This is a genomic window from Acinetobacter lwoffii, from assembly GCF_015602705.1.
GTDB lineage: Bacteria > Pseudomonadota > Gammaproteobacteria > Pseudomonadales > Moraxellaceae > Acinetobacter > Acinetobacter lwoffii_E.
The window spans coordinates 461,372-576,714 of the sequence record NZ_CP059081.1 but is presented as its reverse complement, the minus strand read 5'-3'; the positions used below and the strand labels follow the sequence as shown (position 1 = coordinate 576,714).

Here is a 115,343-nt window from a genome sequence, read left to right as displayed (position 1 = left end):
TTGGCAGATATTCTTCTGGCCAGCGACGGATTCCGGCAATGCTTGAACCATCAGATGGCTGTAAACCGACGATCTGAATATCAGGATTCATTTCTTTCAGGTATTTCGACACACCCATGATGGTGCCGGTGGTGCCCATAGAACTGACAAAATGGGTAATCTTGCCACCGGTTTGCTGCCAGATTTCTGGACCCGTGGTCAGGTAGTGTGCTTCGACATTGTCCGGGTTTCCAAACTGATTCAGCACTAGACCCACGCCATCATTTTGCATTTGAGCAGCAAGATCACGTGCACCTTCCATGCCCTGCTCTTTGGTTACTTCTATCAGCTCGGCACCATAAGCACGCATCGCATCCTTACGTTCCTGACTCATATTGTTCGGCATGATCAGCTTCATTTTATAGCCACGCATTGCTGCGACCATCGCCAATGCAATCCCCGTATTTCCGCTCGTTGCCTCAATCAGGGTGTCACCCGGCTTGATCTGCCCACGCTTCTCGGCCTGCATGATCATATTGTAGGCCGGACGGTCTTTGACCGAACCTGCCGGGTTATTGCCTTCGAGTTTCGCGAGTACTGTAGCTTGAGTGTGACTTGCCAGACGCTGTAAACGCACCAGCGGCGTTTTGCCTACATAATGGTCTAACAAAAATTCATCTGCTTGAAAATCAGGGGTGGTATTACTCATTATTTGCACCTATATCGAGGTGCGGCTATTGTATGAAAAAATGCTTTTCCCTGCACCCATTTAGCAAGGCTTTTTCAGAAAACTCACTAAAACTCACACAGTAGCAAGCCATAAGCTACATTTCCCGATAATTTAGCCAGGTGAAGCAGCTCGCTGGTGAAGATGAAAATAATATTTCAGTCTGGCACTTTTACAGATTGAAATATCGTGCGCCTTAGTCTTGCTGTACCTGAGCAAAATTAACTGAAATCTCTTGTATTTTTACCCCCTAATCCGAAGCTTTATAAAAATAGTGCTTAAATTTTAACTGTCGATTTAAAGCATGCTAATATGCCAGGCATAAAGAAAATACTGCTTAAATCATGTCAACGATCAACAAAAAGCTGTTTAAACGCCTACACTTAAATCATGCCTATGGACAGCTGATTGCGCTGATTTTTGTGCCAATTACCATTTTGGCCTGTGTCGGTGCCATGCTGGTGTTGACTGAAACCTCAAATGCCGCACGTGCCCAGCAGAAGCAGATGGCCATTGCGATTCTGACTCGCTTTCAAGGCACTTCAGAATATGCCCTGGATATCTTGAACCTGTATCCATGGCAATATGACCAAGCCCACAACGCCATGCAGAACATGCTGAATGAAAAGCATCTGGTTCGGGCAGCGGTTCTAGACGAAAATGGCAAGAACCGTTTGGGCATCGGCTTTCAGGAACAGGCACCTTGGCCAGAATTTGAGAAAAGCGGCAATTTTGTTGGTCCGATTCTGCATCAAGATAATCATATCTATGCCATTAAAGTGAATGAAAACACTTTTTCTACCGGCTGGCTGGCGATCGAACTGGATAACCAGCCGCTAGCAATTGCCCGTTACCGAGTACTGATCGTACTGATTGCGACCGGATTACTGACCTTATTATTGTTATTACTTTGCTTGAATTTCTACTCACGGCGCTGGATCGCCCCAATGTATGAGATTCGCATGCAATTGCAACGCCTGAATGCCGATACCCTCGGCCAGCATATGGTGATTAACAGCACCGGCGAGCTGCGTTTATTGCAACGTGATATCGCCAATGTGGTGAAACGTTTGCATTTCAGCTTTCTGGAACTGCGTGAACATACCGAACAGACCGAAGACGATTTACGCCGCACCCTCGACACTTTAGAAGTCCAGAATATTACCTATCGTCAGGCACGCGACCAGGCGATCTCGGCCAACCAGGCCAAGTCGGTGTTTCTGGCCAATATTTCCCATGAATTGCGCACCCCGCTGAACAGTATTGATGGTTTTATTCATCTGTTGTTACGTCAGGGCAATCTCAGCAACGAGCAGAGCCTGTATTTGCAGACCATTCGTAAGTCTTCGGCGCATTTGCTGGCACTGATCAATGATGTTCTGGATTTTTCCAAAATTGATGCCGGCAAACTGGAACTGGAAACGGCACCTTTTGATCTGGAAGAAGCGATTTTTGATGTGATGGACATGTTGTCACCTCTGGCAGCACAAAAACATATTGATATGGCCTTCTATTATGCAGATGGTGTGCCAAAACACATTATTGGTGATGCGCTACGATTTAAACAGATTCTGACCAACCTGATTTCCAATGCGATCAAATTCACTCCGGATGGAGAAATCATTGTCCGGGCACGCATGGAACATGATGGAATGGATCAGTGTGTGCTGCATTTTAGTGTACAGGATAGCGGCATTGGCCTGAGTGGTACCGACCGTAAAAAGCTGTTTGAGTCCTTCTCGCAGGGTGATACCTCGGTGACCCGTCAGTTTGGCGGTACCGGTCTTGGTCTGGCAATTTCCAAACAGCTGGTCAGCCTGATGCATGGCCAGATTGGCTTTGAAGACAATCAGGAACGTGCCCCAACCGAAAAAGGCTCGACCTTCTGGTTCACTGCCCAGTTCCTGGTCGATGAAGATACCGTGATTGAGCATCCTGATTTTAGCGAATTGACCGTGGTATCTTATCTTGCACATCCGGCAACTGCGAATGTGTTGCGTCATTATCTGGAAAATTATCAGGTTAAACATATTGAATGTGCATCGATTCTGGATCTGTTTAGCCGTCTGAATCATTTACAGAATAGCGAAAATACCTGGCTGATCGTCGATCATAGTGGTGACAGTGAAGTCTTGTTACGCGAAATCCGTTCACGTTATCAGGGTCATCTGGCTGTCTATGGTTATCAGATGCAACTGGATCCAGGCATGCTCAATGACCATCGTGCCCGTGCCCTGCATCAGCCACTCAGCCGCAGCGCGCTGATTCAGTTACTCGGCAATCAGCCGGTCTTCGATCAGGAACAGCATGAAGAATTCAATGGTCAAGGCCTGCATATTCTGGCCGTGGATGATCATTTGCCCAACCTGATTGTTCTGGAAGCCTTGCTGGGCGAACTCAATGTCACCACGACCAAAGCCCTCAGCGGACAGGAAGCGATCGATATTATTCAGCGCCGTTATGAACAGGAACAACCGGCGTTTGATCTGGTGTTTATGGACATTCAGATGCCGGTGATGTCGGGGATCGATACCACCCGTGCCATTCGCTCGCTGGAATCGACCTTTGAAAATCATAGTCGCCTGCCAATTATCGCCCTGACGGCGCATGCACTTTCTGATGAAAAACATAAACTGCTGCAAAACGGCATGGATGATTATGTCACCAAGCCGATTCAGATCGAGCAGATTATCCAAATTTTGACGCACTGGACCACCGAGCATTTTAAACGGATTCCGGTACTGGAACGTGCCAATGTGATTGATGCTCTGGATCCGAATATTCTGGACTGGCAGCAAAGCCTGCAACTGGCAGCCAATAAGGAGGATCTGGCGGTAGACCTGTTACGCATGCTGGTAGACAGCTTTGCAGATGAACTCGATGAAATGCAGCAACTGATTGAACTGGAAGATTTCCCACAACTGGAACATGTACTGCATCGTCTATATGGCGCGACCCGCTATGTCGGTGCACCGACTCTGCAGAAAGTCACTGGTGGCTTTGAACAGTTCGTTTCGACCTTGCGTAAAGAACGTCGTAAGGCCGATGAAAGCTTTGTTCAAGACGTGTTGAAATATTTTGATGAACTCAAAGCCGTGGTTGAACAGGTTGAACAGGCTGCCCAGCAAATTTTGAAGCAACATTTGAATTAAACCTCTGAAGTGGCTCAGTCCATGACTTAAGAAGTGTGACTGAGCTGTCATGCAAGCCTAAAGGCTGCATGCTATGCTCAAGCCAGGAAAAATAAGGAAGAATGCCATGTCACTCGTGCGCTTGGAAAAAAATAACGGCATTGCCACTGTTACACTGAATCGTCCGGATAAACGCAATGCCATGAGCTTTGCCCTGCTGCGCGAACTGGTCGCGACTGCACAAAAAATCAAAAAAGATAAAAGCATCCGATGTGTGATTTTAACGGGAGAAGCCCAGGTCTTTAGTGCCGGTATTGATCTGGCCGATTTAAATAATCCTAAAAATCGTGCTTATGCCGCATGGGAACTTATTCGTCCGGGTCAAAGCCTGTTTCAAAAAGCATTTCTGGTCTGGCAGGAATTGCCAGTCCCGGTGATTGCAGCGATGGAAGGCTTCTGTTTTGGTGCCGGCATGCAGCTTGCTCTGGCCGCAGATATCCGCATTGCCCATCCTGAAACCAAAATGTCAATTATGGAAACCCGTTGGGGACTGGTACCAGACATGGGACTCAGCCGCTCACTGAAAGGCCTGATTGGTATTGATCTGGCCAAAGAGCTGACTTTGACTGCCCGGATTTTTGAGGGCGAATATGCCAAAGAAATCGGTCTGATCACCCATGTCGATGAACAGCCATTGGCGAGAGCACAAGCCTTGGCTGAAGAAATGCTGCAACGTTCTCCAGATGCCCTGATGGCTTCTAAATTTGTACTGGATGCCATGCAGCATCGTCCGAATAAATCCCTGCGTATGGAAAAAATCTGGCAATTGAAATTGCTGCTGGGTAAAAACAGTCAATTGGCCCGTAAAAAGGACAAAAACCCAGAGGTTCAGTTTGTACCGCGCCAATACAAATAAACCCAGTCTGAATCTAGGAAAGGAATAAACCAAAGCATGCAGTTGAATCGCGATACTAAAATTGCCTTTTTAGGTATGGGCCTGATGGGCACTCGCATGGCCACACGTCTGCTTCAAGCAGGTTTTCAGGTGGCAGTCTGGAACCGTACACCATCTGCCTGTGAGCCCTTGCTGGATCTAGGTGCAACTACGCTATCTTTGGATAAGATTACAGATTACCCGGTGATTCTGACCTGCCTGGCAGATGATCAGGCAGTGCAATCTGTTTTTGCTCAGATCGAACCGTATTTGGTTGCGGAGCAAGTGATTGTGGATTTTTCCAGTCTTTCGGTACAGCAAACTCAAGCACTTGCCGCGCAAGCACAGGCCAAGAAAGTAATCTGGATTGACTCTCCAGTTTCAGGCGGTACCGCCGGAGCTGAACAAGGCAGTCTGGTGATTTTTGCCGGTGGTAATGCCGCGACTATTGAAAATCTTAATCCGATCTATGCAGTACTTTCACAACGCGTGACCCGCATGGGTGATACGGGTACCGGTCAGGCGACTAAAATCTGTAATCAGCTGATTGTGGCTGCCAATAGCACCTTGATCGCAGAAGCGGTCGCCCTTGCTGGACTTGCCGGGGTGGATACACGTTTACTGGCGCCTGCGCTGGCGGGTGGTTTTGCTGACTCCAAGCCTTTTCAGATTCTGGCACCGCGTATGGCCACGCAAACTTTTGAACCGGTGCAATGGAAAGTACAGACCTTATCCAAGGATCTGAATAATGCCGTGCAACTGGCACAAAGCTTTGACCTGGATGTTCCGGTGGCGACTCAAGCTTTAACGCAGTTACATGCTCATCAAGCCCAAGGCTTTGCCGAAGCAGATCTGGCTACTGTAATCCAGCAACTAAAACATTCATAACGCTTGATTGATGCGGCCTTGAATATTGAAGAGAAAGACATGATTAAACTTGCCGTCAACCTGTCGATGATTTTTACCGAAGTGCCGCTGATCGAACGTTTCGCGCTGGCTCGTGCACAGGGCTTTAATCATGTGGAAATCCAGTTTCCTTATGAACTTACGATTGGCCAGATTCAAAACCAGCTCAGCACCCATCAGCTAAACTTGTGCCTGATTAATGTGCCGGCAGGTGATTTAATGCAGGGCGGTCATGGTCTGGCTGGCATTCCAGGACAGGAAATCGAGTTTCGTCATGCGGTTGAGCAGGCCATCCAGTATGCTACCGCATTGAATGTACCTCGGGTGAACATTCTGGCAGGAAAACAGCCTAGGGATTGTGATCTTTTACCCTGCCTGAATACGCTGGCGAGTAACCTAAAAATGGCCTGTTCAATGCTGCTTGAGCATCAAATTGAACCGGTCTTCGAAATGATCAATGGCACCGATATGCCACGTTTTTTGATTCAAAATGTTGCCCAAGCCCAGGAAATGCTGGAAGCGGTACATCATCCGGCCTTAAAAATGCAGTATGACTGTTACCACATGGCAATGATGGGCGAAGATGTCCTGGAAACTTTGCAAGAAAATATTGCCTCGATTGGTCATATCCAGTTTGCGGATTGTCCGGGACGACATCAACCCAATACGGGCTCAATTCAATATCATGATATATTTCAGTGGTTAAAACATAGTCAATATCAAGGTTATGTCGCTGCCGAGTATAAACCCAGCGGACATTCCAACGATTCCTTTGACTGGAAAGCTGAGTTCTTTCCGGAGCATGACTGAGTGGACTGCGGCTTCATTTGAAATTCAGGACTAAAACCGCTATATTAGACCATGCATAATTGTTAGGAAATTACACTCCCCATGAATTTAGAACCATCGCCCAGCGCTTCTAATTCTCACGATCTTACTATGAATTCAAATTCTCAAGCTGTACAGGACTGCTTAAAAGTCGTACATGCTGCACTTGAAGATGTAAAAGCAAAAGAAATTGTTGAGCTTGATGTCAGCGGTATCAGTAATGTGGCTGATGCTATGGTCATTGCAAGCGGTACATCGACACGTCACATCAAATCATTGGCCAATAACGTTGCTGAAGAAGCACGTAAAGCTGGCTTCCGCCCTCTTGGTATTGAAGGCGAACGTGATGCTGAATGGATCCTCATCGACCTTGGTTATGTTGTGGTTCATTGTATGCTTCCAACAGCGCGTAAATTCTATGACCTAGAAAGCTTATGGCGCAATCCTACAGATACTACTGACTCTGTAGCGTAAAAACCGAATATTCAAAAAAGCGACCTGTGTAGGTCGCTTTTTTTATGTGCGTATAAAAAGAATGCGAAATAAAAAACCACCCGAAGGTTAATGCCAGTCAGTTAAGCAATTGACTGGAATTTTCTTTTTAAATTCATGATTATATATGATAGCTGGAAAAGTCATCCGCAACTGTCTGAGGCAGGACTACATTAAAAAATGATTGTTTCTGCGACAAATTTGCTAGTGGATGGTGGCTGACGAGTTTTGCGGATGACAAATGCTTTTGGTTACTTTGGGCGGAACCAAAGTAACAAATGATATTGCAAATATTTGATTTAAAAAGTTAAGACTCTGTCGTGAACGACTGAAAAGTTAAAGAGTCTATTTCTAAATTTCTTAACTGATCAGCATTAACCCGAAGGTGGTTTTTTATTTAATCCTCCCCGACCCTCCTTTTTCAAAGGAGGGAGCCTTTATCAAAAAAGTCCCCCTTTAAAAAAGGAGGACTTACCTGACTAACCAATTTGATTTTGGAAGTTCCCCTCTTTATTAAAGAGGGGTTAGGGGAGATTTTGAATTAGTGACCCGTACCATTAATGGCTTTGGTCATATCCTCCACCACTTTCTTGGCATCACCGAAGATCATCATGGTCTTGTCATTATAGAACAAGTCATTGTCCAGACCTGCATAACCGGTTGCCATAGAACGCTTGATCACCATAATCGTACGTGCCTTATGCGCTTCCAGAATCGGCATGCCATAAATTGGCGAGGTTGGATCATCTTTCGCCGCAGGGTTCACAACGTCGTTCGCACCAATGACCAGCACCACATCTGTTGCCGGGAAGTCCGAGTTGATCTCATCCATTTCCAGAATGTCTTCATACGGTACGTCCGCTTCAGCAAGGAGTACGTTCATATGACCCGGCATACGACCTGCTACAGGGTGAATCGCGAAACGAACCGTTACGCCCTGCTCTTTCAGCAAGTTAGCCAATTCTTTTACCGCATTCTGTGCACGGCCTTGCGCCATACCATAACCCGGTACAATCACCACGCTGTCTGCATTTGACATCAGGAAGCCTGCATCATCTGCCGAGCCAGAACGGTGATTACGTTGAACCTGTTCACCTGCTCCTGCTGTCGGCGCAGCTGCACCGCCCATCGCACCACCAAACAAAACGTTGATGATTGAACGGTTCATCGCTTTACACATGATGTAAGACAGAATGGCACCTGAAGAACCCACCAGCGAACCCGCAACGATCAACATGTTGTTTTCTAGGGTAAAACCAATACCAGCTGCCGCCCAACCCGAGAATGAATTGAGTAGAGATACCACCACTGGCATATCCCCACCACCGACTGGTGCAATCCATACCCAGCCGAATGCCAGCGCAAGGCCTGTCATCGCCCAGAACGATGTCATATTGCCAGTCAGGAAGAAGTGAACACCAAAACCTAACATTGCAATAAAGATGATTGCCTGAACCGGTTTCACCCACGCACCTGAAATGGTTTTCGCCCATTTCTTAGCAGCCAGTTTGCCGTAAGCAAAGACTGAGGCGGTAAAGGTAATCGCACCCACGAAACAGCCCACAAACAGTTCAAATAAATGAACACGACTCATTTCATGAAAATTGACACCATTGGCAGCCAACAGGTCTGGACCTAGTTCAATCAGTTTGTTGTTGTGAATAATGGCAGCGACAGCAATCAGGACCGCAGCCAGACCTACCAATGAGTGCATCAATGCTACAGTTTCAGGCATCTGGGTCATTGGAACTGTACGTGCACGGGCAATCCCCACGATTGCACCCAGCACCATTGCGCCAATGATCATCCAGACCACCGGATTCTCAGCTACAAAGAAGGTAGTCACGACCGCAATGGCCATCGCGATCATCCCGTAACGGTTACCGGCAATCGCAGTTTTAGGACCTGATAAACCACGTAGCGTCAGGATAAAAAGAACGGCACCAATCAGGTAGAACCAATCCGCATATTCTCGAATCATTTCCATGGATTAACCCTCTTTTTTCTTTTGCTTAGGTTTAAACATTTCCAGCATACGTGCAGTCACTGCAAAGCCACCGAAAATATTAATGCTCGCCAGGAATACTGCAATCGCGCCAAGTACGCTCACCACGTTAATGGTCTGGAAATCCACGCTACCTTCAACGCCAATCACCGGCAGGCCAACGGTCTGAATCATTGCACCGACAATAATGATCGATGACAAAGCATTGGTCACCGCCATCAACGGCGTATGTAATGCTGGTGTTACCCCCCACACCACGTAGTAACCTACGAAAATGGCAAGGACAAAAATCGTAATTGTTTCAACCATGAGTCTTCTCCTTAACCACGTTTCAGCAGCACTTGGCCGCCATGAGTGACAAGTAGGGCTTTTTGAATTTCTTCTTCTGGATTCAGAACAAAATTCTTATCCGCATCAAATAGTGTTTCAACGAAGTTAAATACGTTACGAGCGTATAAAGCAGAGGCTTCAGTTGATACAGTCGACGGAATATTCGGAATGCCGAGAATTTTGACGCCATTGTCGGTATGGACTGTTTCACCGCATTTCGAACCTTCGACGTTACCGCCAGATTCTACTGCCATGTCCAGAATCACTGAACCCGGTTTCATTTTCGCAACTGTTTCAGCACGGATTAAACGCGGTGCATCACGACCCGGTAAAAGCGCTGTGGTAATCACGATGTCAGCATTTGATACCGCTTTATCAACAATTGCAGCCTGATCGCGGATGTATTCTTCACCCGGCATCCAGCCATAACCATTTTTGGCAGCATCTGCAGCTTTTTGCTGCTCTTCAGCAGACATCGGCACGTCTAGCCATTTACCGCCCAGAGATTCAACCTGATCTTTGGCAGTTGGACGCAAGTCCGTGGCTTCAACGATGGCACCTAAACGTTTTGCAGTGGCAATCGCTTGCAGACCCGCTACGCCGACACCCATAATCACCACACGAGCCGGTTTAACCGTACCCGCAGCAGTCATCAGCATCGGGAACATGCGCTGGTATTCAGCCGCAGCCAAAAGCACCGACTTGTAACCTGCAAGGTTGGCTTGAGAAGACAAGACATCCATGTTCTGCGCACGAGATAAGGTTCGTGGCAAAAGTTCCAATGCAAATGCAGACACGTTTTGTGCCGCGAATTGGTCAAGCTCAGTATTACGGTAAGGATCAAACATTGCCACGATAGTGGTATTCGGGTTGAGTTTTTGAATTTCCTCACCTTTCGGTGCACGAACTTTTAAAATCAACTGACTGCCGGTGTAGGCATCATCCGTAATTTTGGCACCAACTTGTTCATAGGCACTATCGATATAGGCAGCTTTAACCCCTGCACCACGTTCGATAATCACGCTATGTCCTGCGCTGATCAATTTCTTTACTGTCTCTGGCGTCGCAGCGACGCGATTTTCACCGACAACAGTTTCGGCTGGAATTCCGATCTGCATGAGCGTTCCTCAAGCTAATTTTTCTTAAGTAAACATCGTGTAAAACGATGCTTCCCCTCAGGATGTGTTCTTGTTGAATTTTTGGATTCTAATCAAACTGTTTGAAATTACCACCTACTATTTATTTAATAAATACCTATATTTTGAACTGATGATTCATAAAAATGATGCTGCAATAGCACATTTATTTAATTCTCTAGCTATTCATATTCGATGATTTTATAAACGATATTCATTCCACTGAATGAAATATCCAGATTTTGCTGGCGTAAATAAGCGCGAATTTCTGATTTATTTTGTTACATTGATGATTCTGACAATGATTGCTGTATTTCTTGATTCAGAAGCAGACTTTCAATTTCTCTAGTCCCTATAGATAGCGGCACTTTAGCTGCGTCGTTTTTTTAGTTTTGACTTTTTTGACAGATTTAGTACTCAAGCAAGAGCACTGTTTTTAGATGTTAAAATCGTATTTTATGAAATGATAGAATTTGTTTTGAGCAGATCTTCATCAGACATAATTGATACATCTGACAAAAAAATAATCGCCAAAATTTTATAAGACCCAAGTCTCAAACAGTCAGATAAAGGGTAGAAAAAACCTTGCGTACTATTTATTATATTAATGTACTGAACTTGATTCAAAATGGGAAATCCCATTTTTGCACCAAATTTGCGCAACAAAATAGAGTAAATATTCCACTTTTTTGGCTGAGTGCTTCTTTTTTATTGTTTCTAGATCAAGCTGCGCTTTAATGAAGCAACCCCATTATCAAAAGATAAAAAATTCTGCAAACATTCACTCATATTTTCTATTTAAAATTGCACTTCTTTCTTTAAGCTGCCTGAGTTCTAACGATTTTCAATGCTGGCAATATTTCTCTACTTTTAAAGCGAGAACTTCTGGCCTATAGTGCCCTCAATTTGAACATTATTCTTATTCCTCATTTCAATTCTTCCGGTCTGAATACAAGGTTAGCCCTATGCACACGCCTCTCGATATTAGTCAAAATAAGCCCTTATTATGGCTGATGGCGATTGCATGCGGTTTATGTGCCGGCGCGAACTATTATTGCCAGCCGTTGATTTCATCGATTCAGCAGTATTATCAGGTACCTGAATCACAAGTGGCACTTACTGTCACTTTTGCTCAAATCTCTTATGCCCTGGGCCTGCTGTTTATTGTGCCTTTAGGTGACATGCTAAATAAGACTAAACTGATCCCTTTCCTCATGCTGGGTGCCGCAGCAGGTTTATTTATTTGTGCTAGTGCTGTGAATCTGCCGATGCTCTGGGTCGGCACTATCATTGCCGGACTGTTTTCCGTGGCTGCACAGATTCTGATTCCCTTAGCCACCATGGCGGTCAAACCGGAAAAAACCGGAGAAGTGGTGGGCTTCCTGATGAGCGGATTACTGGTCGGTATTCTGCTCTCGACCAGTATTGCCGGATTACTTTCCGACCTGTTTCACTGGAAAATGATTTATATCGTCAGTGGCATAAGTATGCTGGCTTTAAGTTTTTATTTGAAAGGAAAACTACCGAGCCTGCCACGTCTGAGAATCAGCTATACAGCGATTTTTAAATCTATGGGGATATTACTCAAGCAGGAACCACATCTGGTATTGCGTTCACTGACAGGTGCGTGTGCTTTTGCTGCCATGAGTATGTTGTTCTCCACCATCGCTCTACTGCTAACGCAGGAACCTTTTCAGCTTTCTGATGTCATGGTCGGACTGGTCACGCTGGTCGGTGTATTTGGCGCACTTTCCACGCAGTTCATTGGCAAATGGGCCGATCGTGGCCATATCAAAACACTGAGCTGGATCGGCTGTTCTATCCTGGTGGGGAGCTGGCTGTTTTTATATTTTGGTGCAGTGTCTTTGCTGAGTTATATTTTGGGTTATGGGCTGATAAATCTTGGACTCGCGATTACGCACAGCTGTAACCAGAACGTAATTTTCCGCCTGCGCCCGGATGCCAAATCACGGGTCAATTCACTCTATATGACCTTGTATTTTATTGGTGGTGCATGTGGTTCAGCCTTAGGGGTTTATGCCTGGCATCACGGTGGCTGGAGCATGACCTGTCTGGCAGGACTTGGGCTAGCTTTGTGCGCTACCTTATTCGCCCTGCTGGATCAATGGTATCAGGCCAGAACAACTGCATAAGTATTTTGACTATATTTAGCTGACTTGCGCCGCCGGATAATAAGGCTTATTCAGATCAAGAGTTTGTGAATTTTCCAATAAAATACAGATAAAAACCGGCAATAAGGCTGCCAGAATCCGGCAGCTTTCCTCTAATGATTTATAATTCAGCGAGCTGTGATACGTGGCGCCACCCTGCATTATCTGATGGTGCAAGGTAGATAAACGCTGAAATATTCCAGCTAAAATTTCAACAGAATTTCGTTCTTTTAAAGCATGCTGTATATTTTTTTTCTGTGTTTCCAGATCAGCTTGACAGCTTTCCAGACTAATTTTCTGATGGCGATAATCCCAAAAGCTTTGTTCCACATAGGGACTGGCCAAGAGTGAGCGAATCGGCTGGTGGTATTTGTCCCAGAGAATATGATTAATTTTCTGATCCAGATCCTTTTGGCAGAGTGTTTCCAGAAACTGCTGCAGCTTGCTTTGATCTTGAACTAGATCACTCTCATCTGCATAAATCGCCTGAAAGCTGATCCACAGGCTGATAAACTTAAAATCCAGATCCTGATCCAAGTCTAGCGATTTTTTAAACCAGCCTAAGCCCCGATGAATTCTTAAATTAAAATGTGCCGAATTTTGTGCTTTATGGCTTTTATAAATTTCCTCCAATAACAACATGATTATTCTCCTTATTTCTAAAATTTTTATCTTCATCTTTCTCCTATCAAAATATACCATTCCAACTTGACTGGGAATTCCAATTTTATTTCTTCTTTCATTCCCTGGATTTACCGGGCTAGCTCAAGTTCGCCGGGTGGTTTTTCTGATTTTATGCTAGTATTACGCCCTCTTTTTGCGACGTCAGCCGATCCGGTTTTAGCCAAAAACCAATAGCTGAGTGATTGCATGGATTGCTTCTTCTTTCTTCCATTTCGTTAAGGCGTGATTTTGAATGACTGATCTGACCACCATTGAAAATAAACTTCAACCACGAATCAGTGTTGCGCCAATGATGGATTGGACATCATGATAAATTTTACCCTTTAAAAACAATTATTTATAGTATTTTTGAATTTTAGTGGCGTAAATTTGGTGTAAAATATCCAGTCATTATTATTTATTCTGATAATTTAACAGGCAGTCAAAGCTAAAAAAGTTAATAAAATATGCTTGAGATTAAAACACAGCATCCTCAAAGTCTACGAATACTTAAAAAGCAATGCTTATCTCAATTACGTGCCAAGGTGATAATCATAATTTATTGTATAGCATTCACTTGATGCAGCATAATTTGAACAGAAAATAAGGCTTCCCACAAACTAGCAGAAAGCCCTTAGCTCAATTATTTTGCAGGTTGTCCCCATTGGTTTGATTCTTGCTTTGTTTCTGAAACCAACCAAATAAATAGAGGAATAAGTCCAATAATTGTCAATGAAATAAGCATCCACCATCCAGAACGATTCACGTCATGCAGTCGGCGTGCAAGAACAGATAAGTTCGGTAGTAAAAAGACTAAATACATCAAAGCCATAATACCATTCAACCCATCATCACTTAAGTCAAGTATGGCAGCAATTATCCCTAGACCGAATCCGACAATAATCTGGAATAGGTAGAAATACCAATACTCTTTACGTCTTGCACGCCCAGAAAAATCGACATACTTCCGCATACATTTCATTGACCAGTCGAGAAGGTTATAATTTGCTTCATCTTTTAATTCTACAGCTGTGCCTGTTGATGCAGAAATTTGTTTTTTTGCTAGAGCTTGAGCTGGATACTCAAGATAAATACCAACAGCCTGACCAGACTCACTGACTTCAAAATCGACTTGCTGTCCGCGGCTTGGGGAAACATTTTCTTTCCACTCAGCACCTGTAAACTTATATCGATTATTATCTTGACCAGTAATAATCCCTTCATTTGTTTGAATACTAAAATCTAATAATGTACCTTTCATTCTGGTGCTACCCCTTAATTTAATATTTTAATTTTCATTAAAATTTCGATTTTACAAAAAAGTGTTATATTTCATTTAATCAAATTGCTATTTTAGTATTATTTCCTCACTAAAGACAATGAATTATAAGGATAAAAAATATTTTATCCTTATAATTCATTTAAAAAATATGTATGGAGTTTTGGATCATTTACAAGTCTAATATTGATTGAATTTGACTTATCCACTCGTCCAAGCATTCGACAACTGCTCAGCCTGCTTCATCACTAACTCAATCGCTTCAGCTGCTTTATCAGGTGGATACTTCCAACGCTGCAAAGTACGACGTACTAATATTTTCAGCTGAGCACGCACACTATCCCGAACCTGCCAATCGACCGTCGTTGATTTCCGTAGCTTCTCTGTAATCTCTCGTGCGATCTGTTTCAGCGTATCGTCTCCAAGCTCTCTGACAGCACTTTCATTATTCGCCAAGGCATCGTAGAAAGCGATTTCATCTGGATTTAACCCAAGTGATGCTTCACGCTGCATCTCTGCCTGAAATTCTTTTGCCATTTGAATGAGTTCTTCAATGACCTGAGAAGTTTCAATCGCTCGGTTATTGTATTTCCTCAAGGTTTCCTGCAAACGGTCAGAGAAGCGTTTTTCCTGTACCACATTGTTTCGCGTCTTTGCTTTAATGCCGTCATTCAACAACTTTTCTAGAAGTTCAACTGCCAAATTACGATATGGCATCTGCCGTACATCTTCTAAGAACTCATCTGAAAGCAAGCCAATGTTTGGTTTATCTAAACCACACATTGCAAAAACATCTGTTACCCCATCTGCAATGACAGCATTATCCAGAATCTGTTTTAGTGTACTGTCCTTTTCAGCTTGCGACAGTTTACGATCTACAGAGGTATGCTTGCTAATGACCGCTTTAATGGCTGAGTAAAAGGCAATTTCTTTGTGCAGGTTCTTCGCTTCATCCAAGGTGCTGCATAAAGAGAAGGCTTTATTGGTTGCCAGGACTAAATCAAGAAAACGCTTTTTACCATCCTTTAAGCTCAGCACATAGTTAGCTGCGGAGATAATCAGTCGGTGTGCCTGAGTTTCATAAGCACTTAAATCCATGCCTACCTGCTCATTGGTTTTGGCAAACATTCCTCGTATGGCATCCATCTTTTCAGCAAGAACTGCATAGGCTTCTTCTGCACGTAAAGTCGGCTCACCTTTACCTTTGGCATCGGTATAGGTTTTTAATGCTTGCTTCAATTCATTAGCAATGCCGATATAGTCAACAACTAGTCCACCCTGCTTATCTTTAAAAACACGGTTCACACGTGCAATGGCCTGCATGAGGTTATGGCCTTTCATTGGCTTATCGATATACATGGTGTGTGTACACGGTGCATCAAAACCTGTAAGCCACATATCGCGTACAATCACCAGTTGCAGGGGATCGTTTACATCCTTGAATCGTTTTTCCAGACGCTTTTTAACTTGCTTGTTGTAAATATGTGGCTGTAACAATGGTTTATCTGAAGCTGAACCTGTCATCACAATTTTGATTTTACCCTTTTCAGGATCAGGGTCATGCCAATCTGGGCGCAAAGCAACAATCTCATTGTAGAGATGAACACAAATCTCTCGGCTCATCGTGACAATCATACCTTTACCTGCCGTGGCTTCGGTTCGGGCTTCAAAGTGTGTGACTAAATCCGCAGCAATCTGTTTTAGTCGTGGTGTGGCACCCACCAGTTTTTCTAGTCGGCTCCACTCACTCTTGGTCTTTTCTCGGTTACCAACATCTTCTTCATCTTCTACAACTTCATCGACTTGATCAGATAAATCTTCAATTTCAGTCTGATTGATGTCCAGCTTTGCCAAGCGTGATTCGTAGTAGATTGGGACGGTTGCACCATCATCGACGGCATCCTGAATGTCATAGATGGAAACATAATCACCAAAGACAGCTCGGGTGTCTTTATCCTCACTCGAAATCGGGGTTCCAGTAAAGCCAATAAAAGCAGCATTCTTTAAGGCATCGCGCATATGCTTGGCATAGCCGAACTTGTATGTGCCATCATTGCTCAGTTTTGCTTTCAGACCATATTGGCTACGATGTGCTTCATCTGACATCACAACAATATTATGGCGTCCATTCAATAATGGATGCTCACTCTCACCTTCTAGTAATGCGAATTTTTGTACTGTGGTAAAGATGATGCCACCAGACTCACGCTCAGCCAAAAGCTGTCTTAGCTCATCGCGGTTATTGGCTTGTACTGGCGTTTGCTTTAATAATTCTTGAGCATTGCTAAAGGTTTCAAAGAGCTGTCCATCCAAGTCATTACGGTCAGTCACGATTAACAAGGTTGGGTTGTGCATAGCGGGCTGCTGTAATAGCTTGCCTGCATAGCAACACATAGAGATACTTTTACCCGAGCCTTGGGTATGCCAAACAACACCTGCTTTCTTATCCCCATTCGGATTGGCTGCCGCAATGGTCGCTTGTACGGCTTCTCTAACCGCATGGAATTGATGGTAGCCTGCAATTTTCTTAATGATCTTTTCGCCATCTGTTTCAAACAACACAAAGAATCGGATGTAATCAAGAAACAATTCTCGGTCAAAGAAGCCTCGAATCACCGTTTCTAGTTCCCATTCTAAAGCAGGTTTATCATCTTCATTCTTGATGGTACGCCACGGCAAAAAGCGTTCCTGATTCGCAGTCAGTGAACCCACACGAGCCGTTACGCCATCACTCACCACCAAGGCTTCATTAAAAACAAACAGATCCGAGATTTCTTCTTTATAGGTTTGCAGCTGGTTAAAGGCATCCCAAATATCCGCATTTTCATCGGTTGGACTTTTTAACTCCAACACAGCAAACGGAATACCGTTGATAAAGCAAATGATATCAGGACGTCGAGGTTGTTTAGTACCTAGAATAGTAAATTGATTAATCGCCACAAATCGGTTTTGATGCACATGGCTGAAATCCACCAAGAAGGCATGGTCATGTACCCAATCGTCCTGTTTCTTATAGGTGACAGGTACACCTTCCAATAACATACGGTGGAAAGCACGGTTATTAATGACTAAATCCAAATTTTCAGGCTTGCTCAGTTTTTGCCAAACCTGCTCAAAACAGCTTGCAGGCAAATGGGGATTTAAGCGTTCAAAAGCCGCCTGTAAATCAGCTTCGATTAAAATCTGTTTATAGTCTTTGCGTAGAGGATTACTGCTATCCGGTGCAATATCAATACCATGAACGACTTCCCAGCCATTTTCGGCGAACCAATCGAGGCAAAGGTTTTCAAGTTGTGTTTCGTTCATGGATTCCCCCTATTCATTTAAACTTTAAATTCTGATCTTTAATTACCATTTATATAGACATTATCTTTTGTAACTGCTATTGCGACCCTATATCAGTTTACTTATAATGTGCCTAGCTCATCTACCGAGTGTAGAAGGAGTATACGAAGTCCTTATATAGTAATATATCGGGGCTTTAGCCTTTTTTAGGGGTATGAAAACTTTCATATTCTTTTCTAAGTTTCCGTTTTGTGTGCTCTCTTAGGCAATACGCTGTTTTCAATAAATAATATTTTTCATCTAAATCTGTTTTACGCTTAGCTAAAATAACAACAAAATCCAGATGTTCCGCCCAAATAACAACATGTGTTTCTCTACCGCGCTGATTTTCCCAATATAGAAAACCTGCTTGATGTACATTCATTATACACCAAGCCACCCACCGAATTCTCTCACAACGCTTTAGATCTGGAAGTCTGTCCTCTTCATTTTTATTATTTTGATCTGCAGCTTCAGAAATCAAATGCCAAAAGCCAAAAGCTTTATCTTTTGTTGTCGGACGAAATCTGACTTTTACTGGTGTATTCAAAAACAATAAGTTGGCATTGACGACTGTTTCTAAATAAATTGCATAGATTTCATTTTCATAGTCATTCCAGCTATCAAATCCCGCAAAAGCAATCAGTTCAGGAGGAGTATTCAATATTGAGGACTCCATATGAACAAATTAAACTTTTCCGCTTTAAGCAATGTACTTTGCTGCAGGCTCAATCGTGAACGATTTTGTAAATAATGAATGAGTTCAAGCTTCGCTTCACTCGTCTTTAGCCCTCTATGTAAATACGATAAAGCACCTATAAACAAGTCTGCTAACTGTAGCAACAAAACATCATGTGATTGCACCAAATCTATTGAATGGATAATAGTGCGATCAAAATCATAATTCGCATTGCATAAAACCTCACGCAACTTTGTTACTTTCTCTTGTCCCTTAGTATCTTTGATATCTAAATAGATTTTGTAATTATGATTTGGTGCAATTAAACGATTCAGCAGTAAGTACCATTGCTTATAATAAAAATCATCGTGACTCTGCATAAAGTTTGCATGATTTAATTTACTTTTATCTGGAATCACAACACCTCTAAAATAAAGAAGAGGTTCATCAAAAAATAAATCTACGAGTGCTTTATAAAATGGGAGTTTGCTTTTAGAAACTTTCGTCCATTTAATTTCATTATTTGCAGAGATCTCAAATTCTTTTTTGAGTTGCTTAACTTTTCTTGCTAAATACTTATGATGTGAATCTGGGCACCATATTGCACCAAGTACCATTGCAGCAAAGCCATCATTTTCGAGATGACAGCTTTCATCACAATAAATATTAAAAACACTCACGCTCAAGCCACCTCGATTTGTAAACCCGACACGTCCAACTCACCCGATAGTAGCTTTGGTAATAAAGCATCTCTCAAATCAGATAAATTACTGGATTGAATACACTGAGTTTTCATCATTTTTAATATCTTGCCAACTTGAAGATCAAATTTTTCAATAACCTCTCTAGTTGGTACTAAAACAACTTGATTACGCAAAATATCTGTTTTTAGGTTTGTAAAAACACTACCATTACCCTGAGCAACTAGTTGAGTTCTTAATTTTAAGAATAAGAAATATAAATAATTATCTGAAAAATGTTTTTTTTGAGGAAAATATAACCATCCATCATGAATACATGCATCTAATTCTAAAAACTTAGGTAATCCGGGTGTTGCACTATTTGTTAATATTAACGAACCTTTTTTGAGATAAACAGTTTTTTTCAGCCCTTCTTTTATAATAAATTCTTTTGTTTTAAATAAAAAAGGCGAAGGATCAGCTGTTGCATCAGCAATCTTAACCCATGGATATCCTGTAGGTGCCATAAAGTTTTGAATTGGTCTAGGGGAGCCACCTCGTTTAATTTCAAGAAAATTTCCTAAAGCTGTTGCATCCCACCCCTTCGGCACTTCCCCTAACTCACTCTCTACTAACTCATCAGGAAATAGCGCGGCAGTCGCCTGTAATTCAGCAAAATCATCTTTTGCCATTTGCTCAATTTCCGCTTCACTTTTACCGCTAATCGCACACATCGCAGCAAGCTCAGGATCATTACCTTCCTGCTTAGCTGCAATTTTGGCACGCACAGGGTTAAAGTCGATAAACCAACTTTTAAAAATGGCTTGGGCGATGGATTCTAGTGTTTGGTTAATTTGCGTATTAAGTAATGTCTTTTTCTCAATTGAATCAATTACTTTTGTTATTGAATCACGTTCTTCTCTAGGAGGAATTGGAATGCCAATTTCCCGTACATCTTTTAAATTCAAGGTTTTTTGAACTGTGGTATTTAATCTAGCTTCTATTAAATGTTGTGCGGGCTTACTTGCCAGTACATAACGTATCCAAGACCGCAATTGAGTATCTTTCAGGCGAATCACAGCCAATGCTCTAGCCACGTTCCAGCCACACATTTCATCAGTTACGATTACACAATCACCGGGATTACCGACTAATGTCAGTAAAAGCTCCGAACCATTTAAACGAGTCCTTTTATACTCTTCATCAACTTTGTTACTGATACAAAATGAAGGGCGTGATGCAATTGCTCCATTTTTAACATCAGAAACCTTAATTAAAGGAACACCACCATCAGTATCAGATCCCGGATACATCACACCAACTGAGATAGCCTTCGGATGCTCTAATAACTCATCTATTGTTTTAAATTCCCAATGCTCAGGCACATTACCGCCCGCAGCTTCCCAAAACAAACGTAGAGTAGAACTCACACAACACCCCCAACTTTTTTCTTAATCGCCCAATAACCACGCGTTCCACCAATACGCTCAAGCCAACCTGCATCTTTTAAATGATTCAAATGCTTTTTCACTGCTGACTCATTAATACCGAGCTGCTCCGCCATAGCACGATAGGAAATTTTCGGGTTCTGTTGAATTAAAACTAAAATCTCTTTTTGACGATCTGTCAGCATAGTTTCTTGGATTGAGCCACCTATTGAGCCACCTATTGAGCCACCTATTGAGCCACCTATTTTCTCAGTCGAAGGACGATAAAATTCCCAATCGACAAAATCACCTTGTGCTTTCAGTTGAGGTTCTGCATTACCTGCTTGTAAACAAAGATCTTTAATACGGGCAATACCACTGCCCCACTGCTCGATATAACCCAGCTCTTTAAACACACGCGCCAAAACACGGTTACGGATCTCAGAACGACCTTGAGCCAAATCTTCTTCAGTCAGACCATTGGGCAAGCCACCCGGGGATACAATATTCAGGATGTCATCATAAATGCCAACCTTAATATCACGCCCTGCATTGCTATAGTCACGGTGCAGCACTGCATTCACCAAGGCTTCACGAATAGCAGGAATGGGGATTTCATAACTTTCTGTACGTTGTAACCCTAAAATTTCTGCACGTAGATGCAGATGGTTTTTGATGAATTGCTCTGTTTGCTTCAACTGACTAAATAAGTCGCCACGGTATTCTTTTTTATCCAAAAATACTGTCATGGTCGTGCCTTTAAAGCGGCTGCATTTAATCTCAACCTGCTCATAAAGCCCCAACAAAATGAGTAACCCATGACTAGGATAATCCTGTCCATTTTGCTGAATGATCAATTTAAGATTACGCATTTTCTGCAAAGACAGTTCTTTGCCCAGCTCAGCAAAGGCTTGCTTTAAAGGCTGTAAATCAATATCATCTAAACTGTATTGCGGATTCGGCTGTTCATCAAAAGTTTGGTTCAGACGTTGCAATTCAAGTTGCTGGATATACTCAGGCGATGCCACACGATTACTTGCACCTAGACGGATATAGGTTCCCTGTGCCTTGCCTTGCGGCTTGAGATAATAAGGCAATAACGAACCACGGCTGACTTCAATCACTAGCAACTCTATGCCTTGGATATTCTCGATATAGATGTTCGGCATACAGAGTTCATTGATCATCGAAGTGATCTGATCTTGCAACTCAAAAATATCATCTTGAATACCTACGAGTTGGCGATCATCACTTACACCCACTACCAATTTACCGCCACTGGTATTGGCAAAAGCAATCAGAGTCTTTGCCACCTGTTGCCCTTTCGGTAACTGCTCTTTAAATTCAAGGGTTTGACTTTCACCCTTCTGAATTTCTTGCAATAAAGGATGATCAGAACTCATAACCCAAGCCCTTTAGATTCTTTTTAATCTCACTTTCCAAGACCGCACTTTCAGCAAATTGTTCTTTGAGCTGAGCAGTCAAACGCAGTATTTTCTCAGCGAATGGCTCGCCATCATCTTCCTGCTCGACTGCACCCACATAACGCCCTGGGGTCAATACATAGTCGTGCTTCTGAATATCTTTTAACTCAGCAGAGAAGCAGAAACCTTTCTCATCTTGATACGCTTCGCCTTCAAAATTTTCGCCTTGTTGCCAAGCATGTAAAGCATTGGTGATTTTAGCAATATCTGCATCGGTAAAGTCACGCAGTACGCGATCTCTCATATAGCCCAAATTACGGGCATCGATGAACAGGGTCTTGCCTTCACGGTTAGCTTTCTTTTTATCTAAAGACAAGCCATTCTTTTTGTCCTTGGTTAGGAACCAAATACAGGCTGGAATTTGCGTGTTGGTGAACAGTTGTCCTGGTAATGCAACAATACATTCCACTAGATCAGCTTCGATCAAGTTCTTACGGATCTCACCTTCATTGTTGGTATTGGAACTCATCGAACCATTGGCAAGTAACAATGCCATACTGCCCGTAGGTGATAGATGGTGCAGCATGTGTTGCATCCAAGCAAAGTTAGCATTACCTTGTGGCGGTGTACCATACTTCCAGCGCACATCATTTTCTAGAGAAGCATGCCACCAATCCTTGATATTAAAAGGCGGATTGGCCATAACAAAGTCAGCACGCAAGTCTGGATGCTGATCCTCTAAAAAGCTGTCTGCATTCTTTTTACCGAAATTAAAATCAATCCCACGAATCGCCATGTTCATAGCAGCCAATTTCCATGTGGTCGGGTTGCTTTCCTGCCCATAAATAGAAATATGCTTTTTCTGTTCGGAGGCTTTGTAATGCTTTTCCTGAGCATGCTGTTCAATGAACTTTTCACTGGATACGAAGAATCCACCTGAACCCATTGCAGGGTCATACACACGACCTTTATAAGGCTGCAACATTTCAACGATCAAGGTGACGATGCTTTTAGGCGTATAGTACTGACCACCCTGCTTGCCTTCAGCCAAGGCAAACTGTCCCAAAAAGTATTCGTAAACATGCCCGAGAATATCTTTACTGTGCAGACTGAGTTTTTCACCATTATATTCAGGCTTAGTAAAGCTGGTGTCAGAGAAGGTATTGATCAGATCAAGTAGCTTGTCATTGTCCAGCTGGTACTGACCAATGCGATTCAGGATACCTTTAAGCTTTGGATTGGCTTTTTCAATTTCATCTAAAGCATTGTCAATCAGCCATGATACCGAACGCAGTTTGACGTCTGCACCTTGTTCATCCTGCCAAATGATTGAGCCAATTGGTAAAGCGGCTGCATCACGGATATTTGACCAGCGGCCTGCTTTTGGCACCCAAAACACGTTTTTTTCTTGGTAGTAATCCAGTATTTCTAGTTCGTCAGCAATAGCCTGTTGGTATTCTTCATCGCTATCATAGTGATCACGTGCCATGTAGTAGATATTGTTGTCATCATGATGAGCGAATAAAGTCTTGAGCTCAGACTGTCGTTCATCAAAGGCATCAGAAACGTACTTTAAGAAAATCAACCCTAAAACAATATGCTTATAGTTGGCTGCATCTAGACTGCTGCGTAATTTATCGGCGGCTTTCCAAAGCTTGTCATCTAAGTCATTTAGAAACTTTTGTTCCAATGAATGCATTTTATTTCCTCAATCCAAGATCAACCGCTTTGGTTTTATACTTAATGTTAAACAATGTTGCTAAGTTAGCATATCTGCGACCTATTAAAAGTCATGCACTTAACAAAAAAATAGAGATTAATTAAGTCTTGTCATTTTAACGGGATAACTATAGCTAAAATAGTACTTTGACAACTCCCACGACTAATACTGTCGTAAAAAAAAAGAGCAACCTAGAAAGCTGCTCTTTTCCAACTAATCGATTAGTTGACGGGTCTGACTGATTGCTGCAACCCCTGCTGAATATCCTGCACAAACCCTTCATGCTAAGCTTGTTGCTCCACCGCCCGGTTCTGTTCTTGTTCAGGATAGTATTCCTCCAGCACCTCTAACCCTTCCTCTGCATGCACCTCAAATTTGGCATTGGCGAAACCCTTCCTTGCGGTAAAGTCTAATGATTCTATGAATACACCTAACTTTTTCAACTAACTACAAATGTGTTGCACTTGGGATTTGAATCTGCGACTTTAAAAAATATTCATCTTAAATTTTATACTTATTTTACGCAAAATTTACGATAATTTTATTATATATCAATAAATTAAACCATAACATACATTACTTCAATGACTACTAATTTAAAGTGTTATGAAAAAATTATACCATCTACTTTTTAGCCTTATACCGCTCTATTCAAGTTATGCTTTTGCTACTGGAGATGAAAGCTCTCCCGCTTTAAGCTTTTCAGGTAATGTATCATTGGCCAGCGACTACCGCTGGCGCGGCCAAACGCAAACCCAGAATGATCCGGCCTTGCAGGGAAACTTTGTTTTAAGCCATGCTTCAGGATTTTATCTTGCTGCATTTGCATCGAATGTTGATTTTGATGACGAAGTAAATTTAGAACTGGATCCCCAGATCGGCTATACAGCGCCAATCGCGCTAGGTTCAATCCATCCTGCAGTTGATCTTGGCATGCTGCGCTACAATTACATCGGCAACAGCGATTTAAATTATAATGAATACTATTTCAAAATGATCTTTAATGCGTTGCTGCATCAGAACGATAGCTTTACACCAAGCATAAGCTATACCTATAACTATGGCGGCAAAGCTGCCAGTGACAGTATAGGTAAAGATATCTCAAATTGGTATTTTAATGTCTTATATGCTACACCGATTGCTCAAACTAATTTTGGCACAAATGTTAGCTTAGGTTATTCCAAAGCAAATCAGGACATTTATGGTTCTGAAGCAAAAGACCATTTTTTTGATTGGAAAATTGGTGCAACTTACCGCTATAAGCCAATGGGAATAAATGCAGAATTAGCAGCGGTTGGTAGTAATTTAAAAACCAAAGACTTTACAAGTCAAAATAAAAAAGGGGTAAAAACTGAAGCAGTATTCACCCTGACTAAATCTTTTTAAAAGTTAAATGCCAATAGTATCAGCAATACTATTGGCATAATTATTTTACTTGAGTGATTTCAATATATGATCTATCTCACTTCGATTAAAACCTCTTTCTTTAAAAATAGTATGAATTATTTTTTTCATACTTTTTGACGCATACTGGTATTTCTTTACTAAAATGTCAGAATCAATTTCCTGTAAACTATACTTCAAATATAATTCTTCATTGAGCTTCTGATTTCTAGCATCATCTTCATTATTTATCGTGTTATACATTTTTAAGCAGTTAAATATCCCAATGTTGTTCGATCAAAGTAATTTGGCTGTACATATACTGATGCTCAGCACGTTTAACTGCACACCATAATTCCATAAATCTTTTGCCGAGATATTTTTGCAAAACAGTATTCCGGTGAAAAAATGTTAAAGCATCCAGCTGATTCGTACTTAAAAAGTGCGGCTGATGTTTATTTTTTATCTGAGTGGCTTGCTGTGGAATTTCTAGATTCTGTGTCAACCCATGCAGTGTGCCGATCAAAATCAGGGCTGCAGTTAAATAAGGATTGCAATCCGCACCTGCAACACGATATTCCAAGCGTTGATTTTCATTGTCCGAACATGGTATGCGAATGGCCACATTGCGGTTATTCATGCCCCAATTAGCTTCTAAGGGCACATGGTTTCCAGCTTTAAACCGGCGGAATGAGTTTACATTCGGGGCAAGCACCGCCATGGACGGCGGCAGCAAGACTATCAGCCCGCTGATCGCCTTTAATAATTGCCGTGACGGTAAAGGATTCTGCTTCATGCTGAAAATATTCTGCTGGTCTTGATTTAACAAACTCATGTGAAAGTGCATGCCGCTGCCCGCTTTATTCAGATCAGGCTTAGCCAAAAAGCTTGCATGTAACCCATGTTCTACAGCGACTTGCTTAATGGTGCGCTTTAGCATCATGATCTGATCGCATAGCTTCAAAATATCACCGCTATGCTGAATATTAATTTCGTATTGCCCGGAAGATGATTCCGAGACTAAGCCTGTAATCTGAATCCCCTGCAAAAGGGCAATCCGTTCAATTTCATCCAGAACGTCTTGATATTTATCTTGCGCATTCACATCAAAACATTGATTTAAATAAATCTGATTGGAGCCAGATTTTTCATTGCTGTCAAATAAATAAAACTCCAATTCTACGGCCATGCAAGGATAAAAGTTTTGATCATGCAGCGCTCTTAAACTTTTTTTTAAAATATTGCGCGGTTCAACTTCGCAATCTTGATGATTGTCATCTTTCATGGTTAGGAATAACTGTGCCTTGGACTCTGGATTTAAAGCGCAGGGCTGCAGGCTTCCCAATATAGGTTTACATAAATAATCCGGCTCACCGATCGATTTTCCTAAACCCGATTCTTCAATCACTTCTCCATCAAGACTCATGGCATAAATAGACATTGGGAAATAACAGCCTTGTGCAATATTTTTTAGACCGACAATATCTATGCGCTTGCCGCGGACATGACCATTCAGATCGTGCAGGCAAATCTCAACATGACGGGTATTGGGATAGCGCTGCAGATAGTTTTCGATTTCTTCTGAAAATAGAATATCTTCAATATCGCAGCATTGACGCGCAGATGGCATGGATTCAGGGACCGCTTTTTCGTCAGCTATATTATGTCTAGCCATGAGTAAATTACTCATTATTTTGTCCTGTTAAATATTAACAATGATCAAAATAAAACAAGTTCTACCGAATGTAACGTAAATAAACCGTAAAAAAGCACCCAACTAATATGATTATTTTTTAAACTATTAAAACCACGAAAAAGCTAATTTAAAATAAGTTAAAACATAAAATAACAATAGATCTCTTTCATAAATCAAAAAACGATCTTCTTTTTGGTTAATATTTGCACTCCGGATTTCTTAGCATTCGTGCATAATCTGCGGATGAAATACATCGATTCAAACAAGCTTTCTGATCCTCAGTTCAAGCGATACACAGGCATCTCATGGTCAACTTTCTATTTGATGGTTGAGCAATTGCAGAAGCATGTCTCTGCCAAAGACAGACCGCCCAAGTTAAGCCTGGAGGATCAGGTTCTGCTCTGTCTGAGCTATTGGCGGGAATACCGAACCTTATTTCACGTTGCGACGAGTTACGGGGTTTCAGAGCCCACAGCCTCAAGAATTGTCCGTCATGTTGAAGACTGCCTGCTTCGGTCCAATCTGTTTAATTTACCCAAAGATTTACCCGAGGGCGAAGGCATCGACTGGAATGTTGTGATCGTGGATGCCACGGAAATTCCAATCCAAAGGCCTAAAAAAACAGAAGAAAAGCTATAGCGGCAAAAAAAAAGACCCATACCTTTAAAGTACAAGCCATGATTCACTACAAAACTCAGCAAATTCTGAGTTTATGTGCCAGTCGCGGGGCAGTGCATGATTTCGAGTTGTTCAAACGCAATTTAAACCAGATTCCTTTTGGGGCTTTTATCCTGGCAGATAAAGGCTATCAGCGGATTTATGTGTTGTATCCGAATAGCCTGTTGCCATTAAAAGCCAAAAGACACTGTAAATTGGATCCTGAATTGAAAATCTATAATCAAGAAATCAATAAAAGATGAATCGGAATTGAGCATGTATTTGGCAACCTGAAAACCTTCAAAATCCTTGCTGAGCGTTATCGAAATAGATGTAAAAGGCTTAGTTTGAGATTCAATTTAATCGCTGGAATCTACAACTTGGAACTGAGCAAAAAATGATTTATGAAAGAGGTCTAATTACTCATGTAAAATAAATGGCATATTTAATATTAATAAATCTTCAAAAATCGCAAACCCACTCCCGGTTCAGTAATAATATATTTAGGCTGCACAGCATTATCATTTAACTTCACTCTTAATTTAGCAACCAGAATCCTTAAATAATGCGTATCTTCTTGGTGCGTTGGCCCCCACAGCTCTTTCAGTATTTGCGGCTGGGTAATCAATTGGCCTTTATTTTTCGCCAATAAATTCAGCAGCTGATATTCTTTGCGTGTTAAGGAGAGCAATTGTTGATTTAAAAAAACCTGCCGTTTGGAAAAATCGATTTTTAATACGCCATCATCAAAAATTGCCGTATCAACAGTACTATGCTGATGCTGCCTAAGCAGTACACGAATGCGCGCCATCAGCTCCTGAACACTAAACGGCTTGGTCACATAATCATTTGCGCCAGCATCCAGAAGCTTCACTTTTTCTTCTTCATTTGCCCGCACAGACAGCACTATCACTGGAACGTGCGACCATGTGCGAAGCTCAGACAAAACCTCATAACCATCCAAATCTGGCAAACCCAAATCGAGGATCACTAAATCTGCGCCTTGCAAAGCTAGGAGTTCCAAACCCTTTTGGCCATTTTCAGCCAAAAGGGTTTTATAGCCTTGCGCTCTGAGTGCTATATCCAAGAATTTTCGAATCTGATTTTCATCATCAATAATCAAGACATTGGTCATGGAGCTGGCTGATTCATTCTGTTCTGGCATTTTCCCACCTAAAAGCTGCTAGATGCTTTAAGTAATTTGCTGAATAGGAAGCTGTATGCGGATACATGTTCCTTGATTGTTCTTGCCTGATGATGCCATGATTTTCCCCATATGCGCACCCACAATCGCTTTCACAATCGTCAAGCCCAAGCCTGTACCATATTGCCCGCGGTCACCGCGCTGCATGGTATAAAACATGTCAAAAATGCGTTCCCGCTCACCTTCTGGGATACCCTGCCCCTTATCAGTTATGGCAATTTCGATCTCATTTTCATTCACCTGCTGCACCTCAATCATCACAGCTTTATTCTCTGGTGAAAATTTTGCGGCATTTTCCAGCACATTAAAAATGGCCTGTTCAATCAAGGCGGCATGTACAAATAAACTCAAAGATTCTTGAGGCGCATGCACTTCAACCAATGCATCTGGCATATAACGGTTTAAACGACGCACTGCTGAACCGATCAGTTCATCAACTCCAATCCAGTCCCGCTTCAAGCTTAAGCCTTCATGGCCTAAACGGGTCATATCCAGTAGGTTTTGAATATAGCGGTCTAAACGTTCCCCCTCTAAATGAATCGCTTCCAGCAAGCTGTCCTGATCATTTTCATTCATGGAATGGCGGTAAGTGCTCAAAGTATCCGCTGCTCCAATCATCGACGCCAAAGGCGAGCGTAAATCGTGTGATACGGATGATAATAATGCCGAGCGCAATTTTTCCGTTTCAGAATTCACATTGGCTATTTCCAAAGCCTTGGTCAGCTGGGTGCGGAAAATCGCCTGCGCAAGATACTCTACCATGAGTTCAGCGAGCTGTTTTTGCTCCGTATTGATTACTGCTTGCACATCTTTAAGTTTCAACCCCACCACGCCTAAGCATTGCTTGGAAGCCAATAAGGGCAAAAACCACCACTCATTTTCCGTCAAGGTTTGGGTAAAGCGACCGGACGGTTGATGGTTTTTGAATGTCCAATCGGCTGAAATTTTTTCTTTATTACTCATGATAGTGGATGATGCTTGAGTTGCTGCAGTATCTGGGAAATACAGCCAGACATCTGCATTGAGATTTTTACTCAGGCTATGTTCAGCAATCTCCTTGATTTGTGCCAAATCTAATGCTGTGGACAGCTTCTGCCCTAAATCCTGCATAATGCTGTTATAACTGTTCGCCGTTTTGAGTGCAGTCACCTGCTCTTTCAAACGTGACGCTAATCGGCTCGAAATTAAAGCCGCGCCCAAAAATGCAATCACGGTGACAATCCCCTGATGTGCAGAAATCTGAAATGTAAATTGCGGGGAAATAAAGAAAAAATTATAAGCTAGAAAGAATAGGATGGCTGAAAAAGCTGCAGCCAGCATCCGTGTTTTTGATGCCACAAAAACCACAGCGGTGATAAAAATCACCGAAAGATCTTCAATCCCTAAATACTTTTCCCCTAAGCTTGCAATCACAATGCTGATGACCGTGGTGGCTAGTACGTACTGTATTTCTCTCAGCGACAAGAATGCCCTTTGAGTGAAAAAGGACAGATGCTTATTCTCTGCAATAATCGGCACAATACTGAGTTCAAAACTGGGCCGGTATTGCAGTAATTGATCAATCAAATTGAGCCTTAAATTCAGCGAAAACTTTTGCGGAGCCGCTTGTGCTAAAACCAAGGTTGAAATGCCGCGGTCCATCACATAATCAAATAAAGTTTTAGCATGTTGCTGGCCGTGAAGGACTTCTGTCATTCCGCCCATTTGACGCGTTAAGTTTAAAGCCCGTTCAATTTCACGGCTTTGCGAGTTTTCCTGTTTATTCATGATTTGCGTATCATGAGAAAAAGCAACAACCGTCCATTTTGCCGCACGATGCTCGGCAATACGGCATCCAGTCCGAACTAAAGCTTCAGAATGCCCTTTGCCATCAATCATAATTAAGACATGATTTTTTAAGGGGATTTGAGCAAGCCCTTGAATGGCGAAATTTTCGCGTACATCATTATCAACATAATTGGCAACGGTTTGCATTGCCAGTTCACGCAGTGCCGTTAAGTTGGAGCTGTTGAAAAATCGCTGTAAGGCCTGTTCCGCCTGCTCAGGCACATAAACCTTCCCTTGGTTTAAGCGCTCCAACAGCTCATTCACAGGCAAATCAATTAAGCGGATATCTCTAATCCGTTCGAACACCCGGTCTGGCACGGTTTCAGTGACACGAATCCCAGTGATTTGATATACCACATCATTCAAACTTTCCAAATGCTGAATGTTCATGGTGGTAAAAACATCAATACCAGCATCTAATAATTCATTGATGTCTTGCCAGCGTTTTTCATGACGGCTGCCGGGCATATTAGTGTGGGCAAATTCATCCACCAAAACAATACTGGGCTTTTTTTCCAAAACGGCATCTAGATTCATTTCCTCCAGATGCTGCCCTTGATATTCAATAACCTTGCGCGGAATTATATCTAAACCAGAAATTAAATTTTCAGTTTCTCTACGGCCATGCGTTTCTACATAGCCAATGACGATATTAATACCCTGCAGCGCCAGTTCATGCGCACGAACCAGCATGGCAAAGGTCTTTCCCACGCCCGGAGCTGCGCCTAAAAAAATCGTCAGCCGCCCAGACTGATAACGCTGTGTATGTTGCAGCAAAACATCGGCTTTATTGGTTCGTGGATCAGTCATAGAAGTAATCTTTATTTATTGCTTTAAAAGATGTTTTTAAATTCATTTAAATGCGTCTAAAGTCAGCTTGGCTATTGCTGGGCAATATGGATGCCACCGTTGGGCGGAGGTATAGAACATCCCCTCGCCCAACAATCGTATATAACTTAATTCAGATTATTCAATAGCTTTCAATCATTATATTTTAATCATCAAGCCATTCATATCACTTCCCGCTCCGATCCAAAGCCAAATTTAATCCAAGCACATTGACACGTGCCTGTCCTAAAATCCCAAAAGTCGGCTGAACCGTATGCGACTGAATTAGTTTTTCGACATCCTGTTCAGACATATGCCGTGCATGGGCAATCCGCTTCACTTGAATCATGGCGGATTGCACACTAATTTCAGGGTCGATGCCGCTGCCTGAAGCGGTGACCAGATCCGTAGGAATTTTAGATTTTTCAATCTGTTCCTTCGCTGCGATTTGATTCAGCCGCTCGTCTATGACTTTCTGCAGTTCCGGATTGGTTCTCGCCATGTTGCTTCCAGCCATCGCCATAGGATCATAATTTGCGGCAGATGGACGCGGATGGAAATATTGAACTTGGGCAAAAGGCTGTGCCACTAAGTGTGAACCGATCACTTGATTATTTTCGACAATCAAGCTGCCGTTGGCTTGTTTTGGAAAGAGCATTTGTCCTAAGCTGGTTGCAGCAGCACTATATACAAAGCCGCATAAGCCTAGAGCAATGATGGTCATTCCAAACGAAGCGCGCAGTTTCTCACCCCATGATGAGTCTGCCAATTGATGATTTTGCATATTCACTTTGTCATCCTCAAAAAATTTATAGGGCCAAGATTGGACTGATCAGCAGATCAATCGCTTTAATGGCAATAAACGGTAGCAGCACCCCGCCCACACCATAAATCAGCATGTTGCGGCGCAATAATTGGGTAGATGTCGAAGGTTTGAATTTCACACCGCGCAGTGCAATTGGAATCAGCAGAGGAATAATGATCGCATTAAAGATCAGCGCAGACAGGATGGCACTTTCAGAACTGCCTAGTTGCATGACATTTAACACATGCATTTGCGGAATTGCCGCGACGAATAATGCCGGCAAAATTGCAAAATACTTTGATACATCATTCGCCAAGGAAAAGGTGGTTAATGCACCGCGAGTAATCAGTTGCTGTTTGCCTATTTCAACCACAGATAGCAATTTGGTTGGATCAGAATCTAAATCCACCATATTGCCTGCTTCTTTGGCTGCTTGCGTTCCCGAGTTCATGGCTAAGCCAATATCTGCTTGGGCCAACGCCGGTGCATCATTAGTACCGTCACCGACCATCGCTACCAAATGTCCTTTGTTTTGCTCGGTTCGAATGCATGTGAGTTTATCTTCTGGTTTCGCTTCAGCGATATAATCATCCACACCAGCCTCTGCTGCGATGGCCGCTGCTGTGAGCGGATTATCTCCGGTCACCATCACAGTTTTAATGCCCATTTCACGTAAGCGCGCAAATTTTTCTTTAATGCCTTGCTTAATCACGTCTGATAGTTCAATGACACCCAACAAATTCTGATCTTTAGCCACGACCAGCGGCGTTGCCCCTTTTGAAGCTATTTGTTCTACGCGCGCTTTCAGTTCGGCATGATTTTCAAGGTTTTGCGAAGCGAATTTAAGAATGGCATCCATAGCGCCTTTACGCACTTGATGACCATCCGCCAAGTTAAGGCCTGAAATGCGTGTGGACGCATTAAAAGCGATAAACTCAGCCTGTTCAGGCTCGGCCACTCTTTCACCTTGCTCTTTGGCCAAAGCAACCACCGATTTACCTTCTGGCGTTGGATCGGCCAAAGAAGTCAGTACCGCCGCTTGGCGAAGTTCAGACTCCGTCACTCCTGTTAAGGGATAAAAAGCAGTCGCCTGACGGTCACCGTAAGTAATAGTTCCGGTTTTATCGAGTAGTAAAACATCTATATCGCCTGCAACTTCAACCGCCTTGCCTGATTTGGCAATCACATTGGCTTTGAGCGCTCTGTTCATCCCTGCAATTCCAATAGCTGGCAATAAGCCGCCGATGGTGGTTGGAATCAAGCAGACCAATAGCGCCACCAATAAAATCGGGCTGATTTCAATATGCAGGAAATGTCCAATCAACGGCAGGCTGACCACGACGATGATAAAAGTCACAGTCATCACGGTCAGTAAAATACCTAAGGCAATTTCATTCGGTGTTTTTTGACGGTTTGAGCCTTCGACTAAAGCAATCATTCGGTCGAGAAAGCTATTTCCCGCCTCTGCGGTCACTTGCACGATGATCCGGTCGGTTAAGACTTTGGTTCCCCCAATCACCCCTGATTTATCCGTACCCGCTTCACGCAGTACCGGCGCAGATTCACCTGTTACAGCAGCTTCATTGATCGTAGCAAAGCCTTGAATGATCTCACCATCTACGGGAATGAATTCCCCTGCACGCACTTCAATCAAGTCATGCATTTTCAATTCAGCCGCTGAAATCTGCACCCCATCCATATCATCTTTAGAATGGATCCGGCGCGCCGTCAAATTTTGACGCGCTTGACGCAGGGATGACGCCTGTCCGCGGCCTTTAGCTTCGGCAAGGGCTTCAGCATAATTGGCAAAGAGAACAGTTACAAATAAAATCAATGTCACCAATAAGCCAAAAACCAGACTGGCTTGCCCCAAAATTGTACTAACCAGTGTAATCAGCGTCCCAAGCCAAACGATGGCCATCACCGGATTTTTAATCACATGCTGCGGTAGCAGTTTAATAAAGGCATTTTTCCATGATTCAGCTTGAAATAAGGTTGAAGCGATAGTGTTTTGCTGTGTTTGAACAGTTTGTTTTGAATGATTCATTGTACTCACCCTTAACCTTGAACCAATAACAGATGATCAGCAATTGGCCCCAAGACCAGGACTGGCATAAATTGCAATAAAGTCAACATCACCACAATGGCGATTAAAGTCAGTGCGAATGTTGGCGTTTCGACTTTTAAACTGCCGCTGCTTTCAGGTGCTTGGCGTTTGGCAGCTAAACGTGTAGCGATGATTAAAGGAATAATTAATGTCGGGAAACGGCCGAGCAATAAAGCAATACCGCATGTGACATTCCACCACACGGTATTGTCTGATAGCCCTTCAAAGCCTGAGCCATTGTTGGCAAATGCAGACACATATTCGTACAGAACTTGAGAAATGCCGTGGTATTGCGGATTACTGTTGCCCGTCAATTCAGGGAAAAATACAGTTATTGCGGTTAAACCAAGAATGACGATGGGTTGGATCAAAATCACAACAGCGAGCAGCTTGATTTCACCGGCTTCAATTTTGCGGCCAAACAATTCTGGGGTTCGGCCGGTCATTAAGCCTGCAATAAAGACCGCTAAAAACAGATAAATTATGAATTGCTGCAAACCGCAGCCTATTCCGCCCCAAATGGCATTGATCAGCATATTGGACAATTGCACCATGCCTGTGAGCGGTGCAGATGAATCGTGCATCATATCCACTGAGCCGTTATTGACTTGGGTGGTGACTGCTGACCACAAGGCAGACGATGCCTCGCCAAAACGCACTTCCTTACCTTCCATGGCGGAAAGCAATGTCGACGTCGATGAAATACTTTCTGACCAGATGGCACTAGTCGCAGAAATGCTCGACATCAGCAGCATCGAAGCAAAGACAAAGCCCGCGAATTTGGCGCGTTTGGTGAAAAAGCCCAGCATGAAAATCACCGAAACAGGGATCAGTAAAATCGCAAGCATTTCCAGAAAGTTTGACAATGGTGTAGGATTTTCCAAAGGTACACTGCTGTTCGGACCATACCAGCCACCACCATTACTGCCCAATTGCTTAATTGCTACCATGGGCGCAACAGGGCCTAAAGGTATTTTTTGCGTTGTTAATTCGCTGCTTTGGTCGATGACTTGAACTTCTGGGCCGCCTTGAAAAGTCGATGGTACGCCTTGGCTAGTGAGCAATAATGACCAAACCATGCATAAAGGAATCAGAAAGCGGAACGTCGGACGAATCACATCGGCCCAATAGTTGCCGACATTAATTTGTTGCACTTTATGCTTAAAGCTGGTCTGTTGATCGGTTTCAGAAAGTGCATTGGATTGTTTGTAGAACAGTGCTCGAACTGTAGCCACCACCATCGCCAGGCCCATCATCGGCGTGAAGATCTGCAAGCCGACAATGCCGACCATTTGCGATAAATAAGACAGTTGCGCCTGTCCTGAATAGTGCTGCTGGTTGGTATTGGTCAGAAACGAAATCATGGTATGCAGCGCCAAATCCCATGACATATTCGGTGCATGGTTTGGGTTCAACGGCAGGCTGGCTTGAACCATAAATAGAGTCCAAGTCACCAAACCGATCACTGCACAGCTCATGACAAAATTTAATGAATAAGTTTTGACATTCATCCCCCGTTTGGGATTGATTCCTAAAACCGCGTAAATGGGCTTTTCAATCCAATTGAATAGAGGATCAATTTTCATATCGCGGTTGTGCATAATTGCTGCGAGGTATTTACCCAAGGGATAAGCCAGAACAAAGACGATGGCTAAAAGCAAAGCAAACTCTAACATGGCATTTCACTCCTATGTTTCAGAGCTGAAATCTGCATGCAGATATTGAAATAACGTTTATTTTGATTATTTAGTACAACGCAATTTTTTTGATGCTGTACCTGCTGATGCGCGTGAATGACCGCACTCATGTTTTTCATCCTAAGCATTGGGATATTCCAAAATCCAGTATGAAAAATAAGACCGTAAAGTCTCTATTCATAACTTTGGATGCCGCGTAAAGAAAGCGTAAAAATTTAGCTCAATGCACTTATAAATGCAGAAAAATATCTTAAAAGTGATGGCTATTATTATTCTGTGACTCACTTTATTTATGGATATAATTTCAGTACTTAAAGCCTTATTTTTAGGTTTTATAGAAGGTTTAACGGAGTTTTTACCCATTTCCAGTACTGGTCATTTAATTTTATTTGGCCATTTAATTGATTTTCATTCAGGCTCAGGCTGTGTCTTTGAAGTTGTCATTCAACTGGGCACAATCTTAGCCGTTTGTTGGCTCTACCGTAAAAAAATTATTAATCTACTACATGGTTTTATATCAGGTGATTACCATGCGAGACGTTTTGCGATAAATGTCTTCATTTCATTTATTCCTGCAGTAGTGATCGGAGTTATAGCTGTTGATTTTATTAAACAAGTTTTATTCAGTCCTTCGGTTGTGGCATCTGCACTGATTATTGGTGCACTGTTAATTTTTGCTGTAGAAGCTAAAAATTTTAAAGTCCAAACCATTGAGGCAACCAATATTGGATTCAAACAGGCCATTGTTATTGGTTTGGTTCAATGTCTTGCGATGATTCCGGGGACTTCACGGTCTGGTGCAACCATTATTGGTGCCGTTACTTAGACATATTTCGCAACGTTGATGTTTTAACTTCAGAAAATTTATTGAATATTTCCGTAGGCTTTGTAACCGCATTCATCGCAGCTTTGCTTGTGGTAAAAGCCATGGTTAAATTTGTAGAAAAACATACTTTAAAAGTTTTTGCTTGGTATCGCTTGGTATTAGATTCAATCATCTTATTTGTTTTTTAATTCAAAAAAAATAAATTAAAGAGAACTCGCTGTTCTCTTTAAATTTTTTAATTTACAATCCTTACATTCTGCTTCAAGCTTTTCTGAATCTCTTGTACAACACCCTCTCCCTGATGGGACTTAAGCTCTGATTTAGATTTATTTTTGATTTCAGTTTGTACCGATTCAGACTCAAAACCCTTATCATTATAAAACTCTTCAACCAAATCTAGTCCCTCCTCAGCATTCACCTCAAATCGTGCATTACCATAACCCTGCCGTGCCATTTGATCTAAAGCAGCCTGATTAAAACCACACAACTTACTTTTCTGGTCAATTTCCTTCGCTGTTTGAATCGCCTCTTGTAAATGAATGCCATCCCTGAGCGTTAAATCCACGTAGTACACAGGTTGACGATAACTTTGCGTTGTACTCTTTCCTCGCAAGGTCAGCTGCAGTGGCAAGCATGAAAGCAACCCATTTGATGCTGCATGGTAGTAGCTCAATCGTGCAGCCAACGTACGTATGCTGTTAAAGCCTGTTGTTCTAAAAATGAATGTACCAAATTCATCCGACTCATCTAAATTGACATGCAGGCGTCCATAAGGCTTACAGTGCCCGCCTTGTCCAAGTGGGCATAAGTCGGGGGATGGGCAAGGATGTTGCTCTACACCTTGTGATGTCATACGTTGACAGGTCTGACCATTCCCCACACAAATCGGGCGACCTGTCTGTCGGTCAAACAAGCTGTACTCGGCACGTAAGTTCAATTCAGGATCATTGAAGATCATACGCACAGGAATGCTACGCAGCTTTTGATTCGGTGCTTGACTACGCAATTGCTCATCCAAGGGGTGTTTGACCCAACCATCCTTGCCTTGTATTTGACTGGTAATGGTGAACTGATCGTCTTTCTCAGGCAGACGCTTGCCATTCTTTTCGACTACACGACCAATACTGATCCGGCCCAAGATGGGTGGTGTGATTGCTAGACCTTTAATCATGTTGAAATTCCTCTCGTATAGATGTTGATGTTTAGATGTGTTGCACTGTTTGCTAAAAATGAAATCGGTATAAAAATCCCATGCAGGACTGCACGGGATTTCAGGTTTTTTCTTGCTGAGTGATTAACTCTAAGCTTTGAGCTAATCGTGATAAATGTTGAAACGACGACTGCCTGCTTTCTGCAATGGGTATTGTTGGATGAGTTCAGGTTGGTGCTGAAGTAAGGACTTGGTATCTAGGCTAATACTGTCCTTGCTCTTTTTCCATGTCACTGAACCTTGCTGAAATACGGCACGTTCATGTTCCTGCATCAGTGCCTGAACACGGTGTTTGAGTAGATCAAACTGGCTTTGGTGTTGTTCAATCTGCTGTTTTTCCTTTATCAGTTGATCAAACAGTTCATTGGCAAGTTCGACCTCCGTTAGATCAACACAACTGAGCGGGGTATGTTCAGGATAGAGCTGCTGTAAAGCTTTGGCTGCCGATTCACTGGCATCCACTGCTGGTGGAACGTCATTTTCAACACATTCCCAAAATAATCGTTCTGCTTGAACAATATGTTCAATCACGGATTCAGACCGTGTCACTTTGAAGATCTTGGTTTCATGCCCACAGATCAAGACACAAACATGCGCTGCCTGTTTACCAGTCACCGCCAGTTGATGTTGTACCTGACAAAGCACATATAAAGGCACACCATCACGCCACAATTTTGCTCCATGCTCACCTGCTGTTTTGCATTCAAGAATCTGAACTTCGTCGCTTCCAACAACAGAGTAATCCAAGTTTGCTAACATGAAATGCTTATCAGGATCAGGGTGCTGTAATACAGCATTGACTCGACGAACTTTGTTATTGGTGTGCATGCTGTAATACTCAGCCACCAAAGGTTCCAGCTGTTTGCCCCAATACAGAGGTGCTATACCTGAACTTTCATCTTCAATGGATTGAGTCTGACGACCTGTTTTGATCAGCCAAAGCTCTAACATGGACATGTAGGGATTTAAGCCACATGCTGTTGCTGCATCACTGCTGCCAATGCCTTGTTTACGAACTTCAAGCCAATCTTGATACGCCATATCTTTGGTGTTGACTAAGCGTTTTGCAGAACTAGCTCGTTTAGGTGTAGTTAATGGATTTAATGCAGTTTGAACACCTGCCTGTACAGTCTGATTTGAAATCGGTGCGATTTGATTCATGGTTCTATCCTTATAAATTTCAGTTTTTGTAAAAAAGAAGCGCATAAAAAAGCCATACCCGACACGAGGTCGGGTATGGCGATATGCATGCTGATTCAGATTATTGATTGTGAGTAGTAAATAGAGAGAGTTACGTGTGTGCTGTACTCAGCGATTGTTGAGACTTGCGGGGTTAAGGTTGGATGGATTACATGAGCTTAGGCTATCAAAGATAAAGCCTGTTCCAATCCTCTTTGTTTAAGACCAACACCTGCACCGAACCAAGCTGAATCAAGACGGTGATCTGTACTCATGGCACGTCGTTCATGATCCACAAATTCTGTAATCGAACACAGTAAACCATAAGCCGTATCTTTAGCTGATGACAATTCAGCACCACGTCCTTGCCCATTGAACATGTCCAAAGCTTTATTCATGGCACGACCATTGGGTTCAGGCTTTTTCTCTTGAGCTTGCTGTGCGACATTACGATAGAACTGAATGATGTTTTCTTCAGGATCGGAAATTGACATGGTGCTGTTATTGAACACCGCATCAAAGTAAGCCTTAGCTTCCTGCTGACTCACCTTACGCTGCGTGAGCTGTTTCATCTCATACATGTGCTCATCCCATGCACGCACTGAAATACCTAATTGCTGCTTCACTTTCTCTGCGTCAAACTTGGTACTATGTGGAACTTTCACTACACCAGCACTACTGCTCTGCCCACGTAGAGCAATGGCTAACGTGTTGTTACAGACCACTCGGATACTGGTGAATTGTGCTGTCGTTGCCAACGTGCCATCACATGCAGTAGCCAGCAAGATATAACCATTACTGACATCCTTAGACTTTAACGCGGTACTTTGCCCGGTACGTGCCAAAGCCCAGAACTTCTTCCCACCTTTCAAAACCCCTGCGGTTTCTAACTCAAAGCCAGACTGCTCAGTCAGATCCCGGTAGAACTCCAGAATCTCTTTAGGCTGAACTTCCTGATAACGCTGACTGACTACAGATAAAGGTGCATGGGTATCTGAGCGATACAACACTCGCTGCTCTTCAAAAGGCATGATGATGCTCTGACCACGTTCATTCTGTGCCATATAGCTGACGTTCGAGGATTCAATCCGCCAGTCCATCCCAGCTTGCTGTGCCCAAACTTCGAGTGGTTGATTCGGACTCAGCTGATTACCCAGACCATGCCAAGGGGTTTCGCCAACATAGGCGATTTGTTCGATTTGATGTGCCATCGTTCTTATCTCCTGAGTTATTAGCGGAAGTTCTGCTGACAGTGGTTGCAATGGTAATAGGTCATCGTGATCGGCTTTTTAGGCTCATCAAACACGCTGCTAAATAAGCCACCAATGACTGCACCAGCGATACCACCAATGAATGGGGATACAGGCAATGGCAAACCCTTTGAAATAGATGCACCGATGGTTGCGAACGAAGCAGATGCTGCTAGACCTGTAGAATCAGATCCACTCACCTGCTGATTAATCACTTGAATAACCTGATCCGAAAAACAATAAGGACAATTTAAACTCATAATATATACCTCTAGAAATGACAAAAGCTCACCGATGGGCAAGCCTTGCAAAGTTAAAAAACTCGTTTTCATCTAGATAATGTATATCTGAGATTATTTTCATTTATCGTCTATCATACTGCGCTCTTAACTGACCCTTACCAAATACTCTTCGTCCTTTGGGCTTTACACGTAAGTATTGAAGAGTACGTTTGTGATGATCCGCAATGTATTGCATTGCCTCAATGAAATTTGTCACTTGGGTTGAATCACGACGATAAATCACACCGATCCCCAGCTTATCCTCTCTTCTAAGTTTGGCTACACGTTCACGGTTCCAGCAATTATATCCTTGACCATAACCTCTAGTAATATCCTTCCATAGCGCGATTATTTCATCCCCCCAATATGCTGCGCTTCCATCACGATAGGCATTATCATAAATGATTGCTAAGTGACAGTGAAAACCTTTACTTTTACCGCCTTGCTCCACTCCCCATATATATCCGATCACATGTTTAAATATGCCATCTTTATTTTGGATACGATTAAGCAGTATATCCAAATCATTATAAATATCTTCAACTCTGATGCGACTAGAATGTTCTTGTAAATAACCCAAGTCCACCCGAGCAACTAATATTCGGCTATATTTACCAATTATTGACTCACAATATTCCTGCACTTCAATTTTATTTTCATCTTTCTGTTTTTCGATCATCTTATAATCTTTTTCAAAATCCTCAGATAAATCTAAAAACCACGCTCTCATCTCTCTATACCCAATTATCTTTAGCTCATCCATAAGATCAAAATAATCAGAGTCTATTCTCTGCAAGTCATATCTCAGAATTACAAAGAATTTAAGATAACCTGTGTATTCATCATCGGGATCATAAATATCATTAAAGCCTAATAACAGATTAGTAAGCTGCGAATAGAATCCATACCATTTTGTTCGTTCTCTTTTTAAACGTTTTAAAAATTTCTCAATCTCAAGTGTAAGTTTTTCCTGATTAATTGAAACTCTCATGTTTAAACCTATGTGTGTGATAGTTACATAAGAGATAGGGAATTCAGTATATATATACGTTTACTTCACAATAAAGTGTTACCTAATAAACGATTAGATTAATAACCAAAGAGTTAGGGAGTCCAAATTCCTCCTGTAGTACAGTACCCATTCTCCACATGAAAAACTTTTCCTCCCTGCTCTACGCTTAAATTCATGCAGGCTCTAGTCTCAAAAAAGCTAGAATTAAGGAATAAAATGAATTTTAGACTATATCGTTTTAGTACCTAATTTTAGTTATAAAAAAATTAAATTAAAAACTTATATTGCCTAAACATTGTTTATTTATACCCCCCTTATCCCTTAGTAGAAAGCTTTTAAAAATATAGTGCAAAACAAGGGGAAATAGAGTGAAAAACTTAGTAGAAAGTATTGTTTTTATTACCTAAAGTATGACGTAAGCTTTTTAAAAACAGGATACAAAATGCGCAATTCTGAACTAGACAATCTTAAATCATTCCTGACACAACTTCGAGATGAAGATCTTATCTGGGCACTATATGTCTATCATCGCCCAAATATTGATAACTATCGCAGAATACGGGAGAGCAACGATGCTATAGAAAAAGACATCGCAAAACTGAACAGCCTAGATAAACTCAGGAACATAAGTAAATTTATAATTGATGAAATGAATAATAGTAGTGATGATAATATCTATTATTTTTTACGTGATTTAAAGGATTTTCAATCTAGAATCAAAATACATTCTTTTGACTTTAATAAAATTAAAGATAATCAAAGATTCTTACAATTTGCATGCAAAGTCTTGCATGAAAAAGAAGGAGATCGCTTAATTTTAGATATAAAAAACCTATACTTCCAGCTTCTTTATCTGGCTTATACAATCCCTATTTATTATGAAGATTCTAGATCAATTGAAAATATATATTATCGATTTGACAAAATATACACAAAATTCAACAATCACTTTAAATCACCATGCTCTGATTTTCTTGTATGGGCTAAAAAGTATATTAATGAAAACTCAGAATTTAGAAGATACAGAAGAGATGCATCCCATGTATCTGAGTATGAGACTTTAATTAACTCAATATTTGATATTATCTATTATGAAGATGAAAATATTCACTATGCTTTAAGAAAAAAATTATCTAACGCGTGGTATCAAAAAAAGCACCGTGAGGAGAAAAAGGTGAAAAAACCTCACTATTACGCATTAACTAAAAGAGCTAGAGAAGCGTTGCTTACATTAGCTTTCAAGAATGGTGTGTCAGAAGAGCAAATGATCGAAAGACTCATCAATGAAACCTATGCCAAAGAATGCTGTTCAGTCGATGGAGAAAACCTATATTTGTAAAAATAATCTCTCCACCAGTCACACCCAATCTAGTCCATTGTATAACTAAGATTGGGTTTGTGCGTGCAGACCGGCTTTGTTGCACAAAGATTTCATAACTATATGATTTAAAAAGTTTTGATTATTTTTTGATCCAAAATTAAATTTATTTAAATCAGATGCTTACATATTTATGCAACAGAGCCGATCAATAGTATAGATACGCTGATAATCTACTTTTCCAAAGCTTCCAACTTGGCGTTAGACTTAATAACTGCAATGACTTTTTCATGGTCACTTAAATTATTCAAATCTACCAGCTGCGACATTTTTGCATTTGATGCCAATAGCCTATTTTTAAAGATTTCTAATTCGATAAATAGCATTGTTATCGGTAGTGTAAAAATGACCCCCTAACGGCATTTAAAAACTGACCCCCTTGGTTAATATTGCGCTCGGTTATATGCCGAGCGAATTCTGTTCTGTGACACATGAGCAAGCTGCCGTTCAATGGGATCGGGATTAAACAAATTTAATTCGTTCACAACTGGACTGAATAGCGCTCTCAAACAGTGTTTGTTCATTCAACCTGTATAAATAAGCATGCTCTAATATTTTAAAGTTTAGCCTTAGCTGCTTGTAACTGCTTCTTGAAGAATGCATTAGAATTCGGATTATAGTAAAAATCATGAATAAAAACTCTTTCGTTCATTCCATACATTTTTTCTTCCACCAAGCACTCTATAGTTATACGTATAAGCCTGTAAATTTCATAGACACGATCATAGCAGTCAAATATAGTTTTTTCAGACACAGAGAAACCAAATTCAGCTAATTTTTTTCTTGCGAGCTTGGCACATGAGATATCCGAGTCCACAACATATTGAGGGGACTCTTTGAACAATGGTTTATCGAGATTATTACCTTTCTTAAGTATCAAATGCCATGCACCGATTAAGGCAATCCAATTAGCCGAACTATCTGAGAAAATAGGATTATGTCCTAATCGCTCTTCAATATTTATTAGAAACTTCTTCAGATCATTCTTAGTCTTTAGCTTATAAAATCCATCATATTCAATCCCCTTTAATGACTTGGCCTTCCCCCTAGCCTTAATGGCAGCTGCTACTTTTTCATAATCTTCCAAATCATTTAAGTTAACAATTTGATCTTCGGAATAATACTCTGCAATTAAGTTATTTTTAAAAACGTCAAACTCTAGAAATAACATCGCCCTATAGAAAAGTTTATTTAAAAAACTCTCATTGATGACTTTATTCTTTTTTTGATATTTAGCTAATGTTAAAAAATTAAAATCTAGAAATTTACTAAGTACCCCTATAGTTATATTATCGTACTCAAAATATAGAACTTGACTTACAATTTTAAATGCAGCAGCACTAGTAATTGACTGGATTGGAATTTGGATTAATACTTCATTTAAATCTTGCTTATAATGTTCTATTTGAAAACCCAATAACTCTATTTGTTGAATTAGGTAGGCACGATATTTTTCTTGCATTTTAAAATAGATATCATCTTTAATTAATTCACCCTTTCCAAAAGTTAACTCAAAATCTACTCCTATTAATAACAAATGTTTGTAATGTTCCCCTATCAACGCGCCTTCAGACCTTCGATAAGCCAATAAATCAATAGCTGCTAATAACTGACTATATATACTTGACTTCTCTTCTGAGAAGCTCTGCATGGCTGCCACATCATGAAAATATAAATAATCTAATAGTCTGACTGTGCTGTTTTGAAAATCGTTAAGTTTTGGCATAAGTGTGTATTCTTAAAAAAGTTCCCCTTATTTCAGAATTATTACCCATTTCATCTCATTTACAATTATTTCAGTGAATTTTGTTAGCTATACCTTAGTTGTATGACTAAAGATTCAAGAATTAACTTTTAAAAGAGTAACCAAATGAACAAAGTACAAATGAATTTATCAGATTATTTATTCATGCAATTTAAAACCATGACTCCCACTCTTGAACAAGTGGCAGCCATGTATTACCCCCATCTAAGTAAAGCAAAAATATTAGAAAAAGCGAGAAAAAAGGAATTTCCATTTATTTGCTACAAGATAGATGAAAGTCAAAAATCACCATACTTAGTTGATATTTTTGACTTAGCTTTTGTTTTAGACAAACGTTACAACGAACAAGCTAAAGAGTATGAAATTTTTACGAAGTCAGCTCTAACGAATTCTCAAAATTAAGGGTCTGTTTTCTTCGTTTAACTGATACATACCTTTCCAAACTCCCCCATGAATCGTGCAAACTAATTTGCTGTATCTGGGGGATAGTGAAACCTTGCTCAGCTAAACGGGTACACCCTTCATGTCTCAAATCATGGAATTTTAAATCATCTATTCCAAGCAACTTACAAGCTTTTCTAAATTCACCACCTATTGTTTTTGGACTAAGAGGTATCAGATATTCATCGCCATAGCCTCTTTTCAACATTCTAGCTCTAACTTCCTGCTCCGATAAAAGCTCAATAATTTTTTTACACTGAGGTAATACATTAAACTCCTTATGATTCCCTTTAGAGCCTGTTGGGTTTTTCAAATCACGTATTTTCCATGAGTTGTTATGAATGTCAAAATCACTTAATTCCATTCGAGTTATTTCCGCCTCACGTCTACATGAGTAAATTGCAAACCAAATAATCAAATGCATTGGATAACTGTAAGCAGGATTATTCCATTTATTGACAAAATACTTCGTCAATGCCGCCAACTCTTCATTCGTTGGAAGCCTATCTCTTTTTTGACTTGATGAAATTTGGCGTGTCTTTCTTAATTGTGCTGTTGCCTTATCGAAAGAATTTAGATCAATATCTATATCCCACATTACCGCTGCATGAGATAGCACCCCTCTAATATGTAAAAGCTCATGCTGGAGTGTACTAGATGCAACAGGAGCGAGTCTTAGATCTTCAATGCCTTTTTTGCGTAGAGCTACGTGTTCCGCAATATGAGTCGATTTAATTTTTGTGATAACATGCCGCGCGATTGGAAACTTCTGAATAAGTTTGAGTGAATATGTTTTAGTTCGTCCATACTCAGCTCCCACTTCCGCCAAATATTTCGAAATAGCGTTAGAAAGAGTTAGATCTATTACATCTTCTTGACCAAACAAAATTTCAGGATTTTCTTCTATTTCAGCTTCCCTTTTTGCTAACCAAATTGCTGCAACTTTCTTCGATCCAAATGTTTTACTTTCTTTATATATTGGTAAATCTTTTCGATTGATTCGAATTTCAGCACGATAGCGTATTGATCCATTGACTAACTTACGCTGCGTGATTGTACCCATTTTTACGCCTTATGATATTTTTACTTATTATGGCGTATTTATGGCGTAAATCAAATTTTAAAAAGAGCAAAAAAAGATGAAATAGATGCAAATAAATTCAACACAACACTGATTCAATAGGTTGATTTTCAATGAGTATTTTATCAAAACCAAGCAACACACAGAATCCTCGAATCAGTGTTGCGCCGATGATGGATTGGACCACCAAAGATTATCGTTTCTTTGCACGTCTGTTTAACCCGAATGTGATTATGTACACTGAAATGGTCACCACAGGTGCAATCATTTACGGTGATGCCAAACGTCATTTGGACTTTAATACAGAAGAACAGCCAATCGTGTTGCAACTCGGCGGCTCGAATCCAAAAGATCTCGCCACTTGTACCAAGATGGCACAGGACTGGGGCTATAACGAAGTCAATTTAAATGTAGGTTGCCCAAGTGACCGGGTACAGAATAATAAAATTGGTGCCTGTCTGATGGCGGAGCCTGATCTAGTCGCAGAATGTATTGCTGAAATGCGTCACGCGGTGGAGATTCCAGTGACCGTAAAACACCGGATCGGAATTGATGATATGCAATCTTATGAAGAGATGCTGCATTTTGTCGACACCGTGGCCAAAACCGGCTGTAATAACTTTATCGTGCATGCACGGATTGCCTTATTAAAAGGTCTATCACCTAAAGAAAACCGCGATGTGCCACCCCTACGTTATGAAGATGTCTACCGTTTAAAACAGGATCGTCCTGATCTGCTCATTGAGATCAACGGTGGGATTAAAACCTATGCCGAAACCCTGGAACATCTCAAATATGTGGATGGTGTGATGATTGGCCGCGAAGCCTATCATAATCCTTACTTACTGGCTGAACTGGGCCAACTGTGGAATCTGGATGCACCAGACCGTTTTGACATTATGCAACAGATGCTGCCTTATATTGCGCAGCGCATGGCCGAAGGTGCACCTTTATCCATTATTACCCGTCATATTCTGGGACTGTTCCAGAACTTGCCGGGTGCACGCAAATGGCGTCAGGCTTTAAGCGGTGGTAATGCTAAAACCTTGAAAGATGTAGAAACTGCACTCTTTAATATTCAGGAAGCCATGCAGCGTACCGAAGATTATGTACGTGAACATCAACAAGTTGAATCCTAAACACAAAAAGCACCGATCATCGGTGCTTTTTTATAGCGATTGCGCATGAGTTATTGCGTATACGCCGTGATATTACCGACCGGAATCGGCTCTTCCTGATAAGAAACATCTTGTAATGCAGGTTCAGCCACTGGTGTGATTAGAGAGCCGGAGACATTCTGGTTTGGTTCATCTACAGGTTCCAGATCATCCAAGGCTGAGGCCAGTTGCTGTAATTCTCGATCCAGTTGCTGACGATATTTTTCAATTTCAATTTCATCAATAAAAGCAAAGGCATCATCTTCAATCGACCAACTATACCCGCCATCTACCTTAAAGACTTTTACATGAATGGGATATTCCTCACCCTGATAATTCAGATGAGAAATGGCCTGAAACTCATTCCCCTGACGCTGGACAATTTTGACCTTTTTCACGGTAAAACGATAGTGTTGATAATCTCGATTGGAATTAAATTCACGTTGCATCTGCGTTTGAATATTTCTGGCCAGTTCATCCATCGAGACAAAATAACTGCATCCAGCCAGACAGGCGACCATCCATAACATCATGATTTTTTTCATAGCGCCCCCTCTTTTTTCTTTCCACTTCCTGCTTATAGCCGATATATACAGTATTTTTATCTTTGCTTATTCTGTGACCCATTTTATGCTTTTTTGCAAAAACAATAAACAAACAGCGCTTCGATTAAGACTAAATATTTATGGTTTCTATAGTTTTTTTGAATTAATGATAAAAAATCAGCTATAAAAAAACCCTGATGGATTCAGGGTTTTTTCGATACAGATCATTTTAAAAATCATCATCACTGGATGGATCACGATACAGGGCATCATGAATAGCTTCGATCAACTGCTGGGCAATCTCCTGCTTGGAGGCTTTTTCCAGATCACGTTTGTCTAGCTGATAATGCTCGGCAAAGAATACTGTCATGGCATTTTCATCCGAAGCAAAACCAATATCTGCACGTGAAACATCATTGCAGGCAATCATATCCAGCTTTTTCGCGACCAGCTTTCCAGCAGCATATTCTTCAATATTGCGGGTTTCTGCAGCAAATCCGACCATAAATGGACGTTTTTCCTGCTGGGCAATGGTCGCGACAATATCTGGATTTTTCACCAAGGCTACATTCAGTTCATCACCAGCTTTCTTGATTTTATGCTCGGCTACTTCTGCCACACGGTAATCGGCTACTGCAGCTGTCGCAATAAAGATATCGCAACCATTTTCCAGCATCTGCATGCTTTCATTCAGCATTTGTACGGCAGAAGAAACATTCTTACGTTTTACGCCATTTGGGGTATCCAGACTGACCGGCCCTGCAATCAAGGTGACATTTGCCCCTGCTGCATAACAGGCGGCAGCCAATGCAAAGCCCATTTTTCCGGTACTGTGATTGGAAATATAACGCACTGGATCAATCGCTTCGCGGGTCGGGCCTGCGGTAATCGTGACTTGTTTACCAGCAAGCAGGCCAAATTTTTCCGCAATCGCACGTTGGGCTTTATGGAAATATTCGGTTACCTGATGCGCTAAATCTTCCGGCTCAGGCATCCGGCCCAAACCTACATCACCACAAGCCTGTGATCCTGCGTCCGGCATGATCACATGCACACCGTCTTCGATCAGTGTCGCAAGATTACGCTGCGTTGCTTTCGCCGCCCACATTTGCTGGTTCATGGCGGGTGCCACCCAGACCGGCGCTTTTGTTGCCAGATAGAGAGTACTTAAGAGATCATCAGCCAAACCTGCGGCAAACTTTGCCAAGGTGTCACAGCTGGCCGGTGCTACCAGCACCAGATCCGCCCAGCGTGCCAGCTCAATATGACCCATGCCGGCTTCTGCTTCAGTATCCAGCAATTCAGTATGTACGGGATTGCCCGATAAGGCTTGAAAGGTTAAAGGTGTAATAAAAGCCTGTGCACCGTGAGTCATGACGACCCGCACATCAAATCCGGCATCTTTCAGACGGCGGACCAAAATTGCACTTTTATAGGCAGCAATACCGCCAGTGACGGCCAAAATGATATTTTTATGAGGAATTACACTTAGATCAAAGCTCACGAACAGATTACCTTGCTGTTGCAGTGGGGCTCACAATAGCATTAAATAATCGCATTCCCAAGAGATCGGCTTGCGGGAAAACTGATAATTCATAATAAATAAGTCTAATAACTATGCAATTTTCTATTAAAAACTGGCCGGAACAAGAACGGCCGCGAGAACGCTTAATTCAATATGGTGCAGAAAGTCTGTCCGATGCCGAGCTACTAGCCATCTTTCTGCGTTCGGGTTCCCAGCAACATTCGGCAGTTGATCTGGCGCGATTGCTGATTCAACATTTTGGTCATTTGACTGCGTTGCTCGATGCACCTTTACAGGAAGTCAGCCAGTTTCATGGCATGGGCATCAGTAAATATACCCAACTGATGGCCGTCAAGGAACTGGGACGGCGTTACATAGCCGAGCACCTGAAACAGGATGCACTGGAACTTACCAATTCCAAGCGGTTGAGAGATTACTTACGTTTTGAACTGCTCGGTGAAACTCAGGAAGTGTTTGCCGTGCTGTGTCTGGATGCCAGTTTAAGAAAAATTGCCTTTAAAAAACTGTTTTATGGCTCCATCAATGCATGTGATATTTCTATTAATCAATTGCTACGTTATGCCATTAGCCAGCAGGCAACCTCAATTGTCATTGCACATAATCATCCGCTGGGTCGGCCCTCTCCATCCAAGGCTGACCTGGCATTGACCCGCCAGATTCAACAGGCTTGCCAGCTGGTAGATATCCATTTAATCGACCATTGCATCATTGCTTTGGAGGGCAGCTTTTCCTTTGCTGAGCAGCAACTCATCAAACCGGAAATGCAGTATTGAATAGCACTTGACAAAGCAGGCACAACTCCACAAGATCATGAAAAAAATTGTGATGATTCCAATAAATGATCGTACGTGACCAGCCGACTGTTTTTAAACTGCTGTTTTCTTGGCGGGGGACGATTTTACCTAAAGTTTTGCCACCTTTAGGCGTAGTGATGCTGATGTCAGCCATCATCGGTGGCTTGTCACATATTGGTTATTTTCATTTTCCAGAATTACCCCTGGTCGGCTTTACCCTGATTGGAGTGGTACTGTCGATCTTTCTCGGATTTAAGAACTCGGCCTGTTATGACCGCTGGTGGGAAGCGCGCAAACTTTGGGGCATTTTGATTGCCAATTCACGTCATTTTGACCGTGATTGCCGGATGCTGTCTCAAGGTCGCCGTGAACGTGTAATTCAGCATGTGATTGTCTTTGCCAATGTCCTCCGTGACCGGCTACGCCATCAGACAGCCAATCCGACGGAACTTGTGGAAACCAGCGGCATGAGCCAGCAGGCTGTGACCCAGCTCTATCAGCAGGCCAATGCGCCGCAATATACCTTAAGCCTGATTCAATGGGAGTTAATGCAGGCGCTCAAAGAAGGTGAAATCTCCGACATCATCTATATGCAGATGAATAATCATGTAGCAGAACTAAGTATTGTCCAGACTGGTTGTGACCGGATTGCAACAACGCCTTTGCCTTTTGCCTATTCGGTCTTGCTCAATCGTACCGTCTATTTTTTCTGTTTTATTTTACCTTTTAGTTTAGGTTCAACGCTTGGTCTGTTTACGCCTTTACTGGTTGGAATTTTGGCTTATACCTTTTTAGGATTAGATGCTCTAAGTTCGGAAATTGAAGAGCCTTTTGGTACTCAGAGTAATGACTTGCCGCTGGACTCGATGGTACGTACGATTGAAATTGAACTGTTAGGGACTTTAGGTAAACCGACGCCACCACCGATTCAGGCTCAAGATCATAATTTGCTTTAATTTATAATTCTCTCCTCGCCCTTTGTTATTAGTAGCGAAGGGAAAATCTTCTCTCAAATGAAAAAGATCGAGGTAAAGGAATGACTAAACAAAACTCTCCCAAATCCCGACCTGCCCCGGTTTAAGACTCGGGACATTGCCCAGTTTAATCCAGGGCATGTGATCGCCATGAAAATCACTGCCAATCGAAACTTTAAGATCATATTCAGTAATCATTCGATCCACCATCTGCCGGGTGAAACTTGGTTCAATCGCCGGTGGCAGCTCGACGGCATCTCCACCGAACTTGGCAAAGATCTCGATCAGGTAGCGAATATTGGTCGCAGATAAATCATATTTGGTCGGATGTGCCAGCACGGCGAAGCCGCCACTTTCATGAATTACCTGAATGGTATCTTCCAGACTCAAGCCATCAAATTTGACATAGGCTTTCTTACCTTCCTTGATGTATTTATCAAAAGCCTGTTGCGGACGCGTCACAATCCCCTTTTCTACCAGCGTTTTGGCAATATGGGTCCGTGTCACCCGATCAGGGATATGGTCGACTTTGACCAGTACATCAGCATAAATATCTTCACCAATTAAAGGAACCAGCAGATCACAAATCTGTTTAGAACGTTCAGCCCGGATTTTCTTTTGCTGATTGAGGGCTTTTTGTAAAGGCTCAGGATTTTGCATATTTAGCGCGACGATATGCACGCCATAGTTTTTCTTGGTGGCAGGACGTGACCATTGGCTGGATATTTCCACCCCGGAAATGATCTTAATCTCATGATTTTTGGCAGCTTCTTCCGCCAATACCAAACCGTCCATGGTGTCATGATCCGTCAGGGCCAAAGTATGGACAAGTTTTTCCACAGCCGCTTCGACCAATTGCTGAGGACTGAAAGTTCCATCAGAAATATTACTATGTGTATGTAAATCTACGCCGTGCATCTCTATACTATGACATTTATTTGATCAGATTTAGATACTCTAACATGAAAGCACTTTTAGACTTTGTGCCACTCATTATTTTCTTTTATTTATATAAAACTGTAGATCCAAAAGACACTGACCATCAATTGCTGCAATTGATCGGTTCTGCGGGGGGTGTCGACAATAATAATATTCTTGTTGCAACCACAGGTCTGATTATTTCCATGTTGGTCGTCTATGGTGCGTTATTTGTCATACAAAAATTCCGTCTGGACAAGCAGCAATGGATTGTCTTGTTTATGACGGTGATTTTTGGTGGCATCACTCTGATCCTCAGCGATGATTTCTATATTCGTCTGAAAGCCGTGTTATTGAATCTGGTCTTTGCAGGTGTCTTTTTCTTATCCCCTTGGTTTAGCAAGGATAAAAAGCCTCTGATCCAGCGGTTATTTGGTCCAGTATTCAATCTAAGCGAAAAAGGCTGGTTCAAGCTGAACTATGCTTGGGTTGCCATGTTCGTACTGATGTCATTTCTGCATACCTTTTTCGCCTATTTGTGGATGGATGGAAAATATTGGGGCGAATTTACCGCATTCGGTGACATGATCGTGATGTTTTCCTTTATCATTATTCAGTTTATTGTATTGCGCAAATACTTTAAGACCGCTGAATAAGTCCAACTACAAACGATTGAGAGTCATCATGCCATTATTCGTCGTTAGCTGTACCGATCGGGAAGGTACAGTTGAAAAACGCCTCGCGATTCGTCCACAACATCTTGCACGTCTGGAACAGTTAAATGCTGAAGGTCGCCTGATTGTTGCAGGTGCCATGCCTAAAGATCCAGCCAATCCACAGGCCGGTTTTTATGGCAGTACCATTATTGTCGATTTTGACAGTCGTGAAGCGCTGGATACATGGCTACAGGATGAACCTTTCTTAAAAGAAGGGGTGTACGAACACATCGATGTCAAACCATTCAATAAAGCATTCCCTCAAGGATAAGGTTCATGCGTGTTGTTACTGCCAGTATCATTGGCCTATGTTTTATGATTTCTCCAGTATGGGCAGTCGAAGTTGCGCCTGCTCCTGTGACTCAGGGAAATCAGACAGCACAACCTCAAGGGACAGCAGTGACTGTCCAAACCCAGTCTACGCCGAAACCTGCCATTATTCCTGCCGTAGCGTCTTCTGCCCAATCGGTGACACCTGCTGAAAATAAACCGTTAACCGCAGAAGAAATCGCCAAGCTCAAAGCCCAGCAAGATGCCAAGGTAAAAGCCTTAGTCAAAGATCAGGCCACCCGTTTGCAGCAACTGGAAAAAGCCAATCTGGAAGCACTATCGCAAAATCAGGAATTGCAGCTCAAGAATGACAATCTAGGGGTTCAGGTACAGGTACTGCAAAGCGAACGCAGTGCCCAGATGTTCCTCTACGGCGCTGCAACCCTGGCTGTGGGGGTATTGCTCGGCTTCCTGATCGCGAGCTATGTTTATACCAAACGTCGCCGTCAATGGTAAGCTATAGCCCTTCCCGATATCTTTAAGGTTGTACCCGTTTTGTCACACGCAATTCAAACTGCTGATCTGGATTGGCAATTGGTGGATGGTATTGATGTGCCTGTATCCAAGCAATTTGGTGATGTGTATTTTTCCAAAGACAATGGCTTGCTGGAAACCCGGCATGTCTTTTTAAATGGCAATGATCTCAGTACGCGTCTGGCAGATTTAAAACCTTTTGAATATTTCTGTGTCGGTGAAACGGGTTTTGGTACTGGTTTAAATATTCTGGCCCTGTGGCAGCTCTGGCAACAGGTGCGTCCGGACAATCACAGTCATCTGCATGCGATTTCAGTTGAAAAATTCCCTCTTTCTAAAACCGATCTGATTCGAGCCTTAAATGCCTGGCCAGAACTCAAGCCTTTAGCTCATCAACTCATCTCTCAATATCCGATGCCAATTGCCGGCTGTCATCGTCTCAGTTTTCCTGAAGAGCGATTCAGTCTGGATCTATGGCTGGGTGATGCACATGATGTTTTCCCGGTAATTGAAAAAACTGCGCCGGTGAACGCTTGGTTCCTGGATGGTTTTGCGCCTTCCTGCAATCCAGACATGTGGGAAGAAAATGTTTTAAATAATATTGTACGTTTATCCGAGATCGGTACCACTTTCGCCTCTTTCAGTGTTGCTGGCGTCTTAAAACGTGGCTTAAAAAATCATGGGATTTCAATTTCCCGCCCACGTGGTTTTAAGCATAAGCGTGAAATGCTGAAAGCGATCTGGAATCCGGCTGAGGAAAGCAACCCATCTTCAGCGCAGGAAACAACTCAAAAAAAAACTGAGCGAGATACAAAGACCAATATCAGACCTCGTCAAATCGCTGTGATTGGCGCTGGAATCGGTGGTTTAAGTAGCGCATGGGCATTCGCTCAACGCGGTCATCAAGTCACGATCTACGACCAGTCAGCGCCCCTCTCCGGAGGTTCTGGCAATCCACTGGCTTTGCTCAATCCCAAACTCTGTCCAGTTGAGCAAAGTGCTGAACATCTGATGACCTTGGCCTGGCAACATGCCTTAAATCATTATCAAAAATTTAAAGCTTTCCGCCCGATTCAGGTGAATCAGTTCGCCTTAAAAAATCCTGAACAGCTTTTAGGATTGGCAGATGAATATCCTGAAAAAATTCTTACTGTAAAAGATACAGAAGATCAAGAGGTTCAAACCGAATTTCCAAGTTTAAAACTGTTAGAAGCTGGTGTGGTTTCACCGCCTCAATTGCGTGATGAAATTCTACAGAATGTAAATATCCGATATCAACAGGCCAAAATTAGCCATATTGAAGCTACTATAAAACCTCAGCTATTTTCAGATGAACAGGATCTAGGTGAATTTGATCATGTGATTGTCTGTACTGCGCGAGATACAACACAATTCTTTGCAGATTATCCGGCTCTGAAACCGATTCGTGGACAGGTCAGTTGGCTCAACAATAAAACTCAACCTTTAAGCCAAAATACAGCCTATAGCTACGGTGGCTATTGTATGCAGCTGGATGCTGAACATCTGATCTTGGGTGCTTCTTTCTATCCAGGTCGAGATGATATCGAGGTGTTAGCAGAAGACCATGTACACAACTACGAATTGATCCACAGTGTATTCCCAGAATATGCACAGTCATTAGCTTCTACCGATACCTGGCAAGGTCGTGCATCGGTACGCGCGCAAAGTCAGGATTATTTTCCCCTACTGGGTAAAATGAAAGCGGATGAGGAAGTTTATAGCTTTGCTGGTCTCGGTTCTAAAGGCTTTCTGTTTGCGCCGCTCTGTAGTGAAATTCTGGTAGCCCAGATTCTCTGCGAAGCCTGTCCGGTGCCATCCAGTTTAGTAAAAAAACTCAGTGTGACCCGTTTTCAAAAGAAAGTGAAAATGAAGAAACCGTATTTTAAGCTACAAATTTAATTACTATTTTGAATGAATCCCCCTAAATCCCCCTTTAAAAAAGGGGGGACTTTTCTCTACTTTTATGAATAAATAGAATAGATGTAGCTCCTCCCTTTAGAAAAGGGAGGTTGGGAGGCATTAAATCTCACCCATTAAAAAAGCGCCTTGCGGCGCTTTTTTTTGACAGAATGCTTATACACCCTGTTCAAGCGGTAAGCCTGCATCACGGGCAGCACGAGTACCACCCATCAGAATGACATATTCACGTGAGCTGTCAAAACCCTCTAGTTTTTCCGCAGCACGTGGAGCTTTACTGCCCCCACCACACAAGATGTAAATGGGTTGATCCGCTGACACCTGAGTTAGGCTTTCTGCTGAAAGATCGTTAATGGGCTGATTCACCGCCCCTTTCACGTGTGCTTCAGCAAAAGCACTTGAATCGCGTACATCCCAGATAATTGCATTTTCTGGGAACTCAAATGTTGTAATTTCTTGCTTACGGATCATTGCGCACTCCTTTGATGTAAAACAACACTTGGCAAATGAAGAAAACATCCCTAGCATCTCAGATATTCTTTCCCTTTGTAAAGGTCTAAACTATGCCTTCTTTCGATATTGTTTCTGAATTAGAAATTTTTGAAGTAAATCATGCAGTTCAAAACACCCAAAAAGAAATTGCGACCCGCTTTGATTTCCGTGGTCAGGACGTTTCTATTGAACTGAATGAAAAAAACAAGGAAATCAAAATCTCGACTGAAAGCGATTTCCAGTGTGAACAAGTCTATAGCATGCTGGAAAGTCATTTCTTTAAACGCAAAGTCGATATTCAGGCGCTTGATCCACAAAAAATGACGGCTTCTGGCAAAAATGTGATTCAGGTCATCAAGCTTAAAGATGGTCTTGACTCAGATACCGCAAAAAAAATTAATAAAGCCATTAAAGAAAGTGGGATTAAGGCGCAATCTTCTATTCAGGGCGACAAGATTCGTGTGACTGATAAAAAACGCGATACCTTGCAGCAAGTAATGGCATTCTTGAAAGAACAGCAATTTGGTTTGCCTTTACAGTTCAATAACTTTAAAGATTAAGACCATCCTGTGTCTTGAAGAAGGAATTATGGCAAAGAACAACCGATTAGCCAGATTAGTCAAAGCCACTGCACGATTACCGCAAGGCATTCGTACTGCTTTGTTAAGTAAAACTTTTGGCCGGGTGGTCCCGATGGTCGGCTCTGCCAAGATTCGTTATGAGGAAATGAGTGCGTCCAAAGTGGTAGTAAGTATGGCCAATCATAAAGCCATGCAGAACCATATCGGACAAATCCATGCATGTGCAATGGCCCTGCTGGCAGAAACAGCAACAGGATTTGTAACCGCAATGAATGTACCGGATAGCGCAGTGGTTTTGATTAAGAGTCTAAAAGTAGACTTTAAACGTCCGACCAAAGGTGCCCTGACGGCAGTTGCTACCTTGACTACTGAACAGCAACGGCTTATGCAAAGTTCAGACAAAGGTGAAACACTGGTTCATGTTATGGTAAGTGATGAATCAGGTGAAGCACCGATTCAATGCGAGATGCTCTGGGCCTGGATTGCCAAAAAGCAATTGAAGCAGACCTGATATCAATACAGACAAAAAAAATCCCAGATCATTAATCTGGGATTTTTTATTTCAAGTCATCATTGTGCTGTTTGGGATTCTAAAAGCTTCTGTTTTGCTTCTTCTGGAATCAGACGTTTGTTACCTTTGACATCTACCGCAACAAAGGTAAACACCCCTTCAGTTACCCGAATTGGTGGGCGTGAATCATCATGACTGTCCCAAACCTCGATTTCCATCTGGATAGAGGTCTTGCCAACTTTTAAAATTTTGGTATAACAACTAATCACGTCCCCGACTTTCACCGGGACCAGAAACGTCATCTGGTTAATTGAAATCGTGGCACAACGTCCCTTTGAAAATCGCTCTGCGTGAATCGCGCCTGCCAAGTCCATTTGTGAAACGATCCAGCCACCAAAGACATCACCACTCCAGTTGGTATCTGCAGGCATTGCGATCGTCTGTAGGGAAAGAATCCCCTCTGGTCTTACTTGAGAATCTGACACTTTCACTCCAGGCATTTGAATTAGGGTTGGGTATTTAACTGCTGATCAAGCCATTTTTGCAGCTCGCTTGACCGTAATGCACCGCTTATTCTAGCAATTTCGTTGCTTTTATTCATCAACACCAGCGTCGGAATACTGCGAACATTAAATGCCGAACTTAAGCGAGGATTGGCTTCTGTATCAATTTTTGCAAAAACCACATTTGGATATTGCTGGGCGACAGTCGCAAAATGCGGTGCCATCATTTTACAGGGACCACACCATTCTGCCCAGAGATCAATCAGGATTGGCAAGTCACTATGCGTGACAAACTGGCTGAAATTCTGCTCATTCAGCTCAATTGGTACCAGTGGAATCAGGGCTTGATGACATTGACCACAAGCAGGGTTGGCAGTGAGTTTATCTTCAGGGACACGGTTTTTGGCCAGACATTCCGGACATACAATAATCATCTAGCGCACTCCAATATGTTGATGTAAGAATTCTAATTGGGTCGAAACTGCTTTTTCAAACCATTCGCCATGATAAATATCAAAATGTCGCATATTCCACTCATGATATTGTACAAATGGTGCAATATTAGTTGCAGTTTCCCGACTGGATTCAATGGGAATCAGACTATCCTGTTTTGCCGCAATAAACAGGACTGGAATGTTAATCTTTCTTACTTCCTGAATCGGCCGATAGCGCATCAGTTTAAAGAATGCCCGTGCAGGAATATGACCACTCCAGTAATAATCCGGATTGACAATCGACAGATAACCTTCATAACTGTCCTGTGTCGGCATAAAACATAGCTCATGCGGATCAACTACAGGTAAGGTTTTTGGTGCCATACCAACCTTGGCCCCCATATAATCCTGACTGGAAACTTTAAGCGCCTTGGGGAGTTGCTGTAAAGGATATAGTTGGGCACTTTCAGCCCCATCGACAAAAGGCACCTGTACCATCGCCGCCTGAATATTTTTCAGCTCTGCTGCAAGTGTCAATACATGCCCACCACTTAAGGCCGTACCCCAGAGCACGATCCGTTTACTGTCAATCGATTTGCGTTCCTGAATATGTCTGATCATGGTTCGCCAGTCATCGAGCTGGGCATTGATCGACACCAGTTCACGTGGACGCCCAGTGCTGCCGCCCCAATAGCGATAGTCAAATAAAACCACCGCATAGCCGGCACTGGCAAAACGCTGGGCATATTGCACCAGTTTAAATTGACGTAAGGCAGCCAGACCATGAGCCATCAGGATTACGGCCGGTTTTTCTATATTTTTAGGCCGATAAAAATCTGCAGCAATCACTTCCTGACCGCTTTTGACATACAGTGGTTCAACTGTATAAGCCTGCATACGCGCTCCATTGCGTTATCTTATGGTTATCATCATTTATAAAAATTTCAGAACAGGTTCAGCATGTTTTCAGCTTAATGCTATCATAAAGCATATCGATATAAATGAAATGATGGAGTGGCGTCATGAGCGAAAATGTAGGTTTTGCTGGTCAAATTGGTCCTGAACACGTAACTCAAGTGGTTGAGAAAGGTTTTAAATCGATTATCAACAACCGTCCGGACATGGAAGGTGGTTCCGAGCAGCCAACCAGTGCACAAATCGAGGAAGCTGCACGTAATGCCGGTCTGGATTATGTATTCCAGCCAGTAGTAGCCGGTCAGATTACTGAGCTTGATGTACGCACTTTTGCCAATCATTATAATGAGTTGCCAAAACCGATCTTGATGTTCTGCCGCACCGGAAACCGCTCGAATAACTTATATCAACTGGCAAAACAGATGGACCTGCTGGATGACTAAGTTGTTTTGGAAAGGTGTAGTATTGGCAACCTATTTTAGCTGTATTACACCTGTTTTTGCTGCAAATGATCTTAGCCGTGCGCTGACCTCTACGGTGAGTGTCGCGGGGCAAATGACACCAAGCAAGTTTCAGCAATTGATTCAGCAAGGTTTCAAATCTGTAATTGTAAATCGTCCTGATCAGGAAACTGGTAATAATGTCACGGTGAGTCAATTACGCTCCATTGCGGAGAAATCTCAAGTGAGTGTGATTTATCAGCCTGTGGTGAGTAGCCAGCTTTCTCAGGCCAATATTGAAGAATTTGCTCGATATTATAATGAGCTGCCTAAACCAATTTTAATGGTTTGCCGAAGCGGCACACGTTCGGCTGCTTTGTTTAATCAGGCTAAATCTCAAGGATTGATTCATGAATAAGTTATTGATCATTTTATGTTGTAGTTTGGCTTTTACAGGCTGTAGCTCGATGAATCTAAAGCCAACTGTAGGTGTGAATGTGGGAACTTCGATTTAATTTTTTAAATTTTAGTTCCCATCAAAAAAACAGCGCCGAAGCGCTGTTTTTATTGCATCAGAGATTATGAATAATTAACGTAGAAATTCGATACTTTGCCATTAGGTGCTGTAGTTGTCACTTTAAAGCTGTCCCCTTTGGCACAGTCTTTTAATTTATATTCGTAATAGCTTGAAACAACAATATTTGCAACTGAATTACTTCCTGTTGCTAACTCTGCAGAACATGATTTATTATTTTCTGTAGCATCTTCTGCTGCAACAGTGACAGATGTGCCAGAAGGCATCGGTGTCGTCAATGCATTCTTACCATAAAGATTAAAGCTTAATGAACTGTTGCTTGCTCTTAGACCTTGAATAGTCGGAGTGCTATCAGCAAAGTAAACAATAACTTGTTGACGCAAAATTGCTGGGAGTTGATTATCACAAGTTCCCTCAATATTCGGCTCCCTAAAGGTAGATGCCGCACACGGCACACTTGTTCCAGTCATTATTCTATCGTACTTAAACTCGCCTATTTCATTGTTATATGTAAGGCTTTCGTTATCATCACGGAAGAAACTGCCAATATTCTTCATTAATGTATCAACACCTGCTGTGTAAGTGTTATCGCCATTTTTATCTATGTAGCTCTTATCACCTTCAACATAAGCAAGTATGGTGACGCGACCATCTGCTGAACGTGGATTCTGTGTGCTGATTTCTACAGAACATTGGCCATTTAAAGTTGAACACGCTCCCCCAACTTTACCCCCTTCAGCTACGAAGTTAACAACTGTTCCATCAGGAACATCATTGCTATTACGATCAGCAAGTCTTGCAACAAGCGTCGCCTTGTCACCATCCATATCATTTTGCAGTGAGTTTTTACTCAAAGACAGACTAAAACTATTTTGTGTAGCACGCCCTGTGGTAATCGTTACATCTTTTGACAGCGCTGTGAATCCTGATGATAACATTGCACTGATTTCGACAGGTCCAGGAATATTGCCAGGATAAATATTCACAAGTACTTTACCATTGCTATCAGTTTTGACAATTCTATTTGCTTTATTATTTAAGCTGACAAAACTTGTTCCTTGCGGAGATTGTACTAAACTTAGAGTTACCTCTTGGTTAGGGAGAGCTTTTTCATTTGAATAAACAGTGAATTCGACTTGGCTACTTGATGATGATCCACTACCTAAAACAGGGATTGAAATCGCTTTAGATGTATATACGACAGAGGTTGCTGTTGCAGCTTCTACATTCACAGGAACTTTTTGTGCACTGGCTGGTGAGTTACTTGGCGTAACTGTAATCTCTTGTTTACCACTACATAAGTTACCAGATGCATCATAAGCATAATATGTATTAGAAATATTGCCTTCGCTTGTAGAAATTACACTTGAGTGAGCAAAACTACCGCAACTTGCTGAGAATGTTACTTCCTGATTGTTTTGATAGTTGCCATTAGCATCTTGAACCAAAAGTGTAAGGAGTGTAGACCCACCTGAAACTAATGTTGTGCTTGCAGCTTTAAATTGATCAATAAGGATGTCTGTTTTAACAAAACTTATATTTTTTGACTGAGTAGCACTTTGATTATTAAATGAAGCTGTTGCAGAAATCTTATATGGGCCTGTAACATTCGCATTGGTTGGTGTAACGCCAATACTTGCTTCGCCATCAGCATTTGTCAGCACTGAACTATTCGTTGTACTAAAAGTCATATTTTCACCAGAAAATGCAACCACTGCACCACTGACAGGTTTACCACTTCCATCACTTACTTTAACTGTGGCTACAGCACCAAGCGCTGAAATAGTTTCTGTTTCTTCACCATTCGAGTCTTTAAGTGAAAAGTCAGTGACATTAAGCGCTTGAACTTCAGCAGGATTACTAGAATTTCCGCCAGAACCCGCCCCCCCATTATTATAATATCCATCACTACCGCCACAGCCTGCTAACATTAGTGCTAAAGTAAGAGTAGATAATTTAATACCTAATTGTTTACTAATCATTTAAATCCCCAAGACCCTCTATTATAGAGTTTGTTATCAATCTTTATTCATTATGCGATATGTAATCATAGTTAAGCATTTATGTAAATAAAGGTAAGCTAAATGTTTTGTATGCTAGCTTATATTCATAAATTGATTTCAATAAGAGCAATTAATGTACGACCTCATCATTATCGGTGCAGGCACTGCAGGAATCAGTGCTTATAACGAAGCCATCAAATACACCCAGAATATTTTAATTATCAATGATGGCCCCTGGGACACTACCTGTGCCCGGGTAGGTTGTATGCCTAGTAAACTGCTGATCTCTTCTGCAAATCGCATGCATGACATTCAAACTGCTGAAGAACTTGCTTTAAAGCATAACGCTGTCATTGATACTTCAGATGTTATGCAACGTGTGCATGTCCTTAGAGAACGTTTTATTCGTGCAACCTTGAAAGGTGTCGATCAATGGGACAGCTCACATAAAATTTCCGGAAAAGCCAAATTTATTGATCCCCAAACGATCGAAGTCAATGGACAATCCTATCGGGCCAAAAGTTTTATTGTTGCTGTAGGCTCACGCCCTAATGTTGATAAAGCTTTAAAGCAACAATTAAAAGAAAAATACATCACTTCTAATGAAATATTTGAATTTTCTCAATTACCTGAGTCTTTAGCGGTAATCGGGAGTGGCATCATTGCAATTGAATTAGCTCAAGCCATGCAACGACTGGGTGTACAAACTACAATGTTTGCGCGTAGTCAAAAAGTAGGTGCCTTAACCAGTCCAGTCTTACAGAAACTGGCACAGGAGCAACTCAGTAAAGAACTCAATATCAAGTTTAAGAACTTGCCAGATGAAGTTGGAATACAAGCTGATAAAATAAAGATTAATTTTACAGAAAATGATCAGACTGAAAGTATTGAAGTTGACTATATCTTAGGCGCCACAGGTCGGCAAAGCAATATAGATCGTTTAGGTCTAGATCAACTCAATTCAACATTCAAGGACATCAAAAACCTTCCTATCGATAAAGAAACCAAACAACTTGCAAACCTACCTATATTTATAGTCGGTGATGCCGCACCTGATGCGCCGATTCAACATGAAGCCGCGCATGCGGGTAAACAGGCAGTTTATAACTGTTTAAATTATCCGGATGTAAAGCCTATTCCTGCCTTAATCCCATTGGCGATTGTATTTTGTCATCCTGAAATGGCGATTGTCGGAAAAAGTTTTAAACAGCTGGAAGATCAACACATCGAATTTATTCGGGGATTCGTCTCTTATGAAAATCAAGGGCGTGCACTGGTTTTGGCAGAAAACTCAGGTGGAATAGAAGTTTATATTGCTAAAAAATCAGGTAAATTACTTGGTGCAGAACTCTTTTGCTCCCAAGCAGAACATCTGGCCCATTCACTGGCCTGGATGATTGATGCTGACCAGGATATTTATCAGATCTTAAAGAAACCTTTTTATCATCCAACTTTGGAAGAAGGACTCAGAACTGCATTTAAACATGCTCGACGTCAATTGGATGCATTGCTATAAAGGAACTATAAACCTATTACGCTTTAAAATTGGTTCTTGCTCTAGTCTAATATTGAGCAATGTTGATGTTAAATTTATATATGACATATATAAGACAATTATTCCGCCCATAAAAAAATCCCCCTCTGCTAATGCGGAGGGGGATTTTGGAATAATGAGCTGGCGATGACTTACTCTCACATGGGTAATCCCACACTACCATCAGCGCTAAGAGGTTTCACTTCTGAGTTCGGGAAGGGATCAGGTGGTTCACTCTTGCTATGGTCGCCAGCACAACTGTTTATGGATACTTGCTAGGTCTTATTGAGATGCCTTGCTTTCTACCAAATAGAATTCATTAACAGATTTATCTGAGTTGGATAGTTTGTTCGTTTAGCGTAACTAAATCAAGTCACTTTGTTTAATATCGAATCAATCGAGCTTTTATACAACAACTGTTTGGGTGTTGTATAGTCAAGCCTCACGAGCAATTAGTATTGGTCAGCTTCACATATCACTATGCTTCCACATCCAACCTATCAACGTCGTAGTCTTCAACGGCTCTTTAGGAGACATAAAGTCTCGGGGAAATCTTATCTTGAGGTAGGCTTCCCGCTTAGATGCTTTCAGCGGTTATCCCTTCCGAACATAGCTACCCGGCGATGCCACTGGCGTGACAACCGGTACACCAGAGGTTCGTCCACTCTGGTCCTCTCGTACTAGGAGCAGATCCTCTCAAATTTCCAACGCCCACGGTAGATAGGGACCGAACTGTCTCACGACGTTCTAAACCCAGCTCGCGTACCTCTTTAAATGGCGAACAGCCATACCCTTGGGACCTGCTTCAGCCCCAGGATGAGATGAGCCGACATCGAGGTGCCAAACACCGCCGTCGATATGAACTCTTGGGCGGTATCAGCCTGTTATCCCCAGAGTACCTTTTATCCGTTGAGCGATGGCCCTTCCATACAGAACCACCGGATCACTAAGACCTACTTTCGTACCTGCTCGACTTGTGGGTCTCGCAGTTAAGCGCGCTTTTGCCTTTATACTCTACGCGTGATTTCCGACCACGCTGAGCGCACCTTCGTACTCCTCCGTTACTCTTTAGGAGGAGACCGCCCCAGTCAAACTACCCACCAGACATGGTCCTCGTCCCGGATAACGGGACAGAGTTAGAACCTCAATATTACCAGGGTGGTATTTCAAGGACGGCTCCATCGCAACTAGCGTCGCGACTTCAAAGCCTCCCACCTATCCTACACAAGTAAGATCAAAGTTCAATGTCAAGCTGCAGTAAAGGTTCACGGGGTCTTTCCGTCTAGCCGCGGGTACACCGCATCTTCACGGCGAATTCGATTTCACTGAGTCTCTGCTGGAGACAGCGCCCCCATCATTATGCCATTCGTGCAGGTCGGAACTTACCCGACAAGGAATTTCGCTACCTTAGGACCGTTATAGTTACGGCCGCCGTTTACTGGGGCTTCGATCAAGAGCTTCGCTTACGCTAACCCCATCAATTAACCTTCCAGCACCGGGCAGGCATCACACCCTATACGTCCACTTTCGTGTTTGCAGAGTGCTATGTTTTTAATAAACAGTTGCAGGGGCCTGGTTTCTGAGGCTGTCGGCCGCTCAAGGAGCAAGTCCTATCACAGACAACAGCGTACCTTCTCCCGAAGTTACGGTACCATTTTGCCTAGTTCCTTCAGCAGAGTTCTCTCAAGCGCTTTGGTCTACTCGACCTGACCACCTGTGTCGGTTTCGGGTACGATTCCTGTGTAACTGAAGCTTAGAGACTTTTCCTGGAAGCATGGTATCAGCCACTTCACTGTACAAGTACAGCTTGCTATCAGTTCTCAGCATAGAGTACCCCGGATTTGCCTAAGATACATGCCTACAACCTTCCACCTGGACAACCAACGCCAGGCTGACTTAACCTTCTCCGTCCTCTCATCGCATTACACAGAAGTATTGGAATATTAACCAATTTCCCATCGACTACGCCTCTCGGCCTCGCCTTAGGGGTCGACTCACCCAGCCCCGATTAACGTTGGACTGGAACCCTTGGTCTTTCAGCGTGCGAGTTTTTCACTCGCATTGTCGTTACTCACGTCAGCATTCGCACTTCTGATACCTCCAGCAGACTTCTCAATCCACCTTCATCGGCTTACAGAACGCTCCCCTACCACGCATAATAAATTATGCATCCGCAGCTTCGGCATATAGTTTTAGCCCCGTTACATCTTCCGCGCAGGCCGACTCGACTAGTGAGCTATTACGCTTTCTTTAAAGGGTGGCTGCTTCTAAGCCAACCTCCTAGCTGTCTATGCCTTCCCACATCGTTTCCCACTTAACTATAATTTTGGGGCCTTAGCTGGCGGTCTGGATTGTTTTCCTCTTGACTACGGACGTTAGCACCCGCAGTCTGTCTCCCGGATAGTACTCATTGGTATTCGGAGTTTGCATCGGTTTGGTAAGTCGGGATGACCCCCTAGCCGAAACAGTGCTCTACCCCCAATGGTATTCGTCCGAGGCGCTACCTAAATAGCTTTCGGGGAGAACCAGCTATCACCAAGTTTGATTAGCCTTTCACCCCTATCCACAAGTCATCCCCTGGCTTTTCAACGACAGTGGGTTCGGTCCTCCAGTTAGTGTTACCCAACCTTCAACCTGCTCATGGATAGATCACCTGGTTTCGGGTCTATACCCAGCAACTAAACGCCCTATTAAGACTCGGTTTCCCTACGGCTCCCCTATGCGGTTAACCTTGCTACTGAATATAAGTCGCTGACCCATTATACAAAAGGTACGCAGTCACCGAACAAGTCGGCTCCCACTGCTTGTATGCATGCGGTTTCAGGATCTATTTCACTCCCCTCACAGGGGTTCTTTTCGCCTTTCCCTCACGGTACTGGTTCACTATCGGTCAGTCAGGAGTATTTAGCCTTGGAGGATGGTCCCCCCATATTCAGACAAGGTTTCACGTGCCTCGCCCTACTCGACATCATCATATAAGCCCTTTCGTGTACAGGACTATCACCGTCTACGGTCGCACTTCCCAGAGCGTTCCACTAGAACTTATATGACTTAATGGGCTCTTCCCCTTTCGCTCGCCGCTACTGAGGGAATCTCAATTGATTTCTTTTCCTAAGGGTACTGAGATGTTTCACTTCCCCTCGTTCGCCTTGCAACACTATGTATTCATGTTGCAATACCTACCTTATGGTAAGTGGGTTTCCCCATTCAGACATCTCCGGATCACAGGATATTTGCCGCCTCCCCGGAGCTTTTCGCAGGCTATCACGTCTTTCTTCGCCTCTGACTGCCAAGGCATCCACCACATGCACTTAATTACTTGACTATACAACCCCAAACAGTCGTTTATCCTTACAAGTGGGATAAGCAACAGATTGTGTCTTTCAACACTCTCATACAGTTGGCGTTTCGTAGATTCAACTACTGTACAGCTTCAATTAGATTCATATACCAAAACGCTTGATTCAGTTAATTTCGCTAGAACTCATTTCTTTAATCTTCACATCACAGTAATAAATCACTGTTAGTGTTGATCTTAAAAACGAGTTTGAACAAATTATTTCAACTCAAATATATTCTGTTAATGATTTTTCCAGCCTTCGTCAGGTCAGGAAACTGTGATAAATCACAGAGATTATCAAGTGCGCGTATCATAACGCTTGTACTTGTTAATCTCTAGGATCTAAACACCTGATCGCTTAGGAACTAAACAACTTCATCACTGTATGCTTACATACTGCGCGAAGCGTAGCTTCTTGCTTAAATTTCAAGTAAAAGCAGTGCTTTTATGATCTTGAAATTTGGTGGAGACTAGGAGAGTCGAACTCCTGACCTCCTGCGTGCAAAGCAGGCGCTCTACCAACTAAGCTAAGTCCCCAGCTTATCAATAAGTCAATGTATCGTTCTGTTCTGTTTGCTTCAGCACTTTCATGCTTCGTTAGTCAGATTTGGTGGGTCTGACAAGACTTGAACTTGTGACCCCACGCTTATCAAGCGTGTGCTCTAACCAACTGAGCTACAGACCCTCAGATACATCGTATGAAGAACAACTTGTTGTGGATTCTTACCAATCGTCAATCTTTCGTTAAGGAGGTGATCCAGCCGCAGGTTCCCCTACGGCTACCTTGTTACGACTTCACCCCAGTCATCTGCCACACCGTGGTAAGCGTCCCCCCTAAGGTTAGACTACCTACTTCTGGTGCAACAAACTCCCATGGTGTGACGGGCGGTGTGTACAAGGCCCGGGAACGTATTCACCGCGGCATTCTGATCCGCGATTACTAGCGATTCCGACTTCATGGAGTCGAGTTGCAGACTCCAATCCGGACTACGATCGGCTTTTTGAGATTAGCATCCACTCGCGTGGTAGCAACCCTTTGTACCGACCATTGTAGCACGTGTGTAGCCCTGGTCGTAAGGGCCATGATGACTTGACGTCGTCCCCGCCTTCCTCCAGTTTGTCACTGGCAGTATCCTTAAAGTTCCCGGCTTAACCCGCTGGCAAATAAGGAAAAGGGTTGCGCTCGTTGCGGGACTTAACCCAACATCTCACGACACGAGCTGACGACAGCCATGCAGCACCTGTATGTAAGTTCCCGAAGGCACCAATCCATCTCTGGAAAGTTCTTACTATGTCAAGACCAGGTAAGGTTCTTCGCGTTGCATCGAATTAAACCACATGCTCCACCGCTTGTGCGGGCCCCCGTCAATTCATTTGAGTTTTAGTCTTGCGACCGTACTCCCCAGGCGGTCTACTTATCGCGTTAGCTGCGCCACTAAAGCCTCAAAGGCCCCAACGGCTAGTAGACATCGTTTACGGCATGGACTACCAGGGTATCTAATCCTGTTTGCTCCCCATGCTTTCGCACCTCAGTGTCAGTATTAGGCCAGATGGCTGCCTTCGCCATCGGTATTCCTCCAGATCTCTACGCATTTCACCGCTACACCTGGAATTCTACCATCCTCTCCCATACTCTAGCCAACCAGTATCGAATGCAATTCCCAAGTTAAGCTCGGGGATTTCACATTTGACTTAATTGGCCACCTACGCGCGCTTTACGCCCAGTAAATCCGATTAACGCTTGCACCCTCTGTATTACCGCGGCTGCTGGCACAGAGTTAGCCGGTGCTTATTCTGCGAGTAACGTCCACTATCCAAGAGTATTAATCTCGGTAGCCTCCTCCTCGCTTAAAGTGCTTTACAACCAAAAGGCCTTCTTCACACACGCGGCATGGCTGGATCAGGGTTCCCCCCATTGTCCAATATTCCCCACTGCTGCCTCCCGTAGGAGTCTGGGCCGTGTCTCAGTCCCAGTGTGGCGGATCATCCTCTCAGACCCGCTACAGATCGTCGCCTTGGTAGGCCTTTACCCCACCAACTAGCTAATCCGACTTAGGCTCATCTATTAGCGCAAGGCCCGAAGGTCCCCTGCTTTCTCCCGTAGGACGTATGCGGTATTAGCATCCCTTTCGAGATGTTGTCCCCCACTAATAGGCAGATTCCTAAGCATTACTCACCCGTCCGCCGCTAGGTAATGTAGCAAGCTACATTTCCCCGCTCGACTTGCATGTGTTAAGCCTGCCGCCAGCGTTCAATCTGAGCCATGATCAAACTCTTCAGTTTAATACTATGTAGCACCTTAAAGGGTGCCAATCTTGGCTCATCAATTTTCTGACAAATATTTCTCAAATAAACTTCGAGTAATTTCTACCATCAATCAATGAAAATAATTTCGATCGATCAACCAGTAAAAATCCACACAAGTTGTTCTTCATAATCTCTTAATGATCTTCTTGCTGATTCGTCACCAGCAAGCTAGGTCGGCTATATTACACTAGATATTCTTAGTGTCAACTAGCAATGAAAACTATTTTTAAACTTTCTTTCTAAAACCCAACTCAATCAAACTTAACTAAGTCACTGTTTTATCAGAAGTTTTAATCTTCATCACCGCCGATGGATGTGCATTCTACAGGATTCCCAACCCAATACAACCCCTATTTTTAAATAATTCAGCAAAATCATCACGATTGTTTATTTATTCTACAAAAATCGCGCTTTTCTTCATTTCTTGAGCATTAAAGGGACTGAATTGGATAAATGACTTAATCTTTTTTCAGTTTTATTCTGTTCTTGAAAGCGTAAAGGCCGGCAATCTATGTATTCACAATAACCCCCTTCCCCATTTTCAGTTTCTTCATTTATTTTCACTTGATAACTAAAACTTCCTACATAGCCCGCTGCCAGGCCAAATTTAAAATCTCCACGACTTTGACCTTGTACCCAGATACAAGTACCGTCTGCATTTTCATAACACCATTCAAATTCGCGCGGCAAATACATACTTTGCCGATTGGGTGTCGTGACACACGGATAAACACGATGAACTTTAAAATAAACTTTTCGATCGAACATTTGGGTCCGCATGTTTTTTAAATCACGCAGATAGATCCGCGACTGAACAATACGATTAAAACCATCCCGAATCTGCGCCAACAACAGTTGCCTGTTTTCACTGAGATTAATAATTTGATAAGTCAGGAAGGCCAAAGGTAGATAAGGAAAGTTAAAACTCCGCGCGTATTCAAAGCTTCCAAGACCATCAATCGTATATTGCTGCGCTTTATAGTTCACCGTTCCCTGACAATGACATAGCAAAGACCAGTGATCTGCCAAGGAAAACCGCATTTGGGTAAAATGAGAAATCAGTTGAGTGGTTTGAATATTTAAATCAAAACTGAGTTCCGAGTCAGAACGCTGCAAACGAAAATTTGGAAAACTTCCGCTCAATTGCTCACGATCCAGAAACTGAAACAGACCTGATCTAAAATGACAGTCCTTCTTGACCGAATAGTGATGCAATTGTCCCACCATATGTGGGCTCGAACTGCAAATCACGGTGGCGGTGTCTAAGGCTGTGGTTTCGATTGCACTCGGGTTTGCCAGCATGGGTGCATTGGGTTGCCCGATAATACTCAGAAAGTTTAAATAATAGAGGGGTGCCGGAAGCCCGGGGATCATCAAACCCTGATGAATAATTTTATATTTTGAGGTGGGGCCATGATAGGCGGGATGGCGCGAAACAGTAGGAGTCTGATTCAGCTGTTTCGAACGATCTAAAAAATCTTGAAGAAACCGCATCTCAGACTCCTTATCTTTTTATAATGTACTCGATCTTTTTGCCATAAAGGTGGTTACAAAACCAGACAAGGCATAGAGAATAGAAATGACCAGAATGCCGACAGGAATATTATAAGTCATCGCTGCAAAGACGAATACGGCGATTGGTAAGACAAAAAATGGAACCCGTTTACGTTCTACAGTTTTAAATGAATAGTATTTGATATTGGAAATCATCAACAAGCCTACCGCAATGATGACCACTGCATTAATGACCTGAAGAGAAGGTTCACGAATATCAAAGATTTCTGGAAAATCCAGACCGACCCAGACCAGTGACACAATCATGATGGCAGCCAGAGGACTTGCGACACCAATAAAATAACGTTTGTCGACCACACCAATCTGTACATTGAAGCGTGCCAGACGGAACGCAGCACATGCGGTATAAACAAAACAAGCCGCCAGACCAATACGGCCCAAATCGCTTAAGCCCCAGCTATACATCAAAATAGCGGGAGCTACACCAAAAGCCAGCATATCAGAAAGCGAGTCAAATTGTTCACCGAACGGACTTTGTGCACCAATAGCACGTGCCACACGCCCATCCAGTCCATCCAGTAATGCCGCAATAAAAATCGCATAAATAGCTTGCTGAAAATCACCATTCATACTGGCAATAATCGAGTAGAAACCTGACAACAACGCTGCCGTTGTAATCAGGTTCGGCCATAGATAGATGCCTCGACGCTTAACTTTTTGCCCTTCCTGGGTATGCTCCTCTTCTTCTACCTCAAAGGTGATGCCATCGAAAGGCACTTCAGTTGAAGAGTCACGTTCCGGTTTGCTTATATTTGTCATTCTTGTCGATCCTAGCTATGACCTGATCTTTGAAAAAATTATTCGCCCACTAACCAACGAACTGCAGCGTGACCACCGTTTTCACTCATGCGAAGATGCGGGAATAACCACTGTAGTGCTTCATCAGCATCTTCAGAGAATTTCCAAGGTGGGTTAATCACCAGCAAACCACAACCGTTCAGGCCTACTGGGGTATCATCCGGCCATACACAGACTTCACAAACCAGTTGACGGCGGATACCAGTCTTGAACATTTTCTTCTCGAAGCGTTCAATCATGGCACGGTCTTTAATTGGATACCAAACGGCGAAGACACCTGTCGGCCATTTCTTATACGCAGCAACCAGCAGCTCAACCAACTGTGGGAAATCTTTACGCTCCAGTTCATACGGCGGATCGATCATCACCAGACCACGTTTTTCTTTCGGCGGAATGACTGCTAAAAGACCTTCGTATGCATCACGTTCATGCAAACCGGCACGCTTGTCAAAAATATTATGACGAAGTTGCTGGAATACATCACGCTGCATTTCAAAAATGGTCGCTTTATCAATCTCGCGCATGCCTTCTAGCGCAAACCACGGTGAACCCGGATAAGCACCCTTACCAAAGTTTTCACGCATGTTTTCAACAATTTTTAAGTATTGTTGTACGCCTTCAGGTGCATTACGCTTGATCGAATCATCAAGCTTAACCAGACGATGAATACCGTTTAAAAACTCACCTGATTTTTGCGCTTCGGCAGTCGACAAATCATATTTACCTGCACCACCATGTGTATCTACATAGCGATAAGGTTTGTCTTTTGCATTCAGTCGAGTCAACAACTGAAGCAATAAAACGTGCTTCATGACATCGGCAAAGTTGCCTGCGTGGTAAGAGTGACGGTAATTCATGTTTCAATTATTCCTAAGATCAATTGCTATTTTAACATGAAAAACTATTTCGTTCAGAAACGATTATTGCACTAAAATAGCGGACCTTTTTTTATCACACTATCGAGAATTGAAAAAATGGAAGCAGTTATCATCCCAGGGGATTGGAATGTTGATCAAATCTTAGATGATTTAGATCAACATGGCTTTAGTATTGTTGACGATGCTTACTCTAGCGAATATCAACATGCAGTGAGTCAAGAATGCTTAAGCCACTTAAACGAATTTCGTAATGCAGCCATTCAAAATGGTGTAGTTAACAACATCCGTAGTGATCATATTCTTTGGTTACAACCTGAATTTCAAATTTCCCACCTACACATCCAAACACTTCAACAATTTTCCCAAATTTTAAACCGCGCGTTTTATTTAGGCATCAAAGATGTCGAAGCACATTTCGCTTGCTATCACGCGGGTGAGTTCTATACCCTGCACCGCGACAATCCTCAAGATAAAAATGGCCGGATGATTTCCAGTGTGTATTATTTACATGGACAATGGCAGGCGGACTGGGGCGGTGAACTGCGCCTGCAGGATAAACATGGTCAGTGGCATATTATCCAGCCAAAACCGAACCGAATGGCGCTGTTCCAGAGCGATTTATTACATGAGGTTTTAATCTCTAACCAGCAACGCCTATCCATTACCGCCTGGCTAAGAAGTGATACATCACTACTCTAAGACGACCTGCCGCTTTAAATTTTAATTTTTAGCCTCATATAGCCATTATTGAGAAATGAGGATTGCGTTGATGCGATTAACAACCAAACAGATTATTCAACGTCTGGGTGAAACTGACCAATTGTACTTAAAAGGCAATACGCCAGAATTAACGCTTGAACGTGCTGATCTTCGTTTACAGCTGGTGACTTTAAGTGAACTGCGTCAGGAACAGCGACATTTCCTGCAAGAAGCCGTAGTGTTGCTGGAACAAGGCCGGGTAGAATTTGAAGAAATGCCGCTGCGCATGTATATCAACCTATCTTTGCATCTGGCCAAGGCTTATATGATGTTTTTTGAATTGACCAAAGAGCACCATTTCGCCCTGATTACCCAGCAAATTTTAAAGCCAATGGCCAGTTATGAGCATGGTGATATTTATTTCTTCCTGGCCTATGCCAGTGCCAGTAAAAATGAGCCAGCCCTGACGCGTCACTGGTTAGGTAAATACACTACGACTGCCGAGTTTGAGCTGGAATTATTACAGCAGCATCATGCTTTTAATGATTATCGTCAGCACGAATGGTTTAACAAAATATTAAAAAGCAAAATGCATTAAGCCAAAGAACAAAAACGCCTCAGATGAGGCGTTTTTTAATGCAAGTTATATCGTCTTATTCTAAATATTAGAAAGGCTCAGGAAAAATAATCAGGCAGGTTGACGTCTATAGGCGTCCATGTGCAGTTGCTGATTCAGTTCATCGACCCAAATTGCCCAATCATCATCTTGTACCAAATGGCTAATCAATAAAGAACGCTGGGCTTTATTCCAGAATGGCGCATCATGCAAGGACAGCCCTGCTGGCAGTTGATGGGTGCGTACATACAATTCAATAGCCGCAGGACTATTGGCGAGACCGAGCTGAGAAAACAAGAGCTCTAAGGATGGTTGGTTCTTTGCGAGCATCGCGCCCTCCTTATATCAGATAAATTGTAATTATTTATAGATCTAACTTATAAGATAAGACAAAAAAAACCTAGTCCTTTGACTAGGTTTGTTGTTTCTTTTTGTATGAATGCATTTAAACGCTTTGTTTGTCGCTTTCCACATGTAAAAGCTGATTTAACTTGTCAATAATGACAATCCATTCATCATCTTGGTGCCAATGTTCACGCAGGAAGGCACTTTGTCCCTCACTCCAGAATTCGGCATCTGGCAATGCGACTTCAGATGGCAATTGATGGGTATGGGTAAATTGATTAATTGAGGCTTCATCAGAAGGCAAACCCAATTGTTCAAATAATAATTCTAAAGTTAACTGTTGTTCCGTAAGCATAAATAGACTCCATCGTAGTGTTAAATTATGAGCGTGTTGAGATTCGAATTCTTAGGTTGATTTATGGCCGGGTATGTCACAGGAACCTGAACCCTCTGCCTCAATATGTAATTGTTCATTCAATACATCAACAAAAATGGCCCAGTCATCATCTTTCTTCCAGTGACTGATCAGAAAGTCATGCTGTGATTTACTCCAAAAAGGAGCTTTATGCAGGGGCACATCCATACCGATTTGATGCGTATTAATAAACTCATCAATCGCTTCCGGACTCGAATCCAGACCCAATTGTTCAAAGAAAAGTTCGAAGGTGGCGCGTTGTTCTAACATCTGAACCTCCATCTTTTTTATCTATAATCTTGTCTCTACCTTAGATCGCTCATAGCGAAAACTCAGTTGTCTCTCCTTCACAGCTTGTTATTTTTTGTTGATTAAAGTGAGTGACATAAAAAAAGCACCCCAAATGGAGTGCTTTTCTTCAACTTAATCTAAGAAGATCAAATTATTTAAGCATATCAGCAATTGCTGCGCGCTCTTCTTCAAGTTCGTTCAACGTAACGTTGATACGTTCACGGCTGAATTCGTCGATTTCAAGACCTTGAACGATTTTGTATTCACCGTTTTCAGTCGTTACAGGGAAACCGAACATTACGCCTTCAGGAATACCGTAAGAACCATCAGAAGGAATACCCATCGTTACCCATTCGCCGTTTGTACCAAGAGCCCAATCGCGCATATGGTCGATTGCAGCGTTAGCAGCAGAAGCAGCAGAAGACAAACCACGTGCTTCGATGATCGCAGCACCACGTTTACCAACAGTCGGAAGGAATGTATTTGCATTCCATTCTTGGTCGTTGATCATGTCTTTAACGCTTTCGCCGTTAATTGTTGCAAAACGGTAGTCGGCATACATGGTTGGAGAGTGGTTACCCCAAACTGTAAGATTTTTGATGTCTTTAACCGCTTTACCAGTTTTAGCAGCAATTTGAGATGCAGCACGGTTGTGGTCAAGACGTAACATTGCAGTGAAGTTTTTCGCTGGAAGATCTGGAGCAGATTTCATTGCGATGTAAGCATTCGTGTTTGCAGGGTTACCAACAACTAGAACTTTAACGTCACGGCTTGCAACTTCGTTCAATGCTTGACCTTGACCGATGAAGATTTCACCGTTCACTTTAAGCAGGTCAGCACGTTCCATACCTGGACCACGTGGACGTGAACCAACTAATAACGCATAGTCAGCATCTTTAAATGCAACTTTAGGATCATCAGTACCGATCATGTCTTCTAGTAATGGGAATGCACAATCTTGAAGCTCCATCATTACGCCTTTAAGCGCTTGTTGAGCTTTCTCAAAAGGAACTTCGAGCAATTGCAAAATCACTGGTTGATCTTTACCTAGCATTTCGCCGCTTGCGATACGGAATAATAGGCTGTAACCAATTTGACCTGCAGCGCCAGTAACGGCAACACGAACTGCTTGCTTCATCTAATTATCTCCAATTGAGGATATTCAATGCGATTAAATAGTTAGTATTTAATCTAATAATCGTAAACGCGAAAGATTGTACTCCAATCCTTTGCCAGATGCATATAAAAGAGGACGGATTTCACCTAAAGTCTGATAGGAAATATAAATTAAATCGGCAAAAAAGCTCAGTATGTTCCTTTTATTGTGACAGTTTTTGGGCATGTATTAATAATGTTGGCAGGACAGGATTTGTAATTGCCATTGGGGCGATAACAGACCTTGATCGAGGTAAGCACGCTAGCTGACTGAGTCTGCTGGCAGTTGAATCGCAAGGCATTGCCCGGTAATTGCGGATTAATTTTCAGGAATTTGGCTCGCAATGTATCGACAGAAATCGTGATATTTTCCTGTTCCGTCAGTTCCGCAGGCACTTTGAGACGATCTGCATAATTGATAATCGTCCGGAAATACTGACTGGCATTCATCGGCACGCAGCCACCGATATTACGCCATAAAATTGTCCGGGTATTGTCATCCGGCATGATTCTGGCCACCACCTTGGACTGCAGTGGTGACAGTTTCGCAGAGCTATTGGTCGTACAATTTTGTGATGTGGTCTGAGGATATAAGCCGGAGATATTCAGCGAATAACCTTCCAGACATTTTCGTTTCTTGGCATATTCAGGGTACAAGCTACATAAGGCCGGGACCATTTGTACATCCATGACATAGTCTGTCGGCGCAGCAAACGCAGCCGGACTGCTGGCCAAAACCACAAGCGCAAACGATCCCGCCCAGACTCGACGATCCTTCATTATTTTCATGAATAAATCACCATCCCCAATAATTTTAATTTTATTGTGTATTACGTAATGGTATCAGTTGCATGCGTTTACCCACTGACTGTGCCCCCTGTCCTAACAAGATACCGTAATGCGTGGCATTGGTCATGACATGTTTCACATAATCTCGGGTTTCAAGTAAAGGAATACTTTCAGTATATTGATCTGCGGCAATCCCCTGAAATTCTGGCTGCCAGCGGCGGGCACGGTTTGGACCGGCATTATAGCCTGCCGTTGCCAGAACCGGACTATCACTAAGCTGACGCTGAATCGTAGATAAATAAAATGTTCCGTAGCGAATATTAGTATTCATATCGGTGAGTGCCGCCGGGTTATAAGCTTCACCCATTTGACGTGCCACCAACTTGGCCGTGTCTGGCATAATCTGCATCAGCCCACCCGCACCGACATGTGAACGTGCCACAGTATTGAAACGGCTTTCCTGACGCATCAAACCGTAGGCCCAGGCCGGATCTATGCCGGCATTGCGGCTATGACTGACCACGTAATTCTGATGTGGCATTGGAAAACGATAATTGTAGTTATGCTTGTTCGCGGTACGATCGGCAGCATAAATGGCCCGATCATGCCAGCCCATGTCCATAGCACGCTTTGCCGCAGCCAGTAACAGGTCATCATCCTTCTTCAGATAAGCCTGACGCACTGCCCAGTTCCATTCACGGTTAATGTAGTTATCCGGTGCACTGATATTGCGTAGCGTGAAAGCACGACGAAAATGAATGTCCTGATTCAAGCGCTGCATAGCCTGATTGGATGGCTGCACTGGATTTGGTGTACTTGCAGTTAGCTGTCCCAACTTGTCGCGTGCCAGCAAGTTGTGATAATCATCACCGGTCGCCAGTTTGCGATAAATACTTTCTGCTGCCTGTTTGGAAGCACGGTCAGCACGTTGTTCACTGGCACGAGCCAGCCAGTATTGCCAGCGATCTTCCTGCTTCTGGTTGACGCTCATGCTGTCAATCGCACGGATCAGGCTTTCCCAGGCACTAAAACGAATTGCCTGACGCGCATAAATCTCGGCTTCTTCCGGGCTAAATGGCAGGCCATAGCTGGCATCCAGCGCATTCAATACTTCACGGTTGAAGTTGTTTTTCATGACTGTGGTGCCACCGATATAACCGACAGCACGATATAAGGCGCGTTGTACCTGTACGGGTGTACCTTCGGCAGTCCTTTTGACAATGGACAAAGCTGAGTCCAAATCGCTATCGGCCAGACGTCCCAGCGCATAAATCAGATAGGCATGCTCTGCCGCAGTACTTTTAGGCGCAGACCACAAATAATTAGTGGGGTTGGCCTGAATCGAATTCAGTTGTGCCAGAGACAGATTTAAACCAATGCCTTGCGCTGTCGCAATCGCCTGTCCTGACTGTCCGGCACGAAGTTGCCCCCAGAGTCGCTGCTGACGGTCTTCTGAGGTCATGAGTGGACTGGATAGCATCATCCGGCCTAAACCAGTACAAGATTCGGGTTGGCTATTGGTAGTTAACCAGACTTCTTTAAACTCGGCATAGACCAGTTGATCGCCAGCTTTGGCACGCACTTGTGCCACTGCACAGGCTTCGGCAGGATCGGCATTGGTTACATAAGGCAATACCGGTTGGGCAGTGCTAAAGTCTGCCATTTTTACTTTTTCTTCGACATAGTCCGCTGCCAGCTTTTCAGCCATAGCAGATTGAGGGTAACGCTGGGCAAAGCTGATAATTTGGCTGACAGGCTGCATGGCAAGATTCTGGTTTAAAATCCAGTATTCCGGATAATAGCCCAAGGCATCATTCTGCATAGACAGACGATATTGCTGTAACAGTTCAATATTGCCTGCATTGGCTGCACGCAAGGCATCATTAAATTGTTCTTCTGCTGCCTGTGTACTCGCTGAACAGATACATGCCACACTTAAAGTAATTAATTTATAGTATTTATACATAGTTTTAGTGTGTTTCAACATCCCTTTGCCTTCTATCATCGATTTTGTGCTTTGCCCATGTTGCATATCATAAGAGCTAGTTTGAAGATTATAACCAACTCTATTGTTCAGTTATGTAACCTTATGATTAAGCAATATTAATCTACAGACAATTTTTGCCCATAAATCAATATTTTTCCACAGTTAATTTGGGCTATAAGTTTAAGCGACTTTCCTGCTAAAATATGCGCCTTTCCAAGATTTCAGTCCGTGAATTGAATTTTTATTCACCTGTTTGATGCATCAATCAGGCTGTTCGTTCACTCTTTCAACGTATTACCTTGTAGGAGCCTACATGACGGTTCAAACCTTCATTCCGAATGGTGCCCCAGCTGCCTCAGAAAACACTGTTACCCAGCCAGCGCACACCCCAATTAGCGATGCTTCAGTCAAAAAACTGTACATCGAAACGCAAGGGTGTCAGATGAATGAGTACGACAGTCACCGTATGGCAGACCTGTTAGGCGATTCTCATGGCTATGTGCTGACCACCGATCCTAAAGATGCCGATATTCTGCTGATGAATACCTGCTCGATCCGTGAAAAGGCACAGGAAAAAGTCTTCTCCGAGCTGGGTCGCTGGCGTAAGCTTAAAGATAAAAATCCTGACCTGATTATTGGTGTTGGTGGTTGTGTGGCTTCTCAGGAAGGCGATAACATCCAGAAACGTGCCAATTATGTCGACATGATCTTTGGCCCGCAAACCCTGCACCGTTTGCCGCAAATGCTGGATCAGCATTTTGAGCAGATCGAAAAGCCGAAAAAAGAAAAAATCAAACTGGTGGATATTTCCTTCCCGGACATCGAGAAATTCGACTTTTTACCTGAACCGCGTGTTGAAGGTTATAAAGCTTTTGTCTCGATCATGGAAGGCTGTTCTAAATACTGTTCTTTTTGTGTGGTGCCGTATACGCGTGGTGAAGAAGTATCTCGTCCACTGGATGATGTGCTCGCTGAAATTGCGGGTCTGGCAGAAAAAGGCGTGCGTGAAATTTCACTTTTGGGTCAGAACGTAAACGGTTATCGTGGTGAAACTTTTGAAGGCAATATCTGTACCTTTGCCGATCTGTTACGTTTGGTTGCAGATATTCCGGGCATTGGCCGTATTCGTTATACCACCTCGCATCCACTGGAATTTAATGACGACCTGATACAATGCTATCGTGACCTGCCACAAATGGTTTCACACCTGCATCTGCCGGTACAAAGCGGTTCCAATGATGTGTTGCAAGCGATGAAGCGTAACCACACCATCGATGTCTATATCGAAAAGATTAAAAAGTTACGTGCAGTTCGCCCTGACATGCACCTATCTTCAGACTTTATCATTGGTTTCCCGGGTGAAACAGATGAAAACTTTGAAGAGACTTATCAGTTTATTCAGGATCTGGATTTTGACCATTCTTATAGTTTTATCTATTCAAAACGCCCGGGTACGCCTGCGGCAGAACTGGAAGATACGATTTCTGAAGATGTCAAAAAAGAACGTCTGGCCAAAGTTCAGCAATGGATTAAGCGTTCAAGCATTGACAAGACGGATGCCATGCTCGGGACCATCCAGCGTGTACTGATCGAAAAAGTTTCTGATAAAGATCCGAATATTCTGGTCGGTACGGCGGACAATACCCGTTATGTCAACTTTATTGGTGACCCTGCCTGGGTAGGCCGCTTTGCCGAGATTGAAATTACCGAAATTAAAACTTTGAATTTAGTTTACGGTGAGCTCTTGAATCTTGAGCCTGACGTGGCGTAATGTAGAGCATATAACGCACACTTCATAAGGAACACTCTTGACTGCAGCGATTCGACGTACAGTAGCTTTTCCTGGAATTTCGATGGACCGTATACAAGCCATGTTAGGTGCCTATAACGGCCATTTGAAGCAAATTGAACAACGTTTAGACGTCAAAATCTCCCATCGTGGAGAAAGTTTTATTATTGATGGTGGAATCGATGCCGTTGAGAGAGCCGAAATGCTCTTGCAACGTCTTCATGAAGAATCTGAACATAGTCAGCAGATTAGTGCAGATACTTTACATCTGATGATTCAGGGCAGCCAGACTGACCGTGAACTTCAGCAAGATCTGGACGATCAGGAACATACGGGGCTGGACAATGTCTGGCTGCAAACTCGTAAGGGCCGGATCAATCCGCGTGGTGCCAACCAGAAACGTTATGTACAGCGCATTCTGCAAAGTGATATTTCTTTTGGTATTGGCCCTGCGGGTACAGGTAAAACCTACCTCGCCGTTGCGGCTGCCGTGGACATGCTGGAGCGTAATGAAATTCAGCGGATCTTGCTGGTTCGTCCTGCGGTTGAAGCCGGTGAAAAACTTGGTTTCTTGCCGGGGGATTTAACCCAGAAAATCGATCCGTACTTACGTCCCTTGTATGACGCGCTGTATGAAATGCTCGGCTTTGAAAAAGTGGCCAAACTGATCGAACGTCAGGTGATTGAAGTGGCTCCGCTTGCTTATATGCGTGGCCGTACCTTGAATCATTCTTTCGTGATTCTGGATGAAGCGCAGAATACCACCCCTGAACAGATGAAGATGTTCCTGACCCGCCTAGGTTTTGGTTCACGTGCCGTGATTACCGGCGACGTAACTCAGGTAGATTTACCGCGTGGTCAGCAATCCGGTCTGTCACATGCCTTGCGTGTGATTGATAAAATTCCTGAAATTCATATCACCCGTTTCCATTCGCGTGATGTGGTACGTCATCAGCTGGTACAGAAAATTGTTGAAGCCTACGAAGGCTGGGACAGTGAACAGCAGCGTTTAAGTGCTGAAGCACGTGCCGAACGAAAAGCACGTCAGGAAGCCTTGATCGCTGAAAATGATGCTGCGGCAGATGCACAGCATTAAGCTTTAAACTTAAGGATTTGTGTTGAAACTTAGTCTTTCCTTACAACAGGACTTTCAGTCGCCTGAACTGGTACTGAAACGTGCCTATATTAAAAAGGTTGTAGAAACCACTTTACGTCATATCGGCACTCAGAGTAATTGCGAAATCGGAATTGCCTGTGTCGACAATGACGAAAGTTATAAGCTTAATCTGGAATATCGAGACAAGGACAAACCGACCAATGTACTGTCTTTCCCAAGTGAACTTCCAGATGAAATGGCACAGTTTCTGGATGCATTTCCCATTGGTGATCTGGTGATTTGTATTCCAGTGGTATTACGTGAAGCGAGTGAACAAGGCAAAGCGCCTTTGACTCACTTTACCCATATGCTGGTTCATGGCACCTTGCACCTGATGGGCTATGATCATGAAACCTCGGATGAAGATGCCGAAGAAATGGAAAGCATTGAAATTGAGATTTTAGCCAAGCTGGGTTTTGAAAACCCTTATCTGGAACAGAACTAAAATTTGAATATTAAAAAAAGCGGGCCAAGGCTCGCTTTTTTTTAATGAAAGTTGCCCTCCCTCTAACTCCCTCCCAGAGGGAGGGAGAACATTCATTAGAATCCTATGATTGTTAAACATTATAGATATAGTTCCCTCTCCTTATTAGGAGTAGGTTAGGGAGAGGTCTTGGTAAATATCAACTTTAACGCACTTCAAACTCCGCTTCTGCCGGGTCAAAACGCCAGGTACGAATCACTCGCAGTTCGGAAATTTCTTTCATTTTACTGTCGAAAGCACCAAATGGGGCTGCCTTACGCACGGAAGATTTAGCTGCTTCATCCAGCATGGCATGTCCTGAACTGTCAATCAGTCGAATGGCACGAATCCCGCCATTCTGATTGAGGATCACCATCAGCCGCACTTCCCCTGCCAGATTCTGCTGCTTGGCTGCTTCCGGATAGTAGCGGTTACCATAAAATTCCACTTTTTCACGGAACTTTTCCAGATAGGCGGCCGAAACATCCTGCTTGGACTGAATACCATCTACAGTCTTAATTTTTTGCTGACGACTGAAATTTTGTTGACGCTGTAAATATTGCGCTTCCAGACTGGCGACCATGGCCGCTTTGGCCTGAAATTGGCTCTGTAATTGCTCCTGCATTTTTTTACGCTGATTTTCTTCTGCCTGCTTTTGCCAGCTCAAGGTGGTCATCAGGACTTTTTCTTCAAAACTGAGTTCCTGTTGCTGTTGCAGCATATCCAGACTTTCTTGCAGTTCTTCGCCTGCATGTTGTTCCATTAACGGCGATGGCATATCACTCGACATGCGATGAGCTTCTCTAAACTGGCCGGAACCCTGCTGGTCCGTTTGGGCCAGAAAATCAGCATGCTCAATTTTTTCATCAGTCTGGCGCAAACTGACTGCGATTTCTTTGGTACTGGTATCCCGATCTTGCGGCATACCAAATTCCAGGGTCAGCACGATCAAATGCATAATGCCTGCGGCAAGCACCGCACTGCTAAACACTGGATCTTTCCACCAAGTTCTGACCAGAGGCATGAGTATCATCGTTTTTTCACATTCGCCCAAACTCAATACTGAGTTCAGCTCCCCAAAAAAGTATTTGAAAGATTAAAAATAAACGGATTCGTCATTTATCTTTTTAAAATGCCAAATCCATCAAATCTTCAACGTTACATAACTAAAACTATAAAAATGGTGCTATTTATTTTGCTAAACTTCAAGCATGAACGCTTGTATTTTTCATACAATTCGACAAGATACATCCCGAGTCAAAAATAAAGTTGCCAGGACGCTTCAGTATGCAAACGCTAATTTCCAATATTTCCAACCGAATCCGCCAAGTGTATCAGAGGGCGGAAGGATTTATTGAAGATGAGCGTGAATTTCCCTTATCCCAAGTTTTCCTGAATGCAACCTTTCAGCGCTTTGTCACAGACAATGTCGATGCACTAAAAGACTTACATGCAGATTTACATGAAGACTGGCTGCGTCTCTACGCAACACTGGATTATAAAGGCCTGATTGTCACTTTATCGGTTGATTTGAAACTGGTACAGATGGAACTGAATAAAACCACCCAGTTGATCGTGTTCGAGCAAATTAGTGATACTCAGCTGATTGAAGCCAAATATCCAAATATGCTGTATAAACTGGGCGTGCGTTTCGGCTTGTTCTTCTATCAACGTATCTTGAATAAAGATCCTTTGGGAATGATTCTGGAAAAACTGGGTGTAATTAAAGTCATCGATGACTTGCTCTATCTGGATTTAAATCGCTGGTTAGGTAAAAGCCGATCTGTCATTGATACCTTGGGCAAAGTCCATGTCAATCACGCAGTACTTCGTGAAGCCGAACTGGTGGTGATTGGCAACGTCAATCTTGCAGCCCTGTTTAGAAAACTTTCCCAAGATCAGGAAGAGAACTGGGATGAAGACGAAATGGATGATAACCGGGTCACCCCCATCAAACAGAAAGATCCTTCTTAAATCATGCCGAACGTAGTTTTGAACAAAAGTTCTATAAAACTACATGAAATATACATTTTTGACAGAAATATCCCTTCAATTTCCATATTTTGCCCAAATAATAAAGGGTGCAATAAGTGATATGTTTTGCCCGTTGAACCAATATAGGAAAATAACTGATGGCGAAGACTGTATTCAAAACTTTAGTGATGACCACGGGTCTGAGCAGCGCGATACTGTTCACTGGTATTTCTAGCCAGGCTTTTGCCATGACTCCTTTCCAGGCCAGTTATCAATTTAGCTATAATGGCAAGAATATGGGGTCTGCAACGCGGACTTTAAGCAAATCAGGCAATAACTGGACTTATGTCTTTGCTGCAAAAGCCGGAGGTATTGCCTCTGCAACCGAAACCAGCCGCTTTACTTTTAATAATGGCAAGATCGGCTCAAGCAGTTTCAGTCGCAGCAGTAAAGTGCTGGTGCATAACAATACCATGAGTATTAATTTCAATCCTTCCAGCAAAAGCATCAGTACCAAGAAAGATGATGAAAAACGTTCTTTTGCCTGGAGAGCAGATGTTCTGGATGAGTTGAATGCGGAATTGCAGATCCGTGAAGACTTAAAAAATTCAGGTCTGAAAGGAAATTACTATATCGCTGATGCTAAAGAAGTCGAAGGCCGTAAGTTTATCAAGCAGGGTTCAGAGACGGTGAATACCAAATATGGTTCTTTCAATACCATTAAAGTGGTGATGAAGCATAGCAAGCCAGGCCGTGAGACCATCTTCTGGCTGGCGCCAAAACTTGACTATCTTCCAGTCAAAGTTTCGCATGTCGACAAGAAAACCTCCTATGGTTTGCTGTTAACTGACTATAAAGGTGCAAGCAACTAAGTTTTTGGCGAATTTCACTTGATTTTTTCCGGGTGCTTTTTACAATACGCTTTTGCTTGAAAAAGCACCTGCTCTTGAGGATTCTCCCGTGCATGCACTAGAACAGAAAATCTTGGCTGAAGGCATCGTCCTCTCTGAAGAAGTTTTGAAAGTAGATTCTTTCTTAAACCATCAGATAGATCCAGTCATGATGCAACTGATTGGTCAAGAATTTGCGCGTCTGTTTAAGGATGCTGGTATTACCAAAATTATTACGATTGAAGCATCAGGTATCGCACCTGCCGTAATGGCTGGCTTAGAGCTTGGCGTACCTGTGATCTTTGCACGTAAATACCAGTCTCTCACCCTGAAAGATGATTTATATCGTTCTAAAGTCTTTTCATTTACCAAACAGACTGAAAGCACAATCGCGATTTCAAATAAACACATCAGCTCAACCGATAAGGTTTTAGTCATCGATGATTTTCTGGCTAATGGTCAAGCGGCTTTAGGTCTTGCAGACCTGATCCACCAGGCAAATGCAGAAGTAGTCGGTATTGGTATTGTGATTGAAAAATCATTCCAGCCAGGTCGTGACCTGCTGCTTGAAAAAGGCTACCGTGTGGAATCACTGGCACGCGTAAAGTCTTTGACAAATGGCACAGTTGAATTTGTTCGCGACTAAGCTCGCCAATGAATTTTAAAAGAGCGCTGATGCGCTCTTTTTTTATTGCGCTTTTTTGAGGATGTAAATTAAAAATATCCAGAGATCGGTTTCAAATCAACCTAAATTATTATTTTCATTACAAATTTTAATCTGGGTAAATAGCTTAATCTTAAGCTCCAGGCTATTCAGTTTCTGAAATAGAGATTCATTGAATAAGCACTCTTGTTATCCGATGAATAAACAACAATTTATGTGGATGTTATTATAAAATAAAGAGGCCTAACTATCTGCCAATAGTTAGACCTATGTTCACCTCGAAAAAAGAGTTTATTTAACAGTCACAGTGATACTACCGCTATTCACAGCACCGATAGCGGTAGTTGTGATGCTGTTGTTAATAGCAGTTTGAGTTCCTTCTGAAATAGCACTGACAGATGCATCAATAGCACCCGCATTATAGGCAATATTCGCTACACTATAATTGCTTAAAGTTTCATTGATTTCCTCACTATAGTCAGTACTTAGTGTCGAACTCACAACTTCCGAGATATCTGAACTATCCGCAACCTCTGATAGCTCCTCTAGAGTTTCAGAATTATTAGTTGCACTCGTTACTTCACTGTAGTCGTAGTTATCCGTTGCATCTGATATGTCTGATACCACCTTATTGTAGCTACCCTGCTCAATACTGATACTACCTGTATTCGCGGCACCAATCGCAGTAGTTTCAATTGTACCTTCAATTGAACTAATGGCGTCTGGTGCTTCTCTTGTAGCTTCTGCAATTGCTTCTAAATCGACACTTGCATCAACATCACCTGTATTCACTGCAAGATTCAAAGCAGAACCATTTTCAACCTGCTGAGAAATAGAATCCAGGGTAGCTATTAAACCTGTATCTACGGTGACGTCAGTAGGTGTTTCATCTCCTTGGGCGTATGCCATACCTGTACCAGACAGAAAGGCGACGGATAAAGCGATTGTTTTGATCGTGTTTTTCATCGTTGTTCTTCCTACTTTTGTTTTGAAGTACCTCTCGCTAAGTACTCCTTCTTATAATGGGAGCGAGCCCATTTTTAAATATTTTTAATCACGCTGCGTGCTAGACCAATAATTTTCGACCACATCAGGATTGACCTCCCATAGCGTTGTAGTTTTTTCATCTTCTGACTCGTTGTCAGCTTCTTCTTGAGTATCTTTTTCTTCATTTGTTTCATTTGAAGAAGGTGAACGCTGCTTCTTGCTGATATATTTAATCAAGTCCTGTTTACTCATTTCAGGCTCTGCTTCAGGGTTTTGAATCACCTCGGACTCTTTCTGTTTAGGCGGTTTTGTATCTTTGCTCGGGGAGTTGGTTGACTTATTTTTTTCATTGGATGAGTCTGCCTGGCGTGATGCTGATTCCTGAACAGCGCTACTTGAAGCTGTACTATTTTGTTGCTGGCTTTTCTTGTACTTATGCAGTGCCACAGAACTTCGGGTTAAGTTCAATTGACCGAACTCTGGCGGTATCTGTGCACGACAGCTTTCAAATACGGCGGGTGGGACAACCTGACTCAGCAATTCAAAAGTGGCCAGATTCAACATTTGTCGCAAGGCAAAGTTAGTTGCCTCGCGTTCTCCTTTTCCAATCTGAATGTTTAAGAGTGTACGACCAGCGAATCTGCCTGCACTTAAGCCATAATCCTGTGCAGCGATTTGTTTCTGCAATGAAACATTGCCCACGACTTTACTGCTGCGGGTATCTGTCAGAGATAAATCCAGACCGACCATAATCCGGGTTTGACTATAATTCGGGCCAACACCGGCGATCTGCATATCAAAACCACCACCCGGAATAAAATCCAGACTGTTAATACTGCCTGTCACATAATAATCAGAGGCCTGGATTTGTCTTGGATCACGAATGCCCCACTTGGCTTCGCTTTCGATAATCCGGGGATCACGCCGGTTCATTAAGCTTACCCCCGCCTGAAACAAGGCAGATTGCACCATATCTCCCGCACCTTGGGTCACCATTTTTCCGCTACCACCATTGGTAACTACATCCTTACCAGTTTGATCCAGAATTGCCCCTACGGAGAAACTCACATCATTACGTAATTGTCCTTTTAAGCAGGATAAAGCCATATCAAAAGGGGTAAAAATATCGGTAATTGGGGGGCCTTGTACCAGGCTAACTGGCTTCTTGTTTGAAGGTGCCAAGCCTGTGCAGCCTGTTAAAAAAGAACTGAAAAGGACGGTGACACTTAAGAAAGATATATGTCTTCTGGTCGAGGAGAAATTCAGCATTGTGATTCTCCTGGTCTGTTACTTAAATTAAGACAGCGCTGAGGATTTTGATTGGTATTTGAATTGACTGGTGCTTCATTCAGCAATTCACTCGTAATATCAATATTGTTGTCTGCGCCCTCTACATTGATATTGTTGGTCGGGGTATTTACCGTCCCGATGGAGGTGGTCGAAGTGCTATGAACGGTGGTTTTACCTAATCCAGAATAATAGTCTGACTCCTTAAGTTCGATCAGATTGGCTTGAACTAGATTCTCATTGGAACGGGCACTGGATGATTTCCAACGCTGAGTCCACTCATCAGAGGTGGCATAAGCGTTACTTAGAAAACACAAACATAATAAACCCAGATTGATAACTAATATTCTCATAATCTTAATATCCTCTGATTTAAGATATTTATTTAATTTTTCGTTTAAGTAAGATTAAATTTATCTGAAAAATATTAAATCACATAAAATTATAAAATGTAGAAAATATCCCTATTCACATATTTTTTTGTTTTAATTAAAAATATAAATTATTGTTTTTAATTAATAAATAAAAATTTGTTTATTATTTGTGATTTGTAAGAAATCATTATATAAAATTTTTTTGAATATAAAATTCATATAAAAAACTTGATTAAAATAATATATTTTTCATATTAGCAATAATAAAAAATTTATCTAATAAAGATTAGAATTATTATACTTTTTATATTTTAAAAGTCGTAAATTTTTATTTTATTAGAACTTCTATTTAACAAGGATAAATGTCAAGATTTATTTAAAATATAATTAATCAATTACAATGAAGGTGACTTATAAAGAAACGCCAATATTCAGGTGTATTTTGGCAGAAAAATTTTAATAGCCCTGATAAGAACTCGTTTGCATATTTTTCGACGTCCCTTCCTTTTTCATCTTAACTCCAGAAATAGTCTTTCTAAGAGCTAAGAGCATAATATTTAGAATGATAAGAAAAGAACATTTCTGATGATCTTGAGATTTGCCATTTCCTCAATGGCAGGTTAAAAATTGCGTTAATCAACCAAGAAGGCATATATTTACAGCTGAAATACAATGTTTTAGCGTGAACTCAACTAGAATCAAGTGAGTATGCAATGTTTCTGATTTGCGAATTCAAAACTTATCTAGTGTGTTGTTGTATGTTATGAATAAGTGCTGATCAGGGCAAAAATCCTATTTCCGATAAACCTAAAACAAGCACATCTCAATCCTTGATGGAACAATCTATGCAATGTCCTAAATGTGGCTCAGCTGATATCGAACAGCGCGATCATGAACAGAATTTAAAGAAAATTGGCGGCATTCTCATGAGTTCAGCGGGTGCAACTGCAGGGACTGTAGGTGGCGCTGCTTCGGGTGCATCGATTGGCGCTGCAATTGGTACAGTAGCCGGACCTTTAGGTGTGATTGTCGGCGGAACCGTAGGCACTTTTGTCGGTGCAATCAGTGTCGGAATTACCGGCGGTGTGGTCGGTAATTTTCTGGGGAAAAAAGCCGGGGTTTCTGTCGACCGTAATCTGTTTCAGGATTATCAATGTCTGAAATGCAAATACAGATTTAGTCAAAAAGATCAAAAAGATCAAAAAGATCAAAAAGATCAAAAAGATCAAAAAGATCAAAAAGATCAAAAAGAAGCCTAATAAAATTCAGGAAATGAAGTTCATCCTTCATTTCCTGTGAGTGTTTTTCAGACTCGATTGAGTTTCAGTACCACTTCACCTAAACGCTTGCCTTGTACTTCACACAGAATTTTTTCATCCGGACTCAAGCCCTGATCATGCCGTGGGCCGCTGACATGACTAGCACCATAAGGTGTGCCACCAGTTTTGGTATTCGAGAGTGCAGGTGTTGCGTTACTAAGCCCCATGATCATCATGCCATGATGGAACAACGGCGGCAGCATGGTCAGCAAAGTACTTTCCTGTCCACCATGCATGGAACCTGATGCCGTAAACACGCAAGCCGGTTTACCGTGTAGCGCTCCATTCAGCCACAGACTCGTAGTCTGATCCCAAAAATATTTCATTTCAGAAGCCATGTTACCAAAACGGGTCGGTGAACCGAGCGCCAGGCCGGCACACTGCGCCAGATCGTCCAGAGTACAGTAAATATCCCCTTCTGCCGGAATACTCGGTTCAGCGACTTTTACCATGCTGGATATATTTGGAACTGTCCTGATTTTTACTGGCACGCCTGTCGCTTCAATTCCATTGGCAATTAAATGCGCCATTTCTTTGGTTGAGCCATATTTGCTGTAATATAAAACAAGGACATAAGGTTGCATCATGGTTCTTAGTCATTACTTAAAAAAATAAAACTATACGATACTTTGCAAGTTTTTTGGTTAAGCTGATGATGAAAATTCATGATGATTAAAAAAATTGAGATTGGATGCAGATGATTGTTAAGTATTTAAAGAAATTACCTTTCTATGAAAAACACTGGTTTCAATTTGTTTTATTTGTACTTCGACGCTTTGAAACAGACCGCTGTCGCGAACAGGCAGGTTCCCTGACCTATACCACCCTGTTCGCCGTAGTGCCGATGCTGACGGTTTTTCTGGTGATTATTTCTTCCATTAAAGCCCTAGAACCTGCGCGGCAGCAATTACAGCAGCTGATTTATAGTAATTTTTTACCCAAAACCACCATTGCCTTTGATAAAGCCCTGAATGCCTTTACCGATAAATCCAGCAATCTCACCATCATTGGTATTCTGTTCTTATTTGTGACCACAGTATTGATGCTCAGCAGTATCGAAACGGTGTTTAACCGCATTTGGCGCGTGACTGAAACACGGGGCGGAATTATGGGCTTTATGCGTTACTGGACCATTATTTCGCTGGGGCCGATTTTACTCGGCAGTGCGTTTGTGATTTCCTCGACCGTGGCATCCATGAGCATTCTCAGCAATAACTTTGCCGGTTATGAGCTGGATGGTGCCTTTGTTCTCTGGGCGATTTCATTTTCTTTGACTGTACTCGGATTTTTCATTTTGAACTGGACCATCCCGAATCGTAGTGTACCGCTTAAATCTGCCTTTATTGCCGGTCTGTTTAGTGCCGTGGTGTTTGAGCTGTTGAAAAACCTGTTCGGCTATATCATGTCAAACTTCACCAGTTATGAAATTGTCTATGGCGCATTCGCCGCCGTACCGATTTTCCTGCTCTGGATTTATCTGTCGTGGATTATTGTGTTATTGGGGGTTGAAATCAGCTATGCCCTGACGGCGTTTGAATCTGGGCAGGACAATAAACGCCATCCCATCGTCATGCTGCTGGATCTGTTAGAATTATTTTATAAAAAGCAGAAAACTGGTGAAAGCATCAGTGAAGCCCAAGCACTTGAGGTCTTAGGCCGGGATGAAATTGGACGCTGGCCGAGCTATGTCGCCATGTTTGAAAAGCAGAATTTGATCAAACGCACCGATGAGAATGAATATGTGCTGGTTCGCGATCTGGATCAGGTCAGCTTCTGGAATTTTTATCTGCAATTGCCTTATCCACTGCCACGCAAAAACCATCTCACCAATGCCCAGACTGATGACATCTGGATGCAAAATTTCTCACCTAGATTACAGGAAACTGATCAATATCTGGAAGAAAAACTCAATTTCCCATTATCCGAACTGTTCCGACATAAATAAAAAAATCCTCTCGCTTGAGAGGATTTTTTTTAACTGATAGCGGTAGATTTCCAGCAGACTATAGCGCCTGCAGTCACCAAACCCGTCCCGATCCAAAAACTGAGTTCGGGTCTGACATCCAGAATCAGCATTGACATGACCGAAGAAAGAATCGGCATAAAATAGGTGGCTAAAATCAGCACCTTGATATTGCCGAATTGCATACTCTGATTCCAGTTACTATAGGCGATGCCAATCAGACTACCCACCACTGCAATTCCCAGCCATAGCTTGAATGTGGGCATGATAAAAGGTTCGTTTAATCCTAAATGTAAGAACCATAAGCTAATTACAGCGACCAAAAAGAAAATCGGTACGCCATTCTGTCCGCGGCCGTAGGTTCTGGTCAGAACGCAATAGCAAGGCCATAACAAAGCGCCGAGAAAGGCAAAGCCATAGGCCTAAGGATTTTCAGCTAAAACCTGCATAAACTTCGGCAGATTAGTGATTTCTGGATTGACCACCAGCATCAGTCCTATTACGGCGAGCAGAAAGCCGGGAATCATCCAGAGGCGGGCCTGCAACTGCCGGGCAAAAATCGAAAAAACAATCATCAAGGGTGGCCACAGATAATTGATCATGGCAATCAGCATCACTTGTTCACGATTATCCGACCATGCCACGGCAACCAGAAATAGAATCTCATAAGCCACAAATAAAGCGCCACAACCGAACAGATAGCGCTTGGACATTTGCTTGATTTTTGGGAAACCCGTGAATGCCAAAATCGCCAGACTGCTAAAACTATAAATTAAAGCAATCCCCTGCACTGCACTGGTGGATTCAGTAATCAGTTTCACTACAGCGACTAGACTGGCCCAGATCAGAATGGAAGACAGGCCAATCCAGGTCGCTAAATTTACAGACCAGTTTTTCATACTTGCTCTTGAATAGTTTTATTAATATTCGGTTTTTTCAGCCATCCCTGCAAACTCACCAGAATCACGCCCAACATCACCATACAGGTGCCGATAATAAAATTGATTTCGATATGTTCATCCAGAATCAGCACCCCGAACAGCATGCCGAATACAGGGGTCAAAAAGGAAAATACCCCCAACCGTGATGCCAGATAATGTTTCAGCATCCAGAACCAGATCAGATAACTGGCAAAGGAAATCAGTACGGTATGAAAAATCAGACTGGAAATAGACAACACCGTCCATTGAATAGCTGCTTGCCCAGTCAGAACAGCCAGAGGCAATAACAGGATTCCACCCATCAATAATTGATAGAACAAAGTCTGGGTTGCAGGTGCTTCAGCCAGCCGGCTCAGACGTACACTGACTGTGGTGGCTGCCCAGAATACGCCGCCAAGCAAGGCCAGAAAATCTCCCCACAAGGCATCAGTCTGTAGACCTGACCCCGTTTGTGGACGTAACAGAAAACTGACTACAATTCCGCTAAAGGCGAGAAATATTCCGCCCCATTGCACAGCAGACAAACGCTCTGCCGGCAATTTCCAGTGCAAACCCAAAGCCACAAAAATCGGTGCGGTATAGAGTAAAACAATCGTATGCGAGGCTGAGGTATAACGCAGTGCCTCACCAATCAGATAGAATTCGGTTGCAAACAACACACCGACCAGCAATCCTGCAGGTAAATAGCGTGCATTCCACAGTTGACGGCGTACGCTTTGCTGAATCAAGGGATAAACCATCAGCGCAGACAAGGCTGAACGCAAGGCAATTTGCATCAGGGCTGAAATATCATTCGCGGCCCACTTCAGTACCACCTGTTGTAAACCCCACAACATACACAATACAAACATGATGGCAGATGCTTTGGCATCTAATGCCTGACGCTGGCTCACATACGGTCCTGTTGCTCATTTGGAAGGTACACTATAAAAGTGTCAGAAATAAAAGATATACTTCAAAACAGACAAATGATGGTGTTATTCAGGCAATTTCGGTGATGCATAAAAAAATCCAAGCAGATTCAGCTTCGCTCAAGCAACTTCCGACCCATGATCTGATTAAAGCACCTCTGTGGATCAGCTTCAGGGAGGATCCCGCGCAATCTGTTTATCCGCTACATGGCCATGCCTGGGGAGAATTTGTCTATGCTTTTCATGGCGTGATGGAAGTGAATATTAATCATATAAATTATGTGACGCCTTCACCTCACGGCATCTGGCTCCCACCGAATTTAGAGCATCGTGGTCTGAACCGTACCGCAGTTTCTCATGGCACTCTGTATGTGCATGAATCACTTTGTAGCCAACTGCCCACTCAACCGGGCATCCTGCTCAGCGCCCCCTTGGTCACTGCTTTATTTACCCACCTGAAACAACTACATCAGCAAGACCATCCAGCATTCGAGGATTCAGCTGAATATCAACGTCTGCTACAGGTACTGCTCGATCAGCTCCAGCAAGCCCAACTGGTCAGCAGTTATCTACCGCATTCAGAACATGTACTGCTGAAACAGATTTTAGATTATTTACATCAGCATCCGGCAGATCAGAGCTCGCTGCGGCAACTGGCCGAACGCGTCAATTTAACCGAGCGGACGCTAGCGCGATATAGCCAGAAAGAACTGGGAATGTCACTGCATGAATGGCGGCAACGCCTGAAAGTGATGCAGGCCATGTCTTTATTAAATGCAGGTCATAGCGTTGAAAGCATCGCCTTTGATCTGGGCTATGCCAATGCCTCGGCATTTATCAACATGTTTAAACGCTGGATGGGAAGCACCCCAGATCAATTTCGCAAACGTTATACTGTTAATGATTAAAATTATGCCTATGAAAAAGGAGCCAATAGGCCACTGCTGTCCCATAGTTTGCTTTAAATAAAAAAACCTGAGTCCTAACAGTTAAAATATGAGTGCAAACAAACACTTTAACGACCAGGATTCAGGTTTTGTCACATCAGAATACCGTATTTCATGAGCTAATTAAACCTGTTGTGCGACAGGATTTTGAACAACTTGCTAAAGTACACCATGTTGGACAGAAATTTAGAGCGGCTTCCCGGTGGGATCAGTTTATTGCCATATTGATGTCTCAATTCTCTTGTAGGCAAAGTCTGAGAGATATTCAATCCAATTTGGAGTGCCAACAGGAAAAGCTAAGTCATCTCGGAGCAAAGTCTATTCCCCGAAGCACGCTGGCACGAATCAATGAGCAGCAGCCTGCTGCCTTGTATCAACAGCTATTTTACAAGTTGCTTAAATACTATGAACACTCGAAAGTAGCTCATAAATTTCGCTTTAAGAATCCCTTGTATTCCTTGGATGCCAGTCATATTGACCTGTCGCTTTCCTTATGTGAATGGGCCAAAGTTCATGACTCAAAAGCCAGCATGAAACTCAGCATAGGATTGAATCACAGCAATGATATTCCTGAGTTTGTTGCAGTTGAAAATGGCAAAGAAAATGACATGGTACAAGGCCGCAAATTCCAGTTTCCTGCTGGCAGCATTGTAGTTTTTGATAAAGGCTATGTCGATTACCAATGGTATGCAAATCTGACTGCTCAAAACATTGGATTTGTCACACGTTTTAGGCCTAAATCTGTGTATCAGGTGATCCGGCAACATCCAGTGCTTGAATCCAAAGGTATTCTAAAAGATGAAACCATTCAGCTGAATAGCGCACATGCCCTAAAAAGAAAAGCCCCAGTGTTAAGAAGAATTGAATATAGAGATCAGCAAAGTGGCAAGCACTTTAGCTTTCTCAGCAATAACTTTCATTTAGCCGCCTCCACCATTGCGGCGATTTATAAAGATCGTTGGAAAGTTGAGCTGTTCTTTAAGGCGATTAAGCAGAATCTCAAATTAAAAGCGTTTCTAGGCCGCAGCAGGAACGCAATTCAGACACAAATCTGGATTGCGATGATCGCCTATTTATTGGTGAGTTTCGCTCAACATTTAGGGAAAACAGGTTGGACAGTTCAACGTTTACTCAGAATAATTCAAGTGAATTTGTTTGAAAGAAGAACTTTAAAAGCTTTATTTTCACCCGATAAAATACCCATAAAACAAGAGGAAGCTCAAATGAGCTTCCTCTTGTGAAAAATTGTGGGACAGCAATGGCCAATAGGCTCCTTTGATTCAAAATCTTGGTTATTTCACAAAAGTCGTCCAGACATAATCCTGAGACTGCCCTTTGAGGGTCATTTTCAGTTGATCGCCTGAATGCAATGCTGCAACACCTGCCGGGGTACCGGTCATCACCACATCCCCTTCTTCCAAAGTAAAGACCTGACTGATGTCAGCCAGCAAGGTCGCAATATCAAAAATCAATAAAGCGGTATCACCTTTTTGACGCAGCTCATCATTGACTTGCAGTGTGTAATGCACATCTTTCCAGTCAGTGACTACATCGGCGACAGGTACCCAATCCGACAACAGACAAGAGCCATCAAAGGCTTTGGCACGTTCCCAAGGCTGGCCTTTTTTCTTGAGATCATCCTGTAAATCACGCAAAGTTAAGTCCAGACCTAAAGTCACCGCACCCACAGCTTCAAGTGCTTTCATAGGATCGCTTTCTTTGCTTAAAGTCCGGTCAATACGCAAACTCAGTTCACATTCATAATGGCAATTGCCCCATTCCGGATTCCACTCAATGCCTGCTTCGAGCGAACTTAAGGCACTCGGTGGCTTGATGAACAATACCGGACGATCAGGGATCGCATTGCCGAGTTCTTTGGCATGATCGGCATAACTGCGACCCACACAAACGATTTTGGATGGACGTGTGCTCATGATCAAAACTTCCCTTTTCCTTTTATAGATATCTGAATTATTTTTTAAATGTATGCTCGAACATACTCTGTTCAGTGCCGTCCTTAAATGCACGCTTCGGCACAATAACCACGGTACGGTTTTTTAATTCCATCATATAAGTGAGTTTACCAACAGCAAAATTCTGCACTTCGCTATATGGCACCAGCTTGCTACGATCATTATTAAAAATTTCCGCATAGTCCTGATACAAATCAATACCCTGTTCGCTTTTACCAAACTGATATTTAACAAACTGGCGTTTAAACATCATCGGCAGGAACCAGTAACGCATGATGCCTTGCAGGATCAGGAAGAATGCACCCAAAGCCACGTAATAACGTCCAACGCCATCAAAGCCCATCGAGAAACCCCAGATGATGATCCCGATACTGACCAAAGGGGTCAGAAAACGTGAAATCTGCTTTTTGCCAAAAGTCGCCAGGGCAAAACCATCCTGAGATTCTTCTAAAGTCAGAAAATAACGGGTCGATAAAGTCGGTGCTGACTCAGTCATAGCATCACATCAAAAATAAAATCTTGCCCAATACTATACCAAAATATCCATAGCGCTTATGGCCTGTCGCATCAATTACATAACTTTGCTTTGGAAATACGTGCATTTGGTTTTAAATAAACAGCAATTAAAACAAAAAATACGCAACAGGATGTTGAATGAAAGGATTAAAGCAATGCATGCTCATCGGTGTTTGTTTGGCAGCTTCTGCTCCAGCACTGGCCAAAATCATTGCCTGGAATGCCGAACTGCCGAGCAGTCTGAGTGCTTATCAGGGCAATGCCCAGCAACTGGCAGAATTAACCGGCGAGCGGATTCTGATTTATGCGCATCCAACCAGTAAAACTCAGCTTCCCACCTTAAACAGTAATGCAGCCAGCAAGACACAGTTTTATAGTGCGGCTGTAGTATTGCCTGTGGCTGAAGCTCAGGTTGAAAAATTGCTGCAACATTATCCGAATTATGTCGGTCTGTTTCCGACCTTAAAGTCGGCCAAAGTGCTGGAGCAGCAGGGTTCGATTCAGCAGGTTAAATATCAGGTTCATATCCCGACCCCGATTCCAGTCTTGAACTTTAAAGAAACCGTAGTGATGCAGCATCATCTGGGTGAAAACAGCATCAGCACCTTAATTATTGATGCGCCAATTCTCTATGGTGCAGGAAAACTGGAGTGGTTTGCACTGGGTTCGCATAGAACGCTGGTGACTGTCACCCAATGGGGCGACCTGAACCAGCCCAAAGGCTTTTTATTCAGTAAAATCCTGAATGCGCTACCTGAAGCCAAACTCGGCATTCCGCCGAGTACCAATGCATTTCTGCTGGAAGCACTACAACAACGCTTTAAAATCGAGCATACAGCAGCACTAGCAACTCCGATTCCGCAACTTAGATTCAACCCTCAACAGCTACAAAAAATTGCCCAGATCAGCCAAAAGTCTGGTCAACCGGTCAGTTTCATTTTGCCGAACTATCAGATTAAAGAAGGAAAAGTCTCAGAAAATTTAAGATTTAGCAGCACCTATCAATATTTTGCGCATCCGGTCAAAAAATTGCGGCCACGGTTGGCTGCTGAAGCGACGCAGCAACTTTTCCCCCGGCAAATCAAGAAGGTCGAACTGAATCCGGTCAATACCCAGAATATAGATGCCAACTATAAGGTTTCGGTGGGTTTAGGGGTGATTCAGATTCCATTTAACTTCAAAATGCGTTTTTACCAGCCTGATTCCTTGCAAAACCAGTTCAATGCCAATGGCGGTGACTTAAAGTTTGTGAAAGGTGGCATGCGCTTATTGCCGCAGTCACAGGGTACCTTATTTCAAATTACCAGCAGCATGAAGATTCACGATCAGGCGCCGTTCTTATTAAGAGCCATGCGCAGCATACCCTATCACGATGTTTTACCTGCGGTAGGTGGCAATACCGTTTATGCACTGAAAGTTCAGCAAAAATTAAGATAAGAAGGATGCAGAGAGTTATTGGTTTTTTATATGAAAAATTCACACACATTCCAGACACAAAAAAACCGCATCAATGTGCGGTTTTTCAGATTTTTTATCAAGATTGGTGCGCTCAGAGAGATTCGAACTCCCGACCCCTTAGTTCGTAGCCAAGTGCTCTATCCAGCTGAGCTATGAGCGCGACGTCTTGATGGGGTGCATTATACGAGTTTTTTCAGTGTTGTTAAGTGTTTTTTAATAAAATCTCAACCGAACGTACAGTAATTAAACGATGCAGCAATATTCACAACTTTCTGCTGAAAACTTCTGCAAATTTAGAGCTAAAAGCACTTAATTAATTCAACCAAGAAGCTTCATTTTCCAAAAAATTTCAGCACCAAATAATGGGTCAACCTTAAGTATTCTCAACCAGGTATCCAGCCAGAATAGAATTCAAATATAAACCGACCATCACTCTTGTGCGCTTTATCACTCGCGTATTGTTCCCGTCTTTACTTCTCCTGCCCTTTGATAATGCGTAAACACAATACCATTTGAGCTGACCAGATGATCTATCAATTGAAAAGCGGCGGGTATTGATTCATGACTAAACAGGCGTTTGCCAACACCCAGTATAATTGGAAAAGTCAGCAGACAAAGTTCATCCACAAGCTCATATTTGAAAAGCGCCTGTACCACTGCAGCACTGCCATAAACTCGAATATCCCCCTCTCCTGATGCTTTAAGCTTGATGATCTCATCAATGCTTTTCAGAAAAAGGGTATTTTGCCAGTCGGAATGCTCCAGACTGGTAGAAAGGACATATTTATTGACGTCATTAATTCCCGGCCAGTCTTCAGTATGTGTGGGCCAGTAAGATTCAAAAATCTGAAAAGTATTTTTCCCCAAAAGAATATCGGAGGGCTGCATCCATGTTTGCATGATGGCATCAAATGCCGGATCAGGTTCCGCGTTAAAATACGGTGCCACCCAGCCACCATATTGAAAACCACCAGATATATCTTCTTTGGGGCCGCCGGGCGCCTGCATCACGTCATCTAGGGTCAAAAATTCCTGGACAATGATTTTTCTCATCACGACTGCCTTTATTTTTATTCACTCGCCTGAGACTTATTTTTAGCACGTGATGTCTGGTGTTTCTGTAAATTTTAGGCACAAAAAAACCGCAACATGTGCGGTTAATTGTTCAAGTTGGTGCGCTCAGAGAGATTCGAACTCCCGACCCCTTAGTTCGTAGCCAAGTGCTCTATCCAGCTGAGCTATGAGCGCGTAACTTGTGTGCCTCGGTTGGCAATACGTTTTTTCTGCTTAACTTACTTGGTGCGCTCAGAGAGATTCGAACTCCCGACCCCTTAGTTCGTAGCCAAGTGCTCTATCCAGCTGAGCTATGAGCGCGCGACGTAAGTAAGCGTGGCGGTGAGAGAGGGATTCGAACCCTCGATACAGTTACCCGTATGCGTCCTTAGCAGGGACGTGGTTTCAGCCACTCACCCATCTCACCGTAACGTGCGGCCATAATACAAATTTCGGCATGGCACTGCAAGCGCAGCATCAAAAAAAAGTGCATATTTTTGCTCGTTTAAATACTTTTTAAGCAATTCCTCGATTTTTCGCGCATTTTGATGGCAAAAAAACTGCATAAATTTCCAGTTATCGAAAATTAACAGAAAATTGAAAACTTAAATGGATTATTGCAATCATTTACGTGCAGTCTGCGCATACATGTTTTATGCTAAACCTATCTCCTAAGATAAATTTAAAGACATGATGAAAAACTGGGTCGATCCTGAAGCAAAAGCTGAAGCCGAACGTTATGACAACCCTATCCCTAGCCGCACGCTCATTTTAGAAACCATCGAAAAGAACAATGCCCAGTCCCATGCAGACCTGGTCGAACATTTTGAAATTGCAGATCAAAAAAGTATTGATGCCCTAAGCCATCGTTTAATTGCGATGGTGCGTGACGGGCAACTGATGAAAGACGGCTACAAGTTTCAGATTGCCGTCGAGCAACCTGAATCCGAAGCGACGGTTTATATCAATTCCCGGGGGATGGGAACTGCCAACATTTCCGGCCAGGACGACTTATTATTGGCTGAGCGTGAACTGCGCCTGGTCTTTAATGGTGACCGCGTTAAAGTGCGTCAGACTTCGGTAGACCGTAAAGGTAAAGCCTGGGGCTATATTACTGAAGTTGTGCAGCATCGTGTCAAACAGATCATTGGTAAAGTGTCAGAATATGATGGTGAATACTTTATCCAGCCGGCCAACCCGAATGCGCATCAGCCAATCACCCTTGAAAAAGAACTGATTGAACATGCCCAAGTCAATCTGGGTGATTCGATTCGTGTGGCGATTGATACCTATCCGACCCGTGAAGAATTCGCGACCGGACATATTGTGCAGTCCATGGCGGACAAGGCCGATACTGAAATCATCATTCCACAAACCATTTTAGAATATGGTTTGCCTTATGAATTCCCGGAAGAAGTGGTTAAAGAAGCCGAAAGCTTTAAAGAGCCAACGGCCAAAGACCGTGAAGGTCGTGTGGATCTACGTGATTTAGCCTTGGTCACCATTGATGGTGAAGATGCACGTGACTTCGATGATGCGGTTTATGCCGAAAAACGTCCGGGTGGTGGCTATCGTGTGGTCGTGGCCATTGCCGATGTCAGCCATTATGTACGTCCAGGCAAACCGCTAGATGATGAAGCGCAGGAACGCGGGACGTCAGTCTACTTCCCGCACTTCGTTTTACCGATGCTGCCTGAAGCATTGTCGAATGGCCTGTGTTCGTTAAATCCGAACGTTGACCGCCTATGTATGGTCTGTGATTTAAAACTGTCACGTGCTGGCCGAGTCACCGGTTTTGAGTTCTATCCGTCTGTCATGCATTCCAAGGCACGTTTGACCTATGATCAGGTCGCACAGTATCTGGAAGGCGACAGCCAGGCGATTACCGAAGACCGTGAAGTTCGCAAGTCGATCAACACTCTGTTCCAGCTTTATCAAGTTCTTAAAGGTTTACGTGCTGAACGTCATGCCATGGAATTTGAAACCGTTGAAACTTACATGACTTTCGACGAACTAGGCGGAATTAAAGAAATTTTGCCGCGTAGCCGTAATGATGCACATAAGCTGATTGAAGAATGTATGTTGTTGGCCAACGTCGCAGCCGCAGAATATGCATTGAAAAATGAAATGCCAATGTTGTACCGCGTGCATGAGCCACCTGAGTTCTCGCGTATCCAGAAAGTTCGTGACTTCGTCAAGCTGCTGGGTTTGAATTTCCCGGAACAGCCGACTCAGAAAGATTATCAGGCGGTGATTGAAGCGACCAAAGAACGGATTGATGCACCAAGTATTCATGCCGTGTTATTACGCTCCATGATGCAGGCTTACTATGGTGCGAGTAATGCAGGCCATTATGGTCTGGCTTATGAAGCCTATACACATTTCACTTCACCAATTCGCCGTTATCCGGATTTGTTATTGCATCGTGCAATCAAAGCACATTTAAATAACAAGCCATCTCCGCTTTCAGGCGGTGCTTTAGATGAAGCTGGTGACCATTTCTCTGCCACAGAACGTCGTGCAGATGAAGCGTCGCGCTCGGTGACGACCTGGTTGAAATGTCATTATATGCAGCAGCATCTGGGCGAAGAATTTGTCGGCATTATTAGTGCAACGGCAGAATTTGGCCTGTTTGTCACGTTAAAAGATCTGTATGTCGATGGTATGGTGCATGTCAGCCAGCTAGGTGATGACTTCTTTGTCTTTGATCAAAGCAGCCAGAATCTGATCGGCCAGAACCGTGGTCAGGTCTTTGGTCTGGGTGATGAAGTCAAAATCAAGGTTGCCGGTGTCAATCTGGAAGAACGTAAGATCGATTTTGAACTGGTGCAACAACTCAGTCATGCCGGCCGTGCAGTTCGTGCCCGTGCACCGCGCGTGAGTGAGAAAAAACCAGTATCACGTCCAGCAGCGACAGAAGAAGTGTTTGGCAATAATGAACGTGAATCTAAATCCAACTTGAGCGCCGATGGAGAACAACCCATACGACGCAAAAAAGGAAAAGGAAAACCCAGCTCTTACAGTAAAAAGTCTGCTAAACCATCTGCAGGAAAGTCTGAAGCAAAGGTTAAAGATAAAGTAAAGAAAAAGGCCAAGGTCAAAAAGAAAAAGTCGAATGCAAAAGCCAAGACTGAATAATTTTTGATGGTTTAAAAAGAGCGCTACGGCGCTCTTTTTTATTCATAATCAAGATACTAACTAGAAATAAAAAGGAATTATAAATTGGAAGTTATTAATATTCTAACATTAATCATTTCTCTTATGGCTCTGCTCGTAACCTATGCAGTTTTTAAGTCCGATCAGCAACCACAAATTATTATTTTTGCTACCCCTCATTATGGGAAAGAATCCGTAATCCAACTTCATGTTAAAAATATTGGAAAGTCCATCGCTTATAATGTAAAAATATCTAGTGATCGACTGATCCCTCGTGCAGCATTTGGAATTGAAAAATTAAATTCTGAAAAACAATATTTTGAAACTGGAATTTTTAAAAATGGAGTCAAAGTATTCCCACCCAATCAGAGCTATATATAAGATTGGGGGCAATATGGGGGCTTAAAAGATTCATTAGATAATTCCCCTATAACATTCACTATTACATATTTGTATAAACACCCTTTGAATCTTTGGAAAACAAAAATCACTGACATCTCTACAATTGATATAAATGAATTAGAATCACTTCCAGCGTCCAATGGAGGATTATTAGAACAATTAAAAAATATCAATAAATCATTAACAACCTTAAATCAAAAGATCGAGAAAAAAGTATAGATAGCTTGATTTCCTAGCTTACAACCCCTACATCTAGATTTAACATAGGAAATAAATCGGCAGACCGACATGACTTTAGAAAAGGCAACTTTGCCTGTTCCACAATTTGATCAGATTACGCTGGCTGAGCTAAAACAAAAAATTGAAAGCTGTATCGCTGAAGGGCAAAAGTTCCTGAATGACCTCACCGAAACGCCTACTACAGTACAGGAGCAGCTGACTACTCTGGAACATGTCGACACGCTTGAAAACAATATGAGTGAGTCTTGGGGCATCTTGTCACATTTAAATGCCGTGATGAACAATGCCGAAACCCGTGATGTCTACCAAGCACTTTTACCGGGTCTTAGCGAATATTATACGCAACTGGGTCAACATACGGCGCTGTATCAGACCTATCAGCATATTTATGATGCGTCGATTTATAGTGAACTGCCGGCAGCGCAGCAAAGCGCCATTAAACTGGCCTTACGTGACTTTAAATTATCTGGGGTGGCGTTAGAGGGTGAAGCGAAAAAACGTTATGCGGAAATTTCGGCACGTCTGTCCCAATTATCTTCCGACTTCTCCAACCATGTGCTAGATGCGACTCAGGCCTATTTCAGACCGCTGAATGAAGATGAGTTAGCGGGTCTATCTTCAAATAATATTGAGCTGTTAAAACAATATGGTCAGCAACGTGAGCTGGATCAACCGGTGGCTACGCTGGATTTCCCGTCTTATCTGGCGATCATGACCCATTCAGAAAATCGCCCTCTGCGTGAAGAACTCTATAAAGCTTATACCACGCGTGCGTCAGATCAGGCTGAACAGAGCGAGTTTGACAATACTGCACTGATCGAAGAAATTCTCAGTTTGCGTCTGGAAATGGCAAAACTGCTTGGCTTTAATAATTATGCGGAATTGTCCTTAGCCAGCAAAATGGCACCAAGTGTAGAGGCCGTAGACGAATTCTTGCGTGATCTGGCAGAGCATGCCCGTGCGCCAGCAGAGAAAGAAATTGCAGAACTGAAAGCGATTGCTGCTGAAGATGGCATCCGTGATCTGCAACCGTGGGACAGTGGCTATTATTCTGAAAAGCTGAAAATGCAGCAATTTAATTTGTCACAGGAAGTGCTTAAACCTTACTTCCCTGCACCAAAAATCCTGCAAGGCCTGTTCAGTATTGTGAATCGTCTGTATGGCATTCAAGTCATTGAACGTGAAGCGCCTGTCTGGCATCCAGATGCACGTTATTTTGAACTAGAAGATCAGGGTCAGGTGATTGGCGGTTTCTATTTTGATCTGTATGCACGTCAAGGCAAACGTGGCGGTGCATGGATGAGCGGTTTCCGTTCTCGTATGCAGACCAGTGATGGCTTGCAAAAACCGATTTGTTATATGGTCGGTAACTTTACTCCACCCGTCGGCAATCGCCCTGCACTCTTGACCCATGATGAAGTCATCACCTTGTTCCATGAATTTGGTCATGGCCTGCATCATATGCTGACAGAAGTGGACAATATTGCGGTAGCAGGTACCCATGGCGTGGCTTGGGATGCGGTCGAACTGCCAAGCCAGTTTATGGAATTCTGGGCCTGGGATCAGGAAAGTCTGGATCTGCTCAGCGAGCACATTGAAACTCAAGAATCCTTGCCGGCAGAGTTGCTGAAAGCCCTGCTCGATGCACGTTTCTTCCAGTCTGGCATGCAAACCCTGCGTCAGCTTGAATTTGCCCTGTTTGACCTGAGTATTCACCGAGCCAATCCGGCTTTAAATGCAACACAGGTTCAGGCTACTCTGAATGAGATCCGCGAAAAGTATGCGGTCCTACCGACCACCGACTATAACCGTTTCCAGCACAGCTTCAGTCACATTTTTGCCGGTGGTTATGCAGCAGGATATTATTCCTATAAATGGGCCGAAGTTTTGGCCAGTGATGCCTTCGACCGCTTTGAAGATGAAGGTATTTTTAATACCACTACCGGAAAGCAGTTTCGGGAAAATATCCTCGCAGTTGGCGGAAAAGACACAGCACTTGACGCATTTATCAATTTCCGCGGACGCGAGCCAAAAATAGATGCATTGCTGCGTCATCAAGGTTGGACGAACCCCTCTAAAAACGCTTAAACTAGCTTTTTAAGTTGATCACAAGGTGAGTATGATGACCATTAAACGTCGTTTCATTGCAGGCGCAAAATGTCCAAAATGTCAGGCGTTAGATCGCGTTGTCATGCTGACCTCTGGTGAAGATGAATGGATCGAATGTATTGAATGTGGTTATGAAGAAAATCGTCCCACACATGTTGACCAACCAGAAACACCAGCTGTTCCAGATGAAGTTGGCGTGATTCAGTTTAAACCTCGTTCAGTAAAATAAAAATCAAGGTTCAAGCTATGTCAGTAGAACAAAGAAATAACCCCAAACTTTTAATGGGGATTATGGGGGCTTTAGTTACTGTCGTTGCATTGGTATTGCTATATCAGTGGTTGAATGCCTCTTCCGGTGAAGCGGAACGCATGCATCAGGAAGATATCGCGGCTGTTCCGGCAGCAAAACCTGCGGCGAAAACTGAAGAAGATACGGCGGCAGCGAAAGCAGCTGAGGCGATCGAAGCTAAAGCACTGGTATCAGATCAGCTGTTAGATGCACCAGTGCCGGAGAATGCCAGTTTGGCCAAAGAAGAAGTGGCTAAATTAGATGATATCCAAGTTCAGCTCAATGAACAAAAAGCCACACTGGATGCGCAGCATAGCGATGCCGACCAGTTGATCCAACTGAAAGAGGAACAGATCAAGTTACTTGAAGCACAATTTGCTCAAAGCCAGTAAATCTCGACAGCATTTCAGCTAGAATATCGTCAGATCTTCTAGCTCAGTTGTTTCCATGTCTCCCCCAGCCGCTCCGCATCTGCTTAAAGCCATTCTGTTACTGACCTGCTCTGCTTTTTTCTTTTCAGTCATGGGCGTGTGTATCCGTTATGCCTCAGCAACGGTTGATAACGCCACCGTGGTCTTCTTTCGCAATTTTGTCGGGCTGTTTATCTTCCTGCCCTTCATTTTCAATAAAGGCATTGGTTTTTTCAAAACTGAAAAACTGTGGATGCACACCTGGCGCGCAGTGGTCGGCCTGACTGCCATGTACGGCTTTTTCTATGCCATCGCGCATTTAAAACTCTCCAATGCCATGGTATTCACCTACTCTTCTCCGATTTTTATTCCTTTGATTGCCTGGCTATTTCTCAAGGAAAAAATCACCACAAGCATGTCAGTCGCGGCTCTGATTGGTTTCGTCGGCGTACTCTGTGTTGCCAAACCGGATTCGGGTCTAATTAACCTGATGTCGGTCATTGGTTTGGGTGCAAGTTTTCTGGCGGCGATGGCGTTTGTCACGGTTCGGGCGCTGACCAAAACCGATTCTCCGGAAAAAATCGTGTTTTACTTCTGTTTTATTGGCACCCTGATTTCCGTGATTCCGATGTTCTGGCTATGGCGACCTTATACCCTGACAGAACTCAGCTATCTGATTATTGCCGGCATCCTGGCCAATTTCAGCCAACTGTTTATGTCCAATGCCTATAAGCTGGCTCCGGCAGGACAAATTGGGCCAGTCAACTATGTGGCGATTTTCTTTGCCGGCATGTGGGGCTTTCTGTTCTGGCAGGAAGTTCCGGATCTATATAGCCTGATCGGGCTGGGGCTGATTTTCTGTGCGATTCTGCTGTGTAGTCCGATCCTGCACAAGCGCCTGAATTCATCGAAGATCTGATCAAAGAATTCAAATTAGATACAATAAAAAAGCACCCTAAGGTGCTTTTTTATTACTTTTCTTTTATTGATACCAGCCGAACAGCTTAAAGATATAAGGCACATAGGCAATGATCAGCATCGTAGGCAGCAATACAATCACTGGCAGAATCCAGCGTTCATAACGGTAGTAGAAAGACAGGTGGCGAACTTCTGCATCCGCTTCAGCCACTTCGGCATCGCCAATCGACTGTCTGGCCAGCAGATGATTCAGCGCAACCGGTGGCGTCACATAACCCAGCTCAAAACCAATCAGGGTAATCATCCAGAAATGTACCGGATGAATGCCATATTGATAGGCCACTGGCGCAACGGTCGCGGAAATCAGAATGACCGCGCCAAATGGATCCATAATCATCCCGACAAAAATCATCAAGCCGACAATCAGTGAAATTACCAGAATGGTACTGCTGATATCGGTCGGGAAGGCTTCCATAATTTCAATACGTTCCAGCAAGCCACCCACACTCACTGAAAGTGCCATCAGAATGACCAAGGCACCAATATGTCCCACGGTCTCACTAGTAGAAATATGCATGGACTTCCAGAAACCGATATGACGCAAAATTTCAGTCGCTTTTGAACGCTGCACAGTATGATCAACCACCAGTTCTTTGCCTGGTTGTTCGCTATGTTCAGCTTCACGATATTCTGCATTGGCCGCGGCACCGGCTGTTGCCAGTTCAGGTGTCGATCTTGAGTTTAAAGTTGCGGTCAAGGTTTCATCCCAATGCCCCACTGCCGGCAACGGCGCCGGTTCATGGCGTAACTTGTCGAACAAGACAATCATCAGCAGAATTACAGGCATCATCACCGGTGCGGTAAATTCATTCAGGTCAGTCGACAAAGCATATTTATAGAATAACCAGATCAGAATAAAAATCACGATATAAGGAATAATCGCAATAAAGGCACGACCGGATTGAGGCGCAGCCACAGTTGGCGCGGCAATGCGGAATTTGTTTTCTGCAAAGAATAAGGAAATCACCAGAAATAAAGTCGAACTGAGCAGGAAGACATAAATCCCGTAGTGATACAGTAAGTCGGTGGTCACTTCTTTATTCAGTGATGCCACCACGACAATCAGCAAGCAAGGACGTAAGACTACGCCCATTGAGCCGGACATTGCGGTGGCGGCCAGTGCAAACTGACGGCGTCCACCCGCATTCCAGACTTCCTTATAAATAATCGCACCTGCGGCAATTACGAAAATTCCTGATGCTCCAGTATAGGCGGTCGGTAATGCCGCTGCCAGCAAGATTAGCCAGGTCAGGGTTTCAGGTGCCAGATTCCAAGGACGCAGAATGTTCAGGAACATGTCCACGACACGGGTCTGTTTCAGCAACATACCGGCCCAGATAAACAAGGCCAGATTCAGGAAGATACTGGAAAACTCTACCAATTGACCGAGGTAAATCCCCTGTCCCATTGGATAATCCATAAAGAACGTAAAGTTTATTCCGGTAGTAATGGCCATATAGGCATATAGCGGTATACTCAGAAAGGCCAGACCAAAACTGCCGCCCTCACGCGTTGGTTTTGGTTGTTTGATCACCTGATACAGGCTGATCAAGGTGAGTGTGCTAAACAGAATCATCCACAACCAATAGATGTACTTCATCTCCCCCATCGGCACGCCCGAGTTCAATACAGACTGATATTGGCTATAGGATGAAAATGCCAGGAAAGCATTAGCAACCAGCATGGCGACTGAATAGACTTTAAAGTCGATACGCGTGCTCGGGCTACGCAAGCCAATATGATGGGTTTTTAGGGTGGCACTGATCGCAGCAAAGACCACCATGATGACCAGAAGCAAAGCCCGGTTTTCAGTACCAAACTTAAAAATGCCAAAGAAAGAGGTTTCAAAGGTCCGATAAGCCCGAATACTTGGATGAGCTTCCACATGTTGAATGGCTTTATCATAGAACAGGTAGGATTCTTCACAGACCTGCTGTGCCTGTAACACCGCAGCACGCACATCTGCTTCCGAACGCACCCCGAAGAAGTCGGCGTATTCATCGGCTGCATCGGCTTTCATATGCTGCTGAACACGCTGATCGACATTGATATTGCGTTCACATTGTGGCCGCGTCGGTTCAGCCCTTAAAAATGAATATTGCATTCCGGTTGCCGGATCGCCGTAAATACGCTCGCCCATACGCAGCAACTGACCGTGAATCATTTCCCCGGTGCCAATAATCAAAGTGAGCAAAAGTAAAACTAGTACGACGAAGGTCGAGATCCACTCTGTCCATATATAACGCAACAGACCTAATCCCGATCTGTTTTGATCATCATTTTGCATGTGTATTCCTATTTTTATTTTAGCGGCCTGATGCTTGCTCTAGGACGCTGATCTTCCCTTCTGCCCCGAAAATTCCTTTTCAAAGGTCAGGATCTTTATTTTATGTTTTGACTTTGCATGAAAGTTGGCACAATAAAAATGACAATTTATATTTTCTTTTTGTATTTTCTGCCAAGTAAATTATTTATCTCTGCCCTTTAATTATCCCGAAAATAATTGCTCACAATATAGATCAGCGCCAGAATCACGCCCCAAATCACCCCAAGTAAATGTGCCTCAACCAAAACCGGACTACCGATCAGCTGCGCCGTTCCGACATTGCCAATGGTGTTTTCCCAGACCAGTTTGGCAAAAATCAAAAATAATACCAGCGCCGCAAAGCCGCGTTCCCGCTTATACAGCAAATGTACACAGGCTACGGCGACATAGGCACCATGCAGCACGCCCGACAGGCCAGCATAGGCTTCAATATTGGGTAAGAAAAAATAAAAGCTTAAACTGATCAACGGTGGCAAGATCAGCAAAATGGCACAGAAATGCCAGACGGTAGCGCGTGGAAAAATGAAAGGTAAACAGATAAAGGCAAGAATGTTTAGAAAGTAATGAATCCAGCTCACATGTACCCAGTGCGCTGTCCAGAGTCGCCAGAATTCACCCAGCAGACTCTCTTGCCAGTAGATAAAATGATCCTGAAAAATTTGCAGACATGCAGAGAGAGAGACAAAAGCCGCTAGAAAAATAATTTTTCGTCGAAAATGTTGATCTAGCATCGGCCTGTTGTCCTCCCTGACCATCTAATTTGACTTCATCCCTGAAGCTTCATGCATAGTATCTGCATTACAGATCCGCACTGAACAGATCATCGAGCTCGGAAGAACTGTCGGATTCATCCCAGAAACGTTGCATGCCATCATCGCCACTACGTATACCAGTATTTTCTGTCCAGTAACGATCTGATATGCCACTGACCATAATCGCGGCCATGCTGTCAATCAGCTTGAATTGCGGATTTACCGGTTTTTCCTCCGTACGGGCCTGAGCAAAGGTTTTCAAGGCATCCCGAACTTTGGCATCATCGCCACTGGCCTGAGCCGCTACGGCATACAAGGCATGAGATAAACGTACACCTTTTTGCTCACCAATTTGTGTAGATTGTTTTAATGTTTGGTAAGGGTCAAGCTTGCCTTCCCCTGCGCCTGGCAACAAAGTCCAGATCACCGCACGGGTGGCATTCGGCGCACCCCAGAATTTCGCGTTATCCAGACACACCATCCCACGCTCGACCACGGCAGCAATATCTTTCGGTACATGCACTGCACCACCCGAGTTAATATCATTGGTCATGGCCTGCAAACCACTGAGCATACCCAGCAGGTAAACTGTTTGCTCGATATCACTGTTCATGCGCGGGCATTCTTCACCCAGGGCTTTTTGATATTTCTTTTCATAACGGCTCTGGAACAGTTGATAACCGGTATATTGACGCTGTGCCGCCAGTGCCGCCCAGCGCTTCTGCTCGATTCGGGCATCCTGGGCTTCTGCCACCTGATTGGTTTTTGAAGCGCGTAAATAGCGTAACTCCGCTTCCAGCGCTTTTTGCTCGGCACAAATACCGGCAGCCGAATACATCAGCACGGCTACCCGGGTCGGATCCGCCCCCATTTCTTTGGTCGCCATAATGGCCGGCGTTAAAGAATTCCCTGAATTACACACCATTTCAGCATCATCCATCGCTAAAATCGGCGGGACAATATGGTTTTCGGTGAAACCCAGTGCAACATTGGCACCGGTTTTAATGACCTGAGAACACCCCGTCAAAACTGTTGTTGTTATTGCAATGGTCGCCATACCTTGGCATATTTTACGGACGCCTGACATTTTCCTGTCCTCTATAATTGTGATTATGTCCATCTTTCTGCTAAAGATATCAGAAGCATTTTGTGAATAAAAGAGTATTTACTCTAATTTAGACGAGGCACCTTGCCATTAAATGGCCGCGCTGCAATTGACTGTATTTAGGAGAATCCCAAATTTTGGGCAAAAAAAAGTAGCATTGCGACGGTTCAGCACATGCTACTTATTAACTGTACAAGCAGAAAAATGATAAAACCCTGCTTGATTAAGATGAAAATTTATCCTTCAGCACCAATCCCGAATCGTCCGATCACCAGAGCCAAAACAATCGCTATAATCAGAAAAATCCACACTGGAAATTCCATCAGGGTTTCCCGTAGTTGCTGTCGGTGAGTTAAATGTACAGGCTGAAAATAAAACACAGGGAATAAATTGTCAGACAATTTCTCTAAGTCATGAATTAACCGTGTTTTTTGTCTAACAATAAAAATAGAAAGTTGATCTAAATATTTGTTTTATAATTATTTTAATCAAATAATTAAAATGCGTTTGTCTTACAACTAAATTAATTTAGTCAATAATTTTAAGTATTTCCATTGTTTGAAGGACAATTGATCACACCAGATCAGTAAAGGTCGCGCCTTGGCATGCTGGAAATACACCACAATATACGCCTGATGATCAATCACGTGACTAATACATACCCGACGGGTCGGTCGTGCTTTGGTGGTCAATGACCATTCACGTCCATCCAGATATTCAAACTGCTCAATCTGTGGCGTCTTGCGGTAAAACAGCTGATAAATCACCAAGCCTATGACAGCACACACTGCCCAAAGTGCAATCGGTAATAACTGATACAATAGATACATCAGCAGTGCAAAAATAAAAAACTGAAACGCCAATGCACACAGACTGCTTTTCAGCTTGAAGCAACGATTATCCATGAACGTAAAATTTAAGCTTCTTGATAAAATCTTTTAGTTCAGGACGCGGCGGCTCAGACACTTCCATAAACCAGTCCAGCAAATCCGGGTCTTCCTGCTCAACCAGCTCTGCAAACATCTGTTTTTCGAAAGGCTCGGCATTCAGGTAATGGTTTTTTACGTAGGGATCAAAATATACATCCAGTTCTTTTAGACCACGACGCGCACGATAAATCACTTTGCGCTCTTCTAAGCTAATGTCATCAGTCATCGAATTTCCCCCACTCGTTATAAACCCGAATAGTTTACCTGAAGCGCTGGCTGAATTTCGAGGGATTTCATAGAAATGACCAAAAGCATCAGCAGATTTAAGTCATTTGAACATTCCGCTCATTGCTGCTGATCTTGGCATGACCTAAGTTAAACCAAACAGATCAAAATAAGGAATAACAAGATGCAATCTGCAGCCATTCGCCCACTTGCCTCGATGCTGCCGCGCCAACTCTTTACTACCGAACATGATGCTTTTCGCGAGACGGTACGTAAATTTTATGAAAAAGAAGTCATTCCACATACCGAGCGTTATGAAAGTCAGCAGCATGTAGATCGAGAGCTGTGGAATAAAGCCGGTGAGCTTGGATTGCTCTGCGCTACCATGCCTGAGGAATATGGCGGCTCTGGCGTAGACCGGCTGTATAGCATGATTTTGATTGAGGAACAGGCGTATGCTGGAGATTCAGCAACCGGATTTTCATTGCATTCGGATATTGTTGCCAATTATCTGCTGAATTTTGGTAATAAAGATCAAAAACAGCAATGGCTACCCAAAATGGCCTCTGGAGAGGTCGTCACCGCGATTGCCATGACCGAACCGGTAACTGGCTCTGACCTGCAAGCAGTCCGTACATCTGCTGTATTGGATGGCGATGACTATTTGATTAATGGTTCCAAGATTTTTATTACCAATGGCTATCTCTGTGATATGGCCATCGTGGTTTGTAAAACTGGCAATAATGATAAAGGTTCAGCCAATCTGTCATTGATTATGGTCGAAGCCGACCGTCCCGGATTTAGCAAAGGCAAGCCGCTGAATAAAATTGGCATGAAAGGACAGGATACCTGTGAACTGTTCTTTGACAATGTTCGGGTTCCGAAAGAAAACCTGCTCGGTCTGGAAGGCATGGGCTTTATGATGCTGATGAAAGAGCTGGCTTGGGAACGCCTGATTGTGGCAATTATCTGTCAGGCAGGCGCTGAAGCTGCTTTCGCACATACAGTGAAATATACTAAGGAACGTCAGGCATTTGGCAAGAGCATCAGCCATTTTCAAAATACCCGTTTTAAACTGGCAGAACTACGTACCGAGATCGATGTCTGCCGCACTTATCTGGATCGCTGTATGCAGCTGCAACTCAAGCACGAACTAGGCATAGATGCCGCTGCGGCGGCCAAATACAAGATTTCAGAAATGTACAGCAAAGTCGTTGATGAATGTCTGCAATTGCATGGCGGCTATGGTTATATGCTGGAATATCCGATTGCCCGTGCCTATATCGACAACCGTGCCAATCGGATTTATGCCGGTACCAATGAAATTATGAAAGAACTCATCGCACGTTCACTTTAAAATGGATGCATAAAAAAGGAGTCTCTCAGGCATTGCTGTCCCACAATTTTTCACAAGAGGAAGCTCATTTGAGCTTCCTCTTGTTTTATGGGTATTTTATCGGGTGAAAATAAAGCTTTTAAAGTTCTTCTTTCAAACAAATTCACTTGAATTATTCTGAGTAAACGTTGAACTGTCCAACCTGTTTTCCCTAAATGTTGAGCGAAACTCACCAATAAATAGGCGATCATCGCAATCCAGATTTGTGTCTGAATTGCGTTCCTGCTGCGGCCTAGAAACGCTTTTAATTTGAGATTCTGCTTAATCGCCTTAAAGAACAGCTCAACTTTCCAACGATCTTTATAAATCGCCGCAATGGTGGAGGCGGCTAAATGAAAGTTATTGCTGAGAAAGCTAAAGTGCTTGCCACTTTGCTGATCTCTATATTCAATTCTTCTTAACACTGGGGCTTTTCTTTTTAGGGCATGTGCGCTATTCAGCTGAATGGTTTCATCTTTTAGAATACCTTTGGATTCAAGCACTGGATGTTGCCGGATCACCTGATACACAGATTTAGGCCTAAAACGTGGGACAAATCCAATGTTTTGAGCAGTCAGATTTGCATACCATTGGTAATCGACATAGCCTTTATCAAAAACTACAATGCTGCCAGCAGGAAACTGGAATTTGCGGCCTTGTACCATGTCATTTTCTTTGCCATTTTCAACTGCAACAAACTCAGGAATATCATTGCTGTGATTCAATCCTATGCTGAGTTTCATGCTGGCTTTTGAGTCATGAACTTTGGCCCATTCACATAAGGAAAGCGACAGGTCAATATGACTGGCATCCAAGGAATACAAGGGATTCTTAAAGCGAAATTTATGAGCTACTTTCGAGTGTTCATAGTATTTAAGCAACTTGTAAAATAGCTGTTGATACAAGGCAGCAGGCTGCTGCTCATTGATTCGTGCCAGCGTGCTTCGGGGAATAGACTTTGCTCCGAGATGACTTAGCTTTTCCTGTTGGCACTCCAAATTGGATTGAATATCTCTCAGACTTTGCCTACAAGAGAATTGAGACATCAATATGGCAATAAACTGATCCCACCGGGAAGCCGCTCTAAATTTCTGTCCAACATGGTGTACTTTAGCAAGTTGTTCAAAATCCTGTCGCACAACAGGTTTAATTAGCTCATGAAATACGGTATTCTGATGTGACAAAACCTGAATCCTGGTCGTTAAAGTGTTTGTTTGCACTCATATTTTAACTGTTAGGACTCAGGTTTTTTTATTTAAAGCAAACTATGGGACAGCAGTGGTCTCTCAGGACTCCTTTTTCTGTATGCAAAGATATAACTTTAAGAAACCAGACGCGGTTTATGCTTTAAAGCATTACTGTTTTTTCTAAATTTCAGTACACCA

103 protein-coding genes, 6 tRNA genes, 3 rRNA genes and 4 pseudogenes (2 of these 116 running past the window's edge) are annotated in these 115,343 nt (G+C 42.9%); 44 read left to right on the top strand and 72 right to left on the bottom strand.

What is annotated here, in order from left to right:
• Positions 1 to 688, bottom strand: partial view of a cysteine synthase CysM gene (gene cysM / locus H0S56_RS02720; protein WP_195725602.1) — the 5' portion only. It extends 242 nt beyond the left edge of the window; 688 of the gene's 930 nt are visible here — the first part of the coding sequence; the start codon lies at positions 686 to 688; its stop codon lies beyond the left edge, outside the window.
• A 362-nt stretch (positions 689 to 1,050) separates the two neighbouring features.
• Here cysM and H0S56_RS02715 point away from each other — a divergent pair, with 362 nt between their 5' ends.
• The 5 genes from H0S56_RS02715 (at position 1,051) to rsfS (ending at position 6,979) form a co-directional block, all read left to right on the top strand.
• A complete protein-coding gene (locus tag H0S56_RS02715) occupies positions 1,051 to 3,858 on the top strand; it encodes a GacS-like sensor histidine kinase (protein WP_195725601.1) in 2,808 nt (935 codons plus the stop codon).
• A gap of 106 nt (positions 3,859 to 3,964) precedes the next feature.
• The gene (locus tag H0S56_RS02710) at positions 3,965 to 4,753 is read left to right on the top strand and encodes a crotonase/enoyl-CoA hydratase family protein (protein ID WP_004645147.1); all 789 of its coding nucleotides are present in this window, start codon (positions 3,965 to 3,967) and stop codon (positions 4,751 to 4,753) included.
• Positions 4,754 to 4,789: 36 nt separating this feature from the next.
• Positions 4,790 to 5,659, top strand: coding sequence for an NAD(P)-dependent oxidoreductase (locus tag H0S56_RS02705; protein WP_195725600.1), 870 nt, complete (start codon positions 4,790 to 4,792; stop codon positions 5,657 to 5,659).
• A 39-nt stretch (positions 5,660 to 5,698) separates the two neighbouring features.
• Entirely contained in the window at positions 5,699 to 6,487 is a 789-nt protein-coding gene (locus H0S56_RS02700; protein ID WP_005101810.1) for a hydroxypyruvate isomerase family protein, read from the top strand.
• 81 nt (positions 6,488 to 6,568) lie between these two features.
• The gene (gene rsfS / locus H0S56_RS02695) at positions 6,569 to 6,979 is read left to right on the top strand and encodes a ribosome silencing factor (protein WP_004281644.1); all 411 of its coding nucleotides are present in this window, start codon (positions 6,569 to 6,571) and stop codon (positions 6,977 to 6,979) included.
• 559 nt (positions 6,980 to 7,538) lie between these two features.
• Here the strand turns inward: rsfS and H0S56_RS02690 are convergent.
• Genes H0S56_RS02690 through H0S56_RS02680 form a run of 3 tightly spaced genes read right to left on the bottom strand, consistent with a single transcriptional unit; the run spans position 7,539 to position 10,450 of the window.
• Positions 7,539 to 8,984 carry an NAD(P)(+) transhydrogenase (Re/Si-specific) subunit beta gene (locus tag H0S56_RS02690; RefSeq protein ID WP_005252850.1) on the bottom strand — a complete coding sequence of 482 codons (1,446 nt, stop codon included), beginning with the start codon at positions 8,982 to 8,984 and terminating at the stop codon, positions 7,539 to 7,541.
• 3 nt (positions 8,985 to 8,987) lie between these two features.
• On the bottom strand, positions 8,988 to 9,311 hold the full coding sequence (locus H0S56_RS02685) for a proton-translocating transhydrogenase family protein (protein ID WP_004281642.1): 324 nt from the start codon (positions 9,309 to 9,311) through the stop codon (positions 8,988 to 8,990).
• 11 nt (positions 9,312 to 9,322) lie between these two features.
• Entirely contained in the window at positions 9,323 to 10,450 is a 1,128-nt protein-coding gene (locus H0S56_RS02680; protein WP_005106077.1) for a Re/Si-specific NAD(P)(+) transhydrogenase subunit alpha, read from the bottom strand.
• A gap of 983 nt (positions 10,451 to 11,433) precedes the next feature.
• On the opposite strand from H0S56_RS02680, the gene H0S56_RS02675 reads away from it, so the two are divergent.
• A complete protein-coding gene (locus H0S56_RS02675; protein ID WP_195725599.1) occupies positions 11,434 to 12,621 on the top strand; it encodes an MFS transporter in 1,188 nt (395 codons plus the stop codon).
• Positions 12,622 to 12,636: 15 nt separating this feature from the next.
• On the opposite strand, the gene H0S56_RS02670 is transcribed toward H0S56_RS02675, so the two are convergent.
• The 9 genes and pseudogenes from H0S56_RS02670 to H0S56_RS14470 all read right to left on the bottom strand — a co-directional run.
• Complete coding sequence (locus H0S56_RS02670; RefSeq protein WP_195725598.1) at positions 12,637 to 13,281, bottom strand: hypothetical protein; 645 nt, start codon at positions 13,279 to 13,281, stop codon at positions 12,637 to 12,639.
• Positions 13,282 to 13,945: 664 nt separating this feature from the next.
• Positions 13,946 to 14,563, bottom strand: coding sequence for a DUF805 domain-containing protein (locus tag H0S56_RS02665; protein WP_004281638.1), 618 nt, complete (start codon positions 14,561 to 14,563; stop codon positions 13,946 to 13,948).
• Between the two features lie 219 nt (positions 14,564 to 14,782).
• Positions 14,783 to 17,887, bottom strand: a complete 3,105-nt coding sequence (locus H0S56_RS02660) for a type I restriction endonuclease subunit R (protein WP_195725597.1) — start codon at positions 17,885 to 17,887, stop codon at positions 14,783 to 14,785.
• A 175-nt stretch (positions 17,888 to 18,062) separates the two neighbouring features.
• The gene (locus tag H0S56_RS02655; RefSeq protein WP_195725596.1) at positions 18,063 to 18,569 is read right to left on the bottom strand and encodes a hypothetical protein; all 507 of its coding nucleotides are present in this window, start codon (positions 18,567 to 18,569) and stop codon (positions 18,063 to 18,065) included.
• Entirely contained in the window at positions 18,566 to 19,264 is a 699-nt protein-coding gene (locus tag H0S56_RS02650) for a DUF3800 domain-containing protein (protein ID WP_195725595.1), read from the bottom strand. Before H0S56_RS02650 ends, H0S56_RS02655 begins: the two co-directional genes overlap by 4 nt.
• 2 nt (positions 19,265 to 19,266) lie before the next feature.
• Positions 19,267 to 20,694, bottom strand: a complete 1,428-nt coding sequence (locus H0S56_RS02645; RefSeq protein ID WP_195725594.1) for a restriction endonuclease subunit S — start codon at positions 20,692 to 20,694, stop codon at positions 19,267 to 19,269.
• On the bottom strand, positions 20,691 to 22,094 hold the full coding sequence (locus H0S56_RS02640; protein ID WP_195725593.1) for an AlbA family DNA-binding domain-containing protein: 1,404 nt from the start codon (positions 22,092 to 22,094) through the stop codon (positions 20,691 to 20,693). The genes H0S56_RS02645 and H0S56_RS02640 overlap by 4 nt, the downstream gene beginning before the upstream one ends.
• The gene (locus H0S56_RS02635) at positions 22,084 to 23,814 is read right to left on the bottom strand and encodes a class I SAM-dependent DNA methyltransferase (RefSeq protein ID WP_195725592.1); all 1,731 of its coding nucleotides are present in this window, start codon (positions 23,812 to 23,814) and stop codon (positions 22,084 to 22,086) included. The genes H0S56_RS02640 and H0S56_RS02635 overlap by 11 nt, the downstream gene beginning before the upstream one ends.
• Positions 23,815 to 24,056: 242 nt before the next feature.
• Positions 24,057 to 24,245, bottom strand: a pseudogene (locus tag H0S56_RS14470) (hypothetical protein); the annotation flags it as partial.
• Positions 24,246 to 24,441: 196 nt separating this feature from the next.
• On the opposite strand from H0S56_RS14470, the gene H0S56_RS02630 reads away from it, so the two are divergent.
• The gene (locus tag H0S56_RS02630; protein WP_004692349.1) at positions 24,442 to 25,221 is read left to right on the top strand and encodes a TorF family putative porin; all 780 of its coding nucleotides are present in this window, start codon (positions 24,442 to 24,444) and stop codon (positions 25,219 to 25,221) included.
• 45 nt (positions 25,222 to 25,266) lie between these two features.
• Here the strand turns inward: H0S56_RS02630 and H0S56_RS14465 are convergent, their stop codons facing one another.
• A complete protein-coding gene (locus H0S56_RS14465; RefSeq protein ID WP_004692350.1) occupies positions 25,267 to 25,482 on the bottom strand; it encodes a hypothetical protein in 216 nt (71 codons plus the stop codon).
• A gap of 10 nt (positions 25,483 to 25,492) precedes the next feature.
• The gene (locus tag H0S56_RS02625) at positions 25,493 to 26,908 is read right to left on the bottom strand and encodes a glutamine synthetase family protein (RefSeq protein ID WP_062034929.1); all 1,416 of its coding nucleotides are present in this window, start codon (positions 26,906 to 26,908) and stop codon (positions 25,493 to 25,495) included.
• 234 nt (positions 26,909 to 27,142) lie between these two features.
• On the opposite strand from H0S56_RS02625, the gene H0S56_RS02620 reads away from it, so the two are divergent.
• Both H0S56_RS02620 and H0S56_RS02615 read left to right on the top strand, forming a co-directional pair.
• Positions 27,143 to 27,553: a transposase family protein gene (locus H0S56_RS02620; protein WP_005400785.1), complete on the top strand. Its 411-nt coding sequence runs from the start codon at positions 27,143 to 27,145 to the stop codon at positions 27,551 to 27,553.
• 38 nt (positions 27,554 to 27,591) lie between these two features.
• On the top strand, positions 27,592 to 27,834 hold the full coding sequence (locus H0S56_RS02615; RefSeq protein ID WP_195725591.1) for a hypothetical protein: 243 nt from the start codon (positions 27,592 to 27,594) through the stop codon (positions 27,832 to 27,834).
• Positions 27,835 to 28,022: 188 nt separating this feature from the next.
• Here H0S56_RS02615 and H0S56_RS02610 read toward each other — a convergent pair whose 3' ends face one another.
• The 5 genes from H0S56_RS02610 to kdpA all read right to left on the bottom strand — a co-directional run bounded on the left by H0S56_RS02610 (position 28,023) and on the right by kdpA (position 36,018).
• Entirely contained in the window at positions 28,023 to 28,736 is a 714-nt protein-coding gene (locus tag H0S56_RS02610; protein WP_004281627.1) for a response regulator, read from the bottom strand.
• A 27-nt stretch (positions 28,737 to 28,763) separates the two neighbouring features.
• Entirely contained in the window at positions 28,764 to 31,412 is a 2,649-nt protein-coding gene (locus H0S56_RS02605) for a sensor histidine kinase (RefSeq protein ID WP_195725590.1), read from the bottom strand.
• A gap of 205 nt (positions 31,413 to 31,617) precedes the next feature.
• Positions 31,618 to 32,214 (bottom strand): potassium-transporting ATPase subunit KdpC, encoded by a 597-nt coding sequence (gene kdpC, locus H0S56_RS02600; protein ID WP_227554941.1) that lies wholly within the window; start codon positions 32,212 to 32,214, stop codon positions 31,618 to 31,620.
• Positions 32,215 to 32,239: 25 nt separating this feature from the next.
• The gene (gene kdpB, locus H0S56_RS02595) at positions 32,240 to 34,282 is read right to left on the bottom strand and encodes a potassium-transporting ATPase subunit KdpB (RefSeq protein ID WP_004733102.1); all 2,043 of its coding nucleotides are present in this window, start codon (positions 34,280 to 34,282) and stop codon (positions 32,240 to 32,242) included.
• A gap of 11 nt (positions 34,283 to 34,293) precedes the next feature.
• A complete protein-coding gene (gene kdpA, locus H0S56_RS02590) occupies positions 34,294 to 36,018 on the bottom strand; it encodes a potassium-transporting ATPase subunit KdpA (RefSeq protein ID WP_195725588.1) in 1,725 nt (574 codons plus the stop codon).
• A gap of 313 nt (positions 36,019 to 36,331) precedes the next feature.
• Between kdpA and H0S56_RS02585 the strand changes: the two are divergent.
• A pseudogene (locus H0S56_RS02585) lies at positions 36,332 to 37,053 on the top strand (undecaprenyl-diphosphate phosphatase).
• A gap of 47 nt (positions 37,054 to 37,100) precedes the next feature.
• Here H0S56_RS02585 and H0S56_RS02580 read toward each other — a convergent pair.
• The 5 genes from H0S56_RS02580 to H0S56_RS02560 form a co-directional block, all read right to left on the bottom strand.
• A complete protein-coding gene (locus H0S56_RS02580) occupies positions 37,101 to 38,036 on the bottom strand; it encodes a recombination directionality factor (RefSeq protein WP_004692362.1) in 936 nt (311 codons plus the stop codon).
• Between the two features lie 141 nt (positions 38,037 to 38,177).
• Positions 38,178 to 39,236 carry a YqaJ viral recombinase family nuclease gene (locus H0S56_RS02575; RefSeq protein ID WP_004733106.1) on the bottom strand — a complete coding sequence of 353 codons (1,059 nt, stop codon included), beginning with the start codon at positions 39,234 to 39,236 and terminating at the stop codon, positions 38,178 to 38,180.
• Positions 39,237 to 39,433: 197 nt separating this feature from the next.
• Positions 39,434 to 40,465, bottom strand: a complete 1,032-nt coding sequence (locus tag H0S56_RS02570) for a DUF932 domain-containing protein (RefSeq protein WP_195725587.1) — start codon at positions 40,463 to 40,465, stop codon at positions 39,434 to 39,436.
• A 20-nt stretch (positions 40,466 to 40,485) separates the two neighbouring features.
• Positions 40,486 to 40,764, bottom strand: a complete 279-nt coding sequence (locus H0S56_RS02565) for a hypothetical protein (protein ID WP_085064153.1) — start codon at positions 40,762 to 40,764, stop codon at positions 40,486 to 40,488.
• A 103-nt stretch (positions 40,765 to 40,867) separates the two neighbouring features.
• Complete coding sequence (locus tag H0S56_RS02560; protein ID WP_195725586.1) at positions 40,868 to 41,776, bottom strand: YagK/YfjJ domain-containing protein; 909 nt, start codon at positions 41,774 to 41,776, stop codon at positions 40,868 to 40,870.
• A 463-nt stretch (positions 41,777 to 42,239) separates the two neighbouring features.
• Here H0S56_RS02560 and H0S56_RS02555 point away from each other — a divergent pair, with 463 nt between their 5' ends.
• On the top strand, positions 42,240 to 43,136 hold the full coding sequence (locus tag H0S56_RS02555) for a hypothetical protein (protein ID WP_005252890.1): 897 nt from the start codon (positions 42,240 to 42,242) through the stop codon (positions 43,134 to 43,136).
• A 422-nt stretch (positions 43,137 to 43,558) separates the two neighbouring features.
• Here the strand turns inward: H0S56_RS02555 and H0S56_RS14260 are convergent.
• Together H0S56_RS14260 and H0S56_RS02550 are read right to left on the bottom strand one after the other, a co-directional pair.
• A pseudogene (locus H0S56_RS14260) lies at positions 43,559 to 43,684 on the bottom strand (tyrosine-type recombinase/integrase); the annotation flags it as partial.
• A 47-nt stretch (positions 43,685 to 43,731) separates the two neighbouring features.
• Positions 43,732 to 44,901, bottom strand: coding sequence for a hypothetical protein (locus H0S56_RS02550; RefSeq protein WP_227554916.1), 1,170 nt, complete (start codon positions 44,899 to 44,901; stop codon positions 43,732 to 43,734).
• A gap of 144 nt (positions 44,902 to 45,045) precedes the next feature.
• On the opposite strand from H0S56_RS02550, the gene H0S56_RS02545 reads away from it, so the two are divergent.
• Complete coding sequence (locus H0S56_RS02545; RefSeq protein ID WP_004281614.1) at positions 45,046 to 45,342, top strand: pyocin activator PrtN family protein; 297 nt, start codon at positions 45,046 to 45,048, stop codon at positions 45,340 to 45,342.
• Here H0S56_RS02545 and H0S56_RS02540 read toward each other — a convergent pair.
• A complete protein-coding gene (locus H0S56_RS02540) occupies positions 45,308 to 46,444 on the bottom strand; it encodes a site-specific integrase (protein ID WP_005252908.1) in 1,137 nt (378 codons plus the stop codon). The two genes, H0S56_RS02545 and H0S56_RS02540, sit on opposite strands and share 35 nt — an antisense overlap.
• Positions 46,445 to 46,575: 131 nt before the next feature.
• On the opposite strand from H0S56_RS02540, the gene dusA reads away from it, so the two are divergent.
• Complete coding sequence (gene dusA / locus H0S56_RS02535; RefSeq protein WP_195725585.1) at positions 46,576 to 47,601, top strand: tRNA dihydrouridine(20/20a) synthase DusA; 1,026 nt, start codon at positions 46,576 to 46,578, stop codon at positions 47,599 to 47,601.
• 50 nt (positions 47,602 to 47,651) lie between these two features.
• On the opposite strand, the gene H0S56_RS02530 is transcribed toward dusA, so the two are convergent.
• Both H0S56_RS02530 and coaBC read right to left on the bottom strand, forming a co-directional pair.
• Entirely contained in the window at positions 47,652 to 48,164 is a 513-nt protein-coding gene (locus H0S56_RS02530; RefSeq protein ID WP_004281611.1) for a hypothetical protein, read from the bottom strand.
• 229 nt (positions 48,165 to 48,393) lie between these two features.
• The gene (gene coaBC / locus H0S56_RS02525; RefSeq protein WP_195725584.1) at positions 48,394 to 49,668 is read right to left on the bottom strand and encodes a bifunctional phosphopantothenoylcysteine decarboxylase/phosphopantothenate--cysteine ligase CoaBC; all 1,275 of its coding nucleotides are present in this window, start codon (positions 49,666 to 49,668) and stop codon (positions 48,394 to 48,396) included.
• Positions 49,669 to 49,781: 113 nt separating this feature from the next.
• Here coaBC and radC point away from each other — a divergent pair, with 113 nt between their 5' ends.
• Positions 49,782 to 50,483 carry a RadC family protein gene (gene radC, locus H0S56_RS02520; RefSeq protein WP_005248144.1) on the top strand — a complete coding sequence of 234 codons (702 nt, stop codon included), beginning with the start codon at positions 49,782 to 49,784 and terminating at the stop codon, positions 50,481 to 50,483.
• A gap of 65 nt (positions 50,484 to 50,548) precedes the next feature.
• On the top strand, positions 50,549 to 51,460 hold the full coding sequence (locus H0S56_RS02515; RefSeq protein ID WP_114541813.1) for a bestrophin family protein: 912 nt from the start codon (positions 50,549 to 50,551) through the stop codon (positions 51,458 to 51,460).
• 84 nt (positions 51,461 to 51,544) lie between these two features.
• Here H0S56_RS02515 and H0S56_RS02510 read toward each other — a convergent pair whose 3' ends face one another.
• On the bottom strand, positions 51,545 to 52,396 hold the full coding sequence (locus H0S56_RS02510) for a PHP domain-containing protein (RefSeq protein WP_195725583.1): 852 nt from the start codon (positions 52,394 to 52,396) through the stop codon (positions 51,545 to 51,547).
• Positions 52,397 to 52,440: 44 nt separating this feature from the next.
• On the opposite strand from H0S56_RS02510, the gene H0S56_RS02505 reads away from it, so the two are divergent.
• The 4 genes from H0S56_RS02505 to mnmC are packed head-to-tail and all read left to right on the top strand — an operon-like array spanning position 52,441 to position 55,836.
• On the top strand, positions 52,441 to 53,052 hold the full coding sequence (locus H0S56_RS02505; RefSeq protein WP_004281606.1) for a septation protein IspZ: 612 nt from the start codon (positions 52,441 to 52,443) through the stop codon (positions 53,050 to 53,052).
• Between the two features lie 28 nt (positions 53,053 to 53,080).
• Complete coding sequence (locus H0S56_RS02500) at positions 53,081 to 53,383, top strand: YciI family protein (protein WP_004281605.1); 303 nt, start codon at positions 53,081 to 53,083, stop codon at positions 53,381 to 53,383.
• Positions 53,384 to 53,388: 5 nt separating this feature from the next.
• Positions 53,389 to 53,898, top strand: coding sequence for a hypothetical protein (locus H0S56_RS02495; protein WP_005252915.1), 510 nt, complete (start codon positions 53,389 to 53,391; stop codon positions 53,896 to 53,898).
• Between the two features lie 39 nt (positions 53,899 to 53,937).
• Positions 53,938 to 55,836, top strand: a complete 1,899-nt coding sequence (mnmC, locus tag H0S56_RS02490; RefSeq protein ID WP_195725582.1) for an FAD-dependent 5-carboxymethylaminomethyl-2-thiouridine(34) oxidoreductase MnmC — start codon at positions 53,938 to 53,940, stop codon at positions 55,834 to 55,836.
• Positions 55,837 to 56,010: 174 nt separating this feature from the next.
• Here mnmC and H0S56_RS02485 read toward each other — a convergent pair whose 3' ends face one another.
• On the bottom strand, positions 56,011 to 56,325 hold the full coding sequence (locus H0S56_RS02485; protein ID WP_005101788.1) for a rhodanese-like domain-containing protein: 315 nt from the start codon (positions 56,323 to 56,325) through the stop codon (positions 56,011 to 56,013).
• Positions 56,326 to 56,417: 92 nt separating this feature from the next.
• Between H0S56_RS02485 and H0S56_RS02480 the strand changes: the two genes are divergently transcribed.
• Both H0S56_RS02480 and H0S56_RS02475 read left to right on the top strand, forming a co-directional pair.
• Positions 56,418 to 56,906 (top strand): YajQ family cyclic di-GMP-binding protein, encoded by a 489-nt coding sequence (locus H0S56_RS02480; RefSeq protein WP_004281601.1) that lies wholly within the window; start codon positions 56,418 to 56,420, stop codon positions 56,904 to 56,906.
• A 28-nt stretch (positions 56,907 to 56,934) separates the two neighbouring features.
• Complete coding sequence (locus H0S56_RS02475; RefSeq protein ID WP_005252918.1) at positions 56,935 to 57,438, top strand: DUF4442 domain-containing protein; 504 nt, start codon at positions 56,935 to 56,937, stop codon at positions 57,436 to 57,438.
• 59 nt (positions 57,439 to 57,497) lie between these two features.
• Here the strand turns inward: H0S56_RS02475 and H0S56_RS02470 are convergent, their stop codons facing one another.
• The 3 genes from H0S56_RS02470 to H0S56_RS02460 are packed head-to-tail and all read right to left on the bottom strand — an operon-like array spanning position 57,498 to position 59,272.
• Entirely contained in the window at positions 57,498 to 57,938 is a 441-nt protein-coding gene (locus H0S56_RS02470; RefSeq protein WP_153566559.1) for an acyl-CoA thioesterase, read from the bottom strand.
• Between the two features lie 5 nt (positions 57,939 to 57,943).
• A complete protein-coding gene (gene trxC, locus H0S56_RS02465; protein ID WP_005101783.1) occupies positions 57,944 to 58,375 on the bottom strand; it encodes a thioredoxin TrxC in 432 nt (143 codons plus the stop codon).
• Positions 58,376 to 59,272, bottom strand: a complete 897-nt coding sequence (locus H0S56_RS02460) for an alpha/beta hydrolase (RefSeq protein ID WP_195725581.1) — start codon at positions 59,270 to 59,272, stop codon at positions 58,376 to 58,378. It abuts the gene before it with no gap.
• A gap of 125 nt (positions 59,273 to 59,397) precedes the next feature.
• Here H0S56_RS02460 and H0S56_RS02455 point away from each other — a divergent pair, with 125 nt between their 5' ends.
• Positions 59,398 to 59,733, top strand: a complete 336-nt coding sequence (locus tag H0S56_RS02455; protein ID WP_004281596.1) for a TIGR01244 family sulfur transferase — start codon at positions 59,398 to 59,400, stop codon at positions 59,731 to 59,733.
• On the top strand, positions 59,726 to 60,148 hold the full coding sequence (locus tag H0S56_RS02450; RefSeq protein WP_195725580.1) for a beta-lactamase hydrolase domain-containing protein: 423 nt from the start codon (positions 59,726 to 59,728) through the stop codon (positions 60,146 to 60,148). Before H0S56_RS02455 ends, H0S56_RS02450 begins: the two co-directional genes overlap by 8 nt.
• A 161-nt stretch (positions 60,149 to 60,309) precedes the next feature.
• Here the strand turns inward: H0S56_RS02450 and H0S56_RS02445 are convergent, their stop codons facing one another.
• A complete protein-coding gene (locus H0S56_RS02445; RefSeq protein ID WP_195725579.1) occupies positions 60,310 to 62,247 on the bottom strand; it encodes an Ig-like domain-containing protein in 1,938 nt (645 codons plus the stop codon).
• Positions 62,248 to 62,401: 154 nt separating this feature from the next.
• Here H0S56_RS02445 and H0S56_RS02440 point away from each other — a divergent pair, with 154 nt between their 5' ends.
• Complete coding sequence (locus H0S56_RS02440; RefSeq protein WP_195725578.1) at positions 62,402 to 63,784, top strand: dihydrolipoyl dehydrogenase; 1,383 nt, start codon at positions 62,402 to 62,404, stop codon at positions 63,782 to 63,784.
• A 157-nt stretch (positions 63,785 to 63,941) separates the two neighbouring features.
• Here H0S56_RS02440 and rrf read toward each other — a convergent pair.
• The 8 genes from rrf to H0S56_RS02400 all read right to left on the bottom strand — a co-directional run bounded on the left by rrf (position 63,942) and on the right by H0S56_RS02400 (position 72,679).
• Positions 63,942 to 64,056 (bottom strand): 5S ribosomal RNA (rrf, locus tag H0S56_RS02435).
• 177 nt (positions 64,057 to 64,233) lie between these two features.
• Positions 64,234 to 67,127, bottom strand: a 23S ribosomal RNA gene (locus tag H0S56_RS02430).
• Positions 67,128 to 67,603: 476 nt separating this feature from the next.
• Positions 67,604 to 67,679, bottom strand: a tRNA-Ala gene (locus tag H0S56_RS02425).
• Between the two features lie 71 nt (positions 67,680 to 67,750).
• A tRNA-Ile gene (locus H0S56_RS02420) sits at positions 67,751 to 67,827 on the bottom strand.
• A gap of 60 nt (positions 67,828 to 67,887) precedes the next feature.
• Positions 67,888 to 69,425, bottom strand: a 16S ribosomal RNA gene (locus H0S56_RS02415).
• Together the 16S, 23S and 5S rRNA genes with 2 tRNA genes alongside form the textbook arrangement of a ribosomal RNA operon.
• 441 nt (positions 69,426 to 69,866) lie before the next feature.
• A complete protein-coding gene (locus H0S56_RS02410; protein ID WP_195725577.1) occupies positions 69,867 to 70,943 on the bottom strand; it encodes a DUF6670 family protein in 1,077 nt (358 codons plus the stop codon).
• Between the two features lie 18 nt (positions 70,944 to 70,961).
• Positions 70,962 to 71,783: a CDP-diacylglycerol--serine O-phosphatidyltransferase gene (gene pssA, locus H0S56_RS02405; RefSeq protein ID WP_005108642.1), complete on the bottom strand. Its 822-nt coding sequence runs from the start codon at positions 71,781 to 71,783 to the stop codon at positions 70,962 to 70,964.
• A gap of 38 nt (positions 71,784 to 71,821) precedes the next feature.
• Positions 71,822 to 72,679, bottom strand: coding sequence for a 23S rRNA (adenine(2030)-N(6))-methyltransferase RlmJ (locus H0S56_RS02400; RefSeq protein WP_004732197.1), 858 nt, complete (start codon positions 72,677 to 72,679; stop codon positions 71,822 to 71,824).
• 117 nt (positions 72,680 to 72,796) lie between these two features.
• Between H0S56_RS02400 and H0S56_RS02395 the strand changes: the two genes are divergently transcribed.
• Positions 72,797 to 73,399, top strand: coding sequence for a 2OG-Fe(II) oxygenase (locus tag H0S56_RS02395; RefSeq protein ID WP_195725576.1), 603 nt, complete (start codon positions 72,797 to 72,799; stop codon positions 73,397 to 73,399).
• Positions 73,400 to 73,469: 70 nt separating this feature from the next.
• Entirely contained in the window at positions 73,470 to 73,997 is a 528-nt protein-coding gene (locus H0S56_RS02390) for a hypothetical protein (RefSeq protein ID WP_004281425.1), read from the top strand.
• 90 nt (positions 73,998 to 74,087) lie between these two features.
• On the opposite strand, the gene H0S56_RS02385 is transcribed toward H0S56_RS02390, so the two are convergent.
• From H0S56_RS02385 to H0S56_RS02360, 6 genes are all read right to left on the bottom strand, one after another.
• Complete coding sequence (locus tag H0S56_RS02385) at positions 74,088 to 74,345, bottom strand: DUF2789 family protein (protein ID WP_004645106.1); 258 nt, start codon at positions 74,343 to 74,345, stop codon at positions 74,088 to 74,090.
• A gap of 115 nt (positions 74,346 to 74,460) precedes the next feature.
• Positions 74,461 to 74,715, bottom strand: coding sequence for a DUF2789 family protein (locus tag H0S56_RS02380; protein WP_004645105.1), 255 nt, complete (start codon positions 74,713 to 74,715; stop codon positions 74,461 to 74,463).
• Between the two features lie 51 nt (positions 74,716 to 74,766).
• Positions 74,767 to 75,045 (bottom strand): DUF2789 family protein, encoded by a 279-nt coding sequence (locus tag H0S56_RS02375; protein ID WP_004281428.1) that lies wholly within the window; start codon positions 75,043 to 75,045, stop codon positions 74,767 to 74,769.
• Between the two features lie 172 nt (positions 75,046 to 75,217).
• Entirely contained in the window at positions 75,218 to 76,204 is a 987-nt protein-coding gene (locus tag H0S56_RS02370; RefSeq protein ID WP_004281429.1) for a malate dehydrogenase, read from the bottom strand.
• A 167-nt stretch (positions 76,205 to 76,371) separates the two neighbouring features.
• Entirely contained in the window at positions 76,372 to 77,010 is a 639-nt protein-coding gene (locus tag H0S56_RS02365; protein WP_195725575.1) for a ribonuclease T2 family protein, read from the bottom strand.
• A 31-nt stretch (positions 77,011 to 77,041) separates the two neighbouring features.
• A complete protein-coding gene (locus H0S56_RS02360) occupies positions 77,042 to 78,976 on the bottom strand; it encodes a lytic transglycosylase domain-containing protein (protein ID WP_195726038.1) in 1,935 nt (644 codons plus the stop codon).
• A 334-nt stretch (positions 78,977 to 79,310) separates the two neighbouring features.
• Between H0S56_RS02360 and miaB the strand changes: the two genes are divergently transcribed.
• The 3 genes from miaB to ybeY are packed head-to-tail and all read left to right on the top strand — an operon-like array spanning position 79,311 to position 82,387.
• On the top strand, positions 79,311 to 80,768 hold the full coding sequence (miaB, locus tag H0S56_RS02355; RefSeq protein ID WP_191111885.1) for a tRNA (N6-isopentenyl adenosine(37)-C2)-methylthiotransferase MiaB: 1,458 nt from the start codon (positions 79,311 to 79,313) through the stop codon (positions 80,766 to 80,768).
• Between the two features lie 37 nt (positions 80,769 to 80,805).
• On the top strand, positions 80,806 to 81,882 hold the full coding sequence (locus H0S56_RS02350; protein ID WP_004281434.1) for a PhoH family protein: 1,077 nt from the start codon (positions 80,806 to 80,808) through the stop codon (positions 81,880 to 81,882).
• A 22-nt stretch (positions 81,883 to 81,904) separates the two neighbouring features.
• Positions 81,905 to 82,387, top strand: a complete 483-nt coding sequence (gene ybeY / locus H0S56_RS02345) for an rRNA maturation RNase YbeY (RefSeq protein ID WP_195726037.1) — start codon at positions 81,905 to 81,907, stop codon at positions 82,385 to 82,387.
• Positions 82,388 to 82,571: 184 nt separating this feature from the next.
• Here ybeY and H0S56_RS02340 read toward each other — a convergent pair whose 3' ends face one another.
• Positions 82,572 to 83,429: an energy transducer TonB gene (locus H0S56_RS02340; RefSeq protein ID WP_195726036.1), complete on the bottom strand. Its 858-nt coding sequence runs from the start codon at positions 83,427 to 83,429 to the stop codon at positions 82,572 to 82,574.
• A gap of 263 nt (positions 83,430 to 83,692) precedes the next feature.
• On the opposite strand from H0S56_RS02340, the gene H0S56_RS02335 reads away from it, so the two are divergent.
• The 3 genes from H0S56_RS02335 to H0S56_RS02325 all read left to right on the top strand — a co-directional run bounded on the left by H0S56_RS02335 (position 83,693) and on the right by H0S56_RS02325 (position 85,915).
• Positions 83,693 to 84,379 carry a hypothetical protein gene (locus H0S56_RS02335; protein ID WP_005263717.1) on the top strand — a complete coding sequence of 229 codons (687 nt, stop codon included), beginning with the start codon at positions 83,693 to 83,695 and terminating at the stop codon, positions 84,377 to 84,379.
• A 158-nt stretch (positions 84,380 to 84,537) separates the two neighbouring features.
• Complete coding sequence (locus tag H0S56_RS02330) at positions 84,538 to 85,251, top strand: DUF3108 domain-containing protein (protein WP_195725574.1); 714 nt, start codon at positions 84,538 to 84,540, stop codon at positions 85,249 to 85,251.
• Between the two features lie 88 nt (positions 85,252 to 85,339).
• The gene (locus H0S56_RS02325; RefSeq protein WP_004732222.1) at positions 85,340 to 85,915 is read left to right on the top strand and encodes a xanthine phosphoribosyltransferase; all 576 of its coding nucleotides are present in this window, start codon (positions 85,340 to 85,342) and stop codon (positions 85,913 to 85,915) included.
• Between the two features lie 309 nt (positions 85,916 to 86,224).
• Here the strand turns inward: H0S56_RS02325 and H0S56_RS02320 are convergent, their stop codons facing one another.
• The 3 genes from H0S56_RS02320 to H0S56_RS02310 form a co-directional block, all read right to left on the bottom strand.
• A complete protein-coding gene (locus H0S56_RS02320) occupies positions 86,225 to 86,899 on the bottom strand; it encodes a hypothetical protein (protein ID WP_195725573.1) in 675 nt (224 codons plus the stop codon).
• An 84-nt stretch (positions 86,900 to 86,983) separates the two neighbouring features.
• Entirely contained in the window at positions 86,984 to 88,189 is a 1,206-nt protein-coding gene (locus H0S56_RS02315; protein ID WP_195725572.1) for a CsgG/HfaB family protein, read from the bottom strand.
• Positions 88,183 to 88,560 (bottom strand): hypothetical protein, encoded by a 378-nt coding sequence (locus H0S56_RS02310; protein WP_044113166.1) that lies wholly within the window; start codon positions 88,558 to 88,560, stop codon positions 88,183 to 88,185. The genes H0S56_RS02315 and H0S56_RS02310 overlap by 7 nt, the downstream gene beginning before the upstream one ends.
• An 854-nt stretch (positions 88,561 to 89,414) precedes the next feature.
• Here H0S56_RS02310 and H0S56_RS02305 point away from each other — a divergent pair.
• A complete protein-coding gene (locus tag H0S56_RS02305; RefSeq protein ID WP_171065910.1) occupies positions 89,415 to 89,840 on the top strand; it encodes a hypothetical protein in 426 nt (141 codons plus the stop codon).
• Between the two features lie 47 nt (positions 89,841 to 89,887).
• Here H0S56_RS02305 and wrbA read toward each other — a convergent pair whose 3' ends face one another.
• Positions 89,888 to 90,484: an NAD(P)H:quinone oxidoreductase gene (gene wrbA / locus H0S56_RS02300; RefSeq protein WP_195726035.1), complete on the bottom strand. Its 597-nt coding sequence runs from the start codon at positions 90,482 to 90,484 to the stop codon at positions 89,888 to 89,890.
• Between the two features lie 113 nt (positions 90,485 to 90,597).
• On the opposite strand from wrbA, the gene H0S56_RS02295 reads away from it, so the two are divergent.
• Positions 90,598 to 91,845: a YihY family inner membrane protein gene (locus tag H0S56_RS02295; RefSeq protein WP_004281448.1), complete on the top strand. Its 1,248-nt coding sequence runs from the start codon at positions 90,598 to 90,600 to the stop codon at positions 91,843 to 91,845.
• Between the two features lie 29 nt (positions 91,846 to 91,874).
• Here H0S56_RS02295 and yddG read toward each other — a convergent pair.
• Positions 91,875 to 92,762 (bottom strand): annotated as a pseudogene (gene yddG / locus H0S56_RS02290) (aromatic amino acid DMT transporter YddG).
• Positions 92,759 to 93,697, bottom strand: coding sequence for a DMT family transporter (locus H0S56_RS02285; protein WP_180086863.1), 939 nt, complete (start codon positions 93,695 to 93,697; stop codon positions 92,759 to 92,761). Before H0S56_RS02285 ends, yddG begins: the two are co-directional and overlap by 4 nt.
• A 104-nt stretch (positions 93,698 to 93,801) precedes the next feature.
• On the opposite strand from H0S56_RS02285, the gene H0S56_RS02280 reads away from it, so the two are divergent.
• Both H0S56_RS02280 and H0S56_RS02275 read left to right on the top strand, forming a co-directional pair.
• Positions 93,802 to 94,623 carry an AraC family transcriptional regulator gene (locus H0S56_RS02280; RefSeq protein ID WP_195725571.1) on the top strand — a complete coding sequence of 274 codons (822 nt, stop codon included), beginning with the start codon at positions 93,802 to 93,804 and terminating at the stop codon, positions 94,621 to 94,623.
• Between the two features lie 128 nt (positions 94,624 to 94,751).
• Complete coding sequence (locus H0S56_RS02275) at positions 94,752 to 95,903, top strand: IS4-like element ISAbe18 family transposase (protein WP_195726034.1); 1,152 nt, start codon at positions 94,752 to 94,754, stop codon at positions 95,901 to 95,903.
• Between the two features lie 51 nt (positions 95,904 to 95,954).
• On the opposite strand, the gene H0S56_RS02270 is transcribed toward H0S56_RS02275, so the two are convergent.
• Both H0S56_RS02270 and H0S56_RS02265 read right to left on the bottom strand, forming a co-directional pair.
• The gene (locus H0S56_RS02270) at positions 95,955 to 96,596 is read right to left on the bottom strand and encodes a fumarylacetoacetate hydrolase family protein (RefSeq protein ID WP_195725570.1); all 642 of its coding nucleotides are present in this window, start codon (positions 96,594 to 96,596) and stop codon (positions 95,955 to 95,957) included.
• A gap of 37 nt (positions 96,597 to 96,633) precedes the next feature.
• The gene (locus H0S56_RS02265; protein ID WP_195725569.1) at positions 96,634 to 97,131 is read right to left on the bottom strand and encodes a YcxB family protein; all 498 of its coding nucleotides are present in this window, start codon (positions 97,129 to 97,131) and stop codon (positions 96,634 to 96,636) included.
• 158 nt (positions 97,132 to 97,289) lie between these two features.
• On the opposite strand from H0S56_RS02265, the gene H0S56_RS02260 reads away from it, so the two are divergent.
• Positions 97,290 to 98,588 carry an SRPBCC family protein gene (locus H0S56_RS02260; RefSeq protein ID WP_195725568.1) on the top strand — a complete coding sequence of 433 codons (1,299 nt, stop codon included), beginning with the start codon at positions 97,290 to 97,292 and terminating at the stop codon, positions 98,586 to 98,588.
• 104 nt (positions 98,589 to 98,692) lie between these two features.
• On the opposite strand, the gene H0S56_RS02255 is transcribed toward H0S56_RS02260, so the two are convergent.
• The 5 genes from H0S56_RS02255 to H0S56_RS02235 all read right to left on the bottom strand — a co-directional run bounded on the left by H0S56_RS02255 (position 98,693) and on the right by H0S56_RS02235 (position 100,089).
• Positions 98,693 to 98,769 (bottom strand) — tRNA-Arg (locus tag H0S56_RS02255).
• A gap of 287 nt (positions 98,770 to 99,056) precedes the next feature.
• Positions 99,057 to 99,662: a dihydrofolate reductase family protein gene (locus H0S56_RS02250; protein WP_195725567.1), complete on the bottom strand. Its 606-nt coding sequence runs from the start codon at positions 99,660 to 99,662 to the stop codon at positions 99,057 to 99,059.
• A 118-nt stretch (positions 99,663 to 99,780) separates the two neighbouring features.
• Positions 99,781 to 99,857, bottom strand: a tRNA-Arg gene (locus tag H0S56_RS02245).
• Between the two features lie 49 nt (positions 99,858 to 99,906).
• Positions 99,907 to 99,983 (bottom strand) — tRNA-Arg (locus tag H0S56_RS02240).
• A gap of 16 nt (positions 99,984 to 99,999) precedes the next feature.
• Positions 100,000 to 100,089: transfer RNA gene (locus tag H0S56_RS02235), tRNA-Ser, on the bottom strand.
• Positions 100,090 to 100,352: 263 nt separating this feature from the next.
• Here H0S56_RS02235 and rnr point away from each other — a divergent pair.
• The 6 genes from rnr (at position 100,353) to H0S56_RS02205 (ending at position 107,187) form a co-directional block, all read left to right on the top strand.
• Complete coding sequence (gene rnr / locus H0S56_RS02230; RefSeq protein WP_195725566.1) at positions 100,353 to 102,800, top strand: ribonuclease R; 2,448 nt, start codon at positions 100,353 to 100,355, stop codon at positions 102,798 to 102,800.
• An 84-nt stretch (positions 102,801 to 102,884) separates the two neighbouring features.
• Positions 102,885 to 103,199: a hypothetical protein gene (locus tag H0S56_RS02225; protein ID WP_195725565.1), complete on the top strand. Its 315-nt coding sequence runs from the start codon at positions 102,885 to 102,887 to the stop codon at positions 103,197 to 103,199.
• 309 nt (positions 103,200 to 103,508) lie between these two features.
• A complete protein-coding gene (locus tag H0S56_RS02220) occupies positions 103,509 to 105,548 on the top strand; it encodes a M3 family metallopeptidase (RefSeq protein ID WP_195725564.1) in 2,040 nt (679 codons plus the stop codon).
• Positions 105,549 to 105,588: 40 nt separating this feature from the next.
• Entirely contained in the window at positions 105,589 to 105,798 is a 210-nt protein-coding gene (locus tag H0S56_RS02215; protein ID WP_171054337.1) for a YheV family putative zinc ribbon protein, read from the top strand.
• Positions 105,799 to 105,815: 17 nt separating this feature from the next.
• Positions 105,816 to 106,250, top strand: coding sequence for a restriction endonuclease subunit S domain-containing protein (locus tag H0S56_RS02210; protein ID WP_174894197.1), 435 nt, complete (start codon positions 105,816 to 105,818; stop codon positions 106,248 to 106,250).
• A gap of 55 nt (positions 106,251 to 106,305) precedes the next feature.
• Positions 106,306 to 107,187: a DMT family transporter gene (locus H0S56_RS02205; protein ID WP_195725563.1), complete on the top strand. Its 882-nt coding sequence runs from the start codon at positions 106,306 to 106,308 to the stop codon at positions 107,185 to 107,187.
• A 63-nt stretch (positions 107,188 to 107,250) separates the two neighbouring features.
• On the opposite strand, the gene H0S56_RS02200 is transcribed toward H0S56_RS02205, so the two are convergent.
• The 6 genes from H0S56_RS02200 to H0S56_RS02175 all read right to left on the bottom strand — a co-directional run bounded on the left by H0S56_RS02200 (position 107,251) and on the right by H0S56_RS02175 (position 112,584).
• Positions 107,251 to 109,533: a TRAP transporter large permease subunit gene (locus H0S56_RS02200; RefSeq protein ID WP_195725562.1), complete on the bottom strand. Its 2,283-nt coding sequence runs from the start codon at positions 109,531 to 109,533 to the stop codon at positions 107,251 to 107,253.
• 197 nt (positions 109,534 to 109,730) lie between these two features.
• The gene (rrtA, locus tag H0S56_RS02195; RefSeq protein WP_004281478.1) at positions 109,731 to 110,303 is read right to left on the bottom strand and encodes a rhombosortase; all 573 of its coding nucleotides are present in this window, start codon (positions 110,301 to 110,303) and stop codon (positions 109,731 to 109,733) included.
• 67 nt (positions 110,304 to 110,370) lie between these two features.
• Positions 110,371 to 111,411, bottom strand: a complete 1,041-nt coding sequence (locus H0S56_RS02190; protein WP_195725561.1) for a hypothetical protein — start codon at positions 111,409 to 111,411, stop codon at positions 110,371 to 110,373.
• A gap of 254 nt (positions 111,412 to 111,665) precedes the next feature.
• The gene (locus tag H0S56_RS02185; protein ID WP_180037179.1) at positions 111,666 to 111,830 is read right to left on the bottom strand and encodes a hypothetical protein; all 165 of its coding nucleotides are present in this window, start codon (positions 111,828 to 111,830) and stop codon (positions 111,666 to 111,668) included.
• Between the two features lie 117 nt (positions 111,831 to 111,947).
• The gene (locus tag H0S56_RS02180) at positions 111,948 to 112,334 is read right to left on the bottom strand and encodes a hypothetical protein (RefSeq protein WP_195725560.1); all 387 of its coding nucleotides are present in this window, start codon (positions 112,332 to 112,334) and stop codon (positions 111,948 to 111,950) included.
• Positions 112,327 to 112,584: an FAD assembly factor SdhE gene (locus H0S56_RS02175; protein WP_004281484.1), complete on the bottom strand. Its 258-nt coding sequence runs from the start codon at positions 112,582 to 112,584 to the stop codon at positions 112,327 to 112,329. Before H0S56_RS02175 ends, H0S56_RS02180 begins: the two co-directional genes overlap by 8 nt.
• A gap of 183 nt (positions 112,585 to 112,767) precedes the next feature.
• Here H0S56_RS02175 and H0S56_RS02170 point away from each other — a divergent pair, with 183 nt between their 5' ends.
• A complete protein-coding gene (locus H0S56_RS02170) occupies positions 112,768 to 113,940 on the top strand; it encodes an acyl-CoA dehydrogenase family protein (RefSeq protein WP_195725559.1) in 1,173 nt (390 codons plus the stop codon).
• Between the two features lie 50 nt (positions 113,941 to 113,990).
• On the opposite strand, the gene H0S56_RS02165 is transcribed toward H0S56_RS02170, so the two are convergent.
• Both H0S56_RS02165 and H0S56_RS02160 read right to left on the bottom strand, forming a co-directional pair.
• Entirely contained in the window at positions 113,991 to 115,142 is a 1,152-nt protein-coding gene (locus tag H0S56_RS02165) for an IS4-like element ISAbe18 family transposase (RefSeq protein WP_195726033.1), read from the bottom strand.
• 137 nt (positions 115,143 to 115,279) lie between these two features.
• On the bottom strand, positions 115,280 to 115,343 hold the end of the coding sequence (locus tag H0S56_RS02160; RefSeq protein WP_148335047.1) for a flavin-containing monooxygenase. 1,427 nt of this gene lie beyond the right edge of the window; the window shows 64 of its 1,491 coding nt (coding positions 1,428-1,491); the start codon falls outside the window, past its right edge; its stop codon occupies positions 115,280 to 115,282.

Bases quoted from the DNA above. Each gene is read 5' to 3' on its own strand.
- H0S56_RS02250 (WP_195725567.1), bottom strand. From the start codon at position 99,662: ATGAGAAAAATCATTGTCCAGGAATTTTTGACCCTAGATGACGTGATG.
- H0S56_RS02205 (WP_195725563.1), top strand. From the start codon at position 106,306: ATGTCTCCCCCAGCCGCTCCGCATCTGCTTAAAGCCATTCTGTTACTG.
- H0S56_RS02640 (WP_195725593.1), bottom strand. From the start codon at position 22,094: ATGAGTTCTGATCATCCTTTATTGCAAGAAATTCAGAAGGGTGAAAGT.
- H0S56_RS02265 (WP_195725569.1), bottom strand. From the start codon at position 97,131: ATGACTGAGTCAGCACCGACTTTATCGACCCGTTATTTTCTGACTTTA.
- wrbA (WP_195726035.1), bottom strand. From the start codon at position 90,484: ATGCAACCTTATGTCCTTGTTTTATATTACAGCAAATATGGCTCAACC.
- H0S56_RS02715 (WP_195725601.1), top strand. From the start codon at position 1,051: ATGTCAACGATCAACAAAAAGCTGTTTAAACGCCTACACTTAAATCAT.
- pssA (WP_005108642.1), bottom strand. From the start codon at position 71,783: ATGACAAATATAAGCAAACCGGAACGTGACTCTTCAACTGAAGTGCCT.
- dusA (WP_195725585.1), top strand. From the start codon at position 46,576: ATGAGTATTTTATCAAAACCAAGCAACACACAGAATCCTCGAATCAGT.
- H0S56_RS02380 (WP_004645105.1), bottom strand. From the start codon at position 74,715: ATGCTTACGGAACAACAGTTAACTTTAGAATTATTATTTGAACAATTG.
- H0S56_RS02270 (WP_195725570.1), bottom strand. From the start codon at position 96,596: ATGAGCACACGTCCATCCAAAATCGTTTGTGTGGGTCGCAGTTATGCC.
- H0S56_RS02400 (WP_004732197.1), bottom strand. From the start codon at position 72,679: ATGAATTACCGTCACTCTTACCACGCAGGCAACTTTGCCGATGTCATG.
- H0S56_RS02665 (WP_004281638.1), bottom strand. From the start codon at position 14,563: ATGAAAGGTACATTATTAGATTTTAGTATTCAAACAAATGAAGGGATT.
- H0S56_RS02470 (WP_153566559.1), bottom strand. From the start codon at position 57,938: ATGCCTGGAGTGAAAGTGTCAGATTCTCAAGTAAGACCAGAGGGGATT.
- H0S56_RS02560 (WP_195725586.1), bottom strand. From the start codon at position 41,776: ATGAGAGTTTCAATTAATCAGGAAAAACTTACACTTGAGATTGAGAAA.
- H0S56_RS02365 (WP_195725575.1), bottom strand. From the start codon at position 77,010: ATGAAAATAATGAAGGATCGTCGAGTCTGGGCGGGATCGTTTGCGCTT.
- H0S56_RS02320 (WP_195725573.1), bottom strand. From the start codon at position 86,899: ATGAAAAACACGATCAAAACAATCGCTTTATCCGTCGCCTTTCTGTCT.
- radC (WP_005248144.1), top strand. From the start codon at position 49,782: ATGCAATTTTCTATTAAAAACTGGCCGGAACAAGAACGGCCGCGAGAA.
- H0S56_RS14465 (WP_004692350.1), bottom strand. From the start codon at position 25,482: ATGTATAACACGATAAATAATGAAGATGATGCTAGAAATCAGAAGCTC.
- H0S56_RS02315 (WP_195725572.1), bottom strand. From the start codon at position 88,189: ATGCTGAATTTCTCCTCGACCAGAAGACATATATCTTTCTTAAGTGTC.
- H0S56_RS02700 (WP_005101810.1), top strand. From the start codon at position 5,699: ATGATTAAACTTGCCGTCAACCTGTCGATGATTTTTACCGAAGTGCCG.
- H0S56_RS02610 (WP_004281627.1), bottom strand. From the start codon at position 28,736: ATGCCAGAACAGAATGAATCAGCCAGCTCCATGACCAATGTCTTGATT.
- H0S56_RS02575 (WP_004733106.1), bottom strand. From the start codon at position 39,236: ATGAATCAAATCGCACCGATTTCAAATCAGACTGTACAGGCAGGTGTT.
- H0S56_RS02445 (WP_195725579.1), bottom strand. From the start codon at position 62,247: ATGATTAGTAAACAATTAGGTATTAAATTATCTACTCTTACTTTAGCA.
- H0S56_RS02370 (WP_004281429.1), bottom strand. From the start codon at position 76,204: ATGAAGCAAGCAGTTCGTGTTGCCGTTACTGGCGCTGCAGGTCAAATT.
- H0S56_RS02635 (WP_195725592.1), bottom strand. From the start codon at position 23,814: ATGCATTCATTGGAACAAAAGTTTCTAAATGACTTAGATGACAAGCTT.
- H0S56_RS02555 (WP_005252890.1), top strand. From the start codon at position 42,240: ATGCGCAATTCTGAACTAGACAATCTTAAATCATTCCTGACACAACTT.
- H0S56_RS02295 (WP_004281448.1), top strand. From the start codon at position 90,598: ATGATTGTTAAGTATTTAAAGAAATTACCTTTCTATGAAAAACACTGG.
- H0S56_RS02505 (WP_004281606.1), top strand. From the start codon at position 52,441: ATGAAAGCACTTTTAGACTTTGTGCCACTCATTATTTTCTTTTATTTA.
- H0S56_RS02475 (WP_005252918.1), top strand. From the start codon at position 56,935: ATGGCAAAGAACAACCGATTAGCCAGATTAGTCAAAGCCACTGCACGA.
- H0S56_RS02190 (WP_195725561.1), bottom strand. From the start codon at position 111,411: ATGTCAGGCGTCCGTAAAATATGCCAAGGTATGGCGACCATTGCAATA.
- H0S56_RS02210 (WP_174894197.1), top strand. From the start codon at position 105,816: ATGTCAGTAGAACAAAGAAATAACCCCAAACTTTTAATGGGGATTATG.
- H0S56_RS02690 (WP_005252850.1), bottom strand. From the start codon at position 8,984: ATGGAAATGATTCGAGAATATGCGGATTGGTTCTACCTGATTGGTGCC.
- H0S56_RS02710 (WP_004645147.1), top strand. From the start codon at position 3,965: ATGTCACTCGTGCGCTTGGAAAAAAATAACGGCATTGCCACTGTTACA.
- rsfS (WP_004281644.1), top strand. From the start codon at position 6,569: ATGAATTTAGAACCATCGCCCAGCGCTTCTAATTCTCACGATCTTACT.
- H0S56_RS02660 (WP_195725597.1), bottom strand. From the start codon at position 17,887: ATGAACGAAACACAACTTGAAAACCTTTGCCTCGATTGGTTCGCCGAA.
- H0S56_RS02410 (WP_195725577.1), bottom strand. From the start codon at position 70,943: ATGCGGTTTCTTCAAGATTTTTTAGATCGTTCGAAACAGCTGAATCAG.
- H0S56_RS02375 (WP_004281428.1), bottom strand. From the start codon at position 75,045: ATGTTAGAACAACGCGCCACCTTCGAACTTTTCTTTGAACAATTGGGT.
- rrtA (WP_004281478.1), bottom strand. From the start codon at position 110,303: ATGCTAGATCAACATTTTCGACGAAAAATTATTTTTCTAGCGGCTTTT.
- H0S56_RS02565 (WP_085064153.1), bottom strand. From the start codon at position 40,764: ATGAGTTTAAATTGTCCTTATTGTTTTTCGGATCAGGTTATTCAAGTG.
- H0S56_RS02455 (WP_004281596.1), top strand. From the start codon at position 59,398: ATGAGCGAAAATGTAGGTTTTGCTGGTCAAATTGGTCCTGAACACGTA.
- H0S56_RS02495 (WP_005252915.1), top strand. From the start codon at position 53,389: ATGCGTGTTGTTACTGCCAGTATCATTGGCCTATGTTTTATGATTTCT.
- H0S56_RS02450 (WP_195725580.1), top strand. From the start codon at position 59,726: ATGACTAAGTTGTTTTGGAAAGGTGTAGTATTGGCAACCTATTTTAGC.
- H0S56_RS02480 (WP_004281601.1), top strand. From the start codon at position 56,418: ATGCCTTCTTTCGATATTGTTTCTGAATTAGAAATTTTTGAAGTAAAT.
- H0S56_RS02395 (WP_195725576.1), top strand. From the start codon at position 72,797: ATGGAAGCAGTTATCATCCCAGGGGATTGGAATGTTGATCAAATCTTA.
- H0S56_RS02540 (WP_005252908.1), bottom strand. From the start codon at position 46,444: ATGGGTACAATCACGCAGCGTAAGTTAGTCAATGGATCAATACGCTAT.
- kdpA (WP_195725588.1), bottom strand. From the start codon at position 36,018: ATGTTAGAGTTTGCTTTGCTTTTAGCCATCGTCTTTGTTCTGGCTTAT.
- H0S56_RS02280 (WP_195725571.1), top strand. From the start codon at position 93,802: ATGCATAAAAAAATCCAAGCAGATTCAGCTTCGCTCAAGCAACTTCCG.
- H0S56_RS02510 (WP_195725583.1), bottom strand. From the start codon at position 52,396: ATGCACGGCGTAGATTTACATACACATAGTAATATTTCTGATGGAACT.
- H0S56_RS02330 (WP_195725574.1), top strand. From the start codon at position 84,538: ATGGCGAAGACTGTATTCAAAACTTTAGTGATGACCACGGGTCTGAGC.
- H0S56_RS02305 (WP_171065910.1), top strand. From the start codon at position 89,415: ATGGAACAATCTATGCAATGTCCTAAATGTGGCTCAGCTGATATCGAA.
- H0S56_RS02530 (WP_004281611.1), bottom strand. From the start codon at position 48,164: ATGAAAAAAATCATGATGTTATGGATGGTCGCCTGTCTGGCTGGATGC.
- H0S56_RS02515 (WP_114541813.1), top strand. From the start codon at position 50,549: ATGATCGTACGTGACCAGCCGACTGTTTTTAAACTGCTGTTTTCTTGG.
- miaB (WP_191111885.1), top strand. From the start codon at position 79,311: ATGACGGTTCAAACCTTCATTCCGAATGGTGCCCCAGCTGCCTCAGAA.
- H0S56_RS02625 (WP_062034929.1), bottom strand. From the start codon at position 26,908: ATGAGTAATTTACTCATGGCTAGACATAATATAGCTGACGAAAAAGCG.
- H0S56_RS02580 (WP_004692362.1), bottom strand. From the start codon at position 38,036: ATGATTAAAGGTCTAGCAATCACACCACCCATCTTGGGCCGGATCAGT.
- H0S56_RS02680 (WP_005106077.1), bottom strand. From the start codon at position 10,450: ATGCAGATCGGAATTCCAGCCGAAACTGTTGTCGGTGAAAATCGCGTC.
- H0S56_RS02340 (WP_195726036.1), bottom strand. From the start codon at position 83,429: ATGCCTCTGGTCAGAACTTGGTGGAAAGATCCAGTGTTTAGCAGTGCG.
- H0S56_RS02390 (WP_004281425.1), top strand. From the start codon at position 73,470: ATGCGATTAACAACCAAACAGATTATTCAACGTCTGGGTGAAACTGAC.
- H0S56_RS02685 (WP_004281642.1), bottom strand. From the start codon at position 9,311: ATGGTTGAAACAATTACGATTTTTGTCCTTGCCATTTTCGTAGGTTAC.
- H0S56_RS02360 (WP_195726038.1), bottom strand. From the start codon at position 78,976: ATGTATAAATACTATAAATTAATTACTTTAAGTGTGGCATGTATCTGT.
- H0S56_RS02310 (WP_044113166.1), bottom strand. From the start codon at position 88,560: ATGAGAATATTAGTTATCAATCTGGGTTTATTATGTTTGTGTTTTCTA.
- H0S56_RS02500 (WP_004281605.1), top strand. From the start codon at position 53,081: ATGCCATTATTCGTCGTTAGCTGTACCGATCGGGAAGGTACAGTTGAA.
- H0S56_RS02385 (WP_004645106.1), bottom strand. From the start codon at position 74,345: ATGCTCGCAAAGAACCAACCATCCTTAGAGCTCTTGTTTTCTCAGCTC.
- H0S56_RS02180 (WP_195725560.1), bottom strand. From the start codon at position 112,334: ATGGATAATCGTTGCTTCAAGCTGAAAAGCAGTCTGTGTGCATTGGCG.
- H0S56_RS02200 (WP_195725562.1), bottom strand. From the start codon at position 109,533: ATGCAAAATGATGATCAAAACAGATCGGGATTAGGTCTGTTGCGTTAT.
- kdpC (WP_227554941.1), bottom strand. From the start codon at position 32,214: ATGCAAAATCATCAATTGGCAGACTCATCATGGGGTGAGAAACTGCGC.
- trxC (WP_005101783.1), bottom strand. From the start codon at position 58,375: ATGATTATTGTATGTCCGGAATGTCTGGCCAAAAACCGTGTCCCTGAA.
- H0S56_RS02170 (WP_195725559.1), top strand. From the start codon at position 112,768: ATGCAATCTGCAGCCATTCGCCCACTTGCCTCGATGCTGCCGCGCCAA.
- rnr (WP_195725566.1), top strand. From the start codon at position 100,353: ATGATGAAAAACTGGGTCGATCCTGAAGCAAAAGCTGAAGCCGAACGT.
- H0S56_RS02485 (WP_005101788.1), bottom strand. From the start codon at position 56,325: ATGATCCGTAAGCAAGAAATTACAACATTTGAGTTCCCAGAAAATGCA.
- H0S56_RS02175 (WP_004281484.1), bottom strand. From the start codon at position 112,584: ATGACTGATGACATTAGCTTAGAAGAGCGCAAAGTGATTTATCGTGCG.
- H0S56_RS02705 (WP_195725600.1), top strand. From the start codon at position 4,790: ATGCAGTTGAATCGCGATACTAAAATTGCCTTTTTAGGTATGGGCCTG.
- H0S56_RS02440 (WP_195725578.1), top strand. From the start codon at position 62,402: ATGTACGACCTCATCATTATCGGTGCAGGCACTGCAGGAATCAGTGCT.
- H0S56_RS02630 (WP_004692349.1), top strand. From the start codon at position 24,442: ATGAAAAAATTATACCATCTACTTTTTAGCCTTATACCGCTCTATTCA.
- H0S56_RS02675 (WP_195725599.1), top strand. From the start codon at position 11,434: ATGCACACGCCTCTCGATATTAGTCAAAATAAGCCCTTATTATGGCTG.
- H0S56_RS02335 (WP_005263717.1), top strand. From the start codon at position 83,693: ATGCAAACGCTAATTTCCAATATTTCCAACCGAATCCGCCAAGTGTAT.
- H0S56_RS02550 (WP_227554916.1), bottom strand. From the start codon at position 44,901: ATGCCAAAACTTAACGATTTTCAAAACAGCACAGTCAGACTATTAGAT.
- H0S56_RS02260 (WP_195725568.1), top strand. From the start codon at position 97,290: ATGAAAGGATTAAAGCAATGCATGCTCATCGGTGTTTGTTTGGCAGCT.
- H0S56_RS02460 (WP_195725581.1), bottom strand. From the start codon at position 59,272: ATGCAGGCTTATACAGTTGAACCACTGTATGTCAAAAGCGGTCAGGAA.
- H0S56_RS02615 (WP_195725591.1), top strand. From the start codon at position 27,592: ATGATTCACTACAAAACTCAGCAAATTCTGAGTTTATGTGCCAGTCGC.
- H0S56_RS02545 (WP_004281614.1), top strand. From the start codon at position 45,046: ATGAACAAAGTACAAATGAATTTATCAGATTATTTATTCATGCAATTT.
- H0S56_RS02220 (WP_195725564.1), top strand. From the start codon at position 103,509: ATGACTTTAGAAAAGGCAACTTTGCCTGTTCCACAATTTGATCAGATT.
- H0S56_RS02670 (WP_195725598.1), bottom strand. From the start codon at position 13,281: ATGTTGTTATTGGAGGAAATTTATAAAAGCCATAAAGCACAAAATTCG.
- H0S56_RS02570 (WP_195725587.1), bottom strand. From the start codon at position 40,465: ATGGCACATCAAATCGAACAAATCGCCTATGTTGGCGAAACCCCTTGG.
- kdpB (WP_004733102.1), bottom strand. From the start codon at position 34,282: ATGAATCATTCAAAACAAACTGTTCAAACACAGCAAAACACTATCGCT.
- H0S56_RS02605 (WP_195725590.1), bottom strand. From the start codon at position 31,412: ATGACTGATCCACGAACCAATAAAGCCGATGTTTTGCTGCAACATACA.